Below are 114,673 nucleotides of genomic sequence, written 5' to 3' on the forward strand. Positions count from 1 at the left end.
GTCACGCTGCCGACCGCCAGGTACCCGATCGCCCCCGGCAACAGCCGTAGCCGTGCCAGCGCGGAACGCAGGACCTCTTTCACCCTCGTCATGCTGTCAGAACATCAGTCCGCGAGCTGCGGACGGTCGCACCGACGGCCACCGCGCCGACCAACGAGCGGTCCGGCGCGGTGGCCACGGTGCCGGGTTCGGTCACGCAGAGCCTGAGCCGTCCGCCGGGCGGCGAGAAGCGTCGTCCCGCGCGCCGCCACGCTCCGGCGGTTCGATGACCTCGCCCCCGCCGAGCACCAGTCCCGCCTCATCGACCACGCGGGCCTCGCCGGCCGCGACACTCTCGTCGTTCTCCGCCGCCGCGGCGGCGTGCGCAGCTTCGATACCACCCGTCATCCGCAGCGGCACCTCCCGCCAGAACAACACCAGGATCAGCGCGATCAGCGCGACACCGGTCGCCGACAGGAACACCGTCGACATCGAATCGGCGAAGCCGATCTTGAACGGCCGGGCCAGGTCGGGGCTCAGCTGCTGGATGATCGAGCTGTCCTTCAGCACCTGTCCCGCGGCCGAAGTATCCTGCGCGAGTAGGCCTTTCGCCAGCGCGGCATCGGCCGGGTTGCTGCTGCGCGCACCCTCGACCACCGCGTGCTGGAACTGCGGATCGGCTGCGGCACTGCGCATTTCGTCCGAGATGTTCGGGGTCAGCTGCGCGAACAGGATGGACAGGAACACCGCGACACCGAGCGTGCCGCCGATCTGCCGGAAGAACGTGGCCGCGGCGGTCGACACACCCATGTCCTTGGGCGGCAACGCGTTCTGCAGGGCCAGGGTGAGCGGCTGCATCAGGTTGCCGAGGCCGAAACCGGTGCACGCCATGAAGATCATCGCGAGCCACAGCGGGCTGTCCGCGGTCAGATAGTGCAGCAGGAACAAGCCGAGCGTCAGCATGGTCGCGCCGATGATCGTGAAGGCACGGTAGCGGCCGGTCCGTGAAATCAACTGGCCGGACACGACTGAACCGGTCATCAGGCCGAGCACCATCGGCAGCATCTGCAGGCCGGCCAGCGTCGGGCTCGCCCCGCGCACCACCTGCAGGTACTGCGGCAGCAGCGAGATACCGCCGAACATGCCCGCGCCGACCACGAACGAGATCACCACGCCCAGTGCGAAAGTGCCGTTCTTGAAGATCCGCAGCGGGATCAGCGCCGCGTCCCGCAGGTTCTTCTCCACCAGCACGAAGCCGATGATGCCGAGCCCGCCGATCACGTAGCAGGCGATGGAACGGCCACTGCCCCAACCCCATTCGCGTCCCTGCTCGGCGACCACGAGCAGCGGCGCCAGGCCGATCGCGAGCACCAGCACGCCCCACCAGTCCACCCGGTCGGTCGACTTCGGCCGCTTGGGCAGCTTCAGCACGCGCGACACCACGGCCAGCGCGATCAGGCCGATCGGCACGTTCACCAGGAACACCCAGCGCCAGCCGCTGACGCCGAGGATCGTCTGCTGTCCGGCGAGCACGCCGCCGAGCACCGGGCCGATCACGCTGGACGTGCCGAACACCGCGAGGAAGTAGCCCTGGTATTTGGCACGTTCGCGCGGGCCGACGATATCGCCGAGGATGGTCAGCGCCAACGACATCAAACCGCCCGCGCCGATACCCTGCACCGCACGGAACGCCGCGAGCTGATACATCGACTGGGCCATCGTGCACAGCAGCGAACCGACGATGAAGATCGCGATGGCCAGCATGAAGAACTGCTTGCGGCCGAACATGTCGGACAACTTGCCGTACAGCGGGGTGGCCAGCGTCGCGGTGATCAAGTAGGCGGTGGTGGCCCACGCCTGCATCGAGTAACCGTTGAGGTCATCGGCGATGGTGCGGATGGCGGTGGAGACGATCGTCTGATCGAGCGCTGCCAGCAGCATCCCGAGCATCAATCCGCTCAGGATCACCAGGATCTGACGATGGGTGAAAGCCGGGGGCGCTGCCGCGGTCGGCGCTGCTGCGGTCATTTGTCGTTCTCCGTCTCGGTAAGGGCCTCGTCCCAGTTGCGGCGCATGGCGGCGATCATCTCCGGTCGCGTTCGCTCGAAATCGTCGACGAACTGCCGGAGCAGCTCGGCGAACTCGGCCCGGGTCTGCGGTGCCCACTTCGCCATCACCTTGCTCAGGTTGTCGTTGCGGCGTCGGCGGATCTGCTCCGCGACGGCGCGACCACGTTCGGTGACCACGAGCACGGTCGCCCGGCCGTCCGCCGGGTCGGCCTGCCGCTCGACGAGCTGCCTGCCGACCAGCTGGGCCACCTGACGACTGACCGTCGACGCGTCCGAGTGCAGGGCGGCCGCGAGTTCGCCGGAGCGCATCGGTCCGTCGAAACACAGCCGGATCAGGGCGCCGAACGCGGCGGGATCCAGCCCGTCCTTGGTCCACATGCCGATCTGGGCCGCGGTGCGGTCCCGGATCCGCTGCAAACGGGTGAGCTGCATCGCGATCGTGTCGATCGTCTGGTCGTCCACACCCTCACCTTTGCTTGCATCAATCAACTAGTTGCGCGATGCAAGTATGCAGACGGAACCGGAACTGGGGCAAGCGATAGACGGCGCTTTACTCGCCCTTGAACTCAGGAGCCCGCTTCTCGAACACCGCCTTGATCGCCTCGGTGAGATCCTCCGAGGGCAGGAACGCGGAGTTCCACGCGGACACGTAGCGCAGTCCGGTGGCGACCTCGTTCTTGGTGCGCTGATCCAGCACATCCTTCACACCCTGCACCACCAGCGGCGGGTTCGCGGCGATCTCGCGTGCGGTGGCGTGTGCCGCGTCCAGCGCCGCGGCCTGATCGGCGAACACGTCGTTGACCAGGCCGATCTTCTCCGCGCGGGCGGCGTCGATGTCCTTGCCCGTGTACGCCAGCTCGCGCAGATGCCCCTCGGAGATGATGCCGGGCAGCCGGTGCAGTGAGCCGATATCGGCGACGATCGCGACCTTCGCCTCGCGCAGGCTGAACTTCGCCTCGGCGCTCGCGTAGCGGATGTCGACCGCGGCGATCAGGTCCAGACCGCCGCCGATGCACCAGCCGGAGATCGCGGCGATCACCGGCTTGCGGCAGTCCGCCACCGCCGTCACCGCACCCTGCATCTTGCGCAGCTCGACCAGGAATTCGGTGCGCGGCGCGGCCAGCGCGCGATCGCCCAGCAGCGGGCCGAACATGCCGCTCATCGCGGGCAGATCGAGGCCGTAGGAGAAATGCGGGCCCGCACCCGTCAGCACGATCGCGCGCACCTCCGGATCCGCGTCCAGCCCCTGGAAGATCTCCGGCAGCTCCCGCCAGAAATCCGGGCCCATCGCGTTGCCCTTGCCGGGACCCGTCAGCGTCACCTGCGCGACATGATCTTTGATCTCGACGGTAAATGCCTGCCAGTCAGTCATTTGTACAGCGTATTCCAGAGGATGGAAGACGAACACACCTCTCCCGGGGCACACACCCTGACGCTTCGGCCACGACGCCCGCCGCACGGTGCCCCGGTGGCACCTGAATCCTGTTAAAGCTGCGCAAAATTGTTGCAGTGCAGTAGTTCCGAGCCGGTAGTGCGCGGATCATGGAACCACGTCATCGAACCTCACTTTCGGCTCGGAGGCCACCATGCTGATGCATCAGGGAATCGGTCTCGACCGGTTCAACGAATTTCCCCGCGCCCGCGCGATACACGCGCTTTTCGGCTGTTGCGGCAATGTCACCTGGGCGACCGAACTCGCCGACGCCAGACCCTTCCCGGATCGGGACGCGCTGCTGGCCACCGCGGACATCGGCCTGCTCGCGCTCTCGCCGGACGATCTGGATCGAGCGTTCGAAGCGGTTGCACACGAACAAGTCTCGGACCACAGCGTGTCCGAGCTGGCACGTTGCACGCACGCGCGGATCGCACAACTGCTCGGGCCGAGCGAGGGCTATCCGGAATACTGACGCATTCCCCGCGATCGCTCTACTCTGGTTTTCATGCGCAGGTCGACATTGCCACCGATCGCCTGCCGAGTCGCGGACACCCTCATCGCCCGAGGCCATCACGGTGTCATTGTGACCCAGCCGGCCCCGACGCCCACTGTCGCGGACGCGGCGCGCGCACTCGGCGTCGAGGTGGGGGCCATCACGACCGCGGCGGTGTTCCTGCTGGACGAGGATCCCGTGCTGCTGCTGGTTTCCGGCGCGCACGAGGTGGACCTGGCCGCGACCGGAAAACGACTGGAGGGCACGCTCACCCCGGCGCCCGCCGAGCTGGTCCGGCAGGTGACCGGCCAGCCGATCGGCGGGGTCGCCCCCGTCGGCCATCCCACCAACCTGCCCACCTGGGTGGATTCGGAACTATCCCGGCATCGCGAGGTGTGGGCCGCGGGCGGGCATCCGAACACTGTGTTCCGCACCTCTTTTCACGAGTTGGTGCGCATCACCGCGGGCCTGCCCATCGACGTCGTATAGGCAGCGCGCGCACCGGCTTTCACCAGTCCTCTCGGCGTGCCATGCGGTGTGCGAGGTCGAAGGTTCGGGCGGAAACCCCCGGGCGGGGGAACGCGAAGCGGACGAACCCGGCGTAGGTTGGCTAAGGTGACCGAGGCTGAACGACCCGTGGATTTCCAGATCCCCGACGATTTGAGCGGGATCACCGCCGAGCAGTTCCGCGCGTCCATGCGGCACTATCCGGCGGGCGTCACCGTGGTCACCTTGAATTCGCCGAACGGGCCGATCGGTTTCACCGCGACGTCGTTCGCTTCGTTGTCGCTGGCGCCGCCGCTCGTCTCGTTCAATATCGCGCACACCTCGTCCAGCCTCACCGCCCTGTTGGACGCCGGCTCGGTGGTCATCCATTTCCTCGGCGAACATCAGCGCCATATCGCGCAACGCTTCGCCCGCACCGCCGACGAGCGGTTCACCGATCGCTCCCTCTGGACCACCCTGGACACCGGCGAACCCGTCCTGCACGGCACCCCCATCTGGCTGCGCGCCACCATCCACCAACTGATCCCCCTCGGCGACCACACCCTCGTGGTAGGCCTGGTCACCCGAGTCCACGACAACACCAACGACTCCCCCGCCGCCGCCCCCCTCCTCTACTACAACGGCCGCTACCACCGCCCCACCCAACTGTCCGACTGAGCGGGGCTGTCAGGCGACTCGGGGCCGAACCTGCACAACCAGGTCGGCATCGAGCGCGTGAGCGAGTCGCTCGAGCACGATCAGGCTCGGGATAGTGCCACCGGCCTCGAACCGAGCCACCGCGGATTGCGTCATACCGGCGGCTTCAGCCAGAGTTGTCTGGCTCCAGCCTTTGCCTTCACGCATTTGCCGGACGGACCGTCCGAGTTCGTATGCCAGGCGCGCCGCTTCGAAGGCCTCAACAGCCCCCGGCTCCTGCATCCGCCGATTCTTGATCTCCGACCAGTCGCTGCGCTCAGCCATAGCTCTCATCCTCCTCGGCGGTATGCCGCTCAGCGATGCAGCGGTCGAGCGCCCGCCGGGCGCGCCCGACCTGTGCACGCTCACGCATTCGTGACTTTACGAAAACAGTGAGCATCACGATCCGGCGCCCCGGAGCGATCCAGTAGGTCAGCCCGACCGCGGAACCATCGAGGTAGAACCACAATTCGCGCAGCTTACCGTCCAGCTGGCGGGTATGGGGTTCGCCTAGCAGCGGCCCATGGTCGGCCAAGAGCTCGACATAGAACGCGGTGTGGGCGAACATGTCCGGCGGGAGTTCTTCCAGCCAATCACGCACCTCAGGTTCGAGCTCAACGATACCCATCCCATAGCGTTGATGCTATATAACAATTCGCTATGAACTGTCGGGTTTCGCGAGTTTTGGCAGACCGGTCAGTCGACGAGGCAGGGGGCGGCGCCGGTGGGGGCCTGGGAGGTGAAAGGGCGGGTTTCGGGGGTGGGGTTCCAGAGGCCGTTGGTGGTGGCGTAGTTCCAGGTGGGGCCGGTTCGGACGAGGGTGGCGACGGCGTCGATCAGGCGGTCGACGTGGGCGGGGGTGGTGCCGAGGCCGATGCTGGCGCGGAGCGCGCCGTCGAGGTCGAGGCGGGCGAGCAAGGGGTGCGCGCAGAAGCGGCCGTCGCGCACGCCGATGCCGTGTTCGGCGGACAGGTAGGCGGCGACGTGGCCGGGGACGAATCCGTCCAGGGTGAAGGCGACGATGCCGACGGTGTCGGGGCTGTCGTGCCAGATCCGCAGCAGGCGCACGCCGGGAATCGCGGCGAGGCCCGCGCGCAGGCGATCGGCGAGGCGGTGTTCATGCGCGGCAAGGGTTTCGGCGTCGATCTCACAGAGCGCGTCACAGGCGGCGGCGAGCGCGGCGGCGCCGAGCACGTTGGGCGAACCGCCCTCGTGCCGCTGCGGCGCGGCGGCCCACTCGACACCGGTGGTGCTCACCTCGCGGACCGCGCCACCACCGGCCAGGTACGGCTCGGCCCGGTCGAGCCAGTCCCGGCGGCCGACGAGCACGCCCGCCCCGAACGGCGCGTACAACTTGTGCCCGGAAAAGGCGATGTAGTCGATGCCGGTGTCGCGCAGGCTGATTCGGCGATGCGGGGCCAGCTGGGCGGCGTCGACGAGGATGCGGGCACCACACTGGTGCGCCACGGTGGCGAGGCGCTCGAGCGGCAGCACCTCACCGGTCACGTTGGACGCGCCGGTCACCGCGAGCAGCGCGGCGGGCTTGCTGCACAGCTCCGCGACCAACCGGCCGATGGTCTCCTCGACGGTCGCCGCGGCCTGCACCACCCGGCGTCCGTGCCGGGTCCAGGGCAGGAGGTTGGCGTGATGCTCGATGTCGAGCACCACGGTGTCTCCGGGTACGCAGGACGCGAGCAGGTTCAGCGAGTCGGTGGTGTTGCGGGTGAACACCACGACCTGGTCGTCGGCGGCGTCGAGGTAGCGGGTCACCGAACCGCGCGCGGCCTCGTAGCACTCGGTGGAGATGCGCGAGGCATAGCCCGCGCCGCGGTGCACGCTCGCGTAGAACGGCAGCAGCTGCTGCACGCGGTCGGTGACCTGGGCCAGCGCGGGCGCGCTCGCCGCATAGTCGAAGTTGGCGTAGGTGGTGGTTCCGCCCTGGACGAGCGGCACCCGCAGGTCGTCACCGGAAACCCGGGCGAGGGCGGCACAGGTCTGGTCCACAACAGCAGTCATCACGAAAATCCCGTCGGCTCTGGGACCCATGATCTGGAAGATTCATCGAGTCCGCGCTTGCCGCACCCGGTCGGGCGACGGCCCGGTCGTCACCCGGAGCACCCCACCGCGGAGGAGGGTTGCCGACCAGCAAGCCGGGGCTGAACGCTGGTACTCATGACCTGTCCCGAGATTGACAGACACCGCCCTGCCCTGTCAACCCGCGACCGGACACGCGCCCGCACCGCCGAAAACACCTTGCGCGGACGCCGGCCGAGGACCAGATTCAGGAAATGTCGCTTTCCCTGCTGCTGAGCTTCATCGGCGTGTGCATCCTGCTCTCGATCACCCCGGGCCCGGATTCGTTCCTGGTGCTGCGCTTCTCGATTGTGGACGCGCGACCGGGGATCGCCGCCGCGATCGGCTCGGCGGTGGGCGGCATCGTGTGGGCGGTGGTGGTCGCGGCGGGCGTCGCGGCACTGCTGGAACAGTCCGCGACGGCGTATCGCGTACTCAAGGTGGTCGGCGGAATCTATTTGGTGTACTTGGGGATTCGCGCATTGCTGGAACAGCGGCGGGCGCGCCGGGCCGGCCTGCACACCGACGACGCGGCGCAGGCCGCGGCGGGCGCCCGCGCGTCGGTTCGCTCGGCGTTCACCGCGGGCCTCGTCTCGTGCATGTTCAATCCGAAAGTGGGCCTGTTCTATCTCGCCGTGCTCCCCCAGTTCCTCACCGAGGTCACCTTCGCCAACACCCTGGTGCTCGGTGCCGTCGAATCCTCGATCGCCGCGGTAGAGATGGTGCTGCTGGCCCTGGCCGCCTCGCGCGCGGTCGCGCTGCTGCGCCGGCCGAAGATCCGGGAGCGGCTCGAACAGGCCAGCGCGGCCATCTTGGCGACTCTCGGAGTCGGCACGGCGGCCTCCGCGGCCTGATCCAGAGCGTCCCGAAACGCTCTGAGCTGCAAGATCACCCAGCCGATGAGCGGAATCACATCGCTGTGACCGCCCGGCCGTAGCGACCGGCCAGCGAACCCGCCGGGCAACCCGCCCACCAGCGGTTGCTTCGGCGTGTCCGCCGGAAACCGCCTCGACCTGCAACGACTCCGCCCGGCCCGTGGGACCCGGCCACCACGCCGGTGAACAACAAACGTCGACAACCCCGAGTACCGTGGACAACTGGTCACCGTGGTGTTTGCCCACTGGTAACCCGGCTATGACACAACAAGACCAGGGAAGTGCGAGGCAGGTCGAATGGGAGGTGGGCAGGGCGTCATGCTCCAGCCACAGGTTGATGCGACGGTGGACCCCCTGCTCCGCGGCACGCACACACCGCAGGCCCGGACTCTCGTCGACATTCTGACCGCGACGGCCCTCGCGCATCCGGACGCGCCCGCGATCGACGACGGCGACGTGGTGCTCAGCTACCTCGAACTCGTCGTCGAGATCGAGCAGACCATGGCGCGTCTCGCCACCGCGGGCGTGCGGCCGGGCGACCGGGTCGGGGTGCGGATGCCGTCGGGTTCCCGGCAGGTGTATCTCACCATCCTCGCGGTGCTGTACGCGGGCGCGGCCTACGTGCCGGTCGACGCCGACGACCCGGACGAGCGGGCCCAGCTGGTCTTCGGCGAGGCGCAGGTCACCGCGATCGTCACGGCCGCGGGCATCGAGACCACGGCCGCCGGAATCCGTGCCGCCGAGGGCAATTCGCTCGCCCCGCACGAGAGCACGCTGCCCACGCCCGCCGACGACGCGTGGATCATCTTCACCTCCGGCTCCACCGGGACGCCGAAAGGTGTTGCGGTCACACACCGTAACGCCGCCGCCTTCGTCGATGCCGAGGCGAATCTGTTCCTGCCGGACGCGCCGATCGGCCCGGGCGATCGCGTGCTGGCCGGCCTGTCCGTCGCATTCGACGCCTCCTGCGAGGAGATGTGGCTGGCCTGGCGTAACGGCGCCTGCCTGGTGCCCGCCCCGCGCGACCTGGTGCGCACCGGCGCCGACCTCGGCCCGTGGCTGGTGCGCCGGGAGATCAGCGTGGTGTCCACCGTGCCGACCCTGGCCGCGACCTGGCCCGCCGAGGCACTGGACGCGGTCCGGCTGCTGATCTTCGGCGGCGAGGCGGTACCGCCCGAACTCGCGGAACGCCTTGCGGGCAAAGGTCATTCGGAGCGCGAGGTGTGGAACACCTACGGCCCCACCGAGGCGACCGTGGTCGCGTGTGCCGCCCTGCTCGACGGCGAATGGCCGATCCGGATCGGCCTGCCGCTGGACGGCTGGGACCTCGTGGTGATCGACGCGAACGGAAACCCGGTGGGCGAGGGCGAATCCGGTGAGCTGGTGATCGGCGGGGTCGGCCTGGCGCGCTATCTCGATCCGGCCAAGGACGCCGAGAAGTACGCCCCGCTGCCCTCGGTCGGCTGGGACCGCGCCTACCGCAGCGGTGACCTGGTCCGTAACGACAGCGCGGGCCTGGTGTTCCTCGGCCGCGCCGACGACCAGATAAAACTCGGCGGCCGCCGCATCGAACTCGGCGAGATCGACAACGCGCTGCAGCACCTGCCCGGCGTCACCGGCGCCGCCGCCGCGATCCGAAGCACCAAGGCGGGCAACAAGATCCTGGTCGGCTACCTCACCGGGCCCGGCCCCGACTTCGACCTCAAAGCCGCCAGAGCCCAACTCACCGAACAGCTGCCGGCCCCGCTGGTACCGCGACTCGCGGTGGTCGCCGAACTGCCGACCCGCACCTCCGGCAAGGTCGACCGCAACGCGCTGCCCTGGCCACTGCCCAACAGCGCCGACGACGACGAGCACAACGAACTCACCGGCACCGCGCAGTGGGTGGCCGGACTGTGGGATTCGATCCTCGGCGGCGAAGTGGTCGATCTCGACGCGGACTTCTTCGACCTCGGCGGCGGTTCGCTGGCCGCCGCGCAGCTGGTGACCGCGCTGCGCGAACGTTATCCACAGATCACCGTCGCCGATCTCTACGACCACCCGCGCCTCGGCGCACTGGTCGAACTGCTGGAGCAGAGCACCCCCGCCGTCGCGGTCGAGGAGCGCGTGGTGCGCCCGACGCCGTTGCGAGCCCAGACGATCCAGGTGCTCGCGACCGTCCCGCTCACCACACTCACCGGACTGCAGTGGCTCACCTGGCTGGCGATCGTCGGCAATATCGCCGCCTGGTCCGGCTCGCTGCCCTGGCTGCCACAGCTGTCCTGGTGGTGGACACTGGTCGCGTTCCTGCTCTTCATCTCCCCGATCGGCCGGATGGCGATCTGCGTGGCGGGTGCGCGGGTGCTGCTGCGCGGGGTGCGGCCGGGACAGTACCCACGCGGCGGGCCGGTACATCTGCGGCTGTGGGCCGCGGTCCGGCTGGCAGAAGCCAGCGGGGCCGAAAACCTTTCCGGCGCACCGTGGATGGTGCCATTCGCCAGGGCGCTCGGCGCGAAGATCGGCAAGGGTGTCGACCTGCACACCATTCCACCGGTCACCGGCATGCTCGAACTGGGCGACGGGTGCAGCGTGGAACCCGAGGTCGACCTGTCCGGCTATTGGATCGACGGCGACGTAGTGCACATCGGGCCGGTCGTCGTCGGCCCCGGTGCGGTGGTCGGTTCCCGATCGATCCTGTTGCCCGGCACCAGGATCGGCAAGAACGCCGAGGTCGCGCCGGGCTCCGCGGTGTCCGGCAAGGTCAAGGCGGAGCAGGAGTGGGCGGGCTCTCCCGCCGTGAAACTCGGTAAAGCCCAGCACCGCTGGCCAGCGCACACACCCGACCGGGCGGCGCACTGGGTGGCGATCTTCGGCATCACCTCGATGGCCTTGGCCGCGGTGCCGATCCTCGGGCTCGGCGCGGGCGGCCTGTTCATCGCCTGGTTCATCCGCGACACCCGCACGCTCGCCGGTGGTTTGGGCCGCGCCTTCGCGATCCTGCCGGTGGCGACGCTGCTCAGCCTGGCCGTGTACGCCGCGATCACCATCATCCTGGTGCGGCTGCTCAGTTTCCGCCTGCGCGAGGGCTATCACCCCGTGCGCAGCCGGACCGGCTGGCAGGTGTGGTCCACCGAACGCCTGCTCGACGCGGCCCGGACCTTCCTGTTCCCGCTGTACGCGAGCCTGCTCACGCCGATCTGGCTGCGCCTGCTCGGCGCGAAGATCGGCAAGAACGTGGAAGCTTCTACGGTGCTGCTGCTGCCCAAGTTCACCGTCGTCGCCGACGGCGCGTTCCTGGCCGACGACACCATGATCGCCAGTTACGAACTCGGCGGCGGCTGGCTGCGGATCGGCGAGGCCAAGGTAGGCAAGCGCGCCTTCCTCGGCAATTCCGGGATGACCGCACCCGGTCGGCGGGTACCGAAAAACGGCCTGGTCGCGGTGCTTTCGGCCGCGCCGTCCAAGTCCAAGGCGGGCTCGTCCTGGCTGGGCAGCCCACCCGTCCGGTTGCGTCGTGCACCGGAAAGCAGTGATACCGCACGTACTTTCGATCCGCCACCGCGGCTGCGGGTGGCCCGCGGCATCATCGAGACCTGCCGGCTCATCCCGGTGCTGGTGACCTTCGCGATCGGGCTCGGCGTGCTGTTCACCCTCGCCTGGCTGGCGCACACCCTCGGCCACCTGCCCACCGCGCTGCTCTGCGGCGTGGTGCTGCTGGCCGCGGGTGCGGTGGCCGGCGCGAGTTCGGTGGCCGCGAAGTGGGCGCTGATCGGCCGGATCGGGACCGAGGAGCATCCGCTGTGGAGCTCGTTCGTCTGGCGCAACGAGGTCTCCGACACCTTCGTGGAAACCGTTGCGGCACCGTGGTTCGCGCGCGCCGCGACGGGTACCCCGGTGCTGAATCTGTGGCTGCGCGGCCTCGGGGCCGAGATCGGCCGCGGGGTATGGTGCGAGTCCTATTGGCTACCGGAGGCGGACCTGGTGACACTCGGTGACGGCGCGACCGTGGAACGCGGCTGCGTCGTGCAGACCCATCTTTTCCACGACCGCATCATGTCCATGGACACCGTCACCCTCGGGGCCGGCGCCACCCTCGGCCCGCACTGCGTCGCGCTGCCCGCGTCCACCATCGGCGAGGGCGCGACGATCGGCCCCGCCTCGCTGGTCATGCGCGGCGATACCGTGCCGCCGTCCACCCGCTGGTGGGGTAATCCGATCGCGCCTTGGTTCCGCGGCGACCCCGGAGCTGCCTCCTGATGCCGGGCAAGTTCTACGCGGAGCCCATCGATGATTACTTGCCACAGAACGGAAATCGAGGTTATCGGGTATCGCGGTACGAGCTGGAGCTGACCTACAAGGTCGCGAGCAATCGGCTGACCGGCCGGGCGGCGATCACGGCGGTGACCACCGCCGTGCAGCCGCGGTTCGCGCTCGACCTCGCCCAGGCGCTCACCGTGACGAAGGTGTTCGTCAACGGTGCCAAGGCCGCGAAATACGTGCACCAGCGCGGCAAACTGACGATCACGCCGCAGCAGCGGATCCCCTCGGGCGGCGCGCTGTCGCTGGTCGTGCAGTACGGCGGCACGCCACGACCGGTGCGCGGGCCGTGGGGCGAGGTCGGCTGGGAGGAACTCACCGAGGGGGCGCTGGTCGCCAGCCAGCCCAACGGCGCCGCGTCCTGGTTCCCGTGCGACGACCACCCGAGTTCCAAAGCCAGCTACCGGATTTCGATCACCACCGACACCCCGTACTACGCGCTGGCCAACGGCACGCTGCTGCGCAAGCAGACCAAGGCCAGCCAGACCACCTGGGTGTACGAGCAGGTGGAACCGATGTCCAGCTATCTGGCCACCATTCAGATCGGGGCGTATCAGAAGCACCGCATCGGTGCGGCGCTGGGCGCGGTGCCGATGCAGGCAGTGGTGCCGCCGCGGCTGCGCACCAACTTCGAACACGACTTCGCCCGGCAGCCACAGATGATGGAGTTGTTCACCGAGCGGTTCGGACCGTACCCGTTCGAGGGTTACACCGTGGTCGTCACCGACGACGAACTGGAGATTCCGATCGAGGCGCAGGGCATCTCGATCTTCGGCGCCAACCACTGCGACGGCAGGCGCGGCGCGGAACGACTGGTCGCGCACGAACTGGCGCACCAGTGGTTCGGCAACAGCCTGACCATCCGGCAGTGGCGCGATATCTGGCTACACGAGGGCTTCGCCTGCTATGCCGAGTGGATCTGGTCCGAAGCGGCGGGCGGCCCCACCGCCGATCAGCTCGCCCGCGGCGTCCGGCACAACCTGGCCAGGCAACCGCAGGACATCATCGTCGGCGACCCCGGGCCGCAGCGGATGTTCGACGACCGGGTGTACAAGCGCGGCGCCCTCGCCCTGCACGCCCTGCGTTTGGAGCTGGGCGACACCGCCTTCTTCGATCTGTTGCGCGAGTGGACCATTCGCTATCGGCACGGTTCGGTCACCACCGAGGAATTCACCGACCTGGCCGGGCATTACAGCCGGGTGCCACTGCGTCCGCTGTGGGACAGCTGGCTGAACGCCAAGCCGCTGCCGCAGCTGCCGCCCGCTCAGAACACCAGATAGCGCGACGCGAGCTCCTCGATGAGCGGATCGTCGTCGGAAACGCGGTTCAACGCTTCGAGATCGGATTCGACCGAGACCTGACGTGGGTCGTCGTGTTCGGTGTCGGGCGCGCCGTCCTCGGCCAGTTGGCGCTGTAGCTTCGCGCGGACACGGTCTTTCAGCGAGTCACTCATAGTGCCAGCTTGCCCGGTGCCGACGGATCGAACCGCGCACGGCGCGCCGTACCGGGCTAGACCGGGGTGAACCAGGTGCCCCACGGCGTATTTCGCAACACCGTGTAGGCCGTGAGCAGCGCGAAGAAGGTCCACATCGTCACGCGATTGATCGACGGCAGCCGCATCTTCTGCCCGCGCCAGGCCTGCCGGGTCCAGTCGCCCACCCACAGCACGAAGGCCAGCACCAGGGGAATCGCGAGCAGATTGCTGTGCAACGAGTCGAGCAGGTTGCCGTCGGTGAGGTTGTTGATCGCCCGCATGCCGCCGCAGCCGGGGCACCAGTACCCGGTCAGCGCGTAGACGGGGCAGACGCCATAGGAACCCTCGACGTGCGGATCCCGCACGTGCAGCAGCACGCCGAGCCCGACACCGACGCCTGCGACCAGCAGCGGAACTCCGACGCCGCGCCAACCGGACCGGGACGGGTGCGTGGCTCCCTCATGCGCCGCCGGTTCCGGTGCGACGTGCGTGCTTTCCACAGCACCAACCGTAACCGGGGTGCGTCGGCCGCCGCCACCACGGCAACGCGCCAGGGGCAGAACGGTTCTCGGGCCGGGTCGTTCCGATGATCACGATCCGGCCGCTTCAAGATCGAATAGGACCGCCGTTTCCGCAGGTAGAGTAGAATTCGGCCTGTGGATGCCGCTGGTTCTGCCCGGCTCGACCACCGCGCGATGAGCGCCGCTCGCAGGCTCGAATTCGGGCATGTGGGGCAATGGTCCGCAGCCCGGCACCACGATCTCGACGACAACTGTCCCCCGACGGTCGCGGTCGAGATCGATCCCGGCGACGGGTCCTCGCTCGTGGTTTTCGTCCCCGCCGACGACGGGGGTCCGCCGAGCGCCTTCCAGCCCGACGATCAGGTGTGTCTCGTCCTGCCGGAGGGCATCGCCGCGATGTACCCACCGGTCGACCCGCGGCTCGCGTAAGTCGTTACGGGATTGCCACTTTCAGAGGCTAACGGCGCGGTACCGGTGCGGCGATGAACCCACTGACCACCCTCTTTTACGCGGCTCTATTTGTGAAGAGAGACAGTGTCACTGCACTGGTTTACGGGTATTACTCCGTTGAGCCAGAATTTCCGCCGCGGTGCGCTTGCACTAGCAAGCACTGAGCTTGCACTGTACTGTGGCGGCAGACACAAAGGAGTGCTCGATGCTGGTGAAGTCGATGAAGACGCTGGCGGACGCCCGAAACGGCGCGCTGACCGCCGCCTACCGTGCCGGATTGCGATCCCGCACCTTTCGCACCGCGTCCCTGAACACCCCCACCGCCCCGCCCGAGGTCATCCCGGTGACCACCGTCGACGGCGCGCGGCTGCGGGTGCACGCCTACGGCCCCGCCGACGGCGACGTCATCGTGCTGATCCACGGCTGGAGCTGCAGCATCGAGTACTGGAATCCGCAGATCAACGCGTTCGCGGACCGCTACCGGGTGGTCTGCTACGACCAGCGCGGACACGGCGAGAGCCAGCTCGGCAAGCGGATGCCGAGCCGGGAAACCCTCGCCGACGATCTGGCCGCGGTCCTCGACGCCGTCCTGCGGCCTGGGCAGCGCGCCGTGCTCGCCGGACACAGCATGGGCGGCATCACGATTCAGGCCTGGGCCGCGCACTACCCCGAACAGGTGCCGCGCCGCGCCGCCGCGGCCATCCTGCTGAACACCACCTCGGGCAACATCCGCTACGACACCGACCTGCTCCCCCTGCTGAACAAGCAGCTCGTCGTGCAGAACAAGCCGATCACCTTGCTCGGCGCTCCGGTGCGGATGCCGACGATCCTCTCCGAGGCGGTCCTGACCTCCCCGGTTCCGCTGCCCGGCGGTCTGCTGGCCAGTGCCATCCTGAAGGCGCGCGTGATGTGCAAGCACGCCACGGCCGACGAGGTGAACTTCTCGCTGGGCATCGTGCGTTCCTGTCGGCCGCTCACCCGCGGCAGGCACGCCGCAGCCCTCGCCGATATCGATGTCAGCGACGCCGCCGCGCAGCTCGCCGTGCCCACCACCGTCATCGCGGGCACCTACGATCACCTGCTGCCGGAACGGATGTCCCGGCGCATCGCCGACGACCTGGCCCGGACCGGCCACCTCGCCGCGTACCACAGCTGGCCCACCGGACATCTCGGCAATATCGAAGCCGCCGACAAGTTCAACGAGGTCCTCGCCACCGTCGCCCGGCAGGCCCACCTGCCGGCCGCCGCCGCGGGCTGACCCCGCCTGTTCTCCTGGGCCGGTCAACGGCGCCCGGCTCAGGAGCACCGATTCCCGGCGCAGCGATGAGTCCCTCGATTTCACGGCGTCCTTACTGCTGAACGCGTAAGCACCCCTGGGAGAAGAGGTTCAACGAGTGTTGATCATCGCCGGTCACGCCAGAGTCGATGCCGACCAGCGCGACGCCTATGTCGCCGCATTCCACGACATGATCCACCGGTGTCGCGCCGCCCGCGGCTGCCTGGACATCGCCATCACCGCCGATTCGGTCGATCCGTCCCGCGTGAACATCTTGGAGCGCTGGGACAACCGGGAGAACCTCGAGGCCTGGCGCGCGATCTCCGATCCGCCGCAGACCGGCATCCCCTTCGACGCGGACGTCATGGAATACACCGTCGATTCGGCCCGTCCGCCGTTCGGCTGAGGTGCACCGATCCGGCCGATCCTGGAGTCGGCCGTGATCTGGACTACAATACGTACGATCGTTCGCCCTTATTGTCTTACGCTGAGGACATGACTTCCACTGACGTTCGAGTTGACGAAGATCGGGACCGGATGCGCGCAGTCATCGAAACCTTCTACGACCGCACCTCCGCCAAAGACATGACCGGCGTGCTCGACCTGTGTACCGACGATCTGCGGATGCGCATTCCGTTCGATCCCGTGGTGGCTGTCCGCGAGGTCAACGGAAAGGAGGTGCTACGCGGCATCTCGCAGCAGGCCTTGGAGATGTACGACTCCTACCGGCAGATCGTGACCTCCATCGAGCCGATGCTCGATCCGAACGTCTGGCTGGTGACGGTCAAGGGCGATCTCGTGGTCCGCAGCACCGGCCGCCCCTACCGCAACGACTACCTCACCGTCTTCCGCTTCCGGGACGGCAAGATCGCCGAATGGGTCACCTACCACGACCCGATCCGCCAGCTGGTCGCATTCGGCATCGACGAACTACCGGCCGCCGAGTGAGTCGCCCCAGAACTGGGGGCACCACCTGCCGAGTGCTAGAACGGCGAAGGTGCAGATCTTCCGTACCACCGGGTGTGCCGCCGCCGGGCATCCCGAGTTCACCGTGGTATTCGCCGAGAAACCACCCACGCCGACGGCCGTCGGCAGGATCCTGGACATGCTCGAGCGGACCGTGTCGCAGGGCGTCAGCATTTCCCCGGGAATGCATTTCCCGCTCGGGTGGCGGGTGCTCCGCGTCATCGATCGCCAGGACGGGACGCTCGGCTTCGAAGAGCGCGTCGTCGCGGATTTCTGGGAAGAGCACGTCGACCAGACCATGGGTGACCTGTGGTGGCAGACCGGTGCGGGCACGAAACTCGGTCTACCCGTTGATTTCTCGTCCGTCGGCGAGCAGCAGTCCGCCACCGTGCAGTCGTGCGCCTACGCTGCCGAGCTGCTCGTCCTGAACCGGATGGGGCCGGATTCACCGCAATACGGCAGCTGGTCGATGCGCTGCGGCATGGACCACGAACACGGGGACTGGATCCAGGTCGACCTGCACCAGCTCTCGGTGGCGTTCCCGTTCGTCACCCAATTCCTCGCGCTGCCACCGGAAACCGGGGTGTTCATCGAACGCGACCGGGTCGAGAAGACGGGCGGCCTGGTGGCCGAGGTGATGTATCAGGACACACCGGTGACACCGGACGGCGGCCTGCATTTCGGGCCCGCGCCCGAACCGCTGAACTTCGATCTCTGGGCGCGGTTCGCGATCGGGCAATCCGCTCCGGGCCTGTACCGCACCACGATCGGCGCCGAATATCGGCACCCGGAAATCGTCGCACGACTCAGCGAGCCCGCGCTACCGGATGTCGATGATGTGCTGGTGGAGTGGATTCTGGACGACTTCCAGCGATCCATCAGTACGGGCACACGCTTCACACCCGGCGAGCGGATCCGGGTCGGGTGGCGCACCCTGCGGATCATCGAACGAGCGGACGGCCTGCTCGGCCTGCACGAACGAGTGAGTACCGACGGGTGGGCGGAACATGTCGAACTGACCCTGCGGGAGACCTGGTACCAGCGAGAAGTCGCGGCGAGCCTCGGTTTGACCGAGGAGGACCTGGACTTCCCCGCCGAACACCAGTCGGCAGCCGTCGCGTCCTGCGTGCACGATCGACTGCCCGCGCTCGTGCTGGCCCGCGACGAAACCGACGACGCCCGGCTCTCGGGCTGGCGGGTCCAGTGCGCACAGGACCACGACCACGGTGCCTGGTCGTCCCGAACGCTCTGGGAGATAACGGATTTCGCACCATTCGCCACGCAGTTCCTCGCCCTTCCGGCAACCACGTCGCTGACCGTCGAGGCACCGCACACCACACCCTCGGGCCGCATCCGCACCCGTATCACCCTCGGCGGTCGCCACCGCGTCCCCAATCCCGGCTCCTACCTGGCGGTGCTCAACGCGGCGTCATAGCGTTGGCGGGCTGACACCACCTGGACAGTCGATCACCAGGTAATGGTGGCGGCAGCCTCTCGGCCGTTGCCGCCACCATTACCTGGTGATCAACCGACCATCTTCAGTCGTCCAGCGCGGCGAGCTTGTCCGCGAGCACCTCGCGTTCGCGGTCATTGCCGCACATGTCGAGCGCGCGGGCCAATTCGGCGCGCGCCTCTGCCGTACGCCCTAGGCGGATCAGTAGTTCGCCGCGCACACCGGGCAGCAGGTGCGAATCCGAAAGTGCTGCTGCCGAGCGCAATTCGTCAACGATGCGGAGGGCAGCGGCCGGGCCCCGCGCCATGGACACCGCCACCGCCCGGTTGAGCTCGACCACCGGCGAGGGGGCCAGCCGCCCCAAGGCCTCGTACAGCAGCACGATGCGCTCCCACGCCGTCTCCGCCACCGATGGTGCGACAGCATGACATTCGGCAATCGCGGCCTGCAGGCCGTATGCGCCGAGCCCGCGCCCGGCTCGTGCCGCGCGTTCCAGGGCCGCACGGCCCCGCTCGATCGCGGCCCGATCCCAGCGCCGACGATCCTGCTGCTCCAACAGGATCGGCTTGCCGTCGGGTGCGGTGCGCGCCGGGAACCGGGCGGCGGTGAGTTCGAGCAGCGCCAGAAGTCCTTGTGCCTCAGTCTCGTTCGGCATCAACCGGGCCAGGATCCGCGCCAAGCGCTGCGCTTCGCCCGCGAGATCGAACCGGATCAGCTCGCTTCCGGAACTCGCCGACGAGCCCTCGGTGAAAATCAGATACACCACGTTCAGCACCGACCCGAGGCGCGCGGCCCGCTCCGGCCCCGACGGCACCTCGAATCGCACCTTGGCCGCGGCCAAGGTCTTCTTCGCGCGGGTGATCCGCGCCTGCACCGTCGCCGTCGGCACCAGGCACGCGTTCGCGATCTCGTCACTGGTCAAACCGCCGATCACGCGCAGCGTCAACGCGATTCGCGCATCCCGGGACAGCGTCGGATGGCAGGAGATGAACATCAGCGCGAGGACGTCGTCGTCGATCTGGTCCGGATCCCACAGCACGTCGTCGGCGGTCTCGACCACCTCGCCACCCGATACGGCACCGCCCTCGCCCAGGTTGCGGGCGAGGGCCGCATACCGCTCATCGAGCGCGGCCCGCCTGCGGAAGCCGTCGATGGCACGCCGCTTGCCGACGGTCAGCAACCAGCCCGCGGGATTGCCCGGCACCCCGTCGCGCGGCCAGGTCACCAGTGCTTCGGCCAGCGCCTCCTGCGCCAGGTCCTCGGCGAGCGCGAAGTCCCCGGTGTAACGCGCCAAAGCACCGACGATGCGCGCGGATTCGATCCGCCAGACCGCGGCGACGGCCGCCCGTCCACTACGTTCGGCCATCGCCCGCCGTCCGGCTCAGAGCTGGCCGGTGGCTTCGCGCCACGCCCGCTCCTTCTGAATCCACTCGTTGTCCTGCGGGAACTCATCGATCGAGGAGACGCGCCGGATCTCGGTCTTGAAGCCCGGTCCGGCCATCGGCATCCGCTTGGCCCACTCGATCGCCTCCTCCTTGGACGCGACATTGAGAATGTAGAACCCGCCGAACAACTCCTTGGTCTCGCCGTACGGGCCGTCGGTGATGATCGGCGGCTCCGACGAATAGTCGACCACCACGCCCTCGGCCGGATCCTCGAGCCCCTCGGCTGCCAGCAGCACCCCGGCCCGCAGCATCTCGTCGTTGAACCGGCCCATGATCTCCAGCATCTTGTCGAAGTCGACCTCGCCCATCTTCGCGTAGGCCTCGTCCGTCGCCCGCATCACCAGCATGTACTTCATGATTCCGTCTCCTCGGTCATCATCCCGGGCCCCTTCTGGACCCTCTCATCCCTAGGTCGAACGGGGACCGGTCTCGATCGACACGTCCGCAAAAGTTTTTCCGGACGTCTTCGGGCGCCGGCTCCCCCGCCGCCGGACGCGGCGGTTCGCATCCCGCGTGTCGTACTCGAACCCGTTGCGGAAGAAGTGGTTTCAGCGCCTCAGAGATTGAGGCGGATGCGCACGCGACCGCCCGTCGAGTACATTGTCGCCGCTAGTACGAATATGAATGTCGTTACCGATACGAGAGGAGTGTGGCGGTGAAGATCGCCTTCGTCGGCAAGGGTGGCAGCGGGAAGACGACCCTGTCTTCGCTGTTCATCCGGCATCTGGTCGAGCGCGGGTTGCCCACCGTGGCGATCGATGCGGATATCAACCAGCATCTGGCGGCCGCGCTGGGTGCCGGGGAAGAAGAGTCACTGACCCTGCCGACCCTCGGCGCACACCTGCCCCTGATCAAGGACTATCTGCGCGGCGACAACCCCCGGATCGCCAACGCCGACGCGATGATCAAGACCACGCCGCCGGGATCCGGTTCACGGCTGCTGCGCGTCGTCGAGGAGAACCCGATCTACGCCGCGTGCATGCGCGATGTCGGCGGGGCGCGACTGATGGTGACCGGACCGTTCAGCGACGAAGACCTCGGCGTCGCCTGCTACCACTCCAAGGTCGGCGCGGCCGAGCTGCTGCTCAACCACATGGTCGACGGGGCGGGCGAGTACGTCGTCGTCGACATGACCGCGGGCGCCGACTCCTTCGCCTCCGGCCTGTTCACCCGCTTCGACCTGACCGCGCTGGTGTGCGAACCGACCCTGCGCAGCGTCGGCGTCTACCGCCAATACCTCAACTACGCCAAGGACTTCGGCATCCACATCGCCGTCGTCGGCAACAAGATCTGCGACGCCGACGACCTCGCCTTCCTCCGCGAACACGTCGGCGACAACCTGCTCTGCTGGACCGGCCGCTCCGCACACGTGCGCGCCGCCGAACGCGGCGACATCCGCCCCATCACCGACCTCGAACCCGAGAACCGCGCCACCCTCGCCACCCTCCAGTCCGCCCTCGACGCCCGCACCCGCGACTGGACCACCTACCAGCAGCAAGCCGTCGACTTCCACATCCGCAACGCCAACGCCTGGGCCGGCCCCGATCTCCTCACCCAAATAGACCCCACCTTCACCCTCCACCCCACCCCCTCCTAACCCCCTGCGCCCGTCCCGTTTCCCCGGGACGGGCGCGGGACGTAGAACTGGCGCGGCAGCACACATCTGCTACGGGAAACAGAGCGGACGCACGACAACAGAACACGCGCGGGCGATCAGCCTAGGAAGCGAACGAACCAGAAGTGGTGCGAGAACCCCACGCAACCAGACCTGTCGTGGGGTGAAGTTTGTGGAGCCGCCTGGGGGAATCGAACCCCCGACCTTTTCATTACGAGTGAAGCGCTCTACCGACTGAGCTAAGGCGGCGTGCCTTTCGGCGTGGCGAGTCTATCGTCTTCGGGGGTGGATCGCGAAAACGGGTGGTCAGGGGGTTTGGGCGGCCATGAGGGCGGCGGCGAGGGCGGCCAGGGCGAAGCGGGGTTTGACGTTGAGGTCGAGGGCTTCGCGGCAGGCCAGGACGGCGTCGATGGATTGCAGGAGCCCCTCGGGGCGGATGCGGCGGGCCAGGTCGTGGATCTGGTCGGACATGTCGGGGTGGGTGAGGGCCACGCCGGAGCCGTTGCGGGCGGCACCGAAGCGGACCGCCAGCGCGTCGCGGTAGACGCCGGCCACGTCGATGAGGGCACGGTCGAGGGCGTCGCGGCCGGTGCGGGTGGCGCGGGACTTCTGGCGGCGTTCCAGATCTTTCAGCACGCCCGCGGAACCCCGGGTGGCGCCGGCCGCACCCTTGCCGGTGCCGCCCGCGCCGAGGGCGGTCGCGAGTTCTTCGCGTTCCCGGTCGTCGCGGGTGGCGCTCATCTGCTTGGCTTCGTCGTCGGCCGCCTTGACCAGTTCGTCGGCGGCGGCGTAGGCGGCACCGGGCTTCGAGGCGGCGGCGACCAGCGCCAGTGCGCGCTGCCGGCGGGCGCGTGCCTCCCCGTCGGTGGCGAGGCGGCGGGCCCGGCCGACGTGGCCGCCGCTGATCGAGGCCGCCCAGTTGGCGGTTTTCTCGTCGAGGTTGTCGCGTTCGCGCAGGACGTGCGCGATGGCGGGCACCGACGGGGTCACGAGGTGCACGTGCCGGCAGCGCGAACGCAGGGTGATCGAGATGTCCTCGGGGTCGACGGTCGGCGCGCACAGCAGGAACACGGTGCGATCCGGCGGCTCTTCGACCACCTTCAGCAGGACGTTGCCCGCGGCCTCGGTCAGGCGGTCGGCGTCTTCGATGACGACGACCTGCCAGCGGCCGGTGCTCGGCCGGCGCGACGCGACCTGCACGATCTCGCGCATCTCCTTGGTGCTGATGCTCAACCCCTCGGGGATGACGCGGCGTACGTCGCCGTGCGTGCCCGCCATGGTCGTCGTGCAGGCATGACAGCGGCCGCAGCCGGGCGACCCGGGATCGGTGCACTGCAACGCGGCCGCAAAGCACAGTGCCGCAACGGATCTCCCGGACCCGGGCGGGCCGGTGAACAGCCACGAATGCGTCATCGCGCCTTCGACGACGTCGGCACGGGCCGCGATCGCGGCAGCCGTCAGCTCGGACTCGACCGCATCCTGGCCGACCAACCGATCGAAGACACCTGCCACGCCGTACACCCTAGCGGCCCGCACCGACACCGATCGCCGGGCACGGGACACACCCGTCCCTATTGACCCGCGTGCCACCCGGGCGGATCCTCGAGAAGGAGGTGCAATCACCGTGCGAATTCTCTTGATCACCGGCGATGCGGCGGAAGACCTCGAAGTCATGTACCCGTATCAGCGTCTACTCGAAGAAGGGCACGAGGTGGACATCGCGGCCCCGGCCGTGAAGAAGCTCCAGTTCGTGGTGCACGACTTCGTGGACGGCTTCGACACCTACACCGAAAAACCCGGGCACAGTTGGCCGGCCGATGTCGCGTTCGCCGACGTCGACCCCGCCGCCTACGACGCGCTGGTGGTGCCGGGCGGCCGAGCGCCGGAATACCTGCGCAACAACCCCGAGTGCCGGCGCCTGGCCCGGCATTTCGCGGAGGCGGGCAAGCCCATCGCCGCGCTCTGCCATGGACCGCTGATCCTCGCTGCCGCAGGCGTTTTGACCGGACGCTCGTGCAGCGCGTATCCGGCGCTGGCCCCGGACATCGAAGCCGCGGGCGCGAAATTCGTCGACAGCGAGGCCTACGTCGACGAGAACATCGTCACCGGCCGCGCCTGGCCGGATCATCCGGCGTGGATGCGCGAATTCCTCAGGGTGCTGGGCAAATAACGGTTCAGCGCGAGTAGGTGCTGTTCGCGCCGTCGAGTTCCTCGCGGATGATGTCGGCGTGCCCGCTGTGGTGCGCGATCTCGCGCAGGATGTGCAGCAGCGTGAAGCGGACGGTCCACCAGACCCGTTGCGGCGACCACGGCGCGGTCGGCGTGGGCACCGAGGTGTCCAGACTGTCCACCGTGCGGATCAGCTCCGCCGTCGCGGCCGCGACCTCGTCCCACTCGGCGAGCAGCCCCGCGACGGTCTCGCCTTCGGCCATCACGTATTCGCCCTCGAACCGTGCCGGATCGATCGCGGCGTTCTCGTCCCGTTCGACGAGCACCGTGACCCAGTGCCGCTCGCAGCTGATCAGATGGTGCAGCAGGCCGCCGAGGGTCAGCTCGCTGACCGTGGTGCGCTTGCGGGCTTGGTCGTCGTCGATGCCGCGCAGAGTGATCCGGAACAGGTCTCGCTGGTCGGCGAGCATGCTGATCAGGTCTTCGCGCTCTTGGTCGGCCACAGGTACATCCTTTCGCGGGTCGTGCACTCGAGACCGTACTACGGCTCCAGCATCCGACCCGCGAACTCAGGAATTCCCGACGCCCGTCTTCTTGGTCGCCGCCTTCTTCGCGGCCGACTTCTTGGCGACCGTCTTGGTGGTCGTCGACTTGACGGCCGTCTTCTTGGCCGCGGTCTTCTTCGCCGGCGCCTTCTTCGCGGCCGACTTCTTGGCCGCCTTCTTCACCGGTCCCCGCGCGCGCCGGTCGGCGAGCAACTCCATCGCCCGCTCGGGGGTGATCGACTCGATCTCGTCGCCCTTGCGCAGGGTGGCGTTGGTCTCGCCATCGGTGACATATGGGCCGAAGCGGCCGTCCTTGATCACCATCGGCTTGCCGGAGGCCGAGTCGTTGCCGAGTTCACGCAACGGCGCCGCCGCGGAGGCCTGCCGACCCCGGCGCTTCGGCTCGGAGTAGATCTTTAGCGCCTCTTCGAGCGTCACGTCGAAGATCTGGTCCTCGCTGGTGAGCGAGCGAGAGTCGGTGCCCTTCTTCAGATATGGGCCGTAACGTCCGTTCTGCGCGGTGATCTCGTCACCGGTGGCCGGGTCGGCGCCGACCACCCGCGGCAGCGACAACAGCTTGAGTGCGTCGTCGAGCGTTACGGTGGCCAGGTCCATCGACTTGAACAACGAGCCGGTCCGCGGCTTGGGTGCGGCCGCCTTCTTTGCGGTTTTCTTTGCGGGCGTGGCGGTTTCGTCCGCGGCGGGCTCGGGTAGCACCTCGGTGACGTACGGGCCGAAACGTCCTTCCTTGGCGACGATTTCGTGCCCGGTCGCCGGATCGATACCCAGCGAGCGACCTTCCTGCGGGGTGGAGAACAGCTTCTCGGCGACCTCGGGGGTGAGCTCGTCCGGCGGCAGATCGTCGGGCAGATTGGCCCGCTGTGACACCGAATCGCCTTCGGGGTCATCGGGATTCGGGACCATCCGCTCCAGGTACGGCCCGTACCGGCCCACCCGGACAACCACGTCGCGGCCCGCCTCGTCGGCAAACAGCTTGATGGAGTTGACTTCTCGCGCATCGATATCGTCGAGCCGCTCGCCGACCATCTTCTTCAGACCGCCGGACCGCGCGACCGAACCTTCCACGCCGGTGTCGCCACCGAAATAGAAGTTGGACAGCCAACTTCCGCGCTGTTCGCGACCGCCCGCGATGGCGTCGAGGTCGTCCTCCATGCCCGCGGTGAAGTCGAAGTCGACCAATCGGCCGAAATGTTCTTCCAGCAAACCGATTACGGCGAAGGCCACCCACGACGGCACCAGCGCGCTACCACGCTTGTACACATAGCCGCGATCGAGGATCGTCTTGATGATCGACGAGTACGTCGACGGACGGCCGATGCCCAGTTCTTCGAGCGTCTTGATCAGCGACGCCTCGGTGTATCTGGCGGGCGGATTCGTGCTGTGCCCATCGGGATTCAGCTCGACCGCCGTGACGCCCTGGCCTTCGCTGAGCGCGGGCAGCCGCGATTCGGCATCGTCGGATTGACCGCCTGCCTCCTCGTCCACGCTCTCCACGTAGGCCTTCAGGAAGCCCGCGAAGGTGATGGTGCGGCCGGAGGCGGAGAACACGCATTCCTCGCCGGTACCCGCGACGCCGGTGATCCGCAGCGTCAGCGTGGTGCCCCTGGCGTCGGCCATCTGCGAGGCGACCGTGCGCTGCCAGATCATCTCGTAGAGGCGGAACTCGTCGTTGTCCAGCCGCGCGTGCAACTGACCCGGGGTGGCGAACGTGTCGCCGGCCGGGCGGATCGCCTCGTGTGCCTCCTGCGCGTTCTTCACCTTGCGGGTGTACTGGCGCGGCGTCGGATGCACGTATTCGGAGCCGTACAGCTGCGTTGCCTGCGAGCGAGCCGCGGCGATCGCCGACTCCGACAGCGTGGTCGAGTCGGTACGCATATAGGTGATGTAGCCGTTTTCGTAGAGACGCTGCGCGACCCGCATCGTGCGCTCGGAGTTGAAGCGCAGCTTGCGCCCCGCCTCCTGCTGCAACGTCGAGGTCATGAACGGCGGATACGGCTTACGCGTGTACGGCTTCGCCTCGGCGGAGGAAACCACCATGTCGACGCCGTCCAGCGCCTGAGCCAGGCGGCGCGCATGCGCCTCGTCGAGCACGACGACACCGGAGGCGGACTTGAGCTGACCGTCGGAATTGAAGTCACGGCCGGTCGCGACGCGCGCACCGGCGACGCTCACCAACCGCGCGCCGAAGGTCCGCGGGTTGCTGGTGTCGCCGTCCTCGCCGGGACCCGCGTCGAGTTTCGCGGCGATATCCCAGTATTCGGCGGACCGGAACGCCATCCGCTCGCGTTCGCGCTGCACGATCACCCTGGTTGCGACGGACTGCACGCGGCCCGCCGACAGCTTCGGCATGACCTTCTTCCACAGCACCGGGCTGACCTCGTAGCCGTACAGCCGGTCCAGGATGCGGCGGGTCTCCTGCGCGTCGACCAGGTCGTTGTCGAGGTCACGCGTATCGGCCGCGGCCGCCTGAATGGCCGCCTCGGTGATCTCGTGGAACACCATGCGCCGGACCGGGACCTTGGGCTTCAGCGTTTCCAGCAGATGCCAGGCGATGGCCTCGCCCTCGCGGTCGGGGTCGGTGGCGAGATAGAGCTCGTCGGCGTCCTTGAGCAGGCTCTTGAGCTCGGCGACCTTGGCCTTCTTATCCGGGCTCACCACATAGATGGCCTCGAAGTCATGGTCGACGTCCACGCCCAGGCGCGCCCAGGACTCGCCCTTGTACTTGGCGGGCACGTCCGCGGCACCGCGCGGTAGGTCTCGAATGTGTCCCACCGAGGCCTCGACCGTGTAGTTACGGCCGAGATAAGGCGCGATCTTTCGGGCCTTGGTAGGGGACTCGACGATCACGAGACGACGCAGGGGACGGCCCTGGTCGGCTGCACCGCGGTCTCGTGTTGCCACCGGCGAATACACCTTTCCTGTCGACCCGCGCGGGGCGCTTACCGCGCCGACACGGGTTTGGGGCAAGCGACGACGACGGCTGGGCGTCGCCACCAGACACGGTTATACCTTGACGCTACGTGTGGCCCAGTACTTGCGACTTGAACCACAGAGCGTACGCGCGTCACTGGGAATCAGTATGCCCTGTCTTTTCACCGCGGCTACGCCACGGCGTGTTCACAAGGTACTTCGCCCCAGCACGGCGGGTTGTGCCCTACCCCGGATATAGCTCGTCCCCCACCTCCGTTACCGGCGGTGAGGGACGAGTGTTGGATTGCGTCGCTCAGCTGAGCGCGCGAACTCCGGTGGCCTGCGGGCCCTTGGTGCCCTGGCCGACCTCGAACTCGACCTTCTGGTTCTCTTCGAGGGTGCGGAAGCCCGACCCCTGAATTTCGGAGTAGTGGACGAAGACGTCAGCGGAGCCGTCCTCGGGCGCGATGAAGCCGAACCCCTTCTCCGCGTTGAACCACTTCACAGTTCCCTGTGCCATTCTGTTCCTTCTCTTTTCTTACCGGAACGGCGGACAACTGGGTTCGTCCACCGGGTCCGTTCCGACCGCTGTACTGTTGGTTCCCCCTGCAGGAAAGCACCAAGCACACCGTTCGCAACATCGATCCTGCTGACGGTTTGGACTTTGGATCCGTCCCTCGAACACAGAAGCTTGCGACCAGGAACCAGTGAACCATGTCTTCGAGCAATTCAACAGTCGAGTTACCGACAATTTGCAAAAAAGTTGATCTTGCGAATGCGCAGGTGAGGGACACAATGCCAGAATCCAGACTTCAGGTTCGTTTGCCTCCCGATAACCGAGTCCGCGTATGGCAAACAGCCTGTGACCCAGGTCGCTATTGGGTATCGAAATGGCAGGTGAGGGTTCCTAACCGCACACGTTTCACACTTTCCCAGCGTGTCGTGGCGCGCGCCGCATGAATCCAACGGCCCCTAACACCCGAACAGCCCAGTACGAGAGCCTCAGCTACGGGACATCGTTGCTGAATCGTGTCCTGGCGGAGGGGACCGGTTCGGACGCCCGATTGACCCACGCGATCGAACTCCCGGCACGTGCCGCCGCCGTCACCACCTGGCCCGATTGGGCATCGCCGGAGGTGGTGGCCGCATTACAGGACACGGGCATCGACACGCCGTGGAGCCATCAGACCCGCACCGCCGATCTCGCCTTCGGTGGCGCGCACGTGGTGGTCAGCACCGGCACAGCATCCGGCAAATCGCTGGGCTACCAGCTGCCCGTCCTGACCGCGCTGCAACGAGACCCCCGGGCCACGGCCCTTTATCTGTCGCCGACCAAGGCGCTCGGCGCGGACCAGCTGCGGGCCGTCGGCACGCTGACCCACGAGGGGGCGCTGCGCGATATCCATCCGGCCACCTATGACGGCGATACGCCGGCCGAGATCAGACAGTGGGTCCGGGCCAACGCCCGCTGGGTGTTCACCAACCCCGACATGCTGCACGTCGGCATCCTGCGCTCGCATCAGCGCTGGGTCAGGGTGCTGCGCAGGCTGCGCTACGTCGTGATCGACGAATGCCATGCCTACCGGGGCGTTTTCGGTTCGCACGTGGCGTTGGTACTGCGCAGGTTGCGGCGCATCGCGGCGCACTACGGCGCCGATCCGGTGTTCGTGCTCTGCTCCGCGACCACGGCCGAGCCCGCCGCGGCCGCCGCGCGGTTGATCGGAGCGCCCTGCGCCGCGGTCACCGAGGACGGCTCCCCGCAGGGCCCGCGCACCGTCGCACTCTGGGAGCCACCGCTGCTCACCGCCGTGACCGGGGAAAACGGTGCTCCGGTGCGTCGGGCCGCCACCACGGAGGCGGCGCGGATCATGGCCGATCTGGTGGTCGAAGGCGCACGGACACTCACCTTCGTGCGCTCCCGTCGCGCCGCGGAACTCACCGCGATGGACGCCCGGCGGCTGCTACTAGAGGTCGATCCGAGCCTGGCCGAACGCGTCGCGGCCTATCGCGCGGGATATCTGGCCGAGGACCGGCGGGACCTGGAACAGGCGCTGTCCGATGGTTCGCTGCTCGGCGCGGCGACCACCAACGCACTCGAACTCGGCGTGGACATCGCCGGCTTGGACGCGGCGGTGATCTGCGGTTTTCCCGGCACCGTCGCCTCGTTCTGGCAGCAGGCGGGGCGGGCCGGACGCCGCACCCAGGGCTCGCTGGTGGTGCTCGTCGCCAGGGACGATCCGCTGGACACCTACCTCGTGCACCACCCGGAGGCACTGCTGGACAAGCCGGTCGAGGCGACGATCACCGATCCGCACAATCCCTATGTCCTCGGTCCCCAGTTGCTGTGCGCGGCACTCGAACTACCGCTCACCGACACCGAAGTGGACGAGTTCGGCGCCGGCGAGATACTGACCGAACTCGCCGCACAGGGACTGATCCGACGCCGTGCCGTCAGAGGTGCCGCGGACCGCGGACGCTGGTACGTCACCGCGGAGACGCAGCCGCACGACGCCGTCGACGTGCGCGGCGGCATCGGCACGCCGGTGGCCATCGTCGACGGGGAAACCGGCAGGCTGCTCGGCACCGCCGACGCGGGACGGGCGCCCGCGACCCTGCATCAGGGCGCCGTCCATCTGCATCAAGGCGAGTCCTACGTGGTCGACGAACTCGATCTCGAGGACGGCGTCGCGTTCGTGCACGCCGCCGAACCCGGGTGGACCACCAGTGCCCGCTCGGTCACCTCCATCGCCATCGACGCGATGACCGAGCAGCACCGGCACGGTCACGTGACGACGGCGTTGGCCAAGGTCAGGGTGACCAGTCAGGTGATCGGCTATCTGCGCACCCTGGTCACCGGCGAGGTCCTCGACCTGGTCGAACTCGATATGCCGGAGCACACGCTGCCCACCAGGGCCGTGCTCTACACGGTGAGCCCGGAGTTGTTGGCGCTGGCCGGGATCGAACCGGCGGCGGTGCCCGGCGCGCTGCATGCCGCCGAGCACGCGGCGATCGGACTGTTGCCGCTGGTGGCGACCTGTGATCGCTGGGATATCGGCGGTGTCTCCATCGCCGAACATCCGGACACTGGGTTGCCGACCGTGTTCGTCTACGACGGCCAGCCGGGCGGCGCGGGCTTCGCCGAGCGGGGGTTCGCCCAGCTGCACCGTTGGCTCTCGGCGACCCTCGACGTCATCGACGCCTGCGCCTGCGCGGCGGGGTGTCCGTCCTGTGTCCAGTCACCGAAGTGCGGGAACGGAAACCACCCGCTGGACAAGGCCGGCGCGGCGCGGCTGCTGAGCGCGGTGCTGGCCGAGCTGGCGGTTCGGTGACGCCGTCGCGCCTTCCTCGTGACGAGGTCGAGCCCGAGGTGTGATCAGATATCCATCTGACCTGCATGGGCGGCCGCAGCGCGAGGCGCGGCGGCCCGAGCACGGCCACCCACCGCCGAATAAAGAGGAATGAATTCAGGTTAACTACGCTATTGCCGACATCGTCGTCTGCGTACATGCGCATTCATCCGATTCTTTATCCGGACCCCTGCGGACAATTGTCCCCGATGAAATTAATCGGCCTGGGGAATTACCGATTTCCGCTACTCGCGACAACGTTCTCACAGCGAACACACACTCTGATCTGTCTCACTTCACAACTGGGCCTGCTCGTGCGACTGCGCGCACCATCCGAACACCTAACAGACCTATTGGTACATTCCGTTCGACAATCACCGTCGCATCCCACTCGGCGACCTCACAGCCGCGCACCCGAGCGCCCATCCGCCGCGCCACCTCCGTCGCCTCCGCACACCCCACCTCCACCCCCTCCATCAACCGCGCCGCCGCCGCGAGCGCCGCCAGATCCGCCGCCGCCTGCGCACGATGCCGAGTGACCACCGCCACGCCCACCTGCCCGATCAACAGTGTCACCGCGATCAGCCCGGCCAGCGCCAGACAGGCGAACACAGTCGCCGCACCTCGGTCATCGTGTCGGAGACGTGCCCAGCACGGACAGGGGCGATGGCGTCGGTGCCGTCCGAAGACACGGGTCAGAACCGCGAACACAGTCGCCACCTCCCTGGTCCGAGACGTGCCCCGGAACCGCACAGTCCGACAGCGTCGGTCCCGTTCGAAGAGGCGAGTCAAGCTGGCGAACAACGTCGCTGCACCCCGGTCTGCTTGTCCGATAGGTGTCGAGAACCGCCGAGGCGGACAGCGTCGGTCCCATTCGATGACGCCGACAAGGCTGCGGGGTACGACATACCGCGTGCTCGAGGGCTTCGCCGCCTTCTCCTGTGCTTTCCTCGGCAGGCACGAGCCCACCGGGACACCGCTGACCAGTGGGTGGCATCGACGCCCGCGCACAAGGCGCACACGCTCACCCACTGAGCCGCGCCAACTTCGCAGGCGAGATCGACGCCCGCGCTCGAGGTGCACACGCTCGGTCATCGAGCCGAGCCTGGTTCGGAGGCGACATCGACGTCCGCATAAGGCGACCCGCTCACGCACCGAGCTGAACCACGTTCGCAGGTGCCATCGACGCCCGCGCACTAGATGCAAGTGCTCGCTCATCGCGCCGAGCCGGGTTCGCGGGTGGCTACGGCATCGGCGTGCAGGGTGAGCAGTGGGAGGAGTGGGGCGCGGGCGGTAACCCGGGCGATCACGTAGGTCCCTTCGGTGCGGAGTGAGATGTCGGCGGAGGGCGGGGCGACGCGGTGGGCGGCGGTCAGGGCGTTCGCCTCGTCGCCGCGGGCCGCAAGCCGGGCCGCCTCGCGGGCAGCGTCGACGCAGCGCACCTGCGCCGACGCCGCGAGTAATGCACCTAGGCACAGCACCACCGCCACGATCACAGTGGCGAGGGCGATTGCCGCCTCGACCGTGACCGAACCACGGTCATCGCCGAGATCTATTCCACCGCAATGATTTAACTGGGTCTGCTCCCTGCTCAGACGGCGGTGTTCAATGCCCGATCGATGATCCGCGTCAACGCGTTCACGATGCTGTCGCCCGTCACGACGCCATACAAGACCGCGCCGAAAGCCGCGGCTGCGATAGTGCCGATCGCGTATTCGGCTGTGCTCATGCCGTCTTCGGCAACCGCCGCCCGCAGCATCCGCACCCGCGCCTCCATACAGACAGCCCGCACGCCGCCGACCGTGCTGTGCACTACATGCCCGATTCCCACCTGACTCCCCTCTCATTCCGCCCCATGCGGCCGCTCCGCACAGGCACGTTCCCGTCGCCCGGTCAACCGATCCTTCGTCGCCAATCCCCGGGCAGGTTCCCGAAACCGAAACATTCATATGCACCACTCCCCCTCGCTGCTGCTCGCTTCTGTCCTGACCACACACCCCGCTGCGTGTCGCGGGTTCATAGGAGGCCGCCGTCCAGTACGCGACCGGCCAGGCCGATTACGACCGGGACGATGCCGAGGCAGACGAAGGCCGGTAGGAAGCACAGGCCAAGGGGGCCGCCGATCAGTACTCCGGCTCGCTCGGCGCGGGCGGCGGCCGCGTCTTCCACTGCGGCTCTGCGCTGTTCGGCCAGTTCGCCGACCGCGACGGCGAGGGAGGCGCCGGAGCGAGCGGAGCGTCGCGCCATCCGGGCCAGTGACTCGATCTCTTCCGCACCCGCGCGGCCGCTGCCCTCCGCGGCTGCCCGCTCCCAGGCCGTAGTGGCGTCCGCGCCGAGAGCGAGCAAGTCAGCGGCGCGCAGTAAAGCGGTACCGAGCGGCTCAGGCGCGCCGGACGCCACCGCCCGAGCCGCCCCCGCCATCGGCAAACCGGCTCGCAGGCAGGCCGCCAGCAAATCGAACACGGATGCAGATGCCAGCGGGTCGAGGGACTGCCGGTTGGTGGGCGCGGCGGCCTGCACAGTTGCGCCCGCCCAGAGCGCCCGCCACCGCCGACTCACCGCCACCCGGCCGGGCAACAACACCAGCGCCACAGCCAGCAACAACACCGGCACCTCGGGATACCCCACGTCGATCGCAACACCCCCGCGACCAAGCGAGTGCACCACCACTTCAGAACCGCACAGCAGTCGACTCATCCGAGCACCCCACTAGTCCACGCGTCTGCCCCGACGTGAACGGTGCACTCCACCACTGCCGTCAGCTGTTCAGCACCGACACCTTTCGGGCCGACCAACTCCGTCAGGGGCACACCGGCACCGGCCAGTGGTTGCTTCACGCAAGCAGCCCTCGCACGAGAGGCATTTGCCCATGGGCCAACGACGCAGGCCAGCGCCGCTACCGACCGGTTCATGCGAACACCTCGCGGGCTACGACAACGGTCCGCAGTTGAACGACGCACGCCAGAGTCGCCCACAACCGCTCCACACCAACGTCTTTCGGGCCGACCACATCCGCCCAGGGCACACCGGCACTGGCACTGGCACTGGCACTGGCACTGGCCGAAACTCGACTCATACGAGCCGCCTTTGCAGGGGAAGCGCCTGCAGCTGTGGCGAACAGCGCCCACCGCGAGCTGATCATGCGAGCACCTCTCGGGACGAGCGCGTCTATCCAGCGCGTACCGGTGGCTGCCGGTGGCTGCTTCATGCGGGCGGTCTTTGCGGGAGACGCATTGGCGGGTGTGTGGGGCGGGGCGCACGGGGAGTGGTTCATGTGAGCGCCTTTCGGGTTATGGCGTCTGTCCAGAGGAGGCCGGTGCAGGCCAGGGCGGCGCCCAGCGGGAGGAGGATGGTGCCGGTTGGGGTTGCCAGTAGGACGTGGAGGGGGGCGGCACCCATCAGGTGGCCGAGGGCTAGGCCGAGTAGCGGGAGGGCTGCCAGGACGGTGGCGGTGGCGCGGGCGCCGGCGAGGGCGGCGGTGGTGCGGCTGTGGAAGCGGATTCGGCCGGACAGGTCGGTGCGGGCGGCGGAGAGGAGTTCGGCCAGCGCGAGACCGTGCTGCTCGGCGACCTGCCAGGCGTCTGCGATACGCGACAATTCCACCGCGACAACGGAATCGGAGTCTCGGAGCCCTGCGGCGGCCGATCCGCCCAGCTTGCTGCGGCCTGCGCTGACCGCGAACGCTTTCGCGGATTCGCCGCGCGCTTCGGCGGCGGCGAGCGCGGCGGCGGCGCTCGGGTGCGCGCCTACCCGGAGTTCGCCGACGACTGCCTCCAACGCGTCCAGCAGGTGCGTGCGTTCGAGATGTCTGCGCTGATCGCGACGCGCGCGCCGGACCCGGAACCCGACGGTGCAAGCGACCATCGCGGCCGCGAGGAACGGACCCGGCCCGACGAGCAGCACGGCCAGCACCATCACGACACCTGCGCCGCGAAACATCCGGCTGCGTTGCCGACGTCGCGTGCCCGCTCGCCGCACGAACACCGACGCGAATCGACGACGCGACAACGACACCGGGGCCACCAGCAACGCCACAGCGAGACACATCAACGCGCCGATCATCACCCCACCACCGAACAATGAGAACCCTGCTGTATGAACACCCGCGCAAACCGGCTGCGCGACAACGACACCGGCGGCACGAGCCACGCGGCAGCAGGACCTACCAACCCGCTGACCATCAGCTCACCACCCAACGATGACGACCCCGCAGCTTGATCGCCAGGGTTAACCGGCTGCGCGACAACGACACCCGAGCCTTCGGCAACGCCATAGCAAGAGCCAACCTGCCGCCGACCATCGCGCCACAGGGACAAGAACTCCACGACACAAACCGACAGCACGACAACGAAACCGCGCCGCAGCAAGGAACATCAACGCGCCGAACACCACCCGACGCCGACAACCCCGGCGCACGATCACTACGGCGAACCGATGGCGTGACAACGACACCGGGGTTGCGGGCAACCTGCGAGCAAGGCACACCAGCGCGGCGATCAGTGCCCGTCGCCGGACGGCATGAACGGCATGTCCAGCACCACACCTCCTCGTGGAGGATGCAAAGGCGCAGTGGCACTGGAGGATTCGTAGTCACCATTGGCGAACACCCTGATCGCTGATTGCGGCGGGTCCGTAACCCTTGGGCTGGGATCGCGCCGGTGTGCATCAGCGGAGTCTTTCGTCGAGGAGTTGCGAAAGGTCTTCGGCGGCGGGGGCGGGGGCGGTGGCGTGCCAGGCGGGGGTGATGTGGACTTGGTTGTCAGGGCGGCGGTGGAGCAGGCCGATTTCGCGGAGTCCGCGGGTTCCGTCGGGGCGGCGGTGGACGTGCAGGACGATCTGGATGGCGGCGGCGAGCTGGCTGTGCAGGGCGGCGCGGTCCATGCCGCCGAGGGCGGCAAGGGCTTCCAGGCGGGCCGGCACCTCCTGGGGCGAGTTCGCGTGGACGGTGCCGGCGCCGCCGTCGTGGCCGGTGTTCAAGGCGGTCAGCAAGTCGACCACCTCGGCGCCGCGTACCTCGCCGACCACGATGCGGTCCGGCCGCATGCGCAGGGCCTGCCGTACCAGGTCGCGCACGGTGACCGCACCGACACCCTCGACGTTGGCGGTGCGCGCGACCAGTCGCACGACGTGCGGATGCGGCGGCGCCAGTTCGGCCGCGTCCTCGACGCAGATGATCCGCTCGTGCGGGCTCACGATGGCGAGCAGTCCGGACAGCAGCGTGGTCTTCCCCGCACCGGTACCGCCGACCACCAGAAAAGCCAGCCGGGCGCGCATGATTCGTTCCAGGAGGCGTTTGGCGTCGGCGGGCACCGCTCCGGCTGCGGCCAGGGCATCCAGACCTTGGGTGGCGGGCCGGAGCACCCGCAGGGACAGGCAGGTGCCGTCGTGCGCGACGGGTGCGAGCACGGCGTGCAGGCGGACGCCGAACGAATCACCCAGGGCCGCTCCGGTTCCGGACAATTTGCCGTCCACCCAGGGTTGCGCGTCGTCGAGCCGCCGACCGGCGGACAACGCCAGCCGCTGCGCGAGCCGACGCACCGCTGCCTCGTCCGGGAAGGTGATCGAGGTCTTCTCCAGACCGTGCCCACGATCTATCCACACCGCATCCGGTCCGGTGACGAGAACATCGGCCACCTGCGGATCGTGCAGCAGCGGTTCGAGCAACCCCGCCCCCGTCATCTCGGTCTGCAACAACCGCAGTGCCCGCAGCAGGTCCGTATCGCCGAGCACGCCGCGGGCCTCGGCTCGGATCGCGGCCGCCACCCGAGCCGGATCCGGTTCCCCGGCCGCACCGGACAGCCGCTCCCGCACCCGATCCAACAACTCCGAAGTCACCAGCGCACTCATCGCCGCCCCCGCTCCGAACTCCCGCAACCGGCCGTCCCGAATGAGAGGTCACCCCGCGCGCCTGACTGCCCAGCGCCGAGACCCCGTCGCTCGCACCGGTCACATACGGACAGCGAGGCAAGCCGCGCGCGAACCGTGATGTTCATCGGCGCTGTCCAGCCGGTGCGCTCAAGACGCTGAGCACGGCGTCCGCAGCTTCCCGCAACGGTCCACGGCGCACGGTGAGGCCGCGACGTTCCAGCTGTGCGGCGAGTCCCGCCTGGGCGCGCACCGCCGCGAGCAGCGGCAGGTCCAGTACCTCCGCTACTTCGGGCCCGCGCAATCCGCCCGGAGCGGGCCCGCGGACTATCAAGCCCTGGTTCGGGTTTCGTCGTGCGATGTGCGCGGAAACGGCTTCCGCGGCGGCGACGGCGCGCAGCTTGGCGGGCACCACCAGGACGACGAGGTCGGCGGAGTCGAGCATCTGGTCGGCGTGCGGGCCCCGTTCGCCGGAAATGTCGCAAATTACCAAATCGCCTGCGGCACGGCCTGCTTCGAGGACCGCGCGGACGGCGGCGGGCCCGATCTCGCGCGGCAACCGGCCCGCACCGCTGCGCCCGCAGGACAGCACCGCGAGCCCGGAGGCGGCGGCGGGGAGCGCGGAGTGCAGTGCGGCAGCGGAGACCCGGCCGTCTTCTACGACCAGGTCCGGCCAGCGCAACCCGGCGCTCGTCTCGATGCCGAGCAGCAGGTCGAGACCGCCGCCGAGGGGTGCGCCGTCGACCAGGATCGTGTCGTGACGGAACTCTTCGGCGGCGGCACGCAGCGCCGTCGCGGCGGCCAACGTCGACGCGCCCGCGCCGCCGCCTGCCCCTGCCACGGCGACCACGATGCCGTCTCCGTCACGGTGCTCGCCGTACTCAGCAAACTTCTCGATAAGTCCTACGGCGGCGCCCGGCAGCGCGATGACTCGTTCGGCGCCGACTGCTGCCGCGGCCTGCCAGTCGGCCAGTGCCGGTTCCCCATCGGTGACCAGGATTACGCCGACGCGGCGCAGGTATGCCGCAGCGACGGACTCGCGCGCGGCGATGGTGTCCAGGATCACCAGCGGCGCACCGGCCCACGCGGGTCGGCCGACCGGGAGCTCTTGTTCGTCGAGTGTGCGTTCGGCCGCGGCGGCGACGCGGCGCACCTCGTCGCGCAGCCGTGGGTCGTGCAGGAGCACGAGGGCCGGTGGCGTGCTGTTGTCCGGCGCCGCTTCACGATTCATGCAGTTGAGCGTCGCCGAATCGGCGGGCCGACAGAAGGGGCACTATGCCGAATGTGGATAACTCGGGGGTGTGGAGAACTGTTTGTTCCCGAGCAGGGACCCGACCGTCCCCTGAATAGAGGACGGCCCCAGCCGGGGGGGGAGGAGGCTGGGGCCGTCGGGTTCAGCCCCGGGGGGTCGGGCTGAACGCGCCTGGACCATGTCCAGGTGCCAGCAATACTACACCCAAGCCCCGGCCACAACGCAAGTCTGTTGTCGGAGAACTTTGTGAGCCTCGCATGCTCCACATTCGCTGAGCAAACTCCCCGCTCGCGGCCACCGATCGGGCCCGGACAGCACCGTCGGCGACGGGTCACAGCGGGCCGCCTATTCTGGTCGGGTGGACTCACCCCACGCGAACGGACGCGTCGCCGCCTTCTTCGATCTCGACAAGACCGTCATCGCGAAGTCGAGCACGTTCGTCTTCAGCAAGCCCTTCTACGCACAGGGGCTGCTGAATCGCCGTGACGTGCTCGAAAGCAGTTACGCCCACTTCCTGTTCATGCTCTCCGGCGCCGACCACGACCAAATGGAGCGCATGCGCGCCCATCTGACGAACATGTGCGCGGGCTGGGATGTCGAGCAGGTGAAAACCATTGTGGCCGAGACGCTTCACGAGCTGGTCGATCCGCTGATCTACGCCGAGGCCGCCGATCTCATTGCCGACCACAAGATCCGGGGCCACGACGTGGTGATCGTGTCGGCCTCCGGCGAGGAGATCGTGGGACCGATCGCCGAGGTGCTCGGCGCGTCCCATACCGCGGCGACCCGGATGGTCGTCGCGGACGGCAAGTACACCGGCGAGGTGGAGTTCTACTGCTACGGCGAAGGCAAGGTCGCCGCCATCGAAAAGCTCGCTGCCAGTGAGGGTTACGACCTCTCGCGCTGCTACGCGTATTCGGATTCGATCACCGATCTGCCGCTGCTGAACGCGGTCGGCCATCCCACCGCCGTCAATCCGGACCGCAATCTGCGCCGCGAAGCGGTGGCCAAGGGTTGGCCCATTCTGACGTTCTCCAACCCGGTGTCGCTGTGGGCGCGCTTCCAGGCGCCCTCGTCCACCACCCTTGCGGCCACCGCGGTGGTGGGGCTGAGCGCGCTGGTCGCCGGCGCGATCAGCTATCGCCTGCTGCGCAAGCGGAGCTGAGTTTTAGCCACTGCGCACCGCGGCGCGAGGCACGCTGTTCGAGGGGAAGCGGAGCGCTTGCCGGGCAATGTGCAGTCCACGTGCGACACCCGGACGCGACCAGGCATTTAACCACGAAACGCCGACCGACACGCCGCTAATCGAATGTGCGCTGAGGTCTTGATGTGAGGGTGGTCACAGGTGTAGAAAGGTAACTACGGAAGGGTCGGAAGGCCAAGGCAGGACCGGAAGAGAAGGTTCCAGTCTCCCAGCCATCCTTCCCAGCACGGGCACCAGGCACCCACGCGGAGCGCGCCGCGACAAGGGCAGAAGCGTTGTGGGCCTGCGAGATTCGGGTTTCGTCGGCGAGGGCCTCGCACAGGTTGCGGGGATGAACCGCCGGAGTTCGGATTATCGCCGAGGCCGATAGGAACACAACCCACTCAGCACGCTTGGTAACCAGGTAGTCCGTGCTACGCGGGCGGTGAGGTCGGAAACGACACGCCGCCCGCTTTGATGTGTGGGGGGGTGGTTCGCGCTGGGTCTGGGTTTCGTTCCCGCCTGAGGGGTGGGGTGGCCAGCGGACCCGCATCAAGTTTCGCTCCGCCCGAGGGCGGGCAGTGCGGCGGACCCGCGCCCAGTTGGCGCATCGCTTCTGAGTTCTCGCACCAGTTCTGTCTTGTCGCACCCGCTGTGCCAGGGCAGAAGGGGTGCGGGAGCACGGAAGTAGTGCGGGAAGCTTGCGGTTGAGCGGCGGGCTGGGTGGCGGACCGCGCCAATTGCCGCACTGCTTCTGTCTTCTCGCACCGGTTCTGTGGTCCCGCACCCCCTCTGCCCTGGCACAGCGGGTGCGGGAGCGCGGAAGTGGTGCGGGAAGGGTTGCGACTAGGCGGCGGAGTCGGCGATCGAGGTGGCTTCGCGGGCACCGTCTTCGAGGGCGCCGCAGCAGAGGATGACCCAGCTACCCACGGCTTCGGCTGTGCCGGTGCCGAAACCGGCGGCGGTGTCGAGGTAGGACTGGCGGCGGCGGAGCCAGAAAACTTCTGGCACGCCGAGGCTGTGCGGGTCCAGTCCACTGGACACCGCGACCAGGCGGGACGCGGCGCGCGCCACCACACCGTCGGCGGTGCCGAAGGGTCGCAGGGCAAGCAGCTCGCCGTGCACCACGGCGGCGAGCACCGGGGCGGGCGCGCGGGAACCGACGACCGTCTGCGCGAGGAGATCGAGACGCTCTGCCACTCCCCCGTCCGCGCGCGGCCTGCCGAGCAGCTCTTCGTCGGCAACCAGATCCGCGGCGGCAAGTAGGTGCAGACGAGCAAGGGCCTGCAATGGTGCCCGCTGCCAGGTGCCGACCAAGTTGCGCAACGCGTCGCCGTCCAGCGCCTGACCGACTCGCAACGATCCGGCCAGGATCGGATCGGCGACGTTGCCGTCGGCGGGGAGTTCGGTGCTGCCGCCGTCGATGGCGGCGGACGAGCGGGCCGCCCGCACCGCGGCCTCGGCGGCGGTGGTCGGCCAGCCGCGACGATTCGCTTTGTGCCGGTGCACCGCGGCGAGCGCGTCCCTGGCACGGTCGGCGGCGGCACGCACGCCAGGCAGATCGACGAGGGGCTGTAGCGGATCGGTCACGGCATACGAGGCTACTTGCGGGGCGCAGAGTGCCGGGCGATGGACTCCTCGATCTCGGCCAGCATCCGCAGCTGCACCGGCGTCAGCAGATCGGTGAAACGGTGGCGCACCGAGGCGTGATGCGCGGGGGCCGCGGTCTCGAGGGCGCGCCGACCGGCGGCGGTGAGCAGCACGTCGTCGCCGCGGCCGTCCCGCTCGCACGGCTCGCGGGCGATCAATTCGCGCCGCTCCATCCGGCCGAGCTGCCGGGACAGTCTGCTGTGCGGCCAGCGCATGTGGGCGGCGAGGCCGCTCACCCGGACGCACTCCGCGGTCTCGGCGACCTCGGCCACCGCGGCGAGCACGTCGTAGTCGGGCATCGACAGACCGGTGCTGCGCTCCAGATCGCGGGCGATCTCGGCGTCCACGAGCAGACGCATCCGTTGATACGCCGCCCAGCCTTCCTCGGCGGCCCGGCGCTGGGGCGATCCGAGCGCGGCAGATTCAGGCGCAGCAGTTCCGGGCGCAGCAGATCCAGGCGCGGCAGATCCGGCCGCAGCAGATCCAGCCCCGACAGATCCAGGCGCGGCAGGCCCAGACGCGGCAGATCCGACCGCGGCAGGTCCAGGCACGGCAGCTCCGAGCGCGACAGGTCCAGACACGGTGGATTCGGTCATGCACCCAGTCTAACGCGACTTGTTTACATGTAACGAATCTTCGGCTACGGTTCTCGTTACATGTAACACACCTGGAGGATGTACAGATGCAGGGCAACGAGCGGATCGTCGAAGTCAATGGAATTCGCCTGTGCACAGAGAGTTTCGGCGATTCGACGTTGCCGCCACTGCTGTTGATCCACGGTGCCGCGGAATCCATGCTCGCGTGGGAACCCGGCTTCATCACCGGGCTGGTCGAGGGTGGACGACGAGTGATCCGGTACGACACAAGGGATTCCGGGCAATCCACCACCTTCCCGGTCGGGGCACCCGGCTACGATCTGCGCACGCTGGTCGCCGACGCGGTCGGCCTGCTGGACGCACTCGGCATCGAACGCGCACATATCTTCGGCATGTCCCAGGGCGCGGCCACCGCCCAGCTCATCGCGCTCGATCACCCCGATCGGGTGCTCTCGCTGGTCCTCGCCTCCGCGTCGCCGGGCGGCCCCGGCCATCAGAACCCGGACCTGCCGGGGATGACTCCCGAACTGCTGGCGTACTTCTCGGCCGAGGCCCCGGTACCCGACTGGTCGGACCGCGCCGCAGTCGTCGAGTACCTGGTCGAATCCGAGCGCCCGTTCGCGGCGGCGAGCCGCGTCTTCGATACCGCACACCGCACCGAGCTGGCGGCCCAGGTGGTCGAGCGGGCAGCCGATATCGCGGCGCAGCTGACCAATCCGTTCCTGCTGGACGCCGGTGCGCCGTGGCGGGATCGGCTCGGCGACATCACCGCGCCGACGCTGGTGCTGCACGGCACCGAGGACCCGCTGTTCCCGCTCGAGCACGGAAAGGCTTTGGCCGCAGCGATTCCCGGCGCGGAACTGCTGCCCTTGCCGGAGACCGGACACCAGGTGCCCCCGCCGTGGCAGTGGGATGCGGTCGTGCCCGCCCTGCTGGCGCACACGGCCCGGAGCTGAGGGCTCAGCACCCGGACGGGCCACACACGACCCGGCATACTGCGGGCGAACGCCTTGCCCGATCGCGAGCACCTGCGGCCGAAGGTCGAGCTCAGGCCGAGAACGAGAAAGCGGCTCACCCCGTAGCAGGGTGAGCCGCTGACCTCCGACGAGCTGATCCTCAGCCCGCCAACGTTTCTCAGCCGGCCAGCAGATCCCGGCCGGGGATGGCGTCGAGCAGCCGCCGGGTGTACTCCTCCCGGGGCGAGTCGAAGACCTCCTGGGTGGAAGCCGCCTCGACCACCTTGCCGCTCTGCATGACCAGCACGTCATCGGCGATCTGGCGGACCACCGCGAGATCGTGGGTGATGAACACGTAGGACAGGCCGAGTTCGGCTTGCAGGTCGTTCAGCAGCCGCAGGATCTGCGCCTGCACCAGCACGTCGAGCGCGGAGACCGCCTCGTCGCAGACCACGACCTCGGGCGAGAGCGCGAGCGCGCGGGCCACCGCGACGCGTTGGCGCTGACCGCCGGACAGCTCGTTGGGGTAGCGCCGCATCACCGAGGACGGCAGCGACACCTTCTCGAGCAGTTCGCGGACCGTCGCCTCGCGCTCCTTCGGAGTGCCGATGTCGTGCGTGCGCAACGGCTCTTCGATGGTGCGGAAGATCGAGTACATCGGGTCGAGCGAGCCGTACGGATCCTGGAAGATCGGCTGCACCCGCCGCCGGAACGCGAAGGCGCCCTTGCGATCCAGCTTCGCGACCTCTTTGCCGTCGAACAGCACCTTGCCCGAGGTCGGCTCGAGCAGGCCGAGAATCATCTGCGCCACGGTGGATTTGCCGGAACCGGACTCGCCGACGATCGCGGTGGTGGTGCCGCGCCGCAGCCGGAACGAAACATCCTGCACCGCAGTGAAATCCGTCGATTTCCAGGGCGTGCTGCCGCGGATCTGGAAGACCTTGGTGAGGTTCTCGACCACCACCACGTCGTCGGAGGCGGCCGCGATCTCGGTATCGGCCGCGGCGATCTGCTCGGCGACCTTCTCGGCCTGCTCGCGGATCTCGATGCGCTGCTTCACCGACGAAAGCCGCTGCGAGGCGAGCGAGGGCGCCGAATTCACCAGCCGCTTGGTGTACAGGTGCTGCGGCTCGCGCAGAATCTGTAGCGCGGGACCGGATTCCACCACCCGCCCGCGGTACATCACCACCAGGTGTTCCGCGCGCTCGGCGGCCAGGCCGAGGTCGTGGGTGATCAACAGGACGGCGGTGCCGAGTTCGGCGGTGAGACCGTCGAGGTGGTCCAGGATCTGCCGCTGCACGGTGACGTCCAGCGCCGAGGTGGGTTCGTCGGCGATGAGCAGCTTGGGCCGGCAGGCCAGGCCGATGGCGATGAGCGCGCGCTGGCGCATACCGCCGGAGAACTCGTGCGGGTACTGGTTCACCCGCCGGCCGGCGTCGGACATGCCCGCCTCTTCGAGCAGTTCGATCGCCCGCTGCTTGGCTGCCTTGCCCTTGGCGATGCCGTTGGCCTCCAACGTCTCCCGGATCTGGAAGCCGATCTTCCACACCGGGTTGAGGTTCGACATCGGGTCCTGCGGCACCAGGCCGATGCCGTTGCCGCGCACCGCGATGACGTCCTTCTTGGAGGCCGTCGCGAGGTCCTTGCCGTCGAACAGGATCGAGCCGGAGGTGACCTTGCCGGTACCGGGCAGCAGATCGATGATCGCGTGCGCCGTGGTCGACTTACCCGAACCCGACTCGCCGACGATCGCGACCGTCTGGCCGGGGTACACCTGCAGATTCACATCCCGAACCGCAGGAATCTTCTTCCCCTCGGACGTGAAACAGACGTTGAGATCCTTGATTTCGAGTAGCGGCGTTTCCGCGCTCATCGCTTCCTCGCCTTCGGGTCGAGGGCATCGCGCACCGCGTCGCCCAGCATGATGAAGCTCAGCACGGTGAGCGCCAAAGCCGTTGCGGGATAGAACAGGATCGCCGAGGTGCGGATCTCCTTCTGCCCCGAGGAGATATCGGAGCCCCAGGACACGATGGTGCGCGGCAACCCGACGCCGAGGTAGGACAGCGTGGCCTCGGTGACGATGAAGACGCCGAGCCAGATCGTGGTGACCACGATCAGCGGACCCGCCGCGTTCGGCAGCACGTGCCGGATCAGCGTGCGTATCCGCGAGACACCCAAAGCCTTTGCCGCCGTGACGTAATCGCTGTTTTTCGCCTGGATCACCGCGCTGCGGGCGATCCGGGCCGCCTGCGGCCAGGTGAACGAGGCGAGGATGAGGATGACGGTCCAGATGGTGCGGTCGTCGAGCAGCTGCATGATCACGATCGCGGCGAGCATCAGCGGGATCGCGTAGAAGATCTCCGAGACGCGCGAGACGATCGAGTCGAGCAGGCCGCCGTAGAAGCCGGACAGCGCGCCGAGGATGCCGCCGATCAACACGAACATGATCGTCGAGCCGACGCCCGCCATCACCGAAGCCCGTGCGCCGTAGACGGTTCGGGCGTAGATGTCGCAGCCCTGCTTGTCGAAGCCGAACGGGTGACCCGCACCGCGCGGGTCCATGCTGAAGTCGCCGTTGCAGTAGCGCGGATCCTGGCTGGTGAACAGGCCCGGCCAGATCACGACGACCAGGATGAACAGGATCATCAGCGCCGCGACGATGAAGATCGGGTTGCGCCGCAACTGCCGCCACGCGTCGTACCAGATGCTGGTCGGAGAGCCGCCGTCGACGACCATGTCGGTGGCGAGCACCTCGACCTCGTCCGGCGGTGCGACGAAGTAGACCTGCCTGCCCCGCGCCGCGCTGTCGGCGAGGTCGATTCCTTTTTCGAGGTCAGGCATAGCGGATCCTCGGGTCGAGTGCGGCGTACAAGAGGTCTACGACCAGGTTCGAGACCAGGAAGATGATGATCAGCACGGTCACGAACGAGACGACCGTGGGCGGCTCGCCGCGGGTGATCGCCTGATACATCGTGCCGCCGACGCCGGGAATGTTGAAGATCCCCTCGGTGACGATGGCGCCGCCCATCAGCGCGCCGAGATCGGCGCCGAGGAAGGTGACCACCGGGATCATCGAGTTGCGCAGGATGTGCACGGTGACGACCCGGCGCCGGCTCAGGCCCTTGGCCGTGGCGGTGCGCACGAAGTCGGCGGTCATGTTCTCCGCCACCGAGTTCCGGGTCAGGCGCAGCACATACGCGAACGACAGTGACCCGAGCACGAAGGCCGGGACGAGCAGTTCGGTGAAACTCGCTTTACCGGTGACGGTCACCGGTGCGATCCCCCACTTCACGCCGAGCAGGAACTGGGCGAGGAAGCCGACCACGAAGATCGGGACGGCGATCACGATCAGGCTGATGACGAGCATCGTCGAGTCGAAGAGCTTGCCCTTGCGCAGGCCGGCGACCAGACCGAACACGACGCCGAAGACGGCCTCGATGAACACGGCCATGAAGGCGAGCTTGATCGTGATCGGGAAGGCCCGCGCGAGTTCGTCGCGGACCGGCCTGCCGGAGAAGGCAGTGCCGAAGTCGAACGTCAGAATGCCCTTCAGGTACAGCAGGTACTGCATGAAGAAGGGCTGGTCGAGGTGGTACCGGGCGCGCAACTGCGCCTCCACCGCGGGGGTCATCGGTTTGTCGCCGGCGAGGGCGTGGATCGGGTCGCCGGGGACGAGGAATACCAGGGCATAGATGAGCAGCGTCGCCCCGAGGAACACGGGGATCATCTGGAGCAGACGCCGCACGACATACCAGGCCATTTCGTCTCCTGGGTCGGAGATGAGCCGCGCCGCCGGAGCAGGCGCGGCTCATCTGGCGGCTACTTCTCGATGTTCTCGAAGTCGAACAGACCGTTCCAGGCGAGGTTCGCCTTCACCTTCTCGGAGCGGCCCGCGGCGGCGATGTAGTCCAGCACCGGGATGTCGGCCATCTGGCTGAGCATCATGGTCTGCGCCTGCGCGACGATCTTGTAGGACTCCTCCTGCGTCGGCGCGGCCAGCGCGGCGTCGAGCAGCTTGTCGAACTCGGGGACCTTCCAGTCGACGTTGTTCGTCTCGGAGTAGCTGTAGTACTGCGAGGTGAGGAACTGCAGCATGGTCGGGTAGTCGCCCTGCCAGCCGTAGCGGAACGCCTTGTTGATGGTCTTGGCGTTGACCTCGTCGCGGATGTTCTTGAACGTCGGGTACGGGGTGCCGATGGCGTCGATGCCCAGGGTGTTCTTGATGCTGTTCGCGACCGCTTCGATCCAGGCCTGGTGGCCGCCGTCGGAGTTGTAGGCGATCTCGTAGCGACCCGACCACGGCGACATGGCGTCTGCCTGGGCCCACAGCTTCTTGGCCTCGTCCGGGTTGAACTTCAGGAACTCCGAGCCCGGCAGGTCACCGCGGAAGCCCGGCAGCGAGGCGGAGGTGAAGTCCCGCGCCGGCAGGCGGGTGCCGTGGAAGATGTTCTGGCAGATCTGCTCTCGGTTGATCGCCATGGACAGGGCCTTGCGGCGCAGCACGCCTTCTTCACCGCTGAAGTGCGGGACGTTGGCCTGGATGCCGATGTGCTGGTTCTGCGCGGTCGGCTTGGTGATCGCGCGGTCGCCCAGGTCCTTCTCGTAGGAGGTGATCGCGCTGTCCGGGATCGTGTCGAGGGTGTCGAGGTTGCCCGCCTGCAGGTCCGCGTACGCCGTGTCGAACGACTGGTACATCACGAAGCGCAGGCCCTTGTTCTTCGGCGCGCGGCCACCCTTGTAGTCCGGGTTCGGCACCAGGTCGATCTGCACGTTGTGCTGCCAGGCGCCTTCGTGCGCGAACTTGTACGGGCCGTTGCCGATCGGGTTCTCACCGAAGGCCTTCATGTCCTTGAAGGCCGCTTCGGGCAGCGGGTAGAACGGCGCGTAGCCGAGCTCGGTCTCGAAGTCGATCGAGGGCGACTTGAGCTCGACGGTGAAGGTGCGATCGTCGACGACTTTCAGGCCCTTCATCGTCTGAGCCGTCGGCTTCTCCGCCGACACCTCCTCGAAGCCCAGGATCGGGGTGAACACGTAGCTCTGCAGCTGGGCGTTGGTACCGAGGGCGCCATAGTTCCACGCGTCGACGAACGACTTCGCCTTCACCGTGGTGCCGTCGGAGAACTTCCAGTCCGGCTTGATGGTGATCTTGTAGGTCTTGCGGTCGGTCGTCTCGATCTTCTCGGCCATCTCGTCGTGCGCCACGCCGTTGCCGTCGTAGTACTTGAGACCCGCGAACAGCCGGTCGACGACTCGCCCACCCATGTTCTCGTTGGTGTTGGTCGGTACCAACGGGTTCTGCGGTTCACCACCATTGGTCGTGACGATGCTCGCGTCGGCGCTGTCGTCCGACGAACAAGCTGCCAGTCCGAGGCTTGTGGCCAGTAGTGCTGCCGCAGTCAGCGCCATTGCTCTGTTGAATCTCAACGCGTTCTCCCGTTTTCGAGAAGGGCGGAGCCTGGTGGCACGCGTTGAGGTCAACCAGGCGCATGCCGGCACGATCCGCCTTGGGTGCCTCGGAGATTATCCACCTGGAAGGGACTCTGTCAGCAGATTGACCAGAGTTCGTTCCACTAATTACCAATTCGGCAACATCGCCGAAACACGAAAAACATCGCGCGAAAACGGCCGATCTGCCGAAACATTGCCTCCGTATGGGGCCTTCCGGCGTCTCCCTGACACCCCCTCATCGCTGCGGATCGCGCAACGGCGTGACGGCACGGAAACCCGGTGGACACACCGGACGCGGCGTAGGTCACAGTTGTCTACTGTCGAACTGGCTGCGTTTGAATCGTGGGCTCAGGCTACGTGGAAAGAAGAAGCGAGATGACCGAAACAGCCGACCACAGGGACTCGTACCCGCCCGCCGCGGACTTCGCGGCCGCGGCGAACGCCGACGCCGCGCTGTACCAGCGAGGTTCGGCCGATCGCGACGCGTTCTGGGCCGAGCAGGCCGATCGTTTGCATTGGCACGAGCGGTGGCATCAGGTGCTGGACTGGACCGACGCGCCGGTCGCCAAGTGGTTCGTCGGCGGCAAGCTGAACGTCGCCTACAACTGCGTCGACCGGCACGTGCTCGACGGACACGGCGACCAGGTCGCCATCCACTGGGAAGGCGAGCCCGGCGACTCCCGCGACATCACCTACCGTGAGCTGCTCGCCGAGGTGAGCCGGGCCGCGAACTATCTGACCGAGCTCGGTCTCGAGGCGGGCGACCGGGTCGCGATCTACATGCCGATGGTGCCCGAGGCGATCGTCTCGATGCTGGCCTGCGCCCGGCTCGGCCTCACCCACTCGGTGGTCTTCGCGGGCTTCTCCCCCACCGCTCTGCGCCAACGCGTCGACGACGCCGAAGCCCGGTTGATCATCACCACCGACGGGCAATGGCGGCGTGGGAAGGCCGCGCCGCTGAAGGAAGCTGTGGACGAGGCGCTCGGCGGGGCGCCCGCCACGGTGGAGCACGTATTGGTGGTGCGGCGCACCGGAATCGAGGTGCCGTGGACCGACGGCCGCGACCTCTGGTGGCACGACACGGTCACCGATGCCTCGCCGGAGCACGAGGCGCAGGCCTTCGACGCCGAGCACCCCCTGTTCATCCTCTACACCTCCGGCACCACCGGAAAACCCAAGGGCATCCTGCACACCAGCGGCGGCTACCTCACCCAGACCGCCTACACCCACCACAACGTCTTCGACCACAAAGCCGGACAAGACGTCTACTGGTGCACCGCCGACATCGGCTGGGTCACCGGCCACAGCTACATCGTCTACGGACCACTGGCCAACCGCGCCACCCAGGTCGTCTACGAGGGCACCCCGAACTCGCCCGACGAGCACCGGCATTTCCGGATCATCGAAAAGTACGGCGTCAGCATCTATTACACGGCGCCGACGCTGGTCCGCACCTTCATGAAATGGGGTCGCGAGATCCCGGCCGCGCACGATCTGTCCAGCATCCGGCTGCTCGGTTCGGTCGGTGAGCCGATCAACCCGGAGGCCTGGCGCTGGTACCGCGACACCATCGGCGCGGGCCGCACGCCGATCGTGGACACCTGGTGGCAGACCGAGACCGGTTCGATCATGATCTCGCCGCTGCCCGGCGTCACCGCCGCCAAGCCCGGCGCGGCCATGGCGCCGCTGCCCGGCATCTCGGCGCTGGTCGTCGACGAAGAGGGAAAGCCGGTGCAGCGCGGGGAAACCGAGGCCAACGGCTACCTGGTGCTCGACCAGCCGTGGCCGTCGATGCTGCGCGGCATCTGGGGCGACATGGAGCGGTACCGGGCCACGTACTGGGAGCGCTACGCCGAGCAGGGCTGGTACTTCGCCGGCGACGGCGCGAAGCTCGACGCCGACGGCGACCTGTGGGTGCTCGGCCGGGTCGACGACGTGATGAACGTGTCGGGCCACCGGATCTCCACCGCCGAGGTGGAATCGGCGCTGGTCGGGCACTCCGGGGTCGCCGAGGCCGCGGTGGTCGGGGCCAGCGACGAGACCACCGGCCAGGGCATCGTCGCGTTCGTCATCCTGACCGCGGAGACCCAGGACACCGGCAGCGCGCTGGTCGACGAGCTGAAGGCGGAGGTGTCGCGCGAGATCAGCCCGATCGCGCGGCCGCGGGAGATCCACGTGGTGCCCGAGCTGCCGAAGACGCGCAGCGGCAAGATCATGCGCCGGTTGCTGCGCGACGTCGCGGAGGGCCGCGAGCTCGGCGACACCTCGACGCTGGTCGATCCGAACGTCTTCGAGGCGATCCGGGCCAGCAAGTCATAATTCACGGAACCGCGGCACGCATGGTAAGGCCGGTGGCTGTTCTGGTCACCGGCTTCAACCGTTAGGATTGCGTAAGGTGTGCCGGGAAGTCTGGTCGGCATGCGGCCGTGCACCCGCAGCCGAGGCGGCGGGAGGGCGTGGTCGCAGCCCCGACCGACCCTGCCGAAAGGTTCCCCGTGATCACGCAAGTGCGCTCGGAACTGTCCCGCTATCTGCGCACCGAAACAGTCGGCGGCGCCATTCTGCTGATCGCCGCCGCGGTCGCGTTGCTGTGGGTGAACTCGCCGTGGGGCGGGAGTTACGTGACGATGACCGAGACGGTGCTCGCCATCCCGCCGCTGCACCTGGATCTCACCCTGGCCGACTGGACCAAAGATGGTCTGCTCGCCGTCTTCTTCTTCGTCGCGGGACTGGAACTCAAACGCGAACTCGTGGTCGGCGAGCTGGCCGACCCGAAACGCGCGGCCCTGCCGATCATCGCCGCGGTCGGCGGCGTGGTCACGCCCGCGCTCCTCGCCGTAGTGGTCGGGTTCGGCGTGCCCGGGATGGACCGAGCCTGGGCCATCCCGGTCGCCACCGATATCGCGTTCGCGCTGGCGGTGCTCGCCATGACGGGTTCCCGTATCCCGGCGAGCGCGCGGGTCTTCCTGCTGAGCCTGGCGGTGGTCGACGATCTGATGGCCATCACCGTGATCGCCGTGCTGTTCACCACGACGCTGGCGCTGCTGTGGCTGCTGACCGCCGCGGCCTGCTTCGCGCTGTGGGCGCTGGCCCAGCACAAGCGGCTCCGTACCCCGTGGCTGTACGTGCCGCTGGCACTGGTCGCCTGGTACGCGCTGCACGAGGCGGGCATCCACCCGACCCTGGCCGGGGTGATCCTCGGCCTGCTCACCAGGGTGCGCCTCGACCCCGGGGAAGAAGAGGCGCCGGCCACTCGGCTCGAGCATCTGATCCAGCCGATCTCGGCCGGCGTGTGCGTCCCGTTGTTCGCATTGTTCGCCTCCGGAGTTCCGTTGGACGCCAAGGTGTTCGGCGAGCTGTTCAGCGACAGGCTGGCGCTGGCGGTAATTCTCGGGTTGCTGCTCGGCAAGACCCTGGGCATCTTCGGGATCAGTTGGCTCGCAATCCGGTTCGGCGTGGCCAAGCGGCCCGCCGGGCTCGGGTATCGCGACATGTTCGCCCTGTCGGTGCTCGGCGCGATCGGCTTCACCGTTAGCCTTCTCGTGGCGGAACTCGCACTGGCCGATGTCGGCGACGGCTCGGCCGCGGAATTGGCGAAGGCCGCTGTGTTGGTCACATCAATGGCGGCGTCGCTCGCCGGTTCGGCGCTACTGTTGCGGCGAGGGCGTGTCCACCAGGCGCGTCGAGACGCGCGTGCGCTACAACGAGAAGACGAGGACGCAGTGCCGGGACAGGGAGAAGGGTCGACCAAGTGAGTTACACAAACGGCGGTAACGGGAACGACGCGCAGCGCGGTCGTACAGTGACCTCCATTCCCTTGTCCGACGCGAACCCCACCGGCAGCGCCAGCTTCGGCAGCCTCGTGCGCGACGCGACCGAGCAGATGTCGACGCTGGTCCGGGCCGAGGTCGCGCTCGCCAAAGCGGAGGTCACCGGCGAGATCAAGAAGGGGCTGCAGGGCAGCGTCTACTTCATCCTCGCGCTGACCGTCCTGCTGTTCAGCACGTTCTTCTTTTTCTTCTTCCTCGGCGAACTGCTCGACGTGTGGCTGGCCCGCTGGGCGGCCTTCCTGATCGTGTTCGCGCTGATGATCGTCGCGACCGCACTGCTGGCGCTGCTCGGCTATCTGCGGGTGAAGAAGCTGCGCGCACCGGAGAAGACGATCGACTCGCTCAAGCAGGCCCGCGCGGTGCTGCCGCACGGTCTCGGCGCGGCGGCGCACGAGGATCGTCCGGCGCTGACCCACGACGGCCGTCCCGCCCTGGACAAACCCGCTTCGTAACCGCTCGCTCGCGCGCGGATACCTCGACAACTAGGCTGCATCGGCGTGTCGTCGCACTCAATTCCGGATCCGTCCAGCGTCCGTTACGACGGTCCGTGGGCGCATCGGGACGTCCACGCCAACGGCATCCGCTTCCACGTGGTCGACGCGGCCCCGGACCGCACCGACGCCCCACTGGTCGTGTTGCTGCACGGGTTCGCCGACTTCTGGTGGTCCTGGCGCCATCAGCTCACCGGGCTGGCCGCGCACGGCTACCGGGCGGTGGCCGTCGATCTGCGCGGCTACGGCGACAGCGACAAACCGCCCCGCGGCTACGACGGCTGGACGCTGGCCGGCGATGTCGCGGGACTCATCCGCGCCCTCGGCTATCCCGACGCGACCCTGGTCGGGCACGCCGACGGCGGACTGGTCTGCTGGGCCACCGCGGTCCTGCATCCCCGGCTGGTCCGCTCGATCGCGGTGGTGAGTTCACCGCATCCCGCCGCCCTGAAGAGCGCGGTGCTGCACAACCGCCACCAGCGCGCGACCTGGCTGCCCAACTTCCTGCGCTACCAGCTGCCACGCTACGGCGAACGGCTATTGACCACAGGTGACGGCTTCGAAGCCGAACGACTGCTGCGGCAGCGGGTCAGCGGATCATGGTCGGGCACCACCGAATTCGTCGACACCGCCCGGCGGATGCGCTCGGCCATCCAGATCCCCGGCGCCGCGCACTGTGCGCTGGAGTATCAGCGCTGGGCCTTCCGCAGCCAGTGGCGGCCGGACGGCCGCCGGTTCATGGCCACCATGCGCGAACCGATCCGGATCCCGGTGTTGGCCATGCGCGGCGATCTGGATCCGTATGTGCTCGCCAGCACCTTCCGGCGCGGTCAGCATCTGTCCCCCAATCGGCAACTGACGCCCATCCCCGCCGCCGGACACTATGCGCACCAGGAGAATCCGGAGATGGTCACCGCGGAGCTGGCGAAACTGCTGGCATAACTTTCGGCGACGGCCACCGCGGGCCCGGGGCGGGCAGACGGTGTCCGTGTACGGCTTTGGTCCACATACGTCGGCGTCCGGGACTCACGCGCGTCCGGAATCCACACACGTCCCCGGTCCGCGCACGTTCAGGGTCTGCGGTGACCACGGATCCGCGCTGCGCCGCGTCACTGCACAACCAAAGCCCACGACTCGCGTCGACCGTTCAGCAAGACTCGAGGGCGGCCGCTCGGCGACCGCCCTCGAACCACGTCAGCTCAGCACGCAGGCTCCGGTGCCGACCGGGGCGTTCACGCCCGGTGCGGCGTCCAGCTGCGCACGGACCTCGGCCAGCGTCAGCACGTAGCCGGTGTCGTCGTCGGTGACGGCCGCACCGAACACGACGCCGAGCACGTGGCCTTCCGTATCGACCAGCGGCCCACCGGAATTGCCCGCGCGCACCAACCCGCGCACGGTGTAGACCTGCCGCTCCACCGTGCCGTCGCGGTAGATGTTCGGGCCCGTCAGATCCAGCGTCTCGCGCACCCGGGCCGCGCTGGCCGTGTAGCGCCCGCCGCCGGGATAACCGAGCACGATCGCGCTGTCACCGGACCGCGCAGGCGCCGGCGCCTGCTGGATCGGCGGGGCGGTCAGCCCCGGCACCGCGAGCACCGCGACGTCGGTCGACGGATCGAACAGCACCACGGTGGCGTCCAGCGGCCCGGTCGCCGAATCGACCTGGATGCTGGTGGTGCCCGCGACCACGTGCGCGTTGGTCATGATCCGCTCCGGGGCGATCACGAAACCCGAACCCTCCAGCGCCCGCTGGCAACTCGGCGCGACACCGCGGATGCGCAGCACGCTCTGCTGCAACGAGCCCGCGACCGGACTGCCGAGCACGCTCGCGTCCGGCGGCTCGACGGCCGCGATCGGCGCCCGGCCGAACGGGCCGATCACGTCCGGCAGGCCGGAGGTGTTGAGCAGCTTGGAGAACTCGTTGGGCAAGCGGCGCAACCAGTTCGGCGCCACCTGGTTGACGTCGGTGAGCACCCGGGAGCCGTTGATCGCCGTGGCGATCGACGGCTGCGACGAGGTGGCCAGCGGCAACGCGAGCAGCCACGCGGTGACCAGCACGGCCACCGCCTGCAACGCCGCGCCCACCACGCTGTCCACACTGCGGGTGAACGGATGCCGCATACCGCTGCGCGCGGCCCGGCCGAGCACCATGCCCGCGACCTCGCCGATGATCACCAGCAGCACGATGAGCAGCACACCGGTCAGCACCCGGGTGCGGCCCTCGTCGACATGGACCAGGATGTGCGGCGCGATCAGGATGCCCGCTACCGCGCCGAGCACGACGCCGAGGAAAGCCAGGGCGGAGGCCACCGCGCCCTGCCGCCACCCGGACGAGGCGGCCAGCAGCGCGAGCAGCACGACAGCGATATCGAGCCATGCGGATGAGCTCACCGACGCTCCCTCATAAGGTCATTCCCACTGCAGCCAGTGCCGTCTCCAGATCACGTACGTCGGTGTGGTCCCATTCCTGTTCCCAGCCCGCGGTTTTACAGATTCCGGCGAGGATGCCTCCGGTCAGCCCCCAGACCAGCATGCCGTCCACCTGGAAGGCGGGGCTCTGGTAGCCGAGGCTGCCGCGGACCAGGAAGCGATTGGCCGGATCGAGCAGCTCGGCCAGGCGCACCCGGACCACGCGCTCGGTCTCGCTCGCGTCGACCACCCCGACCGCGCTGGGCGTGCGCCAGTAGGCCACGACCGGTGTCACGTCGAATCGGGAGGGCGGCACGAACAGCTTCGGCAGGATCGCCAGCGGCTCGACACCGGAGCGGTCCAGCCCCGTCTCCTCGCAGGCTTCGCGCAGCGCGGTGTCGATCGGCCCGGTGTCACCGGGATCGACCGCGCCGCCGGGAAAGGCGACCTGGCCGCGATGCTGGCGCAGGGTGGCGGCGCGCTGGGTGAGCAACACCTCCGCGTCCGCGGGTAGTCCGCCGGGCGCGGCGGGGTCGGCTTCGGGCGACCCGCCGAACAGCACGAGCACCGCCGCCTGCCGCGGGGTTGTGGTGATCGTCATGGCGCGGCGCAGCGTGCGCGCCAGCGTGAGGGTGTCCGACGAGTCGGTGTCGGGCTCGGTGGCCCGGCTCAGCCACTTCGGAATGTCCTGGGGCACAGGGATGGTCATGCGGCTACTCCCAGCTCCCGGGCGACGGTGTTCGCGATGTCGTCGACCCCGGTGAACGCGCGCACCTCCACCCGTGCCACCGAACCGTCCGCCCGCACCAACACCGAAACAGGCAGTACCGCAGGGGCGCCGACGACGGTCCGCACCCGCGTGTCGGCATCGAGTACACCAGGCAGTTTCACGTCGAGTCCAGTCAGCCGGGCGATCGCCTTGGCCTCGTCGGGGTCGCTGTGCACGGTCAGCACGGTAATCGCGTTTCCGGCGCGTCGGGCGAACTGCTGCAAATACGGCAATTCTTGCGCACACGGCCCGCACCAGTAGGCCCAGAGGTTCAACAGCGCCGGCTTACCCGCGAGCGCGGCGGCCAGCTCCACCGGCGCACCGTCGGCCAGGCAGTTCAGCGTGAGGCCGGCGAGCGGGCCGGCGCTCTGCACGCCCGCGACGGGGTGGGGGCACGGCGCGAGATCCGCGGCGGCGCGTTGCTGTTCGGCAACTCCGGCGCTGCGCGGGGATCGCGCGGTATCCGTCGCGGGGTCGGCGTCGCGGTTGCCGCGCGGCCACAGCGCGACCGTCAGCGCCAGCACCGCGATCAATCCGGCCAGCGCCCATCGCCAGGCAACCGGGACTCCCCTCACCGGCCGACCAGCTCGAGCAGATGCTCCTTCTCGGGACCTTTGACCAGATCCGCGGCGGTATCGGGATCGGTGGGACCGGCGCCGAAGGACGGGCAGTCCTTGGCGAGCACGCACACACCGCAGGCCGGCTTCCTGGCATGACACACCCGGCGGCCGTGGAAGATCACCCGATGCGAGAGCATCGTCCACTCTTTGCGCTCGATCAGCTCGCCCACGATGTGCTCGACCTTCACCGGGTCTTCCTCGGCGGTCCACTGCCAGCGCCGCACCAGGCGACCGAAATGGGTGTCGACCGTGATGCCCGGCACGCCGAACGCGTTGCCCAGGATGACGTTCGCGGTCTTGCGCCCGATGCCGGGCAACTGCACCAATTCGTCCATGGTGTGAGGCAACTCACCGTGGTGCCGCTCGAGCAGGGCCTGTCCGAGGCCGATCAGCGAGTTCGCCTTGTTGCGGTAGAAACCTGTCGAGCGAACGTATTCCTCCAGCTCCGCGCGGTTCGCCTCGGCGTAGGCGCGGGCGTCGGGGTACTTCGCGAAGAGCGCGGGCGTGGTGAGATTCACCCGCACATCGGTGGACTGCGCGGAAAGTATTGTCGCGACCGCCAATTCGAGCGGCGTGGTGAAATCCAGCTCACAGTGCGCGTCCGGAAAAGCCTCGGCCAGCACACGGTTCATCCGGCGCGCGCGGCGGACCAGCCCGAGCTGGGTTTCCGCCTGTCGCGCGCGGGTTTTCCGCTTCGGCGCAGCGGCCGCGGCGGCTTGCGCATCGGTCGCCGCGGCGGCAGTCGCACGTCCGTTTCCGGCGGCATTGGAAGGGGTGACACGCACTCGTCCACCATACGGAACTGTCGGACGGCGTTGCCCGTCCAGTTCGGTTGCCGTGTTCCATCTGAGACCTAGACCGTGTTTACTCCTCCGTATGCAAGGACTCGCTGTGGTGCTCTTCCCAGTGCTGTTGATGCTGTTCGCACTGGGTATGGAGCGGGTCGAGAACCGGCTCCGCAAACTTCTCGAACCCGACGAAGAGGTTCAGCAGTACCTGGACAAGGCAAGCAACGCAGAAGTGAAAGAGCTGACGAGGCTCGGCCTGCCCGCTGCCGTGGCACGGATGCGCAAGCGCCGCGCCCGGGGCGAAGAGCTGGATGTGGCCCGAGCAAGCTGACCCCGAAGTGACCGACGGACCCGGCGGCTAGAGCTGCGGTAACCACGTGGGTGCCCGCGAAAGCCAAGATCAGAAACTGGTACGGTTCCTCGCTGCGCCATGCAATCCACACGTTACGTGGTGTCTGTCACTACGCTGTCATCATGCCGCGTAGACTGCGCTGTTGGCCGAGTCGCTTTCGGTCCAGTACAGAGCCATTTCCCATAAGGAGCACATAAGTGGACGAGGCCCTCGCCAGAGCAGGCATCTTCCAGGGCGTCGAGCCCACTGCGGTGGCCGCCCTCGCCAAGCAATTGCAGCCCGTGGATTTCCCACGTGGTCATGTCATTTTCAACGAAGGTGAACCGGGTGACCGGCTCTACATCATCACCTCGGGCAAGGTGAAGATCGGACGTCGCTCTCCCGACGGCCGGGAGAATTTGCTGACCATCATGGGTCCCTCGGACATGTTCGGTGAGCTGTCGATCTTCGATCCGGGCCCGCGTACCTCCACCGCCACCACGGTGACCGAGGTGCGTGCCGTGACGATGGACCGGGACGCCCTCAAGTCCTGGATCGACCAGCGACCCGAGATCGCCGAGCAGTTGCTCCGCGTCCTCGCCCGGCGCCTGCGTCGCACCAACAACAACCTGGCCGACCTCATCTTCACCGACGTGCCCGGCCGGGTCGCCAAGGCGCTGCTGCAGCTCGCACAGCGGTTCGGCACCCAGGAGGCCGGTGCGCTGCGGGTCACCCACGACCTCACCCAGGAGGAGATCGCCCAGCTGGTCGGCGCCTCCCGCGAAACCGTGAACAAGGCGCTCGCCGACTTCGCGCACCGCGGTTGGCTGCGGCTGGAGGGCAAGAGCGTGCTCATCTCCGACTCCGAGCGCCTGGCCCGTCGCGCGCGCTAGTCCACAGGTGTACCGCCTGCCGGATTCACAGCTCCATGAATCCGGCAGGCCGGTTTCGATACGCGTCAGCCCTCGGCGCGTAGGTATTCCAGCTGGGCCTGCACCGAGCTGCGGGCGGCGAGCCACAGCCGCTTGTCCACGTCGGCGTACACCCGGCGCACCACGGCCATCGCACCCGCGTCGGGGCCGAGCACCCGCAACGCCTCCCGGACCTGTTCGAGTCGTTCCTGCCGGTGCGTGATGTAGTAGCGGGCCACCGGCTCCAGGTCGGGATGATCCGGCCCGTGCGCGGGCAGCAGCGCCTTACCCGCGCCCACCTCGACCAGACGGTCGAGCGAGGACAGATAGTCGGCCAGGGTGCCGTCGCTGGAATCGAGCACGGTGGTGCCGCTGCCGAGAATGGTGTCCCCCGTCAGCACCGCGTCGTCGAGCACGAAACTCACCGAGTCGCCGGTGTGGCCCGGGGTGTCGAGCACGGTGATGCGCAGGCCCGCGGCCTCGATCACCTCACCGTCGACCAGCGGTGCGGTCGAGCCGCGCAGGAACTCGGAGTCCTTGGCGCGCACCGGGGTTCCGGTGAGTTTCACCAGGCGGTCGATGCCGCCGGTGTGGTCGTGATGCCGATGCGTGATCAGCGTCAGCGCGATCTCGCCCCCGGTGACCTCGGCGATCTTCGCGCCGTGCGCCTTGTCCTTCGGCCCGGGATCGACCACCACGCAGTCCGATCGCCCCGGCGCGCGCAGGATCCAGGTGTTGGTGCCCTGCAACGTCATCTGGCCGGGATTGTCCGCGAGCAACACCGCTGCCGTCGGGGTGACCTGCCGTAGTTGCCCGTACGCGGGATGTTCAAGTGCCATGCCATCGTCCTCGAATGCGATCTGCCGATCCGGAGTGGTCTACCCGAAAGACAACCACGCGCGCGGCTTTCACCTGCCGCGCACGTGACCGTCCTCCCGCGCGGGAGAAATCACCCCACCTCGACGATGATCTCGACCTCGACGGGGGTGTTCTTGGGCAGTTCGGAGACGCCGACGGCGGAGCGCGCGTGCACGCCCGCGTCGCCGAAGACCTCGCCGAGGAATTCCGAGGCGCCGTTGATCACGACCGGCTGGTCGTTGTATCCCGGTGCGGAGGCGACGAATCCGACCACCTTCACCACGCGCACGACCCGGTCGAGCCCGACCAGTCCGTGCACGGCCGCGAGCGCGTTGAGCGCGCAGAGGCGGGCGGCTTCCTGGGCCTGTTCGGTGCTCACCTCGGCGCCGACCTTGCCGACCGCCGACAGCTCACCGTTCACGAACGGCAGCTGACCCGAGGTGTAGACCAGCGAACCGGTCTGGATCGCCGGGATGTAGGCGGCGACCGGCGGCGCGACCGGCGGCAGGGTCAGGCCGAGCCGGGCGAGATTGCTTTCCCACTGGGTTGCTGTGGTCATCTGCGGCGTCTCCTTACTTCGGACGCTTGAGGTAGGCGACGTGCTGCTCACCGGTCGGCCCCGGCAACACGGTCACCAGCTCCCATCCGTCCGCGCCCCACTGGTCGAGAATCTGCTTGGTCGCGTGCGTCAACAGCGGCACGGTCGCGTACTCCCACAAGCTCGCTTCACTCATGGGAGGAGCGTAGTTGCTGACCGCCGGAGCGCGCCTGCGGCATCGCGTTCCGCCCGCCCGCCGACAGTGGGCAAAACGTCCCGAAATCCTACTGTCTGGTACAGATGCACCGCCTGGACCAGGCACTAGGCGGATCCCTCGGGCGCGATCTCAGAACGGGTTATAGGCTCGCGAACGTGGGAGTACCAACAGCAGTGCCGCTTTCGGCCGAGCCCGAGCTCGAAAAAGGCTGGCCGGAACGTGCCGAGAAAGCTCGCTTGCACTACGTCTCGGGCAAGGGTGGCACGGGCAAGTCGACCGTGGCCGCGGCGCTGGCATTGGCCCTCGCGGCCGGCGGGCGGCGGGTGCTGCTGGTGGAGGTGGAGAGCAGGCAGTCGATCGCCCAGCTGTTCGACCTGCCGCCGCTGCCGCCGACCGAGACCCGGATCGCCACCGCGGACGGCGGCGGCGAGGTGGTCGCGCTCGCGCTCGACATCGAGCACGCCTTTCTCGAATACCTGGACATGTTCTACAACCTCGGCTTCGCGGGCCGGGCGATGCGCCGGATGGGCGCCATCGAGTTCGTCACCACGATCGCGCCCGGCCTGCGCGACGTCATTCTGACGGGCAAAATCAAGGAGACCGCGGTCCGGGTCGGCAAGGACGGCAAGCGGGTCTACGACGAGATCGTGGTCGACGCGCCGCCGACCGGCCGGATCGCCAGCTTCCTGGACGTCACCCAGGCCATGCTCGAGGTGGCCAAGGGCGGGCCGATCGCCTCCCAGGCGGAGGGCGTCTCGAAGCTGCTGCACTCGGATCAGACGATGATCCACCTGGTTACGTTGCTCGAAGCGCTGCCGGTGCAGGAAACCGCCGACGCCATCGCGGAATTGAAGGCGGCGGATCTGCGGATCGGCACGGTCATCGTGAACCGGGCCACCGAGGGTCAGCTGCCGCCCGAACTGCGCGCCGCGGCCGCCCGGGGCGCGGTGGACACCGACGCCGTCCGCACTGGGCTCGCCGCCGCCGGGATCACCCTGCCGGACAACGACTTCCAGGGTCTGATCACCGAAACCATCGAGCACGCCGCCACTTTGCAGGCGCAGGACGACAGCGCGGCCGAGCTCGCCAAGGTCGACGTGTCCCGCCTGTACCTGCCCGCGCTGCCGGAGGGCATGGACCTCGGCGGCTTATACGAACTGGCCGAACACCTGAGTACCCAAGGGGTCAAATGACCGCGCCACTGGATATTTCGAGCATCATCGAAGACCGGACGGCGCGTGTCGTGGTCTGCTGCGGCTCGGGCGGGGTCGGCAAGACCACCACCGCCGCGGCGATCGCGTTGCGCGCGGCCGAACAGGGCCGCAAGGTCGTGGTGCTCACCATCGACCCGGCGCGCCGGCTGGCGCAGTCGCTCGGGGTCGCCGATCTCGGCAATTCGCCGCAGCGGGTGCCGCTCGGGCCGGCGGCCAAGGGCGAGTTGCACGCGATGATGCTGAACATGCGCCGCACCTTCGACGACATGGTGCTCGAGCACACCAGCCCGGAGAAGGCCGAGCAGATCTTCGCCAACCCCTTCTACCAGACCGTCGCCTCGTCGTTCGGCGGGACGCAGGAGTACATGGCGATGGAGAAGCTCGGTCAGCTGGCCGGGCGCAAGGAGTGGGACCTGATCGTGGTCGACACTCCCCCGTCGCGCAACGCGCTCGACTTCCTGGACGCGCCGAAGCGGCTCGGAAACTTCCTGAACGGCAGGATGATCCGGGTCATCATGGCGCCGGGTCGCGGCGTCACCCGGCTGGTCACCGGCGCGATGAGCCTGGCGGTGCGCGGGGTGTCCACCATCGTCGGCGGCCAGATGCTCAAGGACGCCTCGAACTTCCTGCAATCGCTGGACTCGCTGTTCGGCGGCTTCCAGGATCGCGCGGACCGGACCTACGCGATGCTCTCCAAGCCGGGCACCCACTTCCTGGTGGTCGCGGCCGCGGAACCGGACGCGCTGCGCGAGGCGTCGTTCTTCGTGGACCGGCTGTCCACCGAACGGATGCCGCTGGCGGGCCTGGTGCTCAACCGGACGCATCCGGCGCTGAGCACGTTGTCGGCCGGGCGGGCGGCGACCGTGGCGGAGCAACTGGCGGACTCGGATCCGCTGACCGCGGCGGTGCTGCGCATTCACGCCCGTCGCGTGGCCACGGACAAGCGCGAACAGCATCTGCTGCACCGGTTTACGGGGGCGCATCCGCGGGTACCGATCGTCGCGGTCACCGCGTTGCCGTTCGAGGTGTCCGATCTCGAGGCGCTGCGTGCCGTTGGTGATCAACTGACCACCAACCGAGCATCTGCTTGATACATAGACGCATCGGCTATAGGTCCAAACGGAAGCTTTTGCCCCCAAACGGGACTGAGCCCGCTTTCGCAGGCTCAGTTCCGAGGGTTCACGGGGGCTACATTGCCACCTGATGTTGGCGCTGGGCCTGGAAGAAGTCGGCCCAGGAGGTCACTTCCGGGTGCTGCTTGAGCAGCGCGCGCCGCTGCCGCTCGGTCATACCGCCCCACACACCGAACTCCACTCGATTGTCGAGCGCGTCGGCACCACACTGCATCAGCACCGGGCAGTGCCTGCAGATCGTCGCGGCTTTGCGCTGGGCAGCGCCGCGGACGAACAACTGATCGGGATCCACTTCCTTGCATCGGGCCTGGGCTACCCAGGCGATCCTTGCTTCGGCCTGCTCCACGTCCAATCGAGCGATGGGGGTTGTCATGTGCATTTGGTGTGCCCCTTTGCAGTCCGAACACCGGGTCAACGGCGCTCCAGAATCGCGTGTCAGCGTCGCAGCAACCCAAACCCCGCTGCGAACTGCACCACATTCCACTTTGAGTGTTAGCTCTATCACACTGGGTTCTCAATCTAGGTAAAGGTATGGGGCTAGCGCAAGACCGCCCCCGGATTTTTTGGTACGTCCGTCCCTGCAAAATCCCCGGAGCGGCGGCGAGGCCGGGTTATTCGCGGCGCGCCGTCCCGCGACACGCCAGACTCGCTCGCGCGACACGCCCATTACCCGTCATCAATCTCGCTCCGGTAAACGCACGGAAGAGAGCTCGGAGCGCACCCCGTAGTCTGAGGATCGTGCCGATCACACAAACGCTCGCGAGGCTGGCCGGCAGCTGCTTGCTGGCTGCCGTGCTCGTCGCCGGGTTGCTGTTCCCGCTCGCAGGCGGTTTCGGGTTCGTCTCGAACCGGGCCGCCGACGCCGTCGACAACGTGTCCTCGGAATTGGTGGAGGGCACCGTGCCCGCGGTCTCCACCATGGTCGACGCGAGCGGCGCACCGATCGCCTGGCTGTACGAGCAACGCCGCTTCGAAGTACCCAGCGACAAGATCTCCAACGATATGAAGCTGGCGATCGTCTCCATCGAGGACCGGCGCTTCGCCGAACACGAGGGCGTGGACTGGCAGGGCACGTTGCGCGCGTTCCTGACCAACACCTCCAGCGGTGAGGTGCAGCAGGGCGCCTCGACGCTGGACCAGCAGTACGTCAAGAACTTCCAGCTGCTGGTCGTGGCCAAGACCGACGCCGAACGCCGGGCCGCGATCGAGACGACCCCCGCCCGCAAGATCCGCGAGATCCGGATGGCGCTGACCCTGGACCGCGAGCTCACCAAGGACGAGATCCTGACCAGGTATCTGAACCTGGTCCCGTTCGGCAACTCCTCCTACGGCATCCAGGACGCCGCGCAGACCTATTTCGGCATCGACGCCTCGGAGCTGAACGTCTCGCAGGCGGCGATGCTCGCCGGCATGGTGCAGAGCTCCTCGAAGCTGAACCCCTACACCAACACCGAAGGCGTGCTGGCCCGGCGCAACACTGTGCTGGACACCATGATCCAGAACATCCCCAGCCGGGCCGACGAGTTCCGCGACGCCAAGACCAAGCCACTCGGCGTGCTGCCCGAGCCCAAGGGTTTGCCGCGCGGCTGCATCGCCGCGCACGACCGCGGTTTCTTCTGCGACTACGCGCTGCAGTACCTCGCCAACGCGGGCATCAGCCGCGAGCAGATCGACAAAGGCGGCTACCTGATCCGGACGACGCTCGATCCTGCGGTGCAGGACTCGGTGAAGCGCTCGGTGACCGATTCGGCGAACCCGAATCTGGACAACATCGCCCAGGTGATGTCCGTCGTCGCGCCCGGCCAGGACTCCCATCCGCTGATCGCGATGGCGAGCAGCCGCACCTACGGACTCAACCGCGACGCGAACGAAACCGTGCAGCCGCAGCCGTATTCGATGGTCGGCGACGGCGCGGGCTCGATCTTCAAGATCTTCACCACCGCGGCCGCCATGGAGAAGGGCCTGGGCATCAACGCCCAGCTCGACGTGCCCGGCCGCTTCGAGGCCAAGGGCATGGGTAACGGTGGCGCCCGCGGCTGCCCGGCCGCCACCTACTGCGTGGAGAACGCGGGCAAGTACAAGTCGCCGATGTCGGTGACCGAGGCGCTGGCGACCTCACCGAACACCGCGTTCGTCAAGCTGATCCAGGCCGTCGGGGTGACCCCCACCGTCGATATGGCGGTCCGGCTCGGCATGCGCTCCTACACCGAGGCGGGCACCTCCGGCCACGGCAACCAGAGCCTCGCCGACATGATCAAGGAGCAGAACCTCGGCTCCTTCACCCTCGGCCCGGTCGCGATCAACCCGCTGGAACTGTCCAACGTCGCCGCGACGCTCGCCTCCGGCGGCAAGTGGTGCCCGCCGAACCCGATCAAGGAGGTCGTGGACCGCCAGGGCAAGCAGGTGCCGCTCACCCAGCAGGCCTGTGAGCAGGTCGTGGAACCCGGGCTGGCGAACACCCTGGCCAACGCGATGAGCAAGGACGACATCAGCGGCACCGCCGCGGGCGCCGCCCAGTCCGCGGGGTGGGCCGCGCCGCTGTCCGGCAAGACCGGCACCACCGAAAGCCACCGCTCCTCGGCCTTCCTCGGCTTCACCAACTCGCTGGCCGCCGCCACCTATGTGTACGGCGACAGCCCGACGCCGGGCGAGATCTGCTCGTTCCCGCTGCGCAACTGCGGTGACGGCAACCTGTTCGGTGGTAACGAGCCCGCACGCAGCTGGTTCAACTCGATCAAGCCCGTGCTCGGCCACTTCCCGCCGCCCGCGCTGCCCCCGCTGGACGACAAGTACGTGCGCGGCTCGAACAACGCCCAGGTGCCCGATGTGGTGGGCATGACCCAGGGCGCGGCGACCGCAGCCCTCGTCGGCGCCGGTTTCCAGGTGACGCCGGTGACCGGGCCGGGCGCCCAGGCCAAGGGCACCGTGATGGGCACCGCGCCGAACGGCTCGGCCATCCCCGGCTCGGTGATCACGCTCTACGTCAGTGACGGCACGCAACGGGCCGCACCGCCGCCCGGTCCGCCGCCACCGCCGGGGATCCCCGGGTTGCCGCCGCCCCCGCTGCTGCCGCCCATCCCGATCCCGATCCCCATCCCCCGCTGACGCACGAAGGGCCGCGAACTCGGAAGTTCGCGGCCCTTCGCGTTACGTGGCCGTCGCCGCACGCGCCGCTCAGAGGCGCGCTTTGACCGCGGCGGAGATGCGCGAGCCGTCGGCCTTGCCCTCGGCGAGCGCCGTGGCGATTTTCATGACCTGCCCCATCTGGCGCATGCCGGGACGCTCGCCGAGCTGCTCAGCCACCTGGGCGATCGCCGTATCGGCGAGATCGGCGACCTCGGCCTCCGACAGCTGGGTCGGCAGGTACTCGTCGATGATCCTGGCCTCGGCGTGTTCGTTGGCCGCCAACTCGCCACGCCCGTTCTGGGTGTAGATCTCGGCCGACTCGCTGCGCTTCTTCGCCTCTTTCTGCAACACGGCGATCACATCGGCGTCGGAGAGCTCGCGGGCCTCGGCGCCGGCCACCTCGGCCGTCTGGATCGCGGCGAGCAGCATCCGCAAGGTGGAAAGACGCAGCGTATCCTTGGCTTTCATCGCGGCGGTCATATCCGTCCGCAGTTGCGCTTTGAGTTCCGACATGAGGCTCACGGTAGCCGCTCGCGCGCGCAGCGCCCACCACATTTGCCCCGCCGCGGGCGAATATCGATGCTCGCGCGCACGCCGATCGAGGGCGCTCGCGCAAGGCCTTGTGCGTAAACACACTCGGCGATCCGCAGCGGGGTCACCTATGCTGGGCAAATGCCCGTGATCTCGACCTCTGCTGTCCGCACGACCGCGTTGGGAGCCGCTGGGGCGGCGGTGGCCGGAATCGGCTACGCCTCGCTGGTCGAACGCAACGCCTTCGTTCTGCGGGAGGCAACCATGCCGGTGCTCGCGCCGGGGTCGTCCTCGCTGCGGGTGCTACACATCAGCGATCTGCACATGACGCCCGGCCAGAAGCACAAGCAGCAGTGGCTGCGCGAACTGGACCGGCTGGAGCCGGATCTGGTCGTCAACACCGGCGACAACCTCTCCCACCAGAAGTCGGTACCCGCGGTAGTCCAGGCCCTCGGCGGATTGCTTTCCCGCCCGGGGCTTTTCGTTTTCGGGAGCAACGACTACTTCGCGCCGGTGCCGAAGAACCCGCTGAAATACTTCAAGAAGGACCACCGGCGCGTCTACGGCGCACCGCTGCCGTGGAAAGACCTGCGCGCGGCCTTCACCGAGCGCGGCTGGCTGGACCTGACGCACGTGCGCCGCGACCTCGAGGTGGCCGGCATCCGCATCGCCACCGCGGGCGTGGACGACCCGCACCTGCAGCGGGACCGCTACGACACCATCGCCGGCACCCCGAACCCGTTGGCGGACTTACGCATCGGCCTGACCCACTCCCCCGAGCCGCGGGTGCTGGACCGCTTCGCCGACGACGGCTACGACCTGGTCATGGCCGGGCACACGCACGGCGGTCAGCTGTGCCTGCCCGGTTACGGCGCGCTGGTCACCAACTGCGGGATCGACCGGTCCCGGGTGAAGGGTCCGTCGAAGTGGGGTGAGCACACCCAGCTGCACGTCTCCGCGGGTGTCGGCACCTCGCCGTGGGCGCCGTACCGCTTCTGCTGCCGCCCCGAGGCGACCCTGTTGACGCTGGTCGCCGCGCCCCCGAAGCGTCCGGCGACAGACTCGGGCCAGGGCGTGTCCGCATCGGAGGCCATCGCCCGCTAAGGTCGCGTGCCGAGACTTGTGTCAGGCAGGGGACAACTGTGAGTGGATTCGACGACCGGCGCAACGACCCGACGGTTCTGGGCCAGCCCGGTGTGCCGTACCCGTACCCGTCCGGCGACGCCCAATTCGACCCGTCCGCACCCCAGGACGCGGGTGCCGAACAGCAGGGCCGGCCGTGGAAGCGGGACTCCGGCTTCCATCAAACCTGGCAGCCGCCGGCCGGCTGGGCCGAACGCCAGGCCGAAGCGGGCCAGGGCGCCGATCCCACGCTGCAATGGCAGCCGAATGCCGCTGTGCCCGACCAGCATGCCGGAGCCGACCCGAATCAGGCACGCCCCAACTATCAGTGGCAGCCGGGGCCGAGCGCGCCCGCGCCGACGGTGCAGTGGCAGCCGGGCGGCACCGCCCAGCCCGCAGGATGGCAGTCCCCGGCGCAGGCCGACCCGACGCTGCTGGCACAGCCGGTGTCAGGCGGCACCGCGCCGGGCGGCAGTCTCGGTGGTGAACCGGCAGGGCTGTGGCAGCCGAGCCTGGGGGCCGACCCGAATCAGCATCGTGCGGCCGAAGCCGCGCCGACGCTGCTCGGTTATCCACAGGCCACTCGACTAGGCCAGCCCGACCCCGGACTGCAATGGCAGCCGGCACCCGGCCAGTACGGCGAGGTGCCGCCGATCGAGCAATATCAAGCACCCGCGTACGGCACGCCGCAGTACGGTCGGCCGAGCGGCTACGGGCCGCAGGGCGGGTTCGGCGGGCCGCCGCAGGCGCCCGGCCACGGCACGGGCGGACAACAACCGGGTGGCCGCGGCAAAGCGGCGCTGCTGATCGGGCTCGTGGTGCTCTTGGTCGTGGCGGGTGCGGTAACAGCGGTCACGCTGGCCAAGCGCGGCTCGGACAACTCTGCGGCGCAAGAGAACTCACCGTCGATGGTGAGCGCGCTCACGCCGAGCGCCAGCACCGAGCCGGCGCCGACCAAGACCACCTCTGCGGCGCCGACCACCAACCCCAACGGCCGCAACGAAACCCCCGTGATCCCCGGCTATCAGGTCGTCGTCGCGCCCGACCGCGGTGCCGCGTACGACGTGCCCAGCGGCTGGACGATCGCGCCGGAGACGGCCATCGGCGGGTTCGGCGAACCACCGAACGCGGTCGCGGGCAAGGGATATGCCAGCGACGGCAAGGGCTACTGCCCCGGCTCCACCCGCACCGTGTCCTTCCTCACCGGTTCGCAGAGCCCCGATTCCGCCACGGCGGCAACCGATCTCGGCACCCGAACGGCCAAACTCGCCTACACCGCCTCGTCCAACGGCACACCGAGCGCGCCGGTGCCGCTCGAATCGCTGGACGGCACCCAGCACGGCATGTTCGTGGAAACCAAGGGCACCGTCACCCAGGCCAAGCCCGGCTGCGCGACGGCCTACTCCGTCTTCACCGTGGCCTACCCCACCGACAGCGGCAACTTCGTCATGGTGATCGCCGCCGACACCGGCGTGCCGAACGCCCTCGACGCCGACACCGCCAAGCGCATCTTCACCAGCATCCGCGCGCACGACGGCTAGACCACGTCGCGATACCCCCGCTGAACAGGCGGTTTAACGTCCAGGCCGTCCCTGTTGTAAGCTACTGCAGGTTCGATTCACGGGGTGTGGCGCAGCTTGGTAGCGCGCTTCGTTCGGGACGAAGAGGTCGCAGGTTCAAATCCTGTCACCCCGACTCGTGGTTGAGACGAACACTCTGCCCCGGCCTTCATCGGCCGGGGCAGAGTCGTATCCGGGGTAGGTCACGCTCGCTCGGCGGCGGTTATTTCTTGGGCGATGCCGTTGAGGATGATCTCCAGGGTGACGGTGAAGTCCGGGTCCTCGGTGGGGTCGGCGGGGGTGGCGGGTGGGGGTCGAAGACGGTGGAGCTGAAGAGTTTCGCGGCTTCCGGGTAGCGGGACGGGTCGACTAGGGCGGCGAGGGAGCGGGTGTAGGCCTGGTTGACCTGGGCCTCGTCGAGACCGGTGTCCGCGCGCCCTTCGGCCAGCTGCTGGGTGAGCAGGCTGGCTTGGCGGACGTGGCCGCTGACCAGCATCATGACCGCGACCTTGGTGGCCCAGTCGAGTGGTGTGCCGGCCAGCACGCGCAGGTGCGCGTCCATCCAGCCGACGGTGTTCGGGCCACGCGGCGGACCCGAGATCGGCAGCTGCGGCAGCCACGGATGCCGTAGATGGGTGGCGCGCAGCGCGTGCGCCCAGCGACGCAGCTCCGCGCGCCAATCGGCGGGCGCGAGCGGGAATTCCGGTGGCGAACCCGCCGCGTGATCGGCCATCAGCTCGAAGAGTTCGTCCTTGGATCCGACGTGCCGATACAGCGCCATCTTCGTGAAGCCCAGGGCGGCAGCGACTTTCATCAGCGTGACGCCCCCGAGCCCGTCGCGGTCGGCCAGTTCGACGGCCTTGCGCACCACCAGGTCGACGTCGAGCTCGGCGGGCCGTCCCAGCCGCTGCGGTGGCGAAGCGAGCCGCCACAACCTGCTCAGTTCCGCGGGCATGGCCTCGTCGGGCACTGCGGGCACCTTCCTCGGGATCGGCACATCAGGACCGGTTGCATACTAGCCGTCCAGATAGTATCTATTGGATAGTATCCATTAGATATTTAATACTCGCGGTCGATCGAGGAAGCTGGCACCCATGACCGATCAACTGGTCACCCCGCGCACCCGTGTCTACGACGTAGACGCGCTACGCGGCTTCGCCCTGCTGGGCATTTTCATCGTCAACATCACGTTCATGTCGTCCGGCTACCCCGGGAACCTGGTGACCGATCCGGCGTTCGCCGGCCCGGTCGACGAGGTGGTCCGCGGACTGTCCACGGTCTTCGTCGACATGAAGTTCTATCTGCTGTTCTCGTTCCTGTTCGGCTACAGCTTCACCCTGCAGCTGACCTCGGCGGCCGACGCGGGCGCGGCGTTCGAGCCGCGCATGCTGCGGCGCATCGCCGGGTTGTTCCTCATCGGTGTCGCGCACATCGTGTTCCTGTACGGGGGCGACGTGCTCACCACGTACGCGCTCGCCTGTCTCGCCCTGTTCCTGCTGCGCCGGGTCACCGACCGGACCGCGCTGCGCATCGCCGGCGTGCTCTACGGCCTGGTGCTGTCAAGCCTGCTGATCAGCGGATTGTTCCTGGATACCTCGGCGTGGCTGCCCGCGCCGGAACAGGCGCGAGCCAACGCCGAGCAAACAACCGCGGCCATGCTCGGTGGCTGGGGCGAGATCATCGGTACCCACCTCGACGGACTCCCGCTGCTGATCCTGCAGGCCATCACCCTGCAGGGGCCGACCGCGCTGGCGATGTTCCTGCTCGGCCTGGTCGCGGGTCGACGCAAGCTGCTGGCGCGGGTGCGTGGTGACGAACCGGTGCTGCGCCGTATCCAGTGGATCGGCTTCTCGATCGGCTTGGCGGGCAGCGTGCTCTACACCCTCGGCGGCGGCACCGGCACGACGCTCGCGGTGGCGGTCAGCGTCGCCACCGCGCCGCTGCTGTCGGCCGCGTACGTCGCGACGCTGCTGCGGCTGATGCACAGCCCCCGCACCGCGTGGCTCCGCACCGCGCTGGCCCCGGCCGGACGGATCGCGCTGACCAACTATCTCGGTCAATCCGCGATCGGTCTGCTGCTGTTCACCGGCATCGGTCTCGGCTGGGCGGGCCGCCTGTCACCGGCCGCGACCATGGCGGTGGCGGTGCTCGTCTTCGGACTCCAGCTGGTGGTCAGCGCGGTGTGGTTGCGCCGCTACCGGTACGGTCCCGCCGAGTGGATCCTGCGGTGGCTCACCAATGCCCGCCGCCCCGCCTGGCGCAGCACGCCGCGGTGACACCCCTCACCATCGCGTCGATCGGCGCGGTTCGGCCGGGAGGGTGGCTCACCTTGGGGCAGAATCGGTTTCGCCCCCTCCGAAAGGCTGAATCATGCGCGCACCCGCCGAGGACGTCACCGGAACGCTGGCCGGGAAGACGGTACTGATCACCGGTGGCGACACCGGCGTCGGCAAGAAGATCGCCGTTTCGCTCGCCGTGCAGGGCGCGCAGGTGGTGATCCAGCATCCGCACGCACCGGAATCGGCCGCCGATGTGGTCAAGGAGATCACCGGTTCCGGCGGTTCGGCGCTGGCGCTCGCGGCCGATATCGGCGATCGCCTCGAATACGAGGAACTGGTGCAGGCCCTGCTCGAAGAGTGCGGGCACTGGGATGTGCTGGTGACCACCACGGCTGCCGCGCTCACCACTCCCCTGGCCGAACTCACCGCGGACGAATTCGACAGCGCGTTCGCGACACCGGCGCGAGGCGTGCTGCACGGCCTGCAACTCGCCTCGGCTCATCTGGCCGACGGCGGACGGGTCATCACGGTCGCGCACGCCGCCCCGCCGGGCAACATCGTCGACGCGGCCACCGCGGGGGCAATCGCGGAGTTCACCCGCGTACTGGCCGCGGACTTCACGCCGCGGCGCATCGCCGTCAACGCGGTGAGCGCGGCGACCGGCAGCCCCGACCCGAACGCCGCCGCCACGGCGCAGCTGCTCGGTCCCGTGAGCGAAACAACCGAAATCTCGGAAGTGGTCGCGTTTCTGGCGAGCGACGCCGCCGAAGCGGTCACTGCGCAGCACATTCGGGTCGCCGAGGGCGGCGCGGGAACCGGAAAGACCGCCTGAACCGCATATCGGCGAATATCGAGCAACGAGATATTCCGCCGAATTACCACCGGGGCCATCCCGGTCATCCTGGGGCCGCCCCGACGGAATAACGCAATGGCGCATAAACTACCTCGATCCGGACAGCGTGTGCCGTGCGCCCGCCGAACATGCGAGCAAACGCCTACGCTGTTGATTTATGACCCGCGTTACCGCGCAAGGGAACACAGTGGACATCGCGACAGCGTCAACGACGCCCGTGTACCGGTTGGCCGCACTCTCCGATCTCGCCCGTGTCGCGGCGGTCGAGCAGGAACGGTTCGGCGCCGACGCCTACCCCTATTTCGTGTTGCGCCAGCTCTTCGACCTGCACGGCTGCGACTGGCTTGTCGCGGAGGTGGACGACGTCGTCTGCGGGCACCTGCTGGTCGCCCTCACCCCCGATCGGCGTGCCTGGTTGCTCAGCTTCGCCGTCACCGAGAGCCAGTGCGGCCGGGGCTACGGGTCAACCCTTTTGGCGCAGGCGATCGAGCTGTGCAGCCGACACTCGGTGCGCAGCATCCTGATAACCGTCCGGCCAACCAACCAGTCGGCCTATAACCTATACAAGCGAATGGGTTTCACCTGGACCGCCTATGAGGAACACTACTTCGGCATAGGCGAGCCTCGCGACATACTCGAGTACAAACTCTGACCGGAACACCATTCTCGAACATCGAGCGCGCGCCCCGTTCATAAAGCGAATTCCATTGCGCCACGGAAAGCCACCCGATCAGCGCGGTTCACTGCCGGAAGAATCCCGGATCGGATGCAGACCCTTCCACAGTCCGCGTAACTCGCGGGAGCATGCGCCTCGGGCATCCACAGGCTCGCCAGATGTTGCAGCACGGCAGCCGGGATCTCTGCGGCGCGGCCGCGGGGAATCTGCACCGGGCAGCCACCCACCACGATCACGCGACCGGCGACCGTGCCGACCGACTCGGCGGCCGAGCGGTGCCATTCACGTTCCGTCCCACAGCAAATGGGAGATGCGGTCGGAGATCTTGCGCGACACCGTCACCGGCACCTCCTCCGCGGCTCCGCGGGCGATGAGCTGATCGATCACGGCACGATCCACATCCAGGTGATCCAGGATCAGCTGCGTCGAATGGACCAGAGCGGCACGATGTTTGGGCACGAACGACATCGACCGATAGGCAGCGAACGGAGGCGCGTCGGGGGTCAGCTGTATCACTGCCGGTAGCTCCTGCCACCGGCCCGGCCACTGCGCTTCCATTGCGACGACCTGCGGCCGCACGACCGCCGCACCGTGGTAACGCAGCACGCCGAGCCGCAGCAGCTGCCAGACCGCGGCCAGCATCGGCGCCGACCACCGGCGGTGAGTTTCGTTGCGCCCGTTGGCGGACTCGGTGCGCTCACTCCACAACTGCACATCCAGGAAGATCGAATGCTCGCTGCGGCCGAACTCCTCCGCGGGACGAAACGGCAACATCCACGTGTGCCGCGGTTGTTCGCCGTCCGACGGGCGGCGGCCGTTGCTCAACCAGCCGGACTCCGCGGTCGGCGGGCGACGCCCGGTCGACGACGAAACGTCCGGCTCGGCAACGATACTGGCCACGACCAGCTCAGCGAGGCTGATCGGCGCATCTGACGGCCCGCCGTCGTCCCCCGGAATAACAGTCGCGCAACCTGATTGGCGGGCCAGATAGTCGATCCGCACACCGGCTTCGTCCGCCGCGGTGAGCAACTTGCCGAGGATATCCCGCGGATCGGCGTTCGGCGCGGTGTAGTCGTCGAGAAAATAGCAGGTACTCACCCGCACCCGGGAGCCGAATTCCGCACGGGCGACGGCGATGAACGCCTCGACCAACGGCGCGATCCCGCGAAACCGGCGCAGCACCTGGTCCATATCGTGCGCGATCTGAGGCACCGAGAAGTGGCCGACCTCGAGCGACAGATGCGACAGCGGCACCTGCTCGATCCCGGCCTGTTCCCCGTGCTCGCGGTAGCCCATCACGACTCAGCACCCCACCGCGTCCCGGCGCGCCCACGCCACCTCATCTGGACCAGCCCCGTTCCCACGCCCGCCGACCCTAAAAGTGTGCGCCCCTTCCCACCCCCCAGCCAACCCCCGGCGCACCGTTATCGACGCGCGGCAGGGCCTGCCATGGCCGGTCACGCCCCGACCAGATCGTGCTCGCGGGAATCTACCGCCGTCGGGACGATCTGGCCTCGGCGATGCGGGTGCCGAAACGATGGCCCGGGCTGCTGCACCGCAATCTCATGGCCCGCGCCATCCGGGGCTCGAACAGCATCGAGGGCTACCACGTCGAAACCGATGACGCGGCGGCCGCCGTCGATTACGAAGAGGCGCGCACCGCCGCGCAGGACTTCAAGGCATTGACCGAGATCGGACTGCTGGCCGCGCGGGGCGAGACCCGCGCACGCCACTACGTCGCCAGCCCGAGCTGCTGGAGCTCAGATCGGTCGTCCGGGCGGAAGTGCCGCGGCGGATTGTGGATCCATATCCCGGGCTGCGGGTCGAGTTGCTGATGCTTTAGGGGGTGGGTGGTTACGGGGTGCTTACCTGGGGTCATGTGGATGAAATGCGAGGTCGGTAGCGTATACAGGTATGTCGACACGGGTGGGAACGCTGGAGAGTGCGGGTGGGCGGGCGCTGCGCGATGTGGTGTATGCGGCGCTGCGCGGGGAGTTGATGAATGGGGACATCAAGTTCGGCGAACGGTTGACCGAGCCGAAACTGGCGGCGCGGTTCGGGATCTCACGGACACCGATCCGTGAGGCGTTGACCGTGCTCTGCGCGGACGGGCTGCTGCAACGCGAGGAGTTCGGGTTCAGCCCAGTGCGGCCGAGCATTCCGTTGATCCGCGACCTCTACGAACTGCGAATCACGCTGGAGCTGGGCGGCATACAGCGTGCGCTGACGAACCCCGCGGTGTCCCACGATCGTGCCCTGCTCGAGGCGGAACGCGACGCGTGGCTGGCACTGCGCGCCGACCCGCCGGCACAGGAACCGGGTTTCGTGGTGCGCGACGAAGAATTCCACGTCACGCTGCTCACCGCCGCGGGCAACGCCGAAATGGTGCGTGCCCTGCAGGCGGTGAACTCCCGCATCCGCCATGTCCGGATGTACGACTTCATGGTCAACAACCGCATCGAGACCACCATCGCCGAACACCTCGGCATCCTCGATGCCGTACTGGCCGAAGATCTTTCGCTCGCCTACCAGCTGCTGCACACGCATATCGGCGAGTCGCTCGACGTGGTGCTCGACCGCGTCACCCGGGCCATCGCCGCGATGGCCGCCGAATAGACCACGCCGAACCGGAATCCCACCAGCAGTGATCGGAGTCGACAGAATGACCACCGGCGACCCAGCCAAGACACCCACCGAACGCGTGAGCGCCGCATACCAGCGGATCGCCGAGGTGGACCGGCCCGAGGTATGGATCACGCTGCGCGACCAGCAGGCGGTCGCCGCCGACGCCGCGGCGATCGAAGCGCGGCTGGCCGCGGGCGCGGCGCTGCCGCTGGCCGGTCTGCTGGTCGCGGTCAAGGACAACATCGATGTGGCGGGCCTGCCGACCACGGCGGCGTGCCCCGAATTCGCCTACACCGCACAGCACACCGCGGCGGCGGTCGAGCGGCTGGTCGCGGCGGGCGCGATCGTGCTCGGCAAGACCAATCTCGACCAGTTCGCGACCGGTTTGGTCGGCACACGCAGCCCGTACGGCGCGGTGCGCAACGCGCACGACCCGGCGCTGATCTCCGGCGGGTCCAGTTCGGGTTCGGCGGTGGCCGTCGCGCTGGGTATCGCCGATCTCGGGATCGGCACCGACACCGCCGGTTCCGGCCGCGTGCCCGCGGCCTATCACGGAATCGTCGGCGTCAAGGCGACATTGGGCATCATCCCGACGCACGGCGTGGTACCCGCGTGCGCGGACTACGACGCGGTCACCGTCTTCGCCCGCGATCTCGACACGGCGGTGGCGGCAGCCGCGGTGATGTGCGGGCCCGAGCCACGCGATCCGCGCAGTCGCGCCTGGCCGGCCGATGTCCGGTTGGCGGCACCGGCGGCGGCGCGTATCGCGGTCCCGCGGGCCGCCGACCTCGTCGCACTGTGCGCACCGTATCGCGCAGCTTTCGCCAGAACTGTGGCCGCCGCAGCCGTTTCCGGCGCGAAGCTCGAAGAGGTCGACATCTCCGGCTTGCTCGACGCCGCGCGGTTGCTCTACGACGGCGCGATCGTCGCCGAACGCCATGCCGCGGTCGGCGAGTTCCTGGCCACCGCGCCCACCGGCGCGGACCCGACGGTCGCCGCGATCATCGAATCCGCCGGTGCGACAACGGGTCCGGGATTCGCCGCAGATCTCGACACGCTGGCACGCGCCCGTGCGGCCGCCGCCGAACTACTGACGGACTACGACGCTCTGCTGCTGCCGACCACCACCGAGCATCCGAGTATTGCTGCGGTGCAGGCGGATCCGCTGGGTATCAATCGCCGGCTCGGCACCTACACGAACTTCTGCAACCTGCTCGATCTGGCGGCCGTGGCGGTGCCGGGCGCGCCCACCGCCGACGGTGCGCCGTTCGGCGTCATGCTGGTGACCGCCACGTTCGCCGATCAGGTCGGCATCGATCTGGCCGCCCGCCTGCTCGGCGCCGAATCCGCGCCGCTGCTGGTACAGAGCGGTGTCGAACTCGCCGTCTTCGGCGCGCACCTGCGCGGTCAACCGCTGCACTGGCAGCTCGAGCAGATCGGGGCGCGCTTCGCCGGAGACGTCCACACGACCGACGCCTACCGCCTGACCGCATTGGACACCACGCCGCCGAAACCCGGACTCGTGCGGCACGGCGCGGGCCTGGGCGTCCCCATCGCCGGTGAGTTGTTCCGCGTCGCTACCGCCGGGCTGGGCGAGTTCCTGGCGGCCCTGCCCGCCCCCATGGCGCTGACCAGCATCGAACTGTCCGATGGCCGGTCGGTAATTGGTTTCGCGTGCACCTACGACGCCGCGGTCACCGGCACCGACATCACCTCGTTCGGCGGGTGGAAGGCCTATATCCAGCACTGATCGCCTTTGAACGCTCGTCTTGAACATTTGTACTAGACATATGTCTCAGCCTGCTGTAGACATATGTCTAAGACATTCGAGCAAGCAAGGGAACAGCAGATGAGCACCCACACCCAGCCCCGCGTTCTCGTCGCCGGCGGCGGCATCGGCGGCAATGCCGTTGCGTTGCAACTACTTCGGGCCGGCATCCGGGCCACCGTGGTCGAGCGCGCCGTCGCACCGCGGCCGGGCGGACAAGCGGTCGACCTGCGGGGGCCGAGCGCCGAGGTCGCCGAACGGATGGGCCTGATGCCGGGCATCCGCGCCGTGCAGCTGGACGAGCGCGGCATGAAGTTCGTCGACGCCGCGGGACGCGACATCGTCCGGATGCCGACCGAGCTGTTCGACGGCAAGGGCGCGATCGCCGAAATCGAGATCACCCGTGGGGATTTGAACCAGGTCCTGCTCGACGCGCTGGCGGCCGAGGGCGGCGTGGACTACCGCTACGGCGAGTGGATCACCCACGTCCGCCAGGACGGAACCGGCGTCGAAGTCACCTTCGCCTCGGGCACAAGCGCCCGCTACGACGTGCTGATCGGCGCGGACGGCCTGCACTCGGCCACCCGCCGGATGGTGTTCGGTCCCGAGGAACAGTTCTCCACCTACCTCGGCGGGTACATGTCCTTCTTCACCATGCCCAGCGCCGCGGACGCGGAGGACCACTGGTTCACCATGCACTCACTGGTCGGCGCGGCCAATATCGGACTGCGCCCGGACGCCGACCCGGCCACCTCGAAGGCCCTGATCACGGTGCGCACGCCGGCCGACCCCGCGCTGCGCCGCGATGTCGTGGCCCAGCAGGACCTGCTCCGGCGCAAGCTGGCGGGCGGCGGCTGGGAGGCGGAGCGGATCGCCGCCGCGATGCCGGAGGCGACCGACTTCTATTTCGACGAGCTGGCGCGCATCGATATGCCCGCCTGGTCGCAGGGCCGGGTCGTGCTGCTCGGCGACGCGGGTTACTGCGGCTCGCCCCTGTCGGGGCAGGGCACCGCGATGGCGCTGCTCGGCGCCTACGTGCTGGCCGGTGAAATCGCCTCGCACGCCGCGGATCCCGAGCTGGCGCTGGCCCGCTACGAGGAGGTGCTGCGGCCGTTCATCGCGAAGGCGCAGGAACTCGCCCCCGGCGGCCTGAAGGCCATGACGCCCGCGACCGCGTTGGGCATCCGGGCAGGTCAGACGCTCAGCAAGCTGATGACCTCGAAGGTGCTGCGGCCGTTGATGATGAAGATGTTCACCAAGACCGAGTCCTACGAGCTGCCCGAGTACCCGGCACACAGTACCGCGGGGTAGCCAGGGCTACTCGACCACGGTCCGCTCGTCCAGCAGAAACGGAAGCACGAAGGTACGCAACATGGTTCGCTCTTCGTCTTCGCCGTCCCCGGGCAGTGTCAGCAGCGAGACCATGGCGCGGATCACCCACTGGCCGACGCGTTGCGCCGCCTTCGCGGGCAGGCCGGGGCGGAATCCGGACACGAAGTCGGCAGCGAGCGCGTCCAGCACGGCGGACGAATTCGACAGCTGCGCAACGATTCCGGCATTGTCCGCGGCGAACCATACCGCCAGGTGCGGGGTCTTGCGCACCTCCGCGAGCAAGGCGGTGAGCCCGTCGAGCAAGCGGTCCGCCGGGTCCGTCGCCGCCGGGCGGGCCGGATCACGCCACACCCGTTCGACCACCTGGCGCGCCTCGCGCCCGGCGAAGGCCACGTACAGCGCCTGCCGATTCTCGAAGTAGCGGTAGAGCGTCGCCCGCGAACACCCTGCGGCCTCGGCCACTTCGGCCATGCCGATACCGCTGACACCCTTTTCGATGAACAGCGCGCGGACCGCGTCGAGGATGCGCTCGCTCGCCAACTCCGCGCGACCGTCCGCCAGCCAGCCGCTCATGCCGCGCACCGGAACGCGAGGGTGGTGGGCCGCCGGACATACGGTCCGGTCGCGTATTCGACCGAATCCATATCCACCACATAGTCGGGGAAGCGGTCGAGTAGTTCCTCCAACGCGACCCGGGCTTGCATACGGGCCACCGCGGCGCCGAGGCAATGGTGCGCCCCGTGGCCGAAGGTGAGGATGCGCTGCGGATTCCGCTCGATGTCGAGTTCGGCGGCGTCGGCGCCGAACGCCTGCTCGTCCCGGTTGGCGGAGCCGAAGACCAGGAGCACCTTGCGTCCGGCGGGAATCTCTTTGCCGCCCAGCTGAAGTGGTCGCGTCGCGGTGCGCGCCAAGCACTGCACCGGCGCGGTGAGCCGGGCGAATTCCTCGATGGCTACCCGGATCCGGTCCTTGTCCTCGACCAGCGCCGCCCGCTGGTCCGGATGTTGTTGCAGCAGTTGGACGGCACCCCCGAGCAGGCCCGTCGTGGTGTCGTTGCCCCCGGCCACCATGGTCCAGGTGTAGGCCAGGATCTGCACCAGGCCACGGACATCGGCGTCGTCGGCCGCCATCCCGGCCTGCACGAGCAGCGACACCGTATCGTCGCCCGGATCGGTTCGGCGCCGCTTGATCAGCTCGGCGAAGTAACCCATCATCGCCATCGAGGCGGGCATCGCCTGGGTGCTCGCCCGATCGGTACTGCCCGCGACGACGGCGTCGGTCCAGCCGTCGAACCGGCCCCGGTCCGCGGCGGGCACGCCCAGGTAGTGCGCGACCACCATGCTCGGCAGCGGTTTGAACAGCCGCGCGACGATATCGCCCCCACCCTCGGCGGCGAGGCCGTCCAGCCGTTCGCGCACGAACTGCCGCACCACCGGCTCCACGTCGCGCACCTGGCGCGGCGTGAAGCCGCGGGCGACGAGTTTGCGAAAGTCGGTGTGCTCGGGCGGATCCTGCATCACCAGCGGCGGATTGTCGGTGAGGCCGATCTGTTCCAGTTCGCCGTATTCCACGGTCAGTCCGTCGCGCGAGGAGTAGGTCTCGCTGTCGCGGGCGGCGGCGTACACGTGCTCGTGGGTGGTCAGCACCCAGTAGTCGCCGGCCGGGCGGGCCTGCGGCACCACGTGATGGACCGGATCCTGTGCGCGCAGCGCGGCATACATCTCCCACGGGGAAACCCAGGTGGGGCCGGAACGCAACTCGAAGACCGGAGCCGGGCGATACGCATCGATCAACATGTAGTGACGGTAAGACAAAATGACGAAAGTGTCTAGAACAAGTTCTAGTCGCGCTGACCCGGACCGATCACCCTCCGAAACCGGTCCGGCCGCCCGTCCGACCCGAGACCAGCGCCTGCGCACCCCGTGGTTACCTTCGGCAGTGGCAATATCGAGTTGCCGGCCAGCTCCGGGAAGAGCCATCGAAGGCGTATGCCCGCGTCCCGAGTGGCCTACCGAGCCGGTCACCCCTCGTGGACCGGCCCGGCAGGCACTCTCAACCCCCGGGACCCGACCTGCCAACCCCTCGAAGACAGGTCGAGCCCCGTTCCCACCCCCGGTGGTGGCTCTGCACCCCGTCAACCGGAGCACCCGGTGTATTCGGTGTGACTCAAACAATGCCGTCGGCGGCTTAGCACGCACTTAAGAACACCTTGTAGGGGAAAAATTGCAGGTGATGGTGCCGATACGGCGACGAATGTGCGGAGTTTGTAGCACGCGGTCCCGGATAGCCGATGATGGAGACAAGTGCGCCAAGGAGATTGGAACGACGATGGAAACCGTGGTGGTCTGGGTATTGGCCTGTGTGCTGTATTGGTGGGGCCTGCTGTAGCAGCCGGCCGGAAAGCCTGGTCCACCCGGACCAGGCCTACTACATGCGGTCGTAGACGTTCGCGCCGAGACCGGGGGAAGTAGTCGCGGCGCACCCCTACCACAGCAGGCTGCCCACCCGCCCCCGGTTCCACCGAACAACGTCGACTCACCCGCCGCGCAACGCACCCGCGCCCCCGGCGAAAGTGCCGGAGGCGCAGTGAGATTCGGCAGATTCAGCGGTCCACGCCGACGGGCTCCGGCGCGATCTTCTCCCCCTCCTCCGAATGGTCTGCGCGCCCGCCACGTTCACGCATCAGCACCAGCGCCAGGGCGGCCGCGCCGAGCACGGCGCAGGCGCCCGCGACGAACGTGGTGGACATGGCGACGGTGAACGCGGACCGTGCGGCGGCGGCCAGTGCACCGTCACCGGTGGCGCCCGCCACGGCCAATGCGTCGGAGATGGCTTCCCTGGCGTGTTCCGGTGCGGTGTCCGGCATTTGGCCGGTGTAACTACCGGCCAGCACCGCGCCGAGGATGGCGACACCGAGCGCGGCACCCGCCTGCTGGATGGTGTCGTTGAGTGCGGAGCCGACGCCGGCGTGATCCCCGGGCACCGCGCTCATCAGCGCGCCGATCGCGGCGGGCATGGCCAGACCCATACCGCTGCCGAGCAGCGCCAGCGCCACCGCGGGCAGCCAGAAGCTCTCGTCCACGTCCAGTGTCGCCAGCACGCCGAACCCGCTCGCGGTGATCACCAGGCCGGTCGCCACAATCCACCGGTTGCCGACCTGGCCGGCCAGCGACGCCCCGATTCCGTTGCACACCAGCACCGCGACGGCCATCGGCGTGAACGCGAACGCGGTCTGCGTCGGCGTGTACTCGAGCACGAATTGCAGGTACTGGGTCAGCACCAGCAGCAGTCCGCCGCTGGCGAAGGTCAGCAGCACCAGCGAGAAGCTGGAGCCGGTGAAGATCCGGTTGCGGAACAACTCCAGCGGCACCATCGGCGACTCGGTACTCAGCTCACGAATCACAAAGCCCGCCAACGAGATCACCGCGATCACCAATGCCGTCAAGGTGCCCCGCGCGGTGAATCCGTCGATCGGGGTGACGATGATGGTCCACACCAGCGCGGTCATCCCGACCACCGAGAGCAGCATGCCCGGTAGGTCCGGCTTGCGCCACGGCCCCCTGGATTCGGGCATCAGCACGAACGCCGCGATGATCGCCACCACCACGATGGGCACGTTCAACACGAACACCGAGCCCCACCAGAAGTGATCCAGCAGGAAGCCGCCGAACACCGGTCCGCCGACCATGCCGACCACGGAGACCGCGCTCCACGCGCCGATCGCCTTCGGCCGCTCCTGCTCGTCGAAGACGGTGATCAGGATCGACAGCGTGCTCGGCATGATCAACGCGCCGCCGATCCCCATCAGCACCCGGCCGCCGATCAGCAGCTCCGAGGTGGTGGCGAAGGCCGCGAGCCCCGACGCCGCGCCGAACAGGAACAGGCCGATGACCATCACCAGCCGGCGGCCGTACCGGTCGGACAGGCTGCCGGAGGTGAGCAGCAGTCCGGCGAAAACCAGGATGTAGGAGTCGATGATCCACTGAATGTCCTGCGCGCCCGCGCCCAGGTCGGTGGCGATCTGCGGGATCGCCACATTCAGCACCATATTGTCGATGACCAGCACCAATGAGCTGAAGCACAGCACGATCAGAATGAGCCAGCGGCGCGGATCACGCGCCGCGACTGCCACCTCTTCGGTCGATTCGGTCATGTTCGTGAACCCTTTCGGATAAGCCTCACCGCACACCGTGCGTATATCCGAACACTGTACGGTCGGCGAACATCGTGCGCAATACCCAACAGCGTGCGGTCATCCGCACGATGTGCGGTCCCGGCGGCTATGCTGAGCCGAAGCCCGAAAGGAGCAGACGCATGCCGGCGAAGGAACAACCGATCGCTTCCGTGTGGGCGCGGCCGCGTAAACCGCGACGCGAACAGCCCGCGCTCAGCCGCGAGCAGATCGTGGCGGCGGCGCTCGAACTGCTGGACAGCGCGGGCTTCGAAGCGCTGAGCATGCGAAAACTCGGGGCCGAACTCAATGCGGGCGCGACCTCGCTGTACACCCACGTGGCCAATCGAGACGAGCTGATCGAACTGGTCGCCGACGCCGCGCTGGGCGCACTGCCGGTTCCCGATCCGGCAGACCCGCGCGGCTGGCGTGCGGCGGTCACCGATTTCACTGTCGCACTGCGCCGTACCATGCTGCGGCACCCGTGGCTTTCATCGATGATCGGCGAGATCGGCACCCTGTACCTGGGGCCCAACATGATGCGGGGCACCGACGGCTTTCTCGGTGTGCTGGAGCGGGCCGGAATGGATTCGGCCACCGCCGATCTCGCGATGAGCACCGTCCTCGGCTACGCCTTCGGCATCACCATGTCCGAAGCCGCCTCGCTCCGGGTGGTGCAGCGCAGCGGCCTCAGCGAAACGCAGTGGTACGCCAGCATCTGGCCGGCCGCCGAGTCCGCCGCCCGCGGCTATCCGTATCTGCACAAACGCTATGCCGCACCGCCCACGGAGGACCTGTCGGCCGAACGCGACGAATTGTTCGTCCGCCAGCTGGAATTCATCCTCGACGGCCTGGAAGGCGCACTGCGCCGAGCGGATTGAACGAGCGCTACCTGCGGATGCCGGGCGCGCCGGGGCCCAGACAGGCCATGATGGCGCAGCCCGGCGCGGTGTCCCAGAACGGCGGGGCGAGTGGCGAATTCAGGCAGGACAAGACATTGCAGCCGGGATAGGCGAACGGCCCCGCGCCGAAAACCGCCAGCACGAAGTTGAAGTCGACGAACTGGCCGGGGTTGAGCCGGATCGGCGGTTCGACGTACGGACCCGGATCGGGGATCGGCGGCTCGTGAAATGCCGCGAAGAGCCTGCGGAAGAATTCGTACGGCAATTCCTGGGTGTTCTGGATCACGCCGGACAGACCGTACTGGCTGACGTTGCCGTAGAACCCGGTCCACACCACCGTGAGATCGAGACTCGGCATGATGAAGACGTTCTGCATGCCGAGCCCGGCCATCATGTACACATCGGACGGCAGCATCGCCGCGGACTCGGCGCAACCCGGCCCGAGCCAGAACAGATAGCCGTAGCACCGGTTCGTCGCCGACGGCGTGCGCGCCTGCCGCAGATACTCCTGCGAGACGAGTTGCGCTGCGCCCCAGCGCCCGTCATTGCCGACGAGCAGTCCGAGCTTGGCGAAGTCGTTGGGCGGGATCATCAAGTGGGCGTAGCCGTAGGTATGTCCGGAACGGTCCCGAGCCCAGTAGTAGTCACCGCGTTCGATGCCGAGCGGGTCGAACAGTTCTCGCTGCGCGAACTGCTGGAGCGGTTCGCCGATCGCCAGTTCCATGACGTAGGTGAGCAGATCGACGTTGCGCTGGCTGTAGCTGAAGACGGTGCCGGGCGGGTTGTCCAGCGGCACCCCCAGCGCCTGTACCGCGCTGTTCGGATCGATCGGAATCACCGCGGTGGCACCCTCGGTCAGCACGCCGACCTTCATCCCCGAGGTCTCGGTGAGCAGATTCGCCACGGTGATCGAGCGATGTTCGGCATCGCCCAGGCCCGGCGGCAGATACCGGTCTATCCGGGCGTCGATATCGAGCTTGCCCTGGTCCCAGGCGATTCCGGCGAGCAGCGAGACCACGCTTTTCGTGGCACTCCAGATGTTCCACGCGGTATCACCGGTCTGCGCGTTCGTCGGCCCTTCGCCGATCAGGCAGTTGTGCCGGAACACCTGGACATTCAACCGGTTTCGCGTGGCAGCGAACTGCAATGCGGCACTGAGCCGTTGACGGTCCAGACCCACCTGCTCCGGTTCGGCCCTGGCGAAATCGCGACCGGACGACACCGCGCAACTCGCCGTCTCCGATATCCGGCCGGGCTCCGCCTGCGCGCTCGCGGCGACGCCGTGGCCCGCCACCAGCGATAGCGCAGCGAACCCGATCAGGAATCCACCGAATCGCCCCATGGACACGAGGTTATCGCGTGCGTCCAGGACAGACCGGGGAATGACGGATGCCGGCCCGGCTGAGATTCAGCGAATTCCTGGCGCACCCGGCCCGGTGCACAGCAGAATCGCACAGCCCGGCGCGATATCCCAAAAGGGCGGAGCCAGTGGATAGTCCAGGCAGGAGAAGACGTTGCAACCCGGATAGGCGTTCGGGCCGATGCCGAACACCGCGAGCAGAATGTCCTCGTCGACGTAGGTCCGCGGGTCCAGCCGCACCGGCGGCTCGACGAACGGGCCGGGGTCGGGCATGGGGCGCTCGTGGAAGGCGGCGAAGAGTCTCCGGAAGAATTCGTAGGGCAGCTCCGCCTGATTCTGCAGGGTGCCGGTCAGCCCGCCACTGCTCTTGTTGCCGAAGAAGCCGGTCCAGACCACCGTCAGATCGAGGCTTGGGATGCCGAAGACGTTCTGCATGCCGAGCCCGTCCATCATGAAGATGTCTTCCGGCACGTTGTAGAGCGGCGCCGCGCACTCGGGGCCGAGCCAGAACAGGTAGCCGTAACACTCGTTCGGCTCGGAGGGCCGCAGCGCCGCGCGCAGATACTCCGTCGAGACGATTTGCTTTGTGCCCCAGCGCCCGTCGTTGCTCACCAACAAGCCGAGCTTGGCGAAATCGTTCGGCGGGATCATCAAGTGGGCGTAGCCGTAGGTGTGCCCGGCGCGATCCCGGGCCCAGTAGTAGTCACCGCGTTCGATGCCGAGCGGGTCGAACAGCTCGCGCTGCGCGAACTGCTGCAACGGCTCCCCCACCGCCAGCTCCATGACATAGGTGAGCAGGTCGACGTTGCGCTGGCTGTACCGGAACGTGGTGCCCGGCGGATGGTCCAGCGGCATGCCCAAGGCCTGCACCGCGCTGTTCGGGTCGATCGGGATCACGCCGGTGATGCCCTCGGTGAGCGCGCCGACCCGCATGCCCGACGATTCGGTGAGCAGATTCTCCACCGTGATCGAGCGATGCTCGGCGTCCCCGAGTCCCGCGGGCAGGTACCGGTCGATCGGCGCGCCGAGGTCGAGTTCGCCACGGTCCCAAGCGATTCCCGCGAGCAGCGACACGATGCTCTTGGTGGAGCTCCAGATGTTCCACGCGACGTTGCCGGTCTGCGCATTCGTCGGCCCCTCGCCGATCAGGCAGTTGTGCCGGAACACCTGCACGTTGAAACGGGCACGGGTGGCGGCGAAGGTCAGCGCGCCGGCGAGCCGATCGCGGTCCAGGCCGACCTGCTCGGGTTCGGCGCGGGCGAACTCACGACCCGGCGACACCGCACAGCGCACGTCGCCGGACGCGCGGTCGGGGGCCGCCTGCGCGGCCCCGGTGCAGACGTTCCCGGCCACCAGTGCCAGCGCGGCGAACCCGACCAGGAATCCACTGCATCGCCCCATACGCACGAGGCTATCGCCGCGCTCCCCCGGATCGGGCCAGCCCGGCCCGGCGCGTCAGAAACCACAAACGCCGCCAGGTCCTACGACCTGGCGGCGCTGAGTCGCCGGACGCCACGCCAGCGTCACGACTCGTGTCGACGTCCCACAAGCGCCTCTCGGCGAGTGGTCGCACGCAGCGACAAAGGGTGAGGCCCGGGGCTGTCCGGACGCCGACAGTGGTGATCAACGACCACCGGCCCGGAAGTATTCCAGGGATGACGCACCCCTTCTTTTCTTGACTCATTCCAGAAAAGGGGGGAGTATCGAAGTCATGCACACCAACCACACCGACGCCAAGGCGCAGCTGCGCGCGGCTGGTCTGCGGGTCACCGCCCCGCGGATCGCGGTGTTGGACGCGGTCGCGGCCGCACCGCACACCGATGCGGATCGCGTGGCCGCGACCGTCCGGCAAGCGCTCGGCTCGGTTTCCACCCAGGCCGTCTACGACGTCCTGCGGGCCTGCGTACACGCCGGGATCCTGCGCCGGATCGAGCCCGCCGGATCGGCGGCGCTGTACGAGACCCGGACCGGAGACAACCATCACCATCTGGTGTGCCGCAGCTGCGGCACGGTCGTGGACATCGACTGTGTCGTGGGCGCAGCCCCGTGCCTGGACCCCGACGACGCACACGGATTCGCGATCGACGAGGCAGAAGTCGTTTTCTGGGGTCTGTGCCCGCAATGCCGCACATCCACGCGGCAAGAATCCTGATCGAGTCCCGGGGGACAGCCCACCCCTGGGACATTCGCACCGACGAGGAGGCTTCGAACATGACCAAGCCGACAACGACGAACACCGGAACCCCGGTGGAGAGCGACAACGAATCGCTCACCGCGGGCACCCAGGGCCCGATCCTGCTGCACGATCACTACCTGATCGAGAAGCTCGCCCAGTTCAACCGGGAACGGGTGCCGGAGCGGATCGTGCACGCGAAGGGCGCGGGCGCCTACGGCGAACTGGTCGTCACCAACGACGTCAGCCGCTACACCAAGGCCAAGCTGTTCCAGCCCGGCGCGCGCACCGAGTCGCTGGCCCGCTTCTCCACCGTCGCCGGTGAGCAGGGCAGCCCCGACACCTGGCGCGACCCACGGGGTTTCGCGGTGAAGTTCTACACCGAAGACGGCAACTACGACCTGGTCGGCAACAACACCCCGGTCTTCTTCATCAAGGACCCGATCAAGTTCCCCGACTTCATCCGTTCGCAGAAGCGCTTGCCCGGCAACGGACTTCGCGACCACAACATGCAGTGGGACTTCTGGACGCTGCGCCCCGAGACCGCGCACCAGGTGACCTGGCTGATGGGCGATCGCGGCATCCCGAAGACCTACCGGCATATGAACGGCTACGGCTCACACACCTACCAGTGGATCAACGCCGCGGGCGAACGTTTTTGGGTGAAGTACCACTTCAAGACCGATCAGGGCATCGATTACCTGACGCAGGCCGACGCCGACCGGATCGCCGGCGAGAACGCCGACTACCACCGCAAGGACCTGTGGGACGCGATCGAACGCGGCGAGTTCCCCAGCTGGACCTTGCACGTCCAGGTGATGCCGGTCGCCGAGGCCGAGAGCTACCGGTTCAATCCGTTCGACCTGACCAAGGTCTGGTCGCACAAGGACTATCCGCTGATCGAGGTCGGCAAGTGGACGCTGAACCGCAACCCGGGCAACTACTTCGTCGATATCGAGCAGGCCGCGTTCGAGCCGTCGAATGTCGTTCCCGGCATCGGCTATTCGCCCGACAAGATGCTGCTCGGCCGCGTGTTCGCCTACGCGGACGCGCACCGCTACCGGATCGGCACCAACTACGCGCAGCTGCCGCCGAACCTGCCGCGCGCCGCGCAGGTGAACTCCTACTCCAAGGAAGGCGCCATGCGGTACTTCTACAACGACGCGAATGTGCCGGTGTACGCACCGAATTCGTTCGGCGGGCCGCACGCCGATCCGGCGCAGGCGCCCGACGGCGGGCTCTGGAACTTCGAGCCGACCATGGTGCGGGCGGGCTACCTCGAGCACGCCGAAGACGGGGATTTCACCCAGCCGGGCACCCTGGTGCGCGAGGTCTTCAACGATGAGCAGCGGGATCGCCTGGTGCGCAACGTCGTCGGGCATGTGCTCGGCGGCGTGCAGGAGCCGGTGCTGAGCCGGGTCTTCGAATACTGGACCAAGGTGGATCCCGAGATCGGCAAGCGGATCGAGGAAGGGGTGCGCGCCGGGCTCGACGGCGCGCCGACACCGCCGCCCGCACAGGGCTGAGTTCCTGGTCGCGGGGTGCGCACATGCGCATCCCGCGACCATCTTCGCAGATCAACCGGACCGCGGTCGCAGTTTGCCGGATGATCACCCGCCTGCGAAAGTGGTGGGATGATTCGGTTCACACGTGATACCCGGGTGGCACTGGCCGCCGCCGCGCTGGTCCTGCCGCTGCTGGCCGGCTGCGGCACCGATTCTCCTGCGGCACATACCGAATCATCCGCGGCGAGCACCGCGGCCGTTGCCGCTACCGCTGACCTGACGGCGCTGGAGCAGCAGTACGACGCGCAGCTCGGGCTGTTCGCCGTCGACACCGGCAGCGGGAAGACGCTGACCAATCGCGCCGACCAGCGCATGCCCTTCCTGTCCACCTTCAAAGGGCTCGCCGCGGGCGCGTTGCTGAAGGCACACCCGCTCGCCACCGGATACTTCGACAAGGTCGTGCATTTCACCGAAGCCGACCTGGTCACCTATTCGCCCGTCACCAGCACCAAGGTGGCCGAGGGCATGACCATCGCCCAGATCGCCGATGCCGCGATCACCCAGAGCGACAACACCGCGGGCAACCTGCTGCTGCGCGAACTCGGTGGGCCGCAAGGACTCACCGCCTTCCTGCGCACCCTCGGCGACCAGGTCAGTCGCCTCGACCGCTGGGAACCGGATCTCAACACCGCCCTGCCCGACGACGAACGCGACACCACCACCCCCGCCGCGCTGGCCGCCGACTACCGCGCCTTGGTCCTGGGTGATGCCTTGGGCGCTCCCGAACGCGAACAGCTCACCAAGTGGCTGAAGGCGAACACCACCGGCGACAAGCGAATTCGCGCAGGTGTTCCGGCCGGTTGGACCACCGGTGACAAAACCGGCACCGGCGACTACGGCATGGCCAACGACGCCGCCGTCACCTGGCCCGACGGCGGCCGCGCACCCCTCGTCCTCGCCATCCAAACCCGCAAATCCACCAAAACAGCCGAACCCAGCAACGACCTGGTGGCTGCCGCCACGAAACTCGTCGTCGACAAGTTGCGCTGACCGGCGGGTTCCGTGACCGGTTCGCCCGCGGTCGGGATCGAGGGCACAGCGCGACCCCCGGATTAGGCTCGGGCGGTGACTGAGGGACGTGGAGGTCGGGCGGCGCAGGCGGATCGGCGGCGGGAGGAGATTCTCGAGGCGGCGCGGGAGGTCATCGCGGAGCGGGGATATCGGGGGGCTTCGCTGGCGGCGGTGGCCGAGCGGGTGGGGCTGACGCAGCCCGGGCTGCTGCACTATTTTGCGAGCAAAGAGGAACTACTGGTCGCGGTGCTGGAGGCCAGGGATCGCTGGGATACCGCGGCGTTCCTGGCCGGGCCCGCGGCGGGTTCGCAGTTGTCCTCGATCGCGCAGTTGGTGGAGTACAACGCGATGCGGCCCGGGGTGGTGCAGACGTTCGCGGCGCTCGCGGCCGAAAGCGTGACGGGACAGCATCCGGCCCGCGCCTACTTCGTCGAGCGGTACGCGAACGCCAGGGCGAAGGTCACCGAGCTGCTGCGAGCGGAATTCGGGGACCGACTCGCGGGCGAGCGCACTCCGGAACAGGTCGCGCCGCTGCTGCTCGCGGTGATGGACGGTTTGCAGACGCAATGGCTGCTCGACCCGCAGACTGTTGACATGGGTGATTCCTTTCGGGACTTCATCGCTCTGCTCGGACCGGGCGCCGACCCCGCAGACTGAGCCTAAGGTAACGAAATCATAACTTCACCTACTATTGATTAGGTGAGCATGGCGGCGTCGCCCGCCGCACGCTCCGCCCTTCGTGGCGACCGCCGCCTGTTTCGCGACCGCCACGCGCATTGTCATTGCGAGACAAAGGAGTTCACCATGACCCAGCTTGACCCGGCCCGCGAGGAAGTCGTGGCGGCGGCCATCGGCAAACTCGACCTGGACGCGAAGGCCCGGCTGCTGATGGGGCAGGACATGTGGTCGTTGCCCGCCCTGCCGGAGATCGGGCTGCGTTCGCTGGTGATGTCGGACGGGCCGATCGGGGTGCGCGGGGTGCATTGGACAGCCGACGATCCGTCGATCGCGCTGCCCTCGCCGACCGCGCTCGCCGCGAGCTGGGATCCGGAGCTGGCGCGGCGCGCGGGCAGGCTGCTCGCGCAGGAGGCGCGGCGCAAGAGTGTGCACGTGCTGCTCGCGCCCACGGTGAATCTGCACCGATCTCCGCTCGGCGGAAGGCATTTCGAGTGCTACTCGGAGGACCCGTACCTCACCGGGCAGATCGGCACCGGGTACGTCCGCGGGGTGCAGGACGGTGGAATCGGCACCACCGTCAAACATTTCGTCGCCAACGACGCGGAGACCGACCGCTTCACCGTGAACAACGTGGTGTCCGCCCGCGCACTGCGCGAACTGTATCTGGCGCCGTTCGAGGCGATCGTCCGCGACGCGGAGCCGTGGGGCATCATGGCCGCGTACAACCGGGTGAACGGTCCGACCATGACCGAGCACCACGCACTACTCACCGGAATACTGCGCGCCGAATGGGGTTTCGACGGTTTCGTCGTCTCCGACTGGACCGCCGCCCGCTCGACGGTCCCGGCGATCACCGCCGGACTCGATGTCGCGATGCCGGGACCGCGTGGCGTGTACGGCGAGGCGCTGGCCGCGGCGGTGCGCAGCGGCGAGGTCGCGGAGTCCGTGGTGGATGCCGCGGTGCGCAACGTGCTGCGGCTGGCGGCGCGGGTCGGCTTGCTCGACGGGGCCGCGCCTGCGGTGACCACGCTGCCGGACGAGATCGACGGCGTCGCGCTGGCGCACGAAATCGCCGCTCGCGGTTTCGTTCTGGTGCGCAACGAGCCGGTCGGCGGGCGGCCCGCGCTCCCCCTCGCGAAGGACGGGACGAAGGTGGCGTTACTCGGGCTGGCCGCGCGCGACGCGCGCATCCTCGGCGGCGGCTCGGCGACCGTGTTCCCCGCGTCGGTGGTCTCCCCGCTCGACGGACTGACCGCCGCGCTGCCGCCCGGCGCCCTGAGCTACGCGATCGGCGCCGCCCCGAGCGACGAACTCAGCGCCGCCGCCCGCGGATTCGATCTGCACGCCCGCATTTTCGACGCCGACGGCGCGCTGCTCGGCGAGAGTTCGCTGCCCAACGGCACGGTCAACTGGCTGGGTGAACTACCCGACGGCGTCGCCTACGCCGACCTGCACACGGTCGAGGTGCACGGCACCTTCACGCCCGAGGAAACCGGCGCGCACGCGTTCGGCACCAAGGGAATCGGCGACTTCCGGCTCACGGTCGGCGACTCGGTGCTGTTCGACGGCGCCGAAACCCTCACCGGCTCCGATCCTTTCGAAGCCTTCTTCGGCACCCCCACTACGCGCGGCACCGTCGAGCTCACCGCCGGGACGACGGTCGAAGTGACAATGACGCACACTCCGATGAAGTTCGCGGACATGCCCATCCAGGCCGTCCTTTTCACCCTCGGGCACGCCGATCCCCCACGCGACCCGGACGAGTTGATCGCCGAGGCCGTCGAGACGGCCCGCAACGCCGACGTCGCGGTGGTCGTGGTCGCCACCACCGAGCAGGTGGAATCGGAAGGCTTCGATCGCACCAACCTGCGCCTGCCCGGCCGACAGGACGAGCTGGTAAGCCGCGTAGCCGAGGTCAATCCGCACACGGTGGTGGTCGTCAACGCCGGTTCGCCGGTGGAAATGCCGTGGCGTGACCAGGTTTCGGCGGTGTTGCTGAGCTGGTTCCCCGGCCAGCAGGGCGGGGCGGCGCTGACGGAGGTCCTGCTCGGTGTCACCGAACCGGGCGGACGGCTGCCGACCACGTGGCCTGTCGCCCTGGCCGACTGCCCGGTCTCCGAGGTCACGCCGACCGACGGCGAATTGGTCTATCGGGAGGATCTGTTCATCGGCTACCGCGCCTGGGAGCGGGCGGGCAGCACGCCGGCCTACCCGTTCGGGCACGGATTCGGTTACACCACATGGGAATACGAGTCGATCGAGCGGGAGGCGACGACGGTGACCGTGCGGCTGCGCAATACCGGCGCCCGCCACGGCGGTGAGGTGGTGCAGGTCTACCTCGCGCCCGTCGCGGATTCGGTGATGCGACCGGCCCGCTGGCTGGCGGGGTTCGCGCGGGTGGAAGCCGACCCGGGCGAGCTGGTCGAGGCACGAATCACCCTCCCGGACCGGGCGTTCCAGATCTGGGACGAAGACCGCGACGCGTGGCGGCCGGTACCGGGCGTGTACGAGATCGAGGCGGGCCACTCCTTCGCCGATCGACCGCTGACCACGCAGATCGAAACGTAGGCACACCTGTCCGCGGCCGTGCGCGAGCACGGCCGCGGTACCGGGTCAGCGATTGCTGAGCAGGACCTCGGCGATCTGGATGGTGTTGAGCGCAGCGCCCTTACGCAGGTTGTCGCCCGAGATGAACAGGGCCAGGCCACGGCCGTCCGGCACGCCGGGATCCTGCCGGATCCGGCCGACGAGCGAGTCGTCGGCGCCCGCCGCCTGCAACGGCGTCGGCACCTCGACGAGCTTGACGCCGGGCGCCTTGGCCAGGATCTCCTTGGCCTGTTCGACCGAGAGCGGCTGATCGAATTCGGCGTTCACCGACAGCGAGTGCCCGGTGAACACCGGGACGCGCACGCAGGTGCCGCTCACCAAAAGATCAGGGAGCCCGAGGATCTTGCGGCTCTCGTTGCGCAGCTTCTGGTCCTCGTCGGTCTCGCCGGAGCCGTCGTCGACGAGCGAGCCGGCCAGCGGCAGCACGTTGAACGCGATCGGCGCGACGTACTTGTTCGGGGCCGGGAAGTCCAGGGCGCTGCCGTCGTGGGTCAGCTGCTCGGCGTCGTCGATCACCGCGCGCGCCTGCGTCGCGAGCTCTTCCACACCGGCCAGGCCGCTCCCGGACACCGCCTGGTAGCTGGACACGATGAGGCGGCGCAGCCCCGCGATGTCGTGCAGCGGCTTCAGCACCGGCATCGCGGCCATGGTGGTGCAGTTCGGGTTCGCGATGATGCCCTTGGCCAGGTTGCGGGTCTGCTCCGGGTTGACCTCGCTCACCACCAGCGGCACATCGGGGTCCTTGCGGAACGCCGAGGAGTTGTCGATCACGGTGACGCCCGCGGCCGCGAAGCGCGGGGCCTGCACCCGCGACATGGTGGCGCCGGCGGAGAACAGCGCGATATCGAGCCCGGCCGGATCGGCCAGCTCGGTGTCCTCGACGACGATCTCGCCGCCGCGCCACGGCAGCGTCTTACCCGCCGAACGCGACGAGGCGAAGAATCGCACCTCGTCGGCCGGGAAGTTGCGCTCTTCCAGCAGTTTCCGCATGACGGCGCCGACCTGACCGGTCGCGCCGACAACGCCTACTCGGATACCCATGGCTTATCGTCCTGTTCCCGCGTGCACCACGGCGACCTCGTCGCCGCCCAGTTCGAAGGCCCGGTGCAGCACCTTGACGGCCTCGTCCAGTTCGGTGTCCTTGACCAGCACCGAGATCCGGATCTCGGAGGTGGAGATGAGATCGATGTTCACGCCCGCGTCGGCCAGCGCCTCGCAGAATTTGGCGGTGACGCCGGGGTGGCTCTTCATGCCCGCGCCGACCAGCGACACCTTGCCGATGTGGTCGTCGTAGAGCACCTGGGAGAAGCCGATCTCGTCCTGCTGCTTGGTGAGCATCTCGACGGCGCGCGCGCCGTCGGTCTTGGGCAGGGTGAAGGTGATGTCGGTCTTGCCGGTATCGATCTTGGAGATGTTCTGCAGCACCATGTCGATGTTGATCTCGGCGTCGGCGACCGCGCGGAACACCTTGGCGGCGTAGCCCGGCACGTCCGGCAGACCGACCACGGTCACCTTGGCCTCGCTGCGATCGTGCGCGACGCCCGTGAGGATTGCTTGCTCCAAGGGGATGTCCTCCATCGATCCGTAAACGTAGGTGCCCGGCTTGTCGGTATAGGACGAACGCACATGCACGGGCACGTTGTAGCGGCGCGCGTATTCGACGCAGCGCAGCATCAGCACCTTCGCGCCGCAGGCCGCGAGTTCCAGCATCTCCTCGTAGGAGACCTGCTCGAGCCGCTGCGCGTCCGGCACGATCCGCGGGTCGGCGGTGAAGACACCGTCCACGTCGGTGTAGATCTCGCAGACGTCGGCCTCCAGCGCGGCGGCCAGCGCGACCGCGGTGGTGTCGGAACCACCCCGACCCAGCGTGGTGACGTCCTTACTGTCCTGGCTGACGCCCTGGAAACCGGCGACGAGCACGATCTGGCCGTCGTCGAGCGCCTGGCGCAGCCGGCCCGGCGTCACGTCGATGATCTTGGCGTTGCCGTGCGCGCCGGTGGTGATCACGCCGGCCTGAGAGCCGGTGAACGAGCGAGCCTCGGCGCCGAGCGAGTGGATGGCCATCGCGACCAGCGCGTTGGAGATGCGCTCACCCGAGGTGAGCAGCATGTCCATTTCCCGCGCGGGCGGCGCGGGCGCGACCTGCTGGGCGAGGTCGAGCAGTTCGTCGGTGGTGTCACCCATGGCCGAGCAGACGACCACCACGTCGTGGCCCTGCTTCTTCGTCTCGACGATCCGTTCAGCGACGCGCCGGATACGCTCGGCGGTTGCCACCGAGGATCCTCCGTACTTCTGAACAACGAGAGCCACGACAGGGTCCTCCAAGATCGACAACCAGCTGCTAACAGCCACCCAGCGTACCGGCCGTGGTCCAGCGGATCGCCGCTACCTCCTCAGCCGGCCGCCGGGCGGGAGCCCACGCGCTGGTCGGACTTGGTCGCGAACTTCGCGAACAGCCAGTGATATTTGGTGTTCTGGAAGGCCGCGATCCGCCATTCGCCGTCGGCGCGCACCACGATCGTGGTCTGCACCTTCGTGTTGCGCAGTGTGCGGCGGCGCCTTCCTTTGAGCACCGCCCCGCGCCCGTGCACCACCGCGACATCCGGGGTGAGAAAGCGGAAGCCGGTGATCTCCCCGTCCAGGCGGGTGTTCTTCAAGTACTTCTCGAAGACCGGGAGGTGAGACTCGTAGATCTCCCGGCGGCCCTTGCTGTGCGTGCCGAACCAGGTGACGTAGTCGGCGTCCTCGGCGAAGACCGCCGCGAAAGCCGCGGCGTCGCCCTCGTTCCACGCCTTGGCCTGACGGTCGAACAACGCGTGGATGGCGGCCTCGTCTGTGTGCTGCGTGCTGGACATCGCGAACTCCTCGAAAAAACTGACCAGTTCATTAACTGCATTACTCAATAGTTGAGTTAGTAAGATATTGTTCGAGTGAGACTAAGGTGTCAAGCCATGCCGGAGAACGCGGAATCGAAACGAGCCGAACTGGGCGCGGCGTTGACCGTGGCCGCCCAGGTCAGCGCGACGGACGCGGTGATGATGCACCAGGCCGTCGCCGACAAAGCCGGGCTGCACGTGACGGATCTGCGCTGCTTGAACATGCTGCGACTGGGCGGGCCCGCCACCGCGGGTGAGCTGGCCGCCACCGCCGGGCTGACCACCGGCGCGATCACCCGGATGATCGACCGGCTGTTGCAGGCGGGGTATGTGCAGCGCGAACACGACGCGCAGGACCGCCGGCGGGTCATCATCACCGCGGTCCCCGCCCGGATCGACGAGCTGGCCCCGCACTACGAACTGCTGGCCCAGGAATTCGGTGCGGTGACCGCCGACTACACCGACGAGCAACTGGAACTCTTGCTCGAGCTGTTCGGGCGGCTGCACGAGACATCGGTTCGAGTCACCAAGGCCTTGCGCACCGCCGAGGACTGAGCGATGGCGCACGATGGAGTGATGAAGAGCACGGTATTAGCGGTGACCACCGGACGGACCGAGGTCGTGCAGGACATCACCGGGGAGTGCGCGTCGTTCGTGCGCGAAGCCTCCGGTGGCGGTGACGGACTGCTCAATGTGTTCGTGCCGCACGCGACGGCCGGGATCGCGGTCATGGAACTCGGCGCGCGCAGCGACGACGATCTGCTCGCGGCGCTGCGCGAGCTGCTGCCCGCCGACGATCGCTGGCGGCACGCGCACGGATCGCGCGGGCACGGACGCTCGCACGTGATGCCCGCCCTGATCGCGCCCTACGCCACGCTCCCGGTGATCGACGGCGCGCTGGCCCTGGGCACCTGGCAGTCCGTCGCACTGGTCGACCTGAATGTCGACAACCCCGACCGCCAGGTGCGCCTGTCCTTCCTCAGCGACTAGATCCTGTCTCGAAGTCCGGCCGGACCACGGAAGCGCCAATGGGACTGCGAGACAGGGGCCTAAGGCCGGACGAGGCGGAAGAACCCGCGCACCCGCTCGACCAGCGACTCCGGCTGCTCCATGGATCGCCGAGTATCCCCGGCCGGTGCGTTGCATCTCCTGCTCGGCCGCGAGGTTCGCCTGCTCCGCGGGCGTCGGATCGTCGAACGCGCCCGCCGCGACGGAGCCCAGGTTCAGGTGCACGCCGGCGACCCGCTCGGGCGCCACCTCGCCCAGCGCGCCGGACACCGCCGAACCCCAGTCACCGCCCTGTGCGCCGTACCGTTCGTAACCCAGCGAGACCATCAACGTGTCCCAGGCGCGCGCGATGCGCGTGACGCCCCACCCGGTCGTCGACGGCTTGTCGCTCCACCCGTACCCGGGCAACGACGGCGCGACCACGTGGAAGGCGTCCGCCGGGTCGCCGCCGTGCGCGCGCGGGTCGGTCAGCGGGCCGAGCACCGCCAGGAACTCGAGCACCGACCCCGGCCACCCGTGGGTGAGCACCAGCGGGAACGCGTCCGGCTCCGGCGAGCGGACGTGCAGGAAGTGGATGCCCAGCCCATCGATGGTGGCGCGGTACTGCGCGAAATCGTTCAGCACCCGCACCTGCGCCCACCGGGCCGGCGTCGCGGCCTACCGGAGCCGGCGCAGCCCGCGTTGCGGGTCGGCCGCGGACAGCCGGGCGAGTTCGGTGCGGTTGGCCACGCCGAGTTTGGCGTAGACGTGCGCCAGGTGGGTCTTCACCGTGCCGCGGCCGATGAACAAACGCGCGGCGATATCGGGGTTCGACAGTCCAGCGACCGCGAGATCGACGACGGAACGTTCCATCGGAGTGAGGCTGGCCCAGCCCGACGCCGGGCGGTTGCGTTTGCCGCGCGCTTTGGTCGCGTAGTCGATGGCCGGTTCGAGTCCCATGGCGCGGCCACGTTCCCGCAACTCGGTCGAATCCGGTACGGCGACAGTGGAATCCAGCAGTGATCGAGCGAGCTCGGCGGACGGCCCAGGGGCCGAACCGGTGTCGGCGCGGGCCCGTTCGGCCGCGCCGAGCAGCACCGCGGCCGAATCGGCGGTGCCACGGCGCGCGAGGGCCACCGCGAGCGACTCCAGGCTCGTCACGCAGCCGAGTACCAGGTCGTGTGCGGAACGAATACGCAGCGCCTCGTGATGCAACCGCAGCGCCTGCTCGATATCGCTGTGGTGCAACAGGAATGCTTGCTGATCGAGCATCTCGGCGTGCACCGAGGGCAGTGCGCGCAGCATCGGTGTCGCGGCCAAGGTCTCGAGTAGCGCTGCAGCCGAATCGGTTTCGGCCGGACTCGCACCTTCGGGCACGTCCGGCGCGGCTTCGGCGCGCAACCGCAACGCCGTCGCCAGCACCACCTGGGTCCACGGCGTCAGCACCCCGTCGGCAGCCGTGCCGGGCGTGCGTCCCTCCCGGCGGCACCACTCGACCGCCTCCTCGGGACGGCCCGCCGCCAGCGCCGCCAACGCGTGCACCCGCTCCCAGCCGGGCACGAACGGCGTCGCCTCCCCCTCGAGCAACCGATCGATCGGCTCGAGGGCCGCGGCCGCCGCGTCGAGTCGTCCCTGTCGCACCCGTATTTCGGCGAGCGCCGCCCGCGCCGAGCCCAGGTGATGGAAGTCGTGCAACGGGGCGGCGGTGGCGACGGCCTGCTCCGCGATCTCGGCGGCGCGGGTCAGCGCGCCCGACTGCGCGGTCGCGGTGGCCAGCCAGGTCAGTGCGAAGGAGGCGAAGCCGCGGTCGTTGCGCTCGCGCATGCCGACCAGCGCCGCGTCGAGTTGTTCGACGGCCGCGCGATATTCGTCGCGGAACAGGTGGATCAGGCCGGTCAGCGCTTGCATGGAATCCGCGACGAACCCGTCCGCGGCGTGCACGGCCTCCCGGTGCAGCGCTTCGGCGTCGGCGTAGGCCCGGTCCAGGTCGATACCGAGTTGCTCTACCGCGCACAGCGAGCGGGCCAGCCGGCCGACCGGCTCGGCACCGATCTCGGCGGCCAATTCCGCTGCGGCACGGGCCGATTCGTATCCGACGAAACCGTAGACGCCGGTGTCGCAGACCAGCGCCAACCCGGCCAGTACCCGCGCTTGCAGCTCGTCGCGCGCCCCGGCTCCGCGAGCGACGGCGGTGCGCAGCACCCGGACGCCCTCGAGGCCGCGCGGTTCGAGGTACCAGAACCAGGCCATCGCGGCGGCGAGCCTGCGCCCCGCGGTCGGATCGTCGCGACCCAATCCCCAGTCGAGAGCGGCACGAATGTTGGGGAGCTCCTCGGCGATTCGGACCCGCCACGCGTCCTGATCGGTGCTGCGCACGGCTTCGGCCCCCTCGACCACCGCGAGGTAGGCCGCGAGGTGGCGGTCGCGCAGTTCTTCGGTTTCGGCGGCCTCGGCGAGGCGCTGTAACGCGTAATCCCTTACTACGCCGAGCATTCGGTAGCGAGCCACCGGGCCGGTGGTGTCGGCGGAGACCAGTGACTTGTCGATCAACCCGCGTAGCGTGCGCAGCGCACGGCCCGGCCGCTCGTCCAGCGCGACCACCGCCTCGGCGGCGAAGTCCGGCTCGAGCACCCCGAGCCTGCGGAACAGCACCCGTTCGTCGTCATCGAGCAGGTCGTGGCTCCAGCGCATGGATTCCGCGAGCGTCTGTTGCCGGAACGGCGCCGTGCGCGCGCCACCTTCGAGTACCGCGTACGGCTCGTGCAGCACGTCCGCGAGTTGCGGCAGCGACAACGTGCTCGCCCATCCCGCGGCCAGCTCGAGGGCGAGCGGCAGCCGGTCGAGCCGATCGCAGATCCGGCGGGCCGCGGTGCGCACCTGCGCCGAGGCCTGCGCCGGTTGCGCCCGTTCGAGCAACAGTGTCAACGCGTCCGCCAGCGCGAGGGCGGGCACCCGACGCACCTGCTCGCCGCCGACCCCGAGCGGCGCGCGACTGGTGGCGAGCACGCCGAGCCGTGGGCAACGGCCGAGCAAGCTGGTGACCAGCGCTGCGACCGCGGCGCCGAGCTGCTCGCAATTGTCCAGTACCACCAGTGTTTCGCGGTCGGCCAGCCCGCGCGCCACCGTCGCGACCGGATCCGCACCGACCGGCACCGGCACGCCGAGCGCCGCGGCGACTCGATACGCGACGGCGGCATCGTCGTGTTCGTCCTCCAGTGCGACCCAGCAGACGCCGTCCGGCCACGCGGCCGCGACGGAGCGGCAGACCCGCAGCGCGAGCCGGGTCTTGCCGCAGCCGCCGGGCCCGGCGAGGGTCACGACCGTGCCCGGCGCGACCACAGCGGTGATCGCCGCGAGTTCTTCGGTCCGGCCGACGAACGAGGACAGCTCGGCGGGAAGTGTGTCGATGGCGGCTGACATTGCGTCAGCAGTCTGACACGCCGGTCCGGCGGGTGCGAGCCACGAGCTGTGCCATTCCGTCTTCCGGATATCGGCCAGCTGGCAGATGTTCCGCGACCCGAGCGGCGGAAGTATTCATGCCAACGACGCGGACGGCGTCACAGACCAGAAGGAACAGACCATGATCAACACGGGAAACCGCCGGGTAGTCGCCAATATCACCCTCTCGCTGGACGGCCGGACCAACGGCCCGGGCGGCGACTACGACATGAGCTGGATCGTGCCGCACGCGGTGAGCGACACCGCGCGCGACCGAATGGTCCAGATGGCCGAGGCGGCCACCACCGCCTTGCTCGGCCGCAAGAACTACCAGGGTTTCGGCGGCTACTGGCCGGTCGTCGCCGCCGACGCGGACGCCGACCCGCGCGACCGCGCGTTCGGCCAGTGGCTCGACAAGGTGGAGAAGGTCGTCTTCTCCGGCACGCTCACCGAGGCGGCGTGGCAGCATTCGCGGATCGCCGACACCGATCCCGTGGCGACCGTCCGGCAGTTGCGTGCCCAGCCCGGCGGCGACATCGTCGTGCTCGCCAGCGGCAGCATCATCAAGGCGCTGCTCGCGGCGGACGAGGTCGACCGGATCACGATCACGCAGTGTCCCGAGGTGGCCGGTGGCGGCGCGCGCCTGTTCGAGGACGGCTTCCCCGCGACGAGCTGGACGCTGACCGATCTGTCCAGCACCGAGACCGGCGCGCTGTACCTGATCTACGACCGGGTCCGCGGCGCGTGAACCGCCGAATGGCGGCGGACGCAGCGAAAAGCGCTGGGCCGCCGCCATTGTCGGGTCAGGCGCGGGTGAACCAGGTGACCTGGTTGCCGTTGCCGAACTCGCGGCGCGCGGTCGGCGTGAACAGCGTCGGCTGGAACGCGCCGTCGAAGGCGCGCACGCCCTGGCCCGCGACCACGGGGTAGCTCTTGATCACCAGCTCATCGATCTCATCGAGCAACGCGGCAGCCAGTTTGCCGCCGCCGGCCAGCCAAATGTCCTTACCCTCTTCCTCTTTGAGCCGCTGAACCAGCGCGAGCGGATCGGACTCGACCAATTCCACTGCGGGATCATCGATCCGGCCGAGCGTGCTCGACACCACGTACTGCCGCATATGGCCGTACGGGCTGGTGAGCCCCACCGCCAGGGCCGGTTCGTAGGTGCCCCGGCCCATCACCAACGTGTCGAACCGCTGGTTCGGCGCGTCGACGGCGACACCGAAGTGCGGCCGCGCGTGCGTGGGCAGGGTCTCGGGATAGTCCTGCCCGATCCACGCGACGAAGTCCTCGGGCAACGGATAGAAGCTGATGTCGCCGTCGGGTGCGGCGATGTAGCCGTCGAGCGACATGCCGACGAAGTAGGTGAGTTTTCGCATTACAGAGCCTCTTTCGTAGGGGGAGCGATCAGGCGCGGGTGAACCAGGTGACCTGCGCGCCGTTGTCGAATTCCTTGCGCCGGTCCGGGGTGAACAGGGTCGGCTGGAACGCGCCGGCAAAGGCCGAGATCCCGCTGCCCGCGACCACCGGGTAGCTCTTGATGATCAGTTCATCGAGTTCGCTCAGCAGCTGTGCGGCGAGGTTGCCGCCGCCGCACAACCAAATGTCGCCGCCCTCTTCCTTTTTGAGCCGCTGAACCAGCGCGAGCGGGTCGGACTCGACCAATTCCACTGCGGGATCGTCGATCCGGCCGAGCGTGCTCGACACCACGTACTGCTTCAAATGGGCGTACGGGCTGGTCATACCCATGGCCAGGCCGGGTTCGTAGCTGCGGCGACCCATCAGCACGGTGTCGCACCGCGTGTTCGGCTGATCCAGAGCCACGCCGACCTGCGACCGGAGTCCGGTCGGGACGAACTCCGGATACTCCGCGTTCAACCAGCGGCCCATCTCGTCGCTTTGCGGATAGAAGTCGTACTCCCCCGCCGGACCTGCGATGTAGCCGTCGAGCGACACGGCGACGTAGTAGACAAGCTTTCGCATTCCGGTACCACCTAAACTGTTGTACTCTATTTGTAGTGGTCAGAATGTAGTACTATGGATGGAGTGGTGTCAAGTGCGGACCAACAACGAGCGCAGGCAGGCGTTGCTCGACGCGGCCATCGAGGTCCTGGCCAGGGACGGCGCGCGCGGCCTCACCTTCCGCGCGGTGGACAAGGACGCGGGAGTGCCCGCGGGTACCGCGTCGAACTACTTCGCCAACCGCGACGATCTGCTCACCCAGGCCGGCGGGCGCTTCTACGAACGACTGCAGCCGAGCGAGGCCACCATGGCCGAACTCGCCACGGGGCCGCAGACCCGCGAGCACATCGTCACGCTGATGAAAGAGGTCGTGGGTCGCATCGAGGCCTTCCGCACCGGTTACCTCGCGCTACTGGAGTTGCGCCTGGAGGCGACCCGGCGGCCCGAGCTGCGGGCGGTGCTGACCGATCGGGTGCGCGCCGACATCGAGTTCAACGTGCGCAATCACCTCGACGCCGGGCTGCCCGGTGACGAAAAGTCGGTCCTACTGCTCTATCTCGCGTTGAACTGGCTGATCGTGGACCGGCTCACGCTGCCCGAGGTATTCACCGAGGAGCAGAGCCAGGACCTCATCGAGGCGGCGGTGGATCGGGTCATCCGGGGCTGAGACCAAACGGTCGCAACGACCGGAAACCCGGTGAGCGCCGTCACACCCATTCGATAATGAGTCGATGATGGCGAAGGTCGGCGACCGGTTGCTCGTGCACGGACACGTGGTGGGACGGGGTGATCGGCACGGGGAGATCATCGAGGTGCGCGGCCCGGACGGGTCGCCGCCCTATCTCGTCCGCTACACCGACGGGCGCGAATCCCTGGTGTATCCGGGGCCGGACGCGATAGTCGAACCGGCGGACTGAAGATCGCGACGCCCCTCGAACCTTCCACGCGGAAGCTGTACACCGCGTAGTCGATCTTCACCTCGAACACATAAGTGCACGTCGCGGGTGTGTACGAACCACCAATCCGTACCAGAAGGTTGACGGACCGAGAAGTGCTGGAGACAATCGGGCCGTTGTCCATCGGGGGTCGGAAGGTTTTTCATGCGCACCAGAACCGATATCCGATTCGTCGTCGACGCCGATTCCGCACAGGTACTCGATGCCCTGGCCGCCGTGGAAATGCTGCCGGAATGGTCACCCGGTTATACCGATGCCCGCGTCGCGTCCCGTGACGAAGCGCGACGGCCACTGCGCGTATTCGTGAAGACCGAAATCCTGGGCAGCTCCGATATGCAGGTGCTGGAATACGATTGGGCCGAAGATCGGGTGTCCTGGCAGGTCACCGACAGCACCAGGAACGCGAGGGGCGGCGGCTTCTTCGAGATCTCCGAGGGCGCGGACGGCACCCGGGTCTGGTATCACGCGGAGATCTACTTACCCATCCCGGTGCCCGGTCTACTACTCAAGCGCACCGTGCGAAAGCTCAACGAGACCGCGGTGCAGAATTTCATCGAGTTTGCCGAAAGGTTTCCGGAAACGGAAAACTTTCAAGCCGTATAGCCATGACGAATAACCACGACCGCGTGCGCCTTGAGAGAAATCACCGCCACGCGCGCCCCGCCTGACCGGCATAGACGGCGTCCGAGTGCGACGATGTGCACCATGATCGGTTCCAAACGGGTGCGGCTTCAGCCGGTGGCCGAGGGTGCGTCGGTGACGCAGCTCGAGCTGTTCTTCGACCTGGTGCTCGTGTTCGCATTCACCATGGTCACCGACCTGGCGGCGGAGGAGACCAGCGCGAAGAACCTGCTGCGCGCTTTCCTCGTGCTCGCCCTGATGTGGTGGCTGTGGATTTCCTTCTCGTGGCTGGGCAACGTGATCCGGGCCGACGAGGGCTTCGCCAGGGTCGCGATGTTCACCGCGATGGGCGGTGCGTTCCTCGCCGCGCTCACCATCCCCGAGGCGTTCCACGACCTCGCTGGCGGTTGGTTCGGCCCGCTGGTGTTCGCCATCGCATATCTGGTCGTACGGTTGGTGCACGTCTTCATGTTCTGGCTGGCCAGCGCCCAGGACGCGCAGTTGCGCACCCAGGTGCTGCGCTGGTCGCTCGGCTCGATCACGATGGGCACCACGCTGCTGGTGATCGCCGCGATGACCGAGGGCAGGGTGCAGATCGCGCTGTGGATCGCGGCCATCGCCGGTGACTACCTGTGGACGATGATCGCGGGCAACGACTGGCGGTTGAACTCGGCCAGCCACTTCGCCGAGCGGTACGGGCTGATCATCATCGTCGCGCTCGGCGAATCGATCGTCTCCATCGGCATCGGTGTGGCCGGGCTGCCGATCTCCTGGCCGATCACGGTGGGCGCGCTGCTCGGGCTGGCGATCTCGGGTCTACTCTGGTGGACCTATTTCGACGTGGCCGCGCTGTCCATCGAACACGAGCTCAAACACGCCACCGGCGCGCGGCAGATCCAAATCGCGCGGGGCGCCTACACCTTCTGGCATTTCCCGATGATCGTCGGCATCATCGGGCTGTCCCTGGGTTTGAAGAAGGTGCTCTACTACGTGGGCGACACCTCGCACCACACGTTGAAAGACGCGCTCTACGGCATCCCGCTGTTCGCGTTGTACGGCGGTGTGGTGCTGTATCTGGTCGCGCTGATCGGGGCGAAACACTATGCGACAGGGGCGATCAGCGTGCCCCGGGTGGTCACCGTCGTGCTGTTGCTCGCGCTGATCCCGCTCGCCGCGGCGCTGCCCGCACTGATCTCACTGAGCATCCTCTGCGCGGTGCTCGCGGTGCTGACCCTGTTCGAAACCGTACGATTCGCCCAGCCCCGCGACCAGATCAGGCACGGCGTACCTGACTGAGTTTGTGCGCGACACCGTGTTCGGCCGCCGTCGGCCCATACGCCGACGGCGCCACCCGGATCCCGTCGCGCACCGCGTCCCGGATCTGATCGATGTTCTCCCGCAACACATCCGAGACGAGCTCGTCGGTGCGCGGATCGGCGAGCACCTGGAAGACGATGCGGAACGTGGTGTCGGCGATCAACCGGATGATCTCGTCGTGGAACGGGATGTAGCGCACCCGGCCGGCCTGCGGGTCCTTCTTGATCAGCTCGAGGATCATCTCGTCCATCTCGGCCCGGTTCTCCTCCAGCGCCGCCGCGATGTTGCGGGTGTAGTGGCCGGTGCGCAGCACGTGCGCCACCTCGTCCATCACCGCGATCGTCATCGGGCGCTTGATCACGTCCACGATGGTCGTCACGAACCGGTTGACCACCGCGGCCGTGATCCGGTCGCCGAAGATCCGGTCGGCGACGCGGCCGAGCCGGACCAGGATCACCACGATCCGCAGCAGTCGGAACCCCCGGAAGAACGGACTGGTCACCGGGATCATGCCGAGGACCTCGTACCAGTAGACGAACGGGAACGTCCACGGCCAGCCCGCCCGGCGCCAACGCCACAGGAACTCGACCGCGAAGATCCCGCAGATCGACCAGTCGACGAGCACGATCACCCGATGCGTCTGCGTGGCGACCGGGAAGAAGGTGATCCAGACGACCAGCACCACCGAGACGATCGCCAGCGCGAGCATCACGAAATCGGTCCACAGCGCGGGCGGCTTGCGCGGGTAATCGCCCTCCGGAAGCTCCTCGCCGACCGGAGTGGGGCTGACATAGGCCACGACGCGGATCCCTTTCGACACTGAATGGTCAGGCCGAGGGTAGTACGCGGCCCGCGCGACGGCACGGACCGCGCGACGGCGCTACTTCCCCTGGCGGATGATCGCCTCGATATTGCGTTCGGCGAGCGCGGCGATGGTCAGCGACGGGTTCACCGTGCCGGTGCTGCCCGGGATCGCGGCGCCGTCCATCACGTACAGACCGGGATGGCCGTGCACCCGGCCGTAGCCGTCGGTGGCCCGGCCGAGCACCGCGCCGCCCAGCGGATGCGCGGTGAACAGGGCGTTGGCGTCGTAGCCGAGCGCACCGTATTCCAGGACGGCGTCGGCCCTTTCGGCGATCCGGTGATCGACCGCGCGGGCGGCCGCCACCATCTCCGCGCGGTTCTCGGCGGGCCAGCTCAAGCCGACCCGGTTCGCCGCGCGGTCGTAACCGAACCGCGCGCGCGTCCCGTCGAGCACCATGCCGAGCGAGGCCAGCGCACCCGTCTCGAACGGGATACCGGGGATGTACCAGCTCTCCAGGGTGAGCGGCGCGCCCGATTCGTCGAAGATCCGGCTCGCGCTCGGCACGCCCTGCCCGAGACCGGCCAGCGCGCTCGCGCCGCGGCCGAGCACCACGTCACCGTTGGTGCCCCAGCCGTCGCCGATGTGCTCGTTGAGGTTGGGCAGGGTGCCGGTGGCCTGCGCGCGGACCAGCAGTTCCGAGGTGCCGACCGAGCCGGCGCCGAGGAACAGCTGATCGCAGGTGAGGGTGCGGGTGCCGAGCACCTCGCCGGTCGGCGCGAGCTTCGTCACGGTCAGCGAGTACCGGCCGCCCGGCTCCTGGGCGATCGACTCCACCTGGTGACCGGGGAAGATCGCGGATCGGCCGGTGCCCTGGGCGTAGCGCAGGTAATTCTGGTTCAGGTCGAACTTCGCGCCGTTGGAGTTGCCCAGGTTGCTGCGCGCCGCGGTGCCAGACGGACGGGAGCCGCCGCCGAGTTCGGCGCGCAGGATGTCCCAGTTGAAGATCGAGTCGTTGGGCAGCGGCTGGTAGCCGGCCTTGCGCACCTGATCGTCCCAGGCCCGGGAGTGCGTGAACGGTGTCGAACCGTAGATGTCCGGCGGCATCGTGTTCAGCCGCAACATCTCCCGCACCCGCGGGTAGTAGACGCGGTCCAGCTCGCCGTAGTCGACGGTGCCGCCGAAGACGTGGTCGAAGAAGCGACGCTCCGGGGCGACCATCGCCCCGGTGAAGATCACCGAGCCGCCGCCGACCGCCGCCGCCCGCCAGACATCGATGCCGGGGTAGCTGGTGCAGTCGAGCACGCCGCCGAAGCTCGCGAAATGCACCGGCACCTTGGAGACACCGGTGAAGCTGGTGCGATGCCAGAAACCACGGCCGTCGGGCAGGTCATCGCCGGTGAAGATCTCGCGCCAGGGATCGTTGGGCCAGCGGGAGCCGCGTTCGAGCACCGTGTTCGCGATACCGGCCTCGGCCAGCCGCAAGGCGGTGACCGCGGCGCCGAAGCCGGAGCCGATCACGATCGCCGGCGAATGCTCGGGCGGATCGGGCAGCGGGGCAAAGATTTCCGGCACCCAGGCCTGGAACAGCAGATTCCAGACGGGATCCGCGGACCCCACGCCGGCCGTCAGCGACGAAGCCGAACCCGCGGCAGCGCCCAGCAGGGCGGCTGCACCCGCAGCTTTGAAGAAGGCGCGTCTACGCACCCAGCCACCTCCCTCATCACGCATGGCCGAGCGCAGATTACCGGTATTCCCGTGCGCTGAACAGTCGTTCACGGGCCGTCACCGGTTGTCCGCCTGCTATTGCCCTGGCGGACTTCCGCATTCGGGCGCGCGCGGCGGGCAACGTCCAGGTGACACCGGGGCAACGAGCCGGGTCGACCCCGGTTGACGGCACGGTCGCCGAGCCGGATTCACCGCGCGAACGGCACCTCGTCCGGCTCGCAGGTCGCGCCCGGCGCCGGGAGTTGCTGATCGATGAGGTAGCGCTCCTGCAGCCGCCGGGTGCAGTCGGTGGTGGTGTCATGGCCATAGCCATCGTCGATGACCACGAGGCGTGCGTTCACCAGGGCCTGCTGCGCGGTGCGGGCTGCGGACAGCGGCGTCACCGGGTCGTATCGGTTGCTGAACAGCAGCGCGGGCACGTCCGAGCGCATGATCCAGGGGCCCGCGTACCGCTGCGGGTAGCCGCCCTCGGGAGCCGGCCACGCGGCGCACGGCTGCCGGATGGACAGCCAGAACGCGCCGTAGATCGGACTCTGCGCACTCAAATCCCTTGCCATCGCGGGCCATTGCGCGGGGTCGCGCGGAAAAGTGTTGTCCGCGCAGGAGATCGCGGTGAACGAGTCCAGGAACCCGGGCGGCAGTGCGCTCGCGGCCAGCACGGTGCGGACCACGTCGGGGTTGCCCTCCGCGCCGCGCTCGAGCTCGGTGAGCAGCTGCGCCAGTGCGGGCCAACCCTTTTCGGAGTCGTACAGCAGCAGCGCGTGCGGGGCGATGACCTCGTGATAGGTGACCGAACGAGCCCGGTCCCCGGTGCCGACCACGATCGGCCCCTGCTGCAATCGGTCCAGCAGCGCGTTGTCTCTGGCGCGCAGATCCTCACCGCCGGTCGGCTTCTGATCGGTGCGAATCTGGCCGACCGGATCGGCGGTGGTCTGTTTACCGGCACTCGCGAAAGCACAGCGCGGCTGGCCTGCCTGCGCGCACAGCCGGAAGAATTCCGCGAGCACCTCCTCGGTGCCGGCCGCCGAGTTCGCGACCTCGGTGCGGGTATCAGAGGTGTAGGCGTCCGGGTCGATCATCGAGCCGAGGCTCAGCGCCCGCACCCGGTCACCGAAGAGCGCGCCGTACACCTCGCCGAGATAGCTTGCGTACGAACCTCCTTCGAAGGTGAGCTGGCGGTCGCCGACCGCGCGGCGCAGCAGGTCGAGGTCGCGGGCGGCGTCGACGGTGGTCAGGTGCGGCAGCAAGGCGGCGCTGTGCGCGGCACAGCCCGCGGCCAGGTCGCGGCTGGCCCGCGCCTGCTGCGCCTCCTGCTCGGCGGTTACCGGCGGCAGCCATGCCGCAGCCCAGAAGCGCTGCTGCTCTTCAGGATTCGCGAAGCAGCGGACCGGCGCGCTGCGGCCGGTACCGCGCTGATCGAAGGTCACCACGTCGAAGCGGCGCGCGATCTCGCCGGGGAACATCTCGCCTCGCGCCGCCCACTGCAGGCCCGAACCGCCCGGCCCGCCCGCGGCGGTGAACAGGGTGCCGATCCGGCGCGACTGATCCGCCGCGGGCTGGCGCACGACCGCGAGCTCGATCGTCTCCCCCTGCGGCTGCGCGTAGTTCAGCGGAACAGTCGCGCTCGCGCATTGCAGCTTGCTCAACGCCTTGTCCTGGCACGACGCCCAGTCCAGCCGCGGGGTCGCGACGGCGTCGGCCTGCCCGGCCAGGTCGGCCACGGCCTGTTCGTGCTCGTCCGGGGTGCCGCAGCCGCTCAGCGGCGCCACCAACAGGGCGAGCGCAGCGACAACGACGATCCTCCACCCACGCATATCGATTATCTTGTGCCGCGCGGACGCGGCCGTCGTCCCCCGCAGGGATGAATTGCACCCTGAGCCGGCACTGACCACCTCCTAGGACATCAACAGCCGGACCACCGCGATGGTGCCGACCACGACGATGACCGCGCGCAACACGTTCGGCGGCATTCGCCTGCCCATCTTCGCACCGAGCTGACCCCCGATGATCGAGCCCAGCGCGATCAGCCCGACCGCCTGCCAGTTCACGTCGGCGATCACGATGAAGATCAGCGCGGACACGCCGTTGACGATCAGCGCGAGCACGTTCTTGACGCCGTTGAGCCGCTGGATGTCCTCGTGCACGAGAACACCGAGCAAACCGAGCAGCAGCACACCCTGGGCAGCCCCGAAGTATCCGCCGTAGATGCCGGTCGCGAAGACCGCGACGAACAGCACCGGCCCGCCGTGCTTCGGCGCGGGCCCCTCGCCGTCCGCGCGCCGCGCCTTCACCCAGCGCGACAGCCGCGGCTGCACGACGACGAGGACCAGCGCCAGGATGATCAGCACCGGCACGATCGCCTTGAACGCGTTCGCGGGCAGCGTCAGCAGCAGAACCGCGCCGGTGATGCCGCCGAGCAGGGACGCGGTACCCAGGCGTACCAGGCGTTCGCGCTGTCCGGCCAGCTCACGACGGTAACCGTGCACGCCGCTGATGGCCCCCGGGACCAGGCCGATGGTGTTGGAGACGTTCGCGGTCACCGGCGGCAAGCCGAAGGCGAGCAGCGCCGGAAAGGTGATCAGGGTGCCCGACCCGACGATCGTATTGATCCCGCCCGCCGCGATGCCCGCGCCGAAGATGGCGAGCTGTTCGAGCCATGTCATAGGAAAATCCGTTCCTTGCTTCTTTGCGGAACGCTAGCGCCGACGTCGGATGACCCGACGACGGGACCGGGCTTCCGCCCGTGTATTGCCACCCGGTAAACTCGCCGACATCATGCAGCGGGCACTTCTTCTCGGCCGCCGCGACGGGTTCTGATTGGACCGGCTCCCGTCGCGGGGTTTTGCCGCGCCGGTCGACCCAAACCTTTGGGAAACACCACACCCCCTCGGAGAAATCGCCATGTCCCCCGCTGACGCCTTCGTATCCGGCTCCCGCACCATCACGCCGCCGTCCAAGCCCGCGCCGGCCGACCAGCCCGCGTGGAACGCGCAGAAGAACTCGTCGATGCCGACCTTCCGGTACCGTCCGTTCGCCGAGGAGGTCGAGCCCGTCACGGTGTCCGACCGCACCTGGCCGGACAAGATCATCGACGTCGCGCCCGGCTGGTGCGCGGTCGACCTGCGCGACGGCAACCAGGCCCTGATCGACCCGATGAGCCCGGCCCGCAAGCGCCGCATGTTCGACCTGCTGGTGCGGATGGGCTACAAGGAGATCGAGGTCGGCTTCCCCTCGGCCAGCCAGACCGATTTCGATTTCGTCCGCGAGATCATCGAGGACGGCGCGATCCCGGACGACGTCACCATCCAGGTGCTGACCCAGTGTCGCGCCGAGCTGATCGAGCGCACCTTCGAGGCCTGCTCGGGCGCGCAGAACGTGATCGTCCACTTCTACAACTCCACCTCGATCCTGCAGCGCAAGGTGGTCTTCCGGGCCGACCGCGCGGCGGTCAAGAAGATCGCGACGGACGCGGCGGCGCTGTGCCTGCGGATCGAGCAGCAGTACCCCGACACCAACTGGCGCTATGAATACAGCCCGGAGTCCTACACGGGCACCGAGCTGGAGTACGCCAAGGAGGTGTGCGACGCGGTCTCCGAGATCATCGCGCCCACCCCGGCCAAGCCGCTGATCATCAACCTGCCCGCGACCGTCGAGATGGCCACGCCGAACGTCTACGCCGATTCGATCGAGTGGATGAGCCGCAACCTGGCCCGCCGCGATTCGATCGTGCTGTCGCTGCACCCGCACAACGACCGCGGCACCGCGGTGGCCGCCGCCGAACTGGGCTACCAGGCCGGCGCGGACCGGATCGAGGGTTGCCTGTTCGGCAACGGTGAGCGCACCGGCAACGTCTGCCTGGTCACCCTGGGGATGAATCTGTTCTCCCGCGGCGTCGACCCGCAGATCAACTTCTCCGATATCGACGAGATCCGCCGCACCGTCGAGTACTGCAACCAGCTGCCGGTCGCCGAGCGGCACCCTTACGGCGGCGACCTGGTCTACACCGCGTTCTCCGGTAGCCATCAGGACGCCATCAACAAGGGCCTGGACGCGATGAAGGTCGCGGCCGACGACGCGGACGCCGATGTGGACGACATCGTCTGGGCGGTGCCCTACCTGCCGATCGACCCGAAGGACGTCGGGCGCACCTACGAGGCCGTCATCCGGGTCAATTCGCAGTCCGGCAAGGGCGGCGTCGCCTACATCATGAAGACCGATCACGGCCTGGCGCTGCCGCGGCGGCTGCAGATCGAGTTCTCCCAGGCGGTCCAGCGGATCACCGACGGTGAGGGCGGTGAGGTCACGCCGAAGGAGATGTGGGACGTCTTCGCCGACGAGTACCTGAGCCCGATCCGGCCGCTGGAGCGGATCCGGCAGAAGGTCACCGCGTCCGAGACCGACGGCGGCACCGACACCATCGCCGTAGTGGTCAAGGTCGACGGCGTGGAGCAGGAGATCACCGGCACCGGCAACGGCCCGCTGGCCGCGTTCATCGACGCGATCGCGACCGTCGGCTTCGACGTGCGGGTGCTGGACTACTCCGAGCACGCGATGTCCGCGGGCGACGACGCGCAGGCCGCCGCCTACGTGGAGTGCGCGATCGGTGACAAGGTGGTCTGGGGCGTCGGCATCGCCACCTCGATCACCACGGCATCGCTGCGCGCGGTGGTCTCCGCGGTGAACCGCGCGCACTGACCCGCGACGCGAGCGGCGGGCTCCTGGGTCAACCCGGGCACGCTGATCGCGCAGGTCGAGTACGGTGAGAGCCGGGCGCGACGGTCGTTGATCGACCGGGCGCCCGGCTCTCGATCTTGCTGTCGGAGACCAGATATCGGCGGCGTGTCATCCGGGCGCGTCCGCCGTCCATAGTGCGTTTGCAAGCGAAGTCCGGCAGCCGCACACGGCGACGCGAGCCCGCGAACCCCGTGCTAGCGTTGGTTTCGCACTCAAGCGCCGAGCTCTCTGCTCGAAGTCCCGAGCAGATGGGGGAACTGTGACAACTAACGACCACAACCCGACCTCACCGCCCTGGCTGCAGAGTCAAGCGGTGGACACGGCCGACGCCACGGAGTCGGAGAAATCCGCCGAGCAGTCGCCCGAGCAGACCGGTGACGTGGAAGTGCCGGCGGCCGAGGCGGAGACGCCGGACCAGCCGGAGCAGGATCCCGCGCAGCCCGACTTCAGCGGTTCGACGGACCAGACCGTGTCCTATCCGCAGGCGTCCGCGCCGCCGCAGCCCTACGGCCCGCCCGAGGGTTTCCCGCCGCCCGGCCCGGCCGAGCAATACGGCGGCTACGCCCCGCCGAACGCCGGTCCGTTCGCGCCGCCTGGCGCATATGAGCCATATCAGACCGGCGCGTACCAGCCGGTGGCCGGACACAGCGGCAGCCATCAGGTCGCGGAGGCGCCGAACCCCGGCTACGGCGAGTACCGCCAGGAGATCGGCCCCGACGGCCTGGTCCGGCGCGTACCGGAGCAGCCGGAAGCGCCCGCGCCGCAGCCCGAACCACAGGCCGCGCCGATCTACAGCTGGGCCCCGCCGCCACCGCCGGTGTCGCATCAGCCGCCGCCGGTCTACCAGCAGCAGCCTCCGCCGCAGCCGATGGGTCAGCAGCCGGCGCCGAGTTGGCAGGGTGGGCCGAATCCGCATCAGCCCGCGCAACCGTTCCAGCCGCAGCACGTGCCCGCGCCGGGTCAGCCCGGTCATTCGGTCAACGACCTGAACCTGCTCAAGCGGGCCAGGCGTGCTCCGCGCAGCGGCTGGCGCCGTGCGGTGCACAAGGCCACCGGCGGCATGCTCAATCCGGGTGAGTCCGCGGCCGACGTGGTCTACCGCGACCTGGTCGACCGGGTGAACCAGCCGGTGCGCGGCGATTACCGGATCGCGATCCTCTCGCTCAAGGGCGGTGTCGGCAAGACCACCACCACGGTCGGTCTCGGCTCGACGTTCGCGTCGCTGCGCGGCGATCGGGTCATCGCGATCGACGCCAACCCCGACCTCGGCACGCTCGCGCACCGGGTGCCGCGCCAGACCCGCTCCACCGTGCGCAACCTGCTCGAAGACCAGCACATCAGCCGGTACTCAGATGTCCGCGCGCACACCTCGCAGGCGCCGAGCCGCCTGGAAGTGCTTGCCAGCGAACAGGATCCGGCGGTTTCCGAGGCGTTCAGCGAGGCCGACTACCGCAAGGCGATCGGCATCCTGCAGTCGTTCTACAACATCATCCTGACCGACTGCGGCACCGGTCTGATGCACTCGGCCATGGCGGGCGTGCTCGATATGGCCAGCTCGCTGGTGCTGGTCACCTCGCCCGCGATCGACGGCGCGCGCAGCGCCTCGGCGACGCTGGACTGGCTCGATCACCACGGCTACGGCAAACTCGTCGAGCGCACGGTCGTGGTGGTCAACGCGTCCCGGCGTGGTGCCTCCACCGTCGACCTGGATCAGCTGCGCAAGCTGTTCCTCGACCGCACCCGCGCGGTGCAGGTGGTGCCCTTCGACGACCACCTCGCCGAGGGCGCCGAGATCGATCTGGAACTGGTGAGCAAGCCGACCAGGCGGGCGCTGCTGGAACTGGCCGCGATGGTCGCCGACGACTTCGGTTACGTCGGCGCCCAGCAGTACCACCACCCCGGCCCGATGGGTCACTGAAACTCTGAAAAACGTTGCGGCCCGGCACTTCTGTGCCGGGCCGCAGTCGTTCGCGCGACCTCAGTACTTGCCGAACAGCACCGCGGCGTTGTGCCCGCCGAAGCCGTACGAATTGTTCATCACGTACTGCACGTCGGTGTATCTGGTTGCGCCGCTGACGATGTCGAGATCGATCTCGGCGTCCTGATTATCCAGGTTGAGGGTCGGCGGTATCGCGCCGTCGCGCAGCGTCAGCACCGAGATCGCGGCCTCCAGCGCGCCTACCGCGCCGACCGAGTGGCCGAGCGCCGACTTGGGCGCGTAGATCGACGGATGGTTGCCGATCGCGGCCGAAACCCCTTTGGCCTCGGCCACATCGCCGAACGGCGTGCCGGTGGCGTGCGCGTTGACGTGATCCACCTCGGCACCGTCGACACCCGCGGTCTGCAGCGCGCGCCGCATCGCGCGCGCGTTGCCCCGGCCCTCCGGGTCCGGTGCCACCAGGTGGTAGCCGTCGGCGGTCAGGCCCGCGCCGAGCAGCCGGGCGATCGGCCGCGCGCCCCGCGCCAGCGCGTGCTCTTCGGCTTCCAGCACGAGCAGGGCCGCCGACTCGCCGAAGACGAACCCGTCCCGGTCCCGATCGAACGGACGCGAGGCGCGTTCGGGTTCCCCGACCCGCGAACTCAACGCCCGCATGTTCGTAAAGCCCGCCAGCGCAAGGGCATTGATGCGACCTTCGACGCCACCCGCGACGATCATGTCGGCTTCGCCCAGAATGATCGAGCGCCACGCGTGCACCAGCGATTCACACCCCGACGAACACGCCGACACCGGTGTCACCACGCTGGCCCGGGCGCCGAGTTCGAGTCCGAGCACCGCCGCGGGCCCGTTCGGCATGGCCATCGGGATCGCGAACGGCGAGACCTTACGATAACCCTGATCGCGCAGGATGTCGTTCGAGTCGACGATCACCTCCGCGCCGCCGACGCCGGTGCCGATCGAAACACCGAGCCGGTCCTGGTCCACCTCGGGCGCCCCCAGGGTTTCCCAGATGCGTTTGCCCATCACGTAGGCCACCTGCTGGACGTAGGACATGCGCCGCTTCTTGACCCGGTCCAGCTCGGCGGTCGGGTCGACCTTGAACTTCGCACCGATATCGATCGGTAAGCGCCCGCTCTCGACCTCCGGGTCGTCGAGTTTGCGCACCCCGCTCTCGCCCGCGAGGAGCCCCTTCCAGGTGGACTCGGCGTCGGCGCCGAGCGCGGAGGAAACCTCGACCGCGGTCACCACCACGCTCCGGAATCCTCCGTTGCGGGTGGAGAACTCGGTGATATCGCGCATTGCTGTCGCGTGTCCTTTCGTATTGC

104 protein-coding genes, 2 tRNA genes, 1 pseudogene and 1 riboswitch (1 of these 108 running past the window's edge) are annotated in these 114,673 nt (G+C 68.3%); of the genes and pseudogenes, 50 read left to right on the top strand and 57 right to left on the bottom strand.

From position 1 onward, the window contains the following. The 4 genes from TY25_RS06740 to TY25_RS06755 all read right to left on the bottom strand — a co-directional run. Nucleotides 1–92: the 5' end (the start) of a sensor histidine kinase gene (locus tag TY25_RS06740; protein ID WP_042254948.1), read on the bottom strand. Its footprint begins 1,165 nt before the window's first position; only the first 92 of its 1,257 coding nucleotides appear in the window; its start codon is at nt 90–92; the stop codon falls past the left edge of the window. A 100-nt stretch (nt 93–192) separates the two neighbouring features. Next, nucleotides 193–2,007 (bottom strand): MDR family MFS transporter, encoded by a 1,815-nt coding sequence (locus TY25_RS06745; RefSeq protein WP_042254949.1) that lies wholly within the window; start codon nt 2,005–2,007, stop codon nt 193–195. Then, nucleotides 2,004–2,510: a MarR family winged helix-turn-helix transcriptional regulator gene (locus TY25_RS06750; protein WP_063602708.1), complete on the bottom strand. Its 507-nt coding sequence runs from the start codon at nt 2,508–2,510 to the stop codon at nt 2,004–2,006. The genes TY25_RS06745 and TY25_RS06750 overlap by 4 nt, the downstream gene beginning before the upstream one ends. A gap of 88 nt (nt 2,511–2,598) precedes the next feature. After that, a complete protein-coding gene (locus TY25_RS06755; RefSeq protein ID WP_042254950.1) occupies nt 2,599–3,420 on the bottom strand; it encodes a crotonase/enoyl-CoA hydratase family protein in 822 nt (273 codons plus the stop codon). Nucleotides 3,421–3,634: 214 nt separating this feature from the next. Here TY25_RS06755 and TY25_RS06760 point away from each other — a divergent pair, with 214 nt between their 5' ends. From TY25_RS06760 to TY25_RS06770, 3 genes are all read left to right on the top strand, one after another. Continuing rightward, entirely contained in the window at nt 3,635–3,955 is a 321-nt protein-coding gene (locus tag TY25_RS06760) for a 2-oxo-4-hydroxy-4-carboxy-5-ureidoimidazoline decarboxylase (protein ID WP_042254951.1), read from the top strand. Between the two features lie 33 nt (nt 3,956–3,988). Further along, a complete protein-coding gene (locus TY25_RS06765) occupies nt 3,989–4,465 on the top strand; it encodes a YbaK/EbsC family protein (protein ID WP_042254953.1) in 477 nt (158 codons plus the stop codon). 126 nt (nt 4,466–4,591) lie between these two features. Then, nucleotides 4,592–5,140, top strand: coding sequence for a flavin reductase family protein (locus TY25_RS06770; RefSeq protein WP_042254954.1), 549 nt, complete (start codon nt 4,592–4,594; stop codon nt 5,138–5,140). A gap of 9 nt (nt 5,141–5,149) precedes the next feature. Here TY25_RS06770 and TY25_RS06775 read toward each other — a convergent pair whose 3' ends face one another. The 3 genes from TY25_RS06775 to TY25_RS06785 all read right to left on the bottom strand — a co-directional run bounded on the left by TY25_RS06775 (nt 5,150) and on the right by TY25_RS06785 (nt 7,174). Further along, nucleotides 5,150–5,443, bottom strand: coding sequence for a helix-turn-helix domain-containing protein (locus tag TY25_RS06775; protein WP_042254955.1), 294 nt, complete (start codon nt 5,441–5,443; stop codon nt 5,150–5,152). Next, nucleotides 5,436–5,786: a type II toxin-antitoxin system RelE/ParE family toxin gene (locus tag TY25_RS06780; RefSeq protein ID WP_042254957.1), complete on the bottom strand. Its 351-nt coding sequence runs from the start codon at nt 5,784–5,786 to the stop codon at nt 5,436–5,438. The genes TY25_RS06775 and TY25_RS06780 overlap by 8 nt, the downstream gene beginning before the upstream one ends. A gap of 68 nt (nt 5,787–5,854) precedes the next feature. Then, complete coding sequence (locus tag TY25_RS06785; RefSeq protein WP_042255212.1) at nt 5,855–7,174, bottom strand: aminotransferase class V-fold PLP-dependent enzyme; 1,320 nt, start codon at nt 7,172–7,174, stop codon at nt 5,855–5,857. A gap of 48 nt (nt 7,175–7,222) precedes the next feature. Beyond that, nucleotides 7,223–7,336: riboswitch (SAM riboswitch) on the bottom strand. 110 nt (nt 7,337–7,446) lie between these two features. Between TY25_RS06785 and TY25_RS06790 the strand changes: the two genes are divergently transcribed. From TY25_RS06790 to TY25_RS06800, 3 genes are all read left to right on the top strand, one after another. Further along, entirely contained in the window at nt 7,447–8,085 is a 639-nt protein-coding gene (locus tag TY25_RS06790) for a LysE family translocator (RefSeq protein WP_042254959.1), read from the top strand. Between the two features lie 339 nt (nt 8,086–8,424). Continuing rightward, nucleotides 8,425–12,342 carry a Pls/PosA family non-ribosomal peptide synthetase gene (locus tag TY25_RS06795; RefSeq protein WP_169744327.1) on the top strand — a complete coding sequence of 1,306 codons (3,918 nt, stop codon included), beginning with the start codon at nt 8,425–8,427 and terminating at the stop codon, nt 12,340–12,342. Beyond that, entirely contained in the window at nt 12,342–13,682 is a 1,341-nt protein-coding gene (locus tag TY25_RS06800; RefSeq protein ID WP_042254961.1) for a M1 family metallopeptidase, read from the top strand. The genes TY25_RS06795 and TY25_RS06800 overlap by 1 nt, the downstream gene beginning before the upstream one ends. Here TY25_RS06800 and TY25_RS06805 read toward each other — a convergent pair. Both TY25_RS06805 and TY25_RS06810 read right to left on the bottom strand, forming a co-directional pair. Continuing rightward, nucleotides 13,667–13,855: a hypothetical protein gene (locus tag TY25_RS06805; protein WP_042254962.1), complete on the bottom strand. Its 189-nt coding sequence runs from the start codon at nt 13,853–13,855 to the stop codon at nt 13,667–13,669. The two genes, TY25_RS06800 and TY25_RS06805, sit on opposite strands and share 16 nt — an antisense overlap. A gap of 56 nt (nt 13,856–13,911) precedes the next feature. Beyond that, the gene (locus tag TY25_RS06810) at nt 13,912–14,376 is read right to left on the bottom strand and encodes a DUF2752 domain-containing protein (protein WP_052382850.1); all 465 of its coding nucleotides are present in this window, start codon (nt 14,374–14,376) and stop codon (nt 13,912–13,914) included. A gap of 156 nt (nt 14,377–14,532) precedes the next feature. Here TY25_RS06810 and TY25_RS06815 point away from each other — a divergent pair, with 156 nt between their 5' ends. The 5 genes from TY25_RS06815 to TY25_RS06835 all read left to right on the top strand — a co-directional run bounded on the left by TY25_RS06815 (nt 14,533) and on the right by TY25_RS06835 (nt 18,524). Continuing rightward, complete coding sequence (locus TY25_RS06815) at nt 14,533–14,826, top strand: hypothetical protein (protein WP_146154103.1); 294 nt, start codon at nt 14,533–14,535, stop codon at nt 14,824–14,826. Between the two features lie 226 nt (nt 14,827–15,052). Continuing rightward, the gene (locus TY25_RS06820) at nt 15,053–16,105 is read left to right on the top strand and encodes an alpha/beta fold hydrolase (protein ID WP_042254964.1); all 1,053 of its coding nucleotides are present in this window, start codon (nt 15,053–15,055) and stop codon (nt 16,103–16,105) included. Nucleotides 16,106–16,241: 136 nt separating this feature from the next. Continuing rightward, nucleotides 16,242–16,529, top strand: a complete 288-nt coding sequence (locus TY25_RS06825; RefSeq protein WP_042254965.1) for a putative quinol monooxygenase — start codon at nt 16,242–16,244, stop codon at nt 16,527–16,529. A gap of 89 nt (nt 16,530–16,618) precedes the next feature. Next, on the top strand, nt 16,619–17,071 hold the full coding sequence (locus TY25_RS40375; protein WP_081868720.1) for a nuclear transport factor 2 family protein: 453 nt from the start codon (nt 16,619–16,621) through the stop codon (nt 17,069–17,071). Nucleotides 17,072–17,120: 49 nt separating this feature from the next. Next, complete coding sequence (locus TY25_RS06835; RefSeq protein ID WP_042254966.1) at nt 17,121–18,524, top strand: hypothetical protein; 1,404 nt, start codon at nt 17,121–17,123, stop codon at nt 18,522–18,524. 103 nt (nt 18,525–18,627) lie between these two features. On the opposite strand, the gene TY25_RS06840 is transcribed toward TY25_RS06835, so the two are convergent. After that, nucleotides 18,628–19,908, bottom strand: a complete 1,281-nt coding sequence (locus TY25_RS06840; protein WP_042254967.1) for an RNA polymerase sigma factor — start codon at nt 19,906–19,908, stop codon at nt 18,628–18,630. A gap of 15 nt (nt 19,909–19,923) precedes the next feature. Further along, entirely contained in the window at nt 19,924–20,343 is a 420-nt protein-coding gene (locus tag TY25_RS06845; protein WP_042254968.1) for a YciI family protein, read from the bottom strand. A 299-nt stretch (nt 20,344–20,642) separates the two neighbouring features. Here TY25_RS06845 and TY25_RS06850 point away from each other — a divergent pair, with 299 nt between their 5' ends. Beyond that, a complete protein-coding gene (locus tag TY25_RS06850; protein ID WP_042255216.1) occupies nt 20,643–21,584 on the top strand; it encodes an ATP-binding protein in 942 nt (313 codons plus the stop codon). A 191-nt stretch (nt 21,585–21,775) separates the two neighbouring features. Here the strand turns inward: TY25_RS06850 and TY25_RS06855 are convergent. Beyond that, nucleotides 21,776–21,851, bottom strand: a tRNA-Thr gene (locus tag TY25_RS06855). A gap of 57 nt (nt 21,852–21,908) precedes the next feature. Continuing rightward, entirely contained in the window at nt 21,909–23,114 is a 1,206-nt protein-coding gene (locus TY25_RS06860) for a DNA polymerase III subunit delta' (RefSeq protein WP_042254969.1), read from the bottom strand. Nucleotides 23,115–23,226: 112 nt separating this feature from the next. Here TY25_RS06860 and TY25_RS06865 point away from each other — a divergent pair, with 112 nt between their 5' ends. Then, the gene (locus TY25_RS06865) at nt 23,227–23,772 is read left to right on the top strand and encodes a DJ-1/PfpI family protein (RefSeq protein WP_201773648.1); all 546 of its coding nucleotides are present in this window, start codon (nt 23,227–23,229) and stop codon (nt 23,770–23,772) included. Nucleotides 23,773–23,776: 4 nt separating this feature from the next. On the opposite strand, the gene TY25_RS06870 is transcribed toward TY25_RS06865, so the two are convergent. The 3 genes from TY25_RS06870 to TY25_RS06880 form a co-directional block, all read right to left on the bottom strand. Beyond that, nucleotides 23,777–24,241 carry a mycothiol transferase gene (locus TY25_RS06870; protein ID WP_042255220.1) on the bottom strand — a complete coding sequence of 155 codons (465 nt, stop codon included), beginning with the start codon at nt 24,239–24,241 and terminating at the stop codon, nt 23,777–23,779. A gap of 99 nt (nt 24,242–24,340) precedes the next feature. After that, the gene (topA, locus tag TY25_RS06875; RefSeq protein WP_226887516.1) at nt 24,341–27,184 is read right to left on the bottom strand and encodes a type I DNA topoisomerase; all 2,844 of its coding nucleotides are present in this window, start codon (nt 27,182–27,184) and stop codon (nt 24,341–24,343) included. A gap of 376 nt (nt 27,185–27,560) precedes the next feature. Then, nucleotides 27,561–27,767 (bottom strand): cold-shock protein, encoded by a 207-nt coding sequence (locus tag TY25_RS06880; RefSeq protein ID WP_011206895.1) that lies wholly within the window; start codon nt 27,765–27,767, stop codon nt 27,561–27,563. 436 nt (nt 27,768–28,203) lie between these two features. Here TY25_RS06880 and TY25_RS06885 point away from each other — a divergent pair, with 436 nt between their 5' ends. Further along, entirely contained in the window at nt 28,204–30,576 is a 2,373-nt protein-coding gene (locus TY25_RS06885; protein ID WP_081868721.1) for a DEAD/DEAH box helicase, read from the top strand. A 309-nt stretch (nt 30,577–30,885) separates the two neighbouring features. On the opposite strand, the gene TY25_RS06890 is transcribed toward TY25_RS06885, so the two are convergent. The 7 genes from TY25_RS06890 to ssd form a co-directional block, all read right to left on the bottom strand. Further along, nucleotides 30,886–31,305 (bottom strand): Rv3654c family TadE-like protein, encoded by a 420-nt coding sequence (locus TY25_RS06890; RefSeq protein ID WP_081868737.1) that lies wholly within the window; start codon nt 31,303–31,305, stop codon nt 30,886–30,888. Between the two features lie 503 nt (nt 31,306–31,808). Continuing rightward, a complete protein-coding gene (locus TY25_RS06895; RefSeq protein WP_042255223.1) occupies nt 31,809–32,150 on the bottom strand; it encodes a TadE family type IV pilus minor pilin in 342 nt (113 codons plus the stop codon). 35 nt (nt 32,151–32,185) lie between these two features. Next, on the bottom strand, nt 32,186–32,371 hold the full coding sequence (locus tag TY25_RS06900) for a DUF4244 domain-containing protein (RefSeq protein WP_172595735.1): 186 nt from the start codon (nt 32,369–32,371) through the stop codon (nt 32,186–32,188). Nucleotides 32,372–32,610: 239 nt separating this feature from the next. After that, nucleotides 32,611–33,291, bottom strand: coding sequence for a type II secretion system F family protein (locus TY25_RS06905; protein WP_236639098.1), 681 nt, complete (start codon nt 33,289–33,291; stop codon nt 32,611–32,613). Nucleotides 33,292–33,864: 573 nt separating this feature from the next. Continuing rightward, nucleotides 33,865–34,656, bottom strand: a complete 792-nt coding sequence (locus TY25_RS06910; RefSeq protein ID WP_042254972.1) for a hypothetical protein — start codon at nt 34,654–34,656, stop codon at nt 33,865–33,867. 603 nt (nt 34,657–35,259) lie between these two features. Next, nucleotides 35,260–36,441 (bottom strand): TadA family conjugal transfer-associated ATPase, encoded by a 1,182-nt coding sequence (locus tag TY25_RS06915; protein ID WP_042254973.1) that lies wholly within the window; start codon nt 36,439–36,441, stop codon nt 35,260–35,262. Nucleotides 36,442–36,583: 142 nt separating this feature from the next. Beyond that, nucleotides 36,584–37,690, bottom strand: coding sequence for a septum site-determining protein Ssd (ssd, locus tag TY25_RS06920; RefSeq protein WP_042254974.1), 1,107 nt, complete (start codon nt 37,688–37,690; stop codon nt 36,584–36,586). A gap of 379 nt (nt 37,691–38,069) precedes the next feature. Here ssd and TY25_RS06925 point away from each other — a divergent pair, with 379 nt between their 5' ends. Beyond that, the gene (locus TY25_RS06925; protein ID WP_042254975.1) at nt 38,070–38,876 is read left to right on the top strand and encodes an HAD family hydrolase; all 807 of its coding nucleotides are present in this window, start codon (nt 38,070–38,072) and stop codon (nt 38,874–38,876) included. An 864-nt stretch (nt 38,877–39,740) separates the two neighbouring features. Here the strand turns inward: TY25_RS06925 and TY25_RS06930 are convergent. Both TY25_RS06930 and TY25_RS06935 read right to left on the bottom strand, forming a co-directional pair. Continuing rightward, nucleotides 39,741–40,484 (bottom strand): Fic family protein, encoded by a 744-nt coding sequence (locus tag TY25_RS06930; protein WP_042254977.1) that lies wholly within the window; start codon nt 40,482–40,484, stop codon nt 39,741–39,743. 11 nt (nt 40,485–40,495) lie between these two features. Further along, nucleotides 40,496–40,903 carry a MarR family winged helix-turn-helix transcriptional regulator gene (locus TY25_RS06935; RefSeq protein ID WP_042254978.1) on the bottom strand — a complete coding sequence of 136 codons (408 nt, stop codon included), beginning with the start codon at nt 40,901–40,903 and terminating at the stop codon, nt 40,496–40,498. 323 nt (nt 40,904–41,226) lie between these two features. On the opposite strand from TY25_RS06935, the gene TY25_RS06940 reads away from it, so the two are divergent. After that, complete coding sequence (locus TY25_RS06940; protein WP_042254979.1) at nt 41,227–42,096, top strand: alpha/beta fold hydrolase; 870 nt, start codon at nt 41,227–41,229, stop codon at nt 42,094–42,096. 178 nt (nt 42,097–42,274) lie between these two features. Here the strand turns inward: TY25_RS06940 and TY25_RS06945 are convergent, their stop codons facing one another. Genes TY25_RS06945 through TY25_RS06960 form a run of 4 tightly spaced genes read right to left on the bottom strand, consistent with a single transcriptional unit; the run spans nt 42,275 to nt 47,502 of the window. Continuing rightward, nucleotides 42,275–43,969, bottom strand: coding sequence for a dipeptide ABC transporter ATP-binding protein (locus TY25_RS06945; RefSeq protein WP_042254980.1), 1,695 nt, complete (start codon nt 43,967–43,969; stop codon nt 42,275–42,277). Further along, nucleotides 43,966–44,937 (bottom strand): ABC transporter permease, encoded by a 972-nt coding sequence (locus tag TY25_RS06950; RefSeq protein ID WP_042254981.1) that lies wholly within the window; start codon nt 44,935–44,937, stop codon nt 43,966–43,968. The genes TY25_RS06945 and TY25_RS06950 overlap by 4 nt, the downstream gene beginning before the upstream one ends. Next, the gene (locus tag TY25_RS06955; RefSeq protein WP_042254982.1) at nt 44,930–45,856 is read right to left on the bottom strand and encodes an ABC transporter permease; all 927 of its coding nucleotides are present in this window, start codon (nt 45,854–45,856) and stop codon (nt 44,930–44,932) included. Before TY25_RS06955 ends, TY25_RS06950 begins: the two co-directional genes overlap by 8 nt. A gap of 59 nt (nt 45,857–45,915) precedes the next feature. Continuing rightward, on the bottom strand, nt 45,916–47,502 hold the full coding sequence (locus tag TY25_RS06960) for a peptide ABC transporter substrate-binding protein (RefSeq protein ID WP_042254983.1): 1,587 nt from the start codon (nt 47,500–47,502) through the stop codon (nt 45,916–45,918). Between the two features lie 417 nt (nt 47,503–47,919). On the opposite strand from TY25_RS06960, the gene acs reads away from it, so the two are divergent. From acs to TY25_RS06980, 4 genes are all read left to right on the top strand, one after another. Next, nucleotides 47,920–49,863, top strand: a complete 1,944-nt coding sequence (acs, locus tag TY25_RS06965) for an acetate--CoA ligase (protein WP_042254985.1) — start codon at nt 47,920–47,922, stop codon at nt 49,861–49,863. Nucleotides 49,864–50,042: 179 nt separating this feature from the next. Further along, nucleotides 50,043–51,299 carry a Na+/H+ antiporter NhaA gene (gene nhaA / locus TY25_RS06970; RefSeq protein ID WP_226887518.1) on the top strand — a complete coding sequence of 419 codons (1,257 nt, stop codon included), beginning with the start codon at nt 50,043–50,045 and terminating at the stop codon, nt 51,297–51,299. Then, complete coding sequence (locus TY25_RS06975; protein WP_014981190.1) at nt 51,296–51,826, top strand: phage holin family protein; 531 nt, start codon at nt 51,296–51,298, stop codon at nt 51,824–51,826. The genes nhaA and TY25_RS06975 overlap by 4 nt, the downstream gene beginning before the upstream one ends. Before the next feature lie 45 nt (nt 51,827–51,871). After that, nucleotides 51,872–52,807: an alpha/beta fold hydrolase gene (locus TY25_RS06980; RefSeq protein WP_042254988.1), complete on the top strand. Its 936-nt coding sequence runs from the start codon at nt 51,872–51,874 to the stop codon at nt 52,805–52,807. Nucleotides 52,808–53,059: 252 nt separating this feature from the next. Here TY25_RS06980 and TY25_RS06985 read toward each other — a convergent pair whose 3' ends face one another. From TY25_RS06985 to nth, 4 genes are read right to left on the bottom strand one after another with little or no spacing between them, the layout of a single operon-like run. Beyond that, a complete protein-coding gene (locus tag TY25_RS06985; RefSeq protein ID WP_042254989.1) occupies nt 53,060–54,253 on the bottom strand; it encodes a MarP family serine protease in 1,194 nt (397 codons plus the stop codon). A gap of 10 nt (nt 54,254–54,263) precedes the next feature. Further along, nucleotides 54,264–54,980: an NUDIX hydrolase gene (locus TY25_RS06990; RefSeq protein WP_088607064.1), complete on the bottom strand. Its 717-nt coding sequence runs from the start codon at nt 54,978–54,980 to the stop codon at nt 54,264–54,266. Continuing rightward, nucleotides 54,977–55,615 (bottom strand): TlpA disulfide reductase family protein, encoded by a 639-nt coding sequence (locus tag TY25_RS06995; protein WP_042254991.1) that lies wholly within the window; start codon nt 55,613–55,615, stop codon nt 54,977–54,979. Before TY25_RS06995 ends, TY25_RS06990 begins: the two co-directional genes overlap by 4 nt. Beyond that, nucleotides 55,612–56,313 carry an endonuclease III gene (gene nth, locus TY25_RS07000; RefSeq protein ID WP_042255229.1) on the bottom strand — a complete coding sequence of 234 codons (702 nt, stop codon included), beginning with the start codon at nt 56,311–56,313 and terminating at the stop codon, nt 55,612–55,614. Before nth ends, TY25_RS06995 begins: the two co-directional genes overlap by 4 nt. A 238-nt stretch (nt 56,314–56,551) precedes the next feature. On the opposite strand from nth, the gene TY25_RS07005 reads away from it, so the two are divergent. Together TY25_RS07005 and TY25_RS07010 are read left to right on the top strand one after the other, a co-directional pair. Further along, a complete protein-coding gene (locus tag TY25_RS07005) occupies nt 56,552–56,779 on the top strand; it encodes a hypothetical protein (RefSeq protein WP_014981184.1) in 228 nt (75 codons plus the stop codon). A gap of 218 nt (nt 56,780–56,997) precedes the next feature. Continuing rightward, nucleotides 56,998–57,672 carry a Crp/Fnr family transcriptional regulator gene (locus TY25_RS07010; protein WP_011206875.1) on the top strand — a complete coding sequence of 225 codons (675 nt, stop codon included), beginning with the start codon at nt 56,998–57,000 and terminating at the stop codon, nt 57,670–57,672. Nucleotides 57,673–57,737: 65 nt separating this feature from the next. Here the strand turns inward: TY25_RS07010 and TY25_RS07015 are convergent, their stop codons facing one another. The 3 genes from TY25_RS07015 to sp36 form a co-directional block, all read right to left on the bottom strand. Then, nucleotides 57,738–58,529, bottom strand: coding sequence for an MBL fold metallo-hydrolase (locus TY25_RS07015; protein ID WP_042254992.1), 792 nt, complete (start codon nt 58,527–58,529; stop codon nt 57,738–57,740). A gap of 110 nt (nt 58,530–58,639) precedes the next feature. Further along, the gene (locus TY25_RS07020) at nt 58,640–59,107 is read right to left on the bottom strand and encodes a RidA family protein (protein WP_014981182.1); all 468 of its coding nucleotides are present in this window, start codon (nt 59,105–59,107) and stop codon (nt 58,640–58,642) included. 13 nt (nt 59,108–59,120) lie between these two features. Beyond that, nucleotides 59,121–59,282, bottom strand: a complete 162-nt coding sequence (gene sp36 / locus TY25_RS42465; RefSeq protein ID WP_014981181.1) for a Sp36 family protein — start codon at nt 59,280–59,282, stop codon at nt 59,121–59,123. 194 nt (nt 59,283–59,476) lie between these two features. On the opposite strand from sp36, the gene bagA reads away from it, so the two are divergent. Continuing rightward, nucleotides 59,477–60,496 carry an ATPase BagA gene (gene bagA, locus TY25_RS07025; protein WP_042254993.1) on the top strand — a complete coding sequence of 340 codons (1,020 nt, stop codon included), beginning with the start codon at nt 59,477–59,479 and terminating at the stop codon, nt 60,494–60,496. Then, entirely contained in the window at nt 60,493–61,608 is a 1,116-nt protein-coding gene (gene bagB / locus TY25_RS07030; RefSeq protein WP_042254994.1) for an ATPase BagB, read from the top strand. Before bagA ends, bagB begins: the two co-directional genes overlap by 4 nt. A 97-nt stretch (nt 61,609–61,705) precedes the next feature. On the opposite strand, the gene TY25_RS07035 is transcribed toward bagB, so the two are convergent. Then, the gene (locus tag TY25_RS07035) at nt 61,706–62,029 is read right to left on the bottom strand and encodes a WhiB family transcriptional regulator (protein ID WP_014981178.1); all 324 of its coding nucleotides are present in this window, start codon (nt 62,027–62,029) and stop codon (nt 61,706–61,708) included. 359 nt (nt 62,030–62,388) lie between these two features. On the opposite strand from TY25_RS07035, the gene TY25_RS07040 reads away from it, so the two are divergent. Continuing rightward, on the top strand, nt 62,389–64,755 hold the full coding sequence (locus TY25_RS07040; protein ID WP_042254996.1) for a penicillin-binding protein: 2,367 nt from the start codon (nt 62,389–62,391) through the stop codon (nt 64,753–64,755). Nucleotides 64,756–64,824: 69 nt separating this feature from the next. Here TY25_RS07040 and TY25_RS07045 read toward each other — a convergent pair whose 3' ends face one another. Next, nucleotides 64,825–65,289: a GatB/YqeY domain-containing protein gene (locus TY25_RS07045; protein WP_014981176.1), complete on the bottom strand. Its 465-nt coding sequence runs from the start codon at nt 65,287–65,289 to the stop codon at nt 64,825–64,827. Between the two features lie 159 nt (nt 65,290–65,448). On the opposite strand from TY25_RS07045, the gene TY25_RS07050 reads away from it, so the two are divergent. The 3 genes from TY25_RS07050 (at nt 65,449) to TY25_RS07060 (ending at nt 68,124) form a co-directional block, all read left to right on the top strand. Further along, complete coding sequence (locus TY25_RS07050; RefSeq protein WP_042254997.1) at nt 65,449–66,411, top strand: metallophosphoesterase; 963 nt, start codon at nt 65,449–65,451, stop codon at nt 66,409–66,411. Between the two features lie 38 nt (nt 66,412–66,449). Further along, a complete protein-coding gene (locus TY25_RS07055; RefSeq protein WP_042254998.1) occupies nt 66,450–67,970 on the top strand; it encodes a DUF8017 domain-containing protein in 1,521 nt (506 codons plus the stop codon). Between the two features lie 80 nt (nt 67,971–68,050). Further along, nucleotides 68,051–68,124: transfer RNA gene (locus TY25_RS07060), tRNA-Pro, on the top strand. Nucleotides 68,125–68,211: 87 nt separating this feature from the next. On the opposite strand, the gene TY25_RS07065 is transcribed toward TY25_RS07060, so the two are convergent. Beyond that, on the bottom strand, nt 68,212–68,958 hold the full coding sequence (locus TY25_RS07065; RefSeq protein ID WP_201773649.1) for a TetR/AcrR family transcriptional regulator: 747 nt from the start codon (nt 68,956–68,958) through the stop codon (nt 68,212–68,214). Nucleotides 68,959–69,082: 124 nt separating this feature from the next. On the opposite strand from TY25_RS07065, the gene TY25_RS07070 reads away from it, so the two are divergent. The 3 genes from TY25_RS07070 (at nt 69,083) to TY25_RS07080 (ending at nt 71,772) form a co-directional block, all read left to right on the top strand. Further along, nucleotides 69,083–70,264 (top strand): DUF418 domain-containing protein, encoded by a 1,182-nt coding sequence (locus tag TY25_RS07070; RefSeq protein ID WP_042255000.1) that lies wholly within the window; start codon nt 69,083–69,085, stop codon nt 70,262–70,264. 94 nt (nt 70,265–70,358) lie between these two features. Continuing rightward, a complete protein-coding gene (locus tag TY25_RS07075; protein ID WP_042255001.1) occupies nt 70,359–71,099 on the top strand; it encodes an SDR family oxidoreductase in 741 nt (246 codons plus the stop codon). A 208-nt stretch (nt 71,100–71,307) separates the two neighbouring features. Continuing rightward, nucleotides 71,308–71,772, top strand: coding sequence for a GNAT family N-acetyltransferase (locus TY25_RS07080; RefSeq protein ID WP_162184187.1), 465 nt, complete (start codon nt 71,308–71,310; stop codon nt 71,770–71,772). A gap of 306 nt (nt 71,773–72,078) precedes the next feature. Here the strand turns inward: TY25_RS07080 and TY25_RS07085 are convergent, their stop codons facing one another. Then, on the bottom strand, nt 72,079–73,092 hold the full coding sequence (locus TY25_RS07085) for an SCO2522 family protein (RefSeq protein ID WP_042255004.1): 1,014 nt from the start codon (nt 73,090–73,092) through the stop codon (nt 72,079–72,081). A gap of 179 nt (nt 73,093–73,271) precedes the next feature. On the opposite strand from TY25_RS07085, the gene TY25_RS07090 reads away from it, so the two are divergent. From TY25_RS07090 to TY25_RS07105, 4 genes are all read left to right on the top strand, one after another. Continuing rightward, nucleotides 73,272–73,631 carry a hypothetical protein gene (locus TY25_RS07090; protein WP_042255006.1) on the top strand — a complete coding sequence of 120 codons (360 nt, stop codon included), beginning with the start codon at nt 73,272–73,274 and terminating at the stop codon, nt 73,629–73,631. A gap of 79 nt (nt 73,632–73,710) precedes the next feature. After that, a complete protein-coding gene (locus TY25_RS07095; protein WP_042255007.1) occupies nt 73,711–74,412 on the top strand; it encodes a GntR family transcriptional regulator in 702 nt (233 codons plus the stop codon). Nucleotides 74,413–74,458: 46 nt separating this feature from the next. Further along, complete coding sequence (gene atzF, locus TY25_RS07100; protein ID WP_042255008.1) at nt 74,459–76,171, top strand: allophanate hydrolase; 1,713 nt, start codon at nt 74,459–74,461, stop codon at nt 76,169–76,171. A 63-nt stretch (nt 76,172–76,234) separates the two neighbouring features. Further along, complete coding sequence (locus tag TY25_RS07105) at nt 76,235–77,500, top strand: FAD-dependent monooxygenase (protein ID WP_226887087.1); 1,266 nt, start codon at nt 76,235–76,237, stop codon at nt 77,498–77,500. 6 nt (nt 77,501–77,506) lie between these two features. Here TY25_RS07105 and TY25_RS07110 read toward each other — a convergent pair whose 3' ends face one another. The 3 genes from TY25_RS07110 to TY25_RS07120 all read right to left on the bottom strand — a co-directional run bounded on the left by TY25_RS07110 (nt 77,507) and on the right by TY25_RS07120 (nt 81,674). After that, nucleotides 77,507–78,094, bottom strand: a complete 588-nt coding sequence (locus tag TY25_RS07110; protein ID WP_042255230.1) for a TetR/AcrR family transcriptional regulator — start codon at nt 78,092–78,094, stop codon at nt 77,507–77,509. Beyond that, nucleotides 78,091–79,317, bottom strand: a complete 1,227-nt coding sequence (locus TY25_RS07115; protein ID WP_042255010.1) for a cytochrome P450 — start codon at nt 79,315–79,317, stop codon at nt 78,091–78,093. Before TY25_RS07115 ends, TY25_RS07110 begins: the two co-directional genes overlap by 4 nt. Nucleotides 79,318–80,123: 806 nt before the next feature. Continuing rightward, nucleotides 80,124–81,674: an MFS transporter gene (locus TY25_RS07120; protein WP_042255011.1), complete on the bottom strand. Its 1,551-nt coding sequence runs from the start codon at nt 81,672–81,674 to the stop codon at nt 80,124–80,126. Nucleotides 81,675–81,835: 161 nt separating this feature from the next. Between TY25_RS07120 and TY25_RS07125 the strand changes: the two genes are divergently transcribed. Further along, entirely contained in the window at nt 81,836–82,573 is a 738-nt protein-coding gene (locus TY25_RS07125; protein ID WP_042255013.1) for a TetR/AcrR family transcriptional regulator, read from the top strand. Nucleotides 82,574–82,580: 7 nt separating this feature from the next. On the opposite strand, the gene TY25_RS07130 is transcribed toward TY25_RS07125, so the two are convergent. Then, on the bottom strand, nt 82,581–83,936 hold the full coding sequence (locus TY25_RS07130) for a serine hydrolase domain-containing protein (RefSeq protein ID WP_042255015.1): 1,356 nt from the start codon (nt 83,934–83,936) through the stop codon (nt 82,581–82,583). A gap of 66 nt (nt 83,937–84,002) precedes the next feature. Beyond that, on the bottom strand, nt 84,003–85,355 hold the full coding sequence (locus tag TY25_RS07135) for a serine hydrolase domain-containing protein (RefSeq protein WP_042255016.1): 1,353 nt from the start codon (nt 85,353–85,355) through the stop codon (nt 84,003–84,005). Nucleotides 85,356–85,665: 310 nt separating this feature from the next. Here TY25_RS07135 and TY25_RS07140 point away from each other — a divergent pair, with 310 nt between their 5' ends. From TY25_RS07140 to TY25_RS07160, 5 genes are all read left to right on the top strand, one after another. Next, nucleotides 85,666–86,106 carry a Fur family transcriptional regulator gene (locus tag TY25_RS07140; protein ID WP_042255019.1) on the top strand — a complete coding sequence of 147 codons (441 nt, stop codon included), beginning with the start codon at nt 85,666–85,668 and terminating at the stop codon, nt 86,104–86,106. A 59-nt stretch (nt 86,107–86,165) separates the two neighbouring features. Further along, complete coding sequence (locus tag TY25_RS07145) at nt 86,166–87,653, top strand: catalase (RefSeq protein ID WP_042255020.1); 1,488 nt, start codon at nt 86,166–86,168, stop codon at nt 87,651–87,653. 108 nt (nt 87,654–87,761) lie between these two features. Beyond that, nucleotides 87,762–88,682: a class A beta-lactamase gene (gene bla / locus TY25_RS07150; RefSeq protein ID WP_042255022.1), complete on the top strand. Its 921-nt coding sequence runs from the start codon at nt 87,762–87,764 to the stop codon at nt 88,680–88,682. Between the two features lie 75 nt (nt 88,683–88,757). Then, nucleotides 88,758–89,360, top strand: a complete 603-nt coding sequence (locus tag TY25_RS07155) for a TetR/AcrR family transcriptional regulator (RefSeq protein ID WP_042255024.1) — start codon at nt 88,758–88,760, stop codon at nt 89,358–89,360. A gap of 147 nt (nt 89,361–89,507) precedes the next feature. Then, entirely contained in the window at nt 89,508–91,949 is a 2,442-nt protein-coding gene (locus TY25_RS07160) for a glycoside hydrolase family 3 protein (protein ID WP_042255025.1), read from the top strand. A 45-nt stretch (nt 91,950–91,994) separates the two neighbouring features. Here TY25_RS07160 and TY25_RS07165 read toward each other — a convergent pair whose 3' ends face one another. The 3 genes from TY25_RS07165 to TY25_RS07175 all read right to left on the bottom strand — a co-directional run bounded on the left by TY25_RS07165 (nt 91,995) and on the right by TY25_RS07175 (nt 94,843). After that, nucleotides 91,995–93,029, bottom strand: a complete 1,035-nt coding sequence (locus tag TY25_RS07165; protein ID WP_042255028.1) for an aspartate-semialdehyde dehydrogenase — start codon at nt 93,027–93,029, stop codon at nt 91,995–91,997. Nucleotides 93,030–93,032: 3 nt separating this feature from the next. Further along, nucleotides 93,033–94,298 (bottom strand): aspartate kinase, encoded by a 1,266-nt coding sequence (locus TY25_RS07170; protein ID WP_014981150.1) that lies wholly within the window; start codon nt 94,296–94,298, stop codon nt 93,033–93,035. Between the two features lie 83 nt (nt 94,299–94,381). Further along, nucleotides 94,382–94,843: an SgcJ/EcaC family oxidoreductase gene (locus TY25_RS07175; protein ID WP_042255029.1), complete on the bottom strand. Its 462-nt coding sequence runs from the start codon at nt 94,841–94,843 to the stop codon at nt 94,382–94,384. Between the two features lie 96 nt (nt 94,844–94,939). Between TY25_RS07175 and TY25_RS07180 the strand changes: the two genes are divergently transcribed. Both TY25_RS07180 and TY25_RS07185 read left to right on the top strand, forming a co-directional pair. After that, nucleotides 94,940–95,419, top strand: coding sequence for a MarR family winged helix-turn-helix transcriptional regulator (locus tag TY25_RS07180; protein ID WP_014981148.1), 480 nt, complete (start codon nt 94,940–94,942; stop codon nt 95,417–95,419). Nucleotides 95,420–95,440: 21 nt separating this feature from the next. Then, nucleotides 95,441–95,854 (top strand): secondary thiamine-phosphate synthase enzyme YjbQ, encoded by a 414-nt coding sequence (locus TY25_RS07185; protein WP_042255031.1) that lies wholly within the window; start codon nt 95,441–95,443, stop codon nt 95,852–95,854. A 144-nt stretch (nt 95,855–95,998) separates the two neighbouring features. On the opposite strand, the pseudogene TY25_RS41485 reads toward TY25_RS07185, so the two are convergent. Beyond that, nucleotides 95,999–96,502 (bottom strand): annotated as a pseudogene (locus TY25_RS41485) (epoxide hydrolase family protein); the annotation flags it as partial. A 27-nt stretch (nt 96,503–96,529) separates the two neighbouring features. Further along, on the bottom strand, nt 96,530–99,271 hold the full coding sequence (locus tag TY25_RS44550) for a helix-turn-helix transcriptional regulator (RefSeq protein WP_052382852.1): 2,742 nt from the start codon (nt 99,269–99,271) through the stop codon (nt 96,530–96,532). Between the two features lie 160 nt (nt 99,272–99,431). Here TY25_RS44550 and TY25_RS07200 point away from each other — a divergent pair, with 160 nt between their 5' ends. After that, nucleotides 99,432–100,037 (top strand): dihydrofolate reductase family protein, encoded by a 606-nt coding sequence (locus TY25_RS07200; RefSeq protein WP_042255232.1) that lies wholly within the window; start codon nt 99,432–99,434, stop codon nt 100,035–100,037. Between the two features lie 55 nt (nt 100,038–100,092). Here the strand turns inward: TY25_RS07200 and TY25_RS07205 are convergent, their stop codons facing one another. Both TY25_RS07205 and TY25_RS07210 read right to left on the bottom strand, forming a co-directional pair. Continuing rightward, nucleotides 100,093–100,668: a dihydrofolate reductase family protein gene (locus TY25_RS07205; RefSeq protein WP_042255035.1), complete on the bottom strand. Its 576-nt coding sequence runs from the start codon at nt 100,666–100,668 to the stop codon at nt 100,093–100,095. A gap of 28 nt (nt 100,669–100,696) precedes the next feature. After that, the gene (locus TY25_RS07210; RefSeq protein WP_042255038.1) at nt 100,697–101,272 is read right to left on the bottom strand and encodes a dihydrofolate reductase family protein; all 576 of its coding nucleotides are present in this window, start codon (nt 101,270–101,272) and stop codon (nt 100,697–100,699) included. 58 nt (nt 101,273–101,330) lie between these two features. Between TY25_RS07210 and TY25_RS07215 the strand changes: the two genes are divergently transcribed. The 4 genes from TY25_RS07215 to TY25_RS07230 all read left to right on the top strand — a co-directional run bounded on the left by TY25_RS07215 (nt 101,331) and on the right by TY25_RS07230 (nt 104,124). Continuing rightward, on the top strand, nt 101,331–101,918 hold the full coding sequence (locus TY25_RS07215; RefSeq protein WP_042255039.1) for a TetR/AcrR family transcriptional regulator: 588 nt from the start codon (nt 101,331–101,333) through the stop codon (nt 101,916–101,918). 64 nt (nt 101,919–101,982) lie between these two features. Continuing rightward, on the top strand, nt 101,983–102,168 hold the full coding sequence (locus tag TY25_RS07220) for a DUF1918 domain-containing protein (protein ID WP_042255040.1): 186 nt from the start codon (nt 101,983–101,985) through the stop codon (nt 102,166–102,168). A gap of 183 nt (nt 102,169–102,351) precedes the next feature. After that, a complete protein-coding gene (locus TY25_RS07225) occupies nt 102,352–102,810 on the top strand; it encodes an SRPBCC family protein (protein ID WP_042255041.1) in 459 nt (152 codons plus the stop codon). 102 nt (nt 102,811–102,912) lie between these two features. Beyond that, nucleotides 102,913–104,124, top strand: coding sequence for a low temperature requirement protein A (locus tag TY25_RS07230; protein WP_042255233.1), 1,212 nt, complete (start codon nt 102,913–102,915; stop codon nt 104,122–104,124). On the opposite strand, the gene TY25_RS07235 is transcribed toward TY25_RS07230, so the two are convergent. The 4 genes from TY25_RS07235 to TY25_RS07250 all read right to left on the bottom strand — a co-directional run bounded on the left by TY25_RS07235 (nt 104,102) and on the right by TY25_RS07250 (nt 109,338). Further along, nucleotides 104,102–104,944 carry an ion transporter gene (locus TY25_RS07235; RefSeq protein ID WP_052382853.1) on the bottom strand — a complete coding sequence of 281 codons (843 nt, stop codon included), beginning with the start codon at nt 104,942–104,944 and terminating at the stop codon, nt 104,102–104,104. The genes TY25_RS07230 and TY25_RS07235 overlap by 23 nt on opposite strands. An 81-nt stretch (nt 104,945–105,025) precedes the next feature. Then, nucleotides 105,026–106,654, bottom strand: coding sequence for a GMC oxidoreductase (locus TY25_RS07240; protein ID WP_042255235.1), 1,629 nt, complete (start codon nt 106,652–106,654; stop codon nt 105,026–105,028). 209 nt (nt 106,655–106,863) lie between these two features. Next, on the bottom strand, nt 106,864–108,489 hold the full coding sequence (locus TY25_RS07245; protein WP_042255043.1) for an alpha/beta hydrolase: 1,626 nt from the start codon (nt 108,487–108,489) through the stop codon (nt 106,864–106,866). An 81-nt stretch (nt 108,490–108,570) separates the two neighbouring features. Further along, the gene (locus TY25_RS07250; RefSeq protein ID WP_042255045.1) at nt 108,571–109,338 is read right to left on the bottom strand and encodes a sulfite exporter TauE/SafE family protein; all 768 of its coding nucleotides are present in this window, start codon (nt 109,336–109,338) and stop codon (nt 108,571–108,573) included. A gap of 238 nt (nt 109,339–109,576) precedes the next feature. Between TY25_RS07250 and leuA the strand changes: the two genes are divergently transcribed. Then, the gene (leuA, locus tag TY25_RS07255) at nt 109,577–111,370 is read left to right on the top strand and encodes a 2-isopropylmalate synthase (RefSeq protein WP_042255048.1); all 1,794 of its coding nucleotides are present in this window, start codon (nt 109,577–109,579) and stop codon (nt 111,368–111,370) included. Nucleotides 111,371–111,668: 298 nt separating this feature from the next. Further along, entirely contained in the window at nt 111,669–113,327 is a 1,659-nt protein-coding gene (locus TY25_RS07260) for a MinD/ParA family ATP-binding protein (RefSeq protein WP_226887088.1), read from the top strand. A 60-nt stretch (nt 113,328–113,387) separates the two neighbouring features. On the opposite strand, the gene TY25_RS07265 is transcribed toward TY25_RS07260, so the two are convergent. Continuing rightward, entirely contained in the window at nt 113,388–114,647 is a 1,260-nt protein-coding gene (locus tag TY25_RS07265) for a KasA/KasB family beta-ketoacyl-ACP synthase (RefSeq protein ID WP_042255052.1), read from the bottom strand. Nucleotides 114,648–114,673 lie beyond the last annotated feature (26 nt).

The sequence above is a fragment of the Nocardia brasiliensis NBRC 14402 genome (assembly GCF_000308475.2).
Lineage (GTDB): Bacteria > Actinomycetota > Actinomycetes > Mycobacteriales > Mycobacteriaceae > Nocardia > Nocardia brasiliensis.

What these genes read in the sequence shown, in the direction of transcription:
- TY25_RS06745 (WP_042254949.1), bottom strand. Translation starts at nt 2,007, where the DNA reads ATGACCGCAGCAGCGCCGACCGCGGCAGCGCCCCCGGCTTTCACCCAT.
- TY25_RS06755 (WP_042254950.1), bottom strand. Translation starts at nt 3,420, where the DNA reads ATGACTGACTGGCAGGCATTTACCGTCGAGATCAAAGATCATGTCGCG.
- TY25_RS06760 (WP_042254951.1), top strand. Translation starts at nt 3,635, where the DNA reads ATGCTGATGCATCAGGGAATCGGTCTCGACCGGTTCAACGAATTTCCC.
- TY25_RS06765 (WP_042254953.1), top strand. Translation starts at nt 3,989, where the DNA reads ATGCGCAGGTCGACATTGCCACCGATCGCCTGCCGAGTCGCGGACACC.
- TY25_RS06775 (WP_042254955.1), bottom strand. Translation starts at nt 5,443, where the DNA reads ATGGCTGAGCGCAGCGACTGGTCGGAGATCAAGAATCGGCGGATGCAG.
- TY25_RS06780 (WP_042254957.1), bottom strand. Translation starts at nt 5,786, where the DNA reads ATGGGTATCGTTGAGCTCGAACCTGAGGTGCGTGATTGGCTGGAAGAA.
- TY25_RS06785 (WP_042255212.1), bottom strand. Translation starts at nt 7,174, where the DNA reads ATGACTGCTGTTGTGGACCAGACCTGTGCCGCCCTCGCCCGGGTTTCC.
- TY25_RS06790 (WP_042254959.1), top strand. Translation starts at nt 7,447, where the DNA reads ATGTCGCTTTCCCTGCTGCTGAGCTTCATCGGCGTGTGCATCCTGCTC.
- TY25_RS06795 (WP_169744327.1), top strand. Translation starts at nt 8,425, where the DNA reads ATGCTCCAGCCACAGGTTGATGCGACGGTGGACCCCCTGCTCCGCGGC.
- TY25_RS06800 (WP_042254961.1), top strand. Translation starts at nt 12,342, where the DNA reads ATGCCGGGCAAGTTCTACGCGGAGCCCATCGATGATTACTTGCCACAG.
- TY25_RS06805 (WP_042254962.1), bottom strand. Translation starts at nt 13,855, where the DNA reads ATGAGTGACTCGCTGAAAGACCGTGTCCGCGCGAAGCTACAGCGCCAA.
- TY25_RS06820 (WP_042254964.1), top strand. Translation starts at nt 15,053, where the DNA reads ATGCTGGTGAAGTCGATGAAGACGCTGGCGGACGCCCGAAACGGCGCG.
- TY25_RS40375 (WP_081868720.1), top strand. Translation starts at nt 16,619, where the DNA reads ATGACTTCCACTGACGTTCGAGTTGACGAAGATCGGGACCGGATGCGC.
- TY25_RS06840 (WP_042254967.1), bottom strand. Translation starts at nt 19,908, where the DNA reads ATGGCCGAACGTAGTGGACGGGCGGCCGTCGCCGCGGTCTGGCGGATC.
- TY25_RS06845 (WP_042254968.1), bottom strand. Translation starts at nt 20,343, where the DNA reads ATGAAGTACATGCTGGTGATGCGGGCGACGGACGAGGCCTACGCGAAG.
- TY25_RS06870 (WP_042255220.1), bottom strand. Translation starts at nt 24,241, where the DNA reads ATGCTCGCCGACCAGCGAGACCTGTTCCGGATCACTCTGCGCGGCATC.
- TY25_RS06880 (WP_011206895.1), bottom strand. Translation starts at nt 27,767, where the DNA reads ATGGCACAGGGAACTGTGAAGTGGTTCAACGCGGAGAAGGGGTTCGGC.
- TY25_RS06885 (WP_081868721.1), top strand. Translation starts at nt 28,204, where the DNA reads ATGAATCCAACGGCCCCTAACACCCGAACAGCCCAGTACGAGAGCCTC.
- TY25_RS06900 (WP_172595735.1), bottom strand. Translation starts at nt 32,371, where the DNA reads ATGGAGGCGCGGGTGCGGATGCTGCGGGCGGCGGTTGCCGAAGACGGC.
- TY25_RS06905 (WP_236639098.1), bottom strand. Translation starts at nt 33,291, where the DNA reads ATGAGTCGACTGCTGTGCGGTTCTGAAGTGGTGGTGCACTCGCTTGGT.
- TY25_RS06910 (WP_042254972.1), bottom strand. Translation starts at nt 34,656, where the DNA reads ATGATCGGCGCGTTGATGTGTCTCGCTGTGGCGTTGCTGGTGGCCCCG.
- TY25_RS06915 (WP_042254973.1), bottom strand. Translation starts at nt 36,441, where the DNA reads ATGAGTGCGCTGGTGACTTCGGAGTTGTTGGATCGGGTGCGGGAGCGG.
- ssd (WP_042254974.1), bottom strand. Translation starts at nt 37,690, where the DNA reads ATGAATCGTGAAGCGGCGCCGGACAACAGCACGCCACCGGCCCTCGTG.
- TY25_RS06935 (WP_042254978.1), bottom strand. Translation starts at nt 40,903, where the DNA reads ATGCGTCTGCTCGTGGACGCCGAGATCGCCCGCGATCTGGAGCGCAGC.
- TY25_RS06940 (WP_042254979.1), top strand. Translation starts at nt 41,227, where the DNA reads ATGCAGGGCAACGAGCGGATCGTCGAAGTCAATGGAATTCGCCTGTGC.
- TY25_RS06945 (WP_042254980.1), bottom strand. Translation starts at nt 43,969, where the DNA reads ATGAGCGCGGAAACGCCGCTACTCGAAATCAAGGATCTCAACGTCTGT.
- TY25_RS06950 (WP_042254981.1), bottom strand. Translation starts at nt 44,937, where the DNA reads ATGCCTGACCTCGAAAAAGGAATCGACCTCGCCGACAGCGCGGCGCGG.
- TY25_RS06955 (WP_042254982.1), bottom strand. Translation starts at nt 45,856, where the DNA reads ATGGCCTGGTATGTCGTGCGGCGTCTGCTCCAGATGATCCCCGTGTTC.
- TY25_RS06960 (WP_042254983.1), bottom strand. Translation starts at nt 47,502, where the DNA reads ATGGCGCTGACTGCGGCAGCACTACTGGCCACAAGCCTCGGACTGGCA.
- acs (WP_042254985.1), top strand. Translation starts at nt 47,920, where the DNA reads ATGACCGAAACAGCCGACCACAGGGACTCGTACCCGCCCGCCGCGGAC.
- TY25_RS06990 (WP_088607064.1), bottom strand. Translation starts at nt 54,980, where the DNA reads ATGACCATCCCTGTGCCCCAGGACATTCCGAAGTGGCTGAGCCGGGCC.
- TY25_RS07015 (WP_042254992.1), bottom strand. Translation starts at nt 58,529, where the DNA reads ATGGCACTTGAACATCCCGCGTACGGGCAACTACGGCAGGTCACCCCG.
- TY25_RS07020 (WP_014981182.1), bottom strand. Translation starts at nt 59,107, where the DNA reads ATGACCACAGCAACCCAGTGGGAAAGCAATCTCGCCCGGCTCGGCCTG.
- sp36 (WP_014981181.1), bottom strand. Translation starts at nt 59,282, where the DNA reads ATGAGTGAAGCGAGCTTGTGGGAGTACGCGACCGTGCCGCTGTTGACG.
- bagB (WP_042254994.1), top strand. Translation starts at nt 60,493, where the DNA reads ATGACCGCGCCACTGGATATTTCGAGCATCATCGAAGACCGGACGGCG.
- TY25_RS07035 (WP_014981178.1), bottom strand. Translation starts at nt 62,029, where the DNA reads ATGCACATGACAACCCCCATCGCTCGATTGGACGTGGAGCAGGCCGAA.
- TY25_RS07045 (WP_014981176.1), bottom strand. Translation starts at nt 65,289, where the DNA reads ATGTCGGAACTCAAAGCGCAACTGCGGACGGATATGACCGCCGCGATG.
- TY25_RS07050 (WP_042254997.1), top strand. Translation starts at nt 65,449, where the DNA reads ATGCCCGTGATCTCGACCTCTGCTGTCCGCACGACCGCGTTGGGAGCC.
- TY25_RS07070 (WP_042255000.1), top strand. Translation starts at nt 69,083, where the DNA reads ATGACCGATCAACTGGTCACCCCGCGCACCCGTGTCTACGACGTAGAC.
- TY25_RS07075 (WP_042255001.1), top strand. Translation starts at nt 70,359, where the DNA reads ATGCGCGCACCCGCCGAGGACGTCACCGGAACGCTGGCCGGGAAGACG.
- TY25_RS07085 (WP_042255004.1), bottom strand. Translation starts at nt 73,092, where the DNA reads ATGGGCTACCGCGAGCACGGGGAACAGGCCGGGATCGAGCAGGTGCCG.
- TY25_RS07095 (WP_042255007.1), top strand. Translation starts at nt 73,711, where the DNA reads ATGTCGACACGGGTGGGAACGCTGGAGAGTGCGGGTGGGCGGGCGCTG.
- atzF (WP_042255008.1), top strand. Translation starts at nt 74,459, where the DNA reads ATGACCACCGGCGACCCAGCCAAGACACCCACCGAACGCGTGAGCGCC.
- TY25_RS07105 (WP_226887087.1), top strand. Translation starts at nt 76,235, where the DNA reads ATGTCTAAGACATTCGAGCAAGCAAGGGAACAGCAGATGAGCACCCAC.
- TY25_RS07110 (WP_042255230.1), bottom strand. Translation starts at nt 78,094, where the DNA reads ATGAGCGGCTGGCTGGCGGACGGTCGCGCGGAGTTGGCGAGCGAGCGC.
- TY25_RS07115 (WP_042255010.1), bottom strand. Translation starts at nt 79,317, where the DNA reads ATGTTGATCGATGCGTATCGCCCGGCTCCGGTCTTCGAGTTGCGTTCC.
- TY25_RS07120 (WP_042255011.1), bottom strand. Translation starts at nt 81,674, where the DNA reads ATGACCGAATCGACCGAAGAGGTGGCAGTCGCGGCGCGTGATCCGCGC.
- TY25_RS07125 (WP_042255013.1), top strand. Translation starts at nt 81,836, where the DNA reads ATGCCGGCGAAGGAACAACCGATCGCTTCCGTGTGGGCGCGGCCGCGT.
- TY25_RS07130 (WP_042255015.1), bottom strand. Translation starts at nt 83,936, where the DNA reads ATGGGGCGATTCGGTGGATTCCTGATCGGGTTCGCTGCGCTATCGCTG.
- TY25_RS07135 (WP_042255016.1), bottom strand. Translation starts at nt 85,355, where the DNA reads ATGGGGCGATGCAGTGGATTCCTGGTCGGGTTCGCCGCGCTGGCACTG.
- TY25_RS07140 (WP_042255019.1), top strand. Translation starts at nt 85,666, where the DNA reads ATGCACACCAACCACACCGACGCCAAGGCGCAGCTGCGCGCGGCTGGT.
- TY25_RS07145 (WP_042255020.1), top strand. Translation starts at nt 86,166, where the DNA reads ATGACCAAGCCGACAACGACGAACACCGGAACCCCGGTGGAGAGCGAC.
- bla (WP_042255022.1), top strand. Translation starts at nt 87,762, where the DNA reads ATGATTCGGTTCACACGTGATACCCGGGTGGCACTGGCCGCCGCCGCG.
- TY25_RS07160 (WP_042255025.1), top strand. Translation starts at nt 89,508, where the DNA reads ATGACCCAGCTTGACCCGGCCCGCGAGGAAGTCGTGGCGGCGGCCATC.
- TY25_RS07165 (WP_042255028.1), bottom strand. Translation starts at nt 93,029, where the DNA reads ATGGGTATCCGAGTAGGCGTTGTCGGCGCGACCGGTCAGGTCGGCGCC.
- TY25_RS07175 (WP_042255029.1), bottom strand. Translation starts at nt 94,843, where the DNA reads ATGTCCAGCACGCAGCACACAGACGAGGCCGCCATCCACGCGTTGTTC.
- TY25_RS07180 (WP_014981148.1), top strand. Translation starts at nt 94,940, where the DNA reads ATGCCGGAGAACGCGGAATCGAAACGAGCCGAACTGGGCGCGGCGTTG.
- TY25_RS07185 (WP_042255031.1), top strand. Translation starts at nt 95,441, where the DNA reads ATGAAGAGCACGGTATTAGCGGTGACCACCGGACGGACCGAGGTCGTG.
- TY25_RS44550 (WP_052382852.1), bottom strand. Translation starts at nt 99,271, where the DNA reads ATGTCAGCCGCCATCGACACACTTCCCGCCGAGCTGTCCTCGTTCGTC.
- TY25_RS07200 (WP_042255232.1), top strand. Translation starts at nt 99,432, where the DNA reads ATGATCAACACGGGAAACCGCCGGGTAGTCGCCAATATCACCCTCTCG.
- TY25_RS07205 (WP_042255035.1), bottom strand. Translation starts at nt 100,668, where the DNA reads ATGCGAAAACTCACCTACTTCGTCGGCATGTCGCTCGACGGCTACATC.
- TY25_RS07210 (WP_042255038.1), bottom strand. Translation starts at nt 101,272, where the DNA reads ATGCGAAAGCTTGTCTACTACGTCGCCGTGTCGCTCGACGGCTACATC.
- TY25_RS07215 (WP_042255039.1), top strand. Translation starts at nt 101,331, where the DNA reads ATGGAGTGGTGTCAAGTGCGGACCAACAACGAGCGCAGGCAGGCGTTG.
- TY25_RS07220 (WP_042255040.1), top strand. Translation starts at nt 101,983, where the DNA reads ATGATGGCGAAGGTCGGCGACCGGTTGCTCGTGCACGGACACGTGGTG.
- TY25_RS07225 (WP_042255041.1), top strand. Translation starts at nt 102,352, where the DNA reads ATGCGCACCAGAACCGATATCCGATTCGTCGTCGACGCCGATTCCGCA.
- TY25_RS07230 (WP_042255233.1), top strand. Translation starts at nt 102,913, where the DNA reads ATGATCGGTTCCAAACGGGTGCGGCTTCAGCCGGTGGCCGAGGGTGCG.
- TY25_RS07245 (WP_042255043.1), bottom strand. Translation starts at nt 108,489, where the DNA reads ATGCGTGGGTGGAGGATCGTCGTTGTCGCTGCGCTCGCCCTGTTGGTG.
- TY25_RS07250 (WP_042255045.1), bottom strand. Translation starts at nt 109,338, where the DNA reads ATGACATGGCTCGAACAGCTCGCCATCTTCGGCGCGGGCATCGCGGCG.
- leuA (WP_042255048.1), top strand. Translation starts at nt 109,577, where the DNA reads ATGTCCCCCGCTGACGCCTTCGTATCCGGCTCCCGCACCATCACGCCG.
- TY25_RS07265 (WP_042255052.1), bottom strand. Translation starts at nt 114,647, where the DNA reads ATGCGCGATATCACCGAGTTCTCCACCCGCAACGGAGGATTCCGGAGC.